Raw genomic sequence first — 114260 nt, forward strand, 5'->3', positions numbered from 1 at the left:
ACCACCCCACCGCACCCCACGCACTCCGCCGCCCGGCGGGTTCGCGGCCGTCCTCACCCTCACCCTCGTCATCCTGGCCCTGGCCGGCGGTGTGATCTATCTGGTAGGGGCGGAAGAGCCGCTGGCAATCGCGGCGGCACTCGGCGCCCTGGCCGCAGTACTGCTGGCCATCCCGCCGATCATCAAGGCGATCCGGGGGGAATGACGATGGCCGCCAGCTTCTACGCCGCTCTCAGCTCCTCGGCTCGTCAGGCCTTCACCGACGCGGGCGTGCCACGGGAGTTCGTGCCCGAGTCGGTCATCTTTGCCCAAGGCTCACCAGCCCACTCTGTCGCCATCGTCCTGGACGGCCACGCCAAAATCGTCCGTCATGCCGCCGCAGGCCGTGACACCCTGCTGGCCATCCGGTCGTCCGGGCGGTTGCTGGGCGTTGAAGAGCTCGATGACTTGGGCGAGCGACTACGGCGTCGTTCGGCCACCCTCGCGCTCACCCGCGTGCGGGCACTGGTCATCGAGAAGGGCCGGTTCTTCCAGGTGCTGCACGACCGTGGCAGTGGCATGTCCGCGCTACTGACCGAAATGCGCAACAACGTACTCGAATATCAAGCCCGCGCTACCAGTATGAACACCGACAGCGTCAAACAACGCCTGGCCAAGGCCCTGCTCGCGCTACTGCCGAGGGAGCCCGGCCAAGCCGTGCCCGGCCCGGGCCGCATCGTGCACAACCTCACTCAGGCCGACCTCGCCCAGCTCATCGGCGCCGCCCGCGAAACCGTCGAACGCACCCTGGGCGAATGGCGCACCGCCAACATTCTCATCACCGACTACCGCTCTGTGGTCGTCCTGAGCCCCGGTCGGCTCTTACGCCTCATCGGCTTGGACGAAGACGGGCACCCCCTGCACCATCTGACACCACTCGCCCGTAACCCGCGCACGAGCGGACCCGAGGTCTGAGACGAGACGGCCAGCCAGAACACCATCCCGCCAGGCAACCCGGGGAGACTCGGATCCTGGCGCCGTGGGTGGGTTCGTGGTCGGAGCCGCCTTCTGGTTGTCCATCCTGCACGGCGCGCCCCGCCAGGCCTGGACACTGCGCCGCCCGCTCAAGCACGCCCCACCCGCCTGTCCAGATTTCGTGCGTGCGCGCCAGCCGGACGGTGGGCCCGGAGAAGACGAGAATCCGTCAGCCCCCCTTATGGCCATGCGGTGGCGAGGAGGGAAGAACAGCCCATCGACTGCTTTCGAGTCTCGCATTGCCGCGCCGCCTGCCGGGCCCAGTCGGCTCAACCCGGGCCTCGCCGGAGCAGTCCGGCGGCGACCACGCTGAAGTAGCCGAATCCGATCGTGATGCTGATCCGTTGCCACAGGCCGTGGTAGCTGCCGGTCTGCGTGTCGGCGTCATAGAGGGCGACGGCGACCAGCAGCGTCGCCATGGCCGCGACCGCGCTGACGATCGAGTACCACATCCAGCCCCACTGCTTCTCGGTCGCGAAGCGGGCGGCGAGTACGAGTATGGCGATGGTCATGACACCCCAGGTCGGGAACAGGTTCGCATCGTGGATCTGGCTGTGCAGGGTGGGGTTCGCGGTTCCGGCACTCCCCGCGGGATAGCCGGGTTTCGGGTCGGCGACGAACACCCCGGCCACCACCAGTCCGAGCCCGAACAGGCCGACGAGCACCGGTGCCGCGAGTGCGCCGCGTCCGGGGCGCAGCACGGTCCGCAGGCCGAAGGCGAAGCAGATCGTGAGCGTGCCGGCAAGGACGAAGTTGGCGATCATGAGCCAACCGCGGTCGCCGTTGGCGAGTTCACTGCCGAAGTGGTCCAGCGCGTCGTAGCCGGGGCGCGTGAGGCTGTCGAGCAGCAGCACGACGACGTACAGCGCCGGGCCGAGGCCGGCGAGCAACAGGACCCGGGTACGCGCGGGCAGCGGATTCGAAGCCGACAGTGTCACGAGGAGTCCTCCAGATCGCGAGATGCTGTCTACACTGTAGACAGCGACCTACACTGTAGACCACGTGTGAACCGCATGGAGGTGGCATGACATCCGCAGGAGCCGCGGATCTGGTCCGGAGTCCCGGTGCCAGGCTGTACACGGAAAGGACGGGGCAGGGGCCCGCGCTGGTGCTCGTCCCCGGAGGCGGCGGCGACGCGGCGATGTACGGCGATGTCGTCCGGCCGCTGGCGGAACGGTTCACCGTGATCACGTTCGACCGGCGGGGGAACTCCCGCAGCCCGCTCGACGACGAGTCCGGCCCCGTCGGGGTCGCGGAGCAGGCGGCCGACGTCGTCGCCGTGCTGGACCACCACGGGATCGATCGCGCCTTCGTCTTCGGCAGCAGCGGCGGCGCGATCATCACCCTGGAACTGCTCGCCGCGCATGAGAGCCGCCTGCTCGGCGCTGTGGTCCACGAGCCGCCGCTGGTTCAGGTCCTCCCCGGCGGGCCCGAACAGCGGCAGTTGGACGAGCTGCGCCGGATCGCTGACACGGAGGGGCCGTTGCGGGCGTTCACCGCTTTCGCGGCCATGACGATGCCCACGCCGCCCCGGTCACTCCAGACTCGCCCCGGCCGTGTCCTGCTGGCGGCGATGATGCGGGTCGTGCTGGCCCTCGGCCGGATGTCGCGGCGGGTGACCGGACGCGAGCCGGGCGGGACGCAACGCCTGCTCGGCAACGCCGGCATCCTCTTCCGCCGCGAGTTGCCCGCGTTCTGCTACGAATACGAACCGGACCTGGCGGCCCTGCGCTCGGTCTCGGTGCCGTGGCGGCCGGCCACCGGCCAGGACAGCGTCGGCCGTCTCTACCACCGACCTGCTCACGTCCTCGGTGAGACACTCGGCATACCCTGCGTGGAATTCCCCGGAGGACACACGGCATATCAGCAACACCCGCAGGCGTTCGCACACCGGTTGACCGAGATCCTGGACCAGCTGCACCGATGACGAAAGACGACCAAGCCCGCCGACCGCGGCCGGCGGCGCCGGTGAGACCGACGCTGAGCCGCGAGTACATCGCCGCCATGGCCCTGGCCCTCGTGGACGACATCGGCCGGGACAAGTTCTCCATGCGCAAACTCGGGGCCGAACTCGGCGTGGACCCGATGGCCGTCTACCGGTACTTCACCGACCAGGAGGCGCTCTTCGACGGCATCGCCGAGACGCTGTTCGGCGAGCTCGACGTAGACACCCTGCCCTGGCACGGGTCCTGGCGCGAACTGGCCGAGCAGTACGCCCGCCGCATGCGGGACACCCTGCTCGCCCACCCGCACGCGGTCACCATCTTCGCCACCCGCCCGGTCCGCTCACCAGCGGCCATCGACACCGGCAACCGCATGATCGAGCTCATGACCACGTCCGGATTCACCCCGGGCACCGCCCTGCGGGTCCTGCGCTGCCTGCGGGAATTCACCGTCGGTCACGCGCTCACCCTCGCCGTGCTCCGGCTCGGCGGCGAGCGGCGCAGCAGAAAACCGCCGCCGGACGCACCGGACTACAACCTTCTCGCCAAGAGCGCCGACGACGCCTACCCCGACGACCACTTCGACCTCGGCCTCACCGCGATGCTCGACAGCTTCGCCCGGCTCACCCGCCAGTCGGACTCCCCGGCCGGTCCGCCGCCGACGGATCGTTGAATCGGCCGGGGGACGAGCCGTCCGCCGAGCTAGCGATCGGTCAGGCCGCGAAGCGCCGCACGCAGGGCGGCACGCGGAACGACCAGGACCGGCCCCTCCGGTTCCTTCGAGTCCCGAATCGCCACGCCACCAGCCAGCCCAGCCAACTCAACGCAGTTGCCGCCAGAGCTACCGCTGCGGCTCGACTTGCGCCAGATCACGTCCCGCATCCCGCCTCCTCACTCCGCGGCGAGCCGGATCGCCTCACGCAGCACGGTCGGACGGACAAACAGCATCGGTCCGTCCGGATCCTTCGAATCCCGAATGGCCACGCGGCCCTTCATTCCAGCCAACTCGACACAGGAGCCGCCAGAACTACCGCTGCGGCTCGACTTACGCCAAGTGAGTTCAGGATCCATCTTTCCACTTCTCTTCGAGTGTGCGGTTGATCAGGTCGACGCTCAGGTTGACCGGGAGGGCCTGCGTGGAGATCGCGTCGAACCTGTCTCTGAGGGTGGAGATGTCTTGTCGTGCGTTCATCATGATCCCACGGGCACTCGTCTCAACGTACGCAATTTCCTCCCCGCTGGACAGGGTCGCGATCATGAACTCTCCCTCGTTGCCGGGATGTCGGGCACCGCTAGGCACAACCTGCACACTGACGCGAGCCGAGCTGGCCTGTGCAAGCTGTTGGAGTTGAGGTCGCATCACCTCTGGTCCGCCCACGTCGTACCAAAGAACGGACTCGGGCAGGATGTACAAGAGGCGAGGCGGTTGGGGAGTCGTGCGGGAGAGGATTGCCTGCCGCGCCATTCGTGACTCTACAGCTTGGCTGTCATCGAACAGCAGAGCGCTCGCGTACGCCATGGTTTGGAACAGTCCGTGGACAACGATTGGACTGTAGACCTTGAGGGTTCCGGCGTCCTCTTCGACGCCTGGCCACTTGCGGAACCACTCGGGGAAGCCGTCCTTCTTGTCGCCGAACAGGCCGTCGTGGAGGTGGGACAGGGCCTGCTTGGTGTCGAGGACGGCGTCGCAGTGTTCGGCGAAGTTCCGTTCGCAGTGGCATTCGGCGCGTTCGACGGCGCCGATGAAGGACGCGCTGTAGGGGATCTTGTCCGCGAGCTGCTTGATGCTGTGGTCCGCGAGCACGCGGTACCGGCGGACTTCTGATCCGAACAGGTCGAGGGGGCTGTTCGACGGGGTGAGGCGCTTCGGGGGCTGCGGCATTTCGGTCTCCCTTTTACCAGCCATGACCAGCCATGACCAGCCATGACCAGCCATGGCCAGCGATGACCATCGATGACCAGTGGTCGGGGGCCATGGTCCGAGGTTGCCCTGTGGCATTGCTTTCGCATTTCCCAGCATGGCACTTTGCGCGATGCTCGGCCAAGGAGATGCCGGAAACGAAGGTTGGAATGTTCGAAGCGAACGTTTTGACAGTTCCCCATGAAACGGTCATAGCGGAATGCATTGTCCAATCTGCCCGGCGAATCGGACAGGACGGAGCGGCTCGTCGTATGCATCCATTCACAAAGGACGTCGCGGGGATATGCGGCGAGGACGTTTCCACGCTCGTCCTCGACCCGGACGAGCAGGCGCCAGCCAGGGCGCGGCGGTTCGTCGCCGAGCGCTTCGCCGCATGGGAGGTCACCGACGACCACAACGGGCAGGTCATCGTCTCCGAGTTGGTCACGAACGCGCTGCTTCACGGGGAGGGCCCGATCGTCCTCCGGGTGTTCCGGGACGAGCGCGACGGCCTGCCCACGATCGAGGTCTGGGACGGCGGCGCGGGGCGGCCGGTCGTCCGGCAGGAGAGCCTCACGTCCATCGGCGGGCGCGGTCTGCTGATGGTGGCCGCTCTCGCACTCGACTGGGGGACGCGGCCGCTGGTGGAGGGAGGGAAGCTCACGTGGGCGAAGTGCGGGCTGTAGTCGCCCTTGCCGAACGCCACCTGCTGCGCTGGCGGACCCGCCGGGGCCACGAGACGGCCGCGCGGTACCTGGACGAGCTGGCCGCCGTCCTGGCTTCGCAGGGCTGGAGGTTCGTTAAGTTCTACCGACGCGAGGAGTTCCCCGTCCCGGTTCCGCTGCTGTGGATCCACGCGAGGGGGACCAAGGTCGTCGGCATTGTGGTGAGCGTCCTCGCCACCCCTGGAGGCACCTGGGCCTACCACGACGCCCAGCGGGGGCGGCACGGCTACCTGTGTCCGTGCGGCGACGTCAAGAAGGCGGCCGCGCAGATCGACCGCCTCCTCAAACACCGCCTCTTCCCCTCCACCTGGTGACGGCCTCACTCGGCGGCGCGCCGGACACGCGTTCTATCGTGTTTTGTCGAAGGCGTCCTAGTCTGTCCCCGTGGCTGACTCCCTCCCCCTTGAGCCCGTCCCCAGCGGCTCGGTCGAGTTGAGGCTGCTGTCCGGGGTCGCGTGCCGGGGGCGGGACGTCACGAGCCCGCGCCTGCGCAGCCTGCTCGCGCTCCTCGCGGACGAGCCTCGGGCGGGCGTCTCCGTCGTCCGGCTGTTGGAGGGGCTGTGGCCGGAGGAGCGGCCGGAGAATCCGGTGAAGGCGCTCCAGGTCGTGGTCTCCCGGGCGAGGTCGCAGCTGGGCACGGACGTCATCGCCAGCATGCCGACCGGGTACCGCCTCGGCTTGGACGAGTCCGCGGTGGACGCCTCCGCCGTGCTGCTCGCCGCGTCCGCGAGCGCACGGAGTTCCCGCGACGGCGACCACGCGGGTGCGCTCGCCCACGCGGAGGACGGGCTGGCGCTCTGGGACGGGCCGCCCGAGCCGAACGACGGTGACGATCCGCTGTCCGTCCTGCGCGGGAACCGGGCCTCGACCTACTGGACGCTGACCCGCGCCCGCGCTCTGGCCCTGGCGCGCCTAGGTCGGCACGCAGAAGGCTTCGAGGCGCTCAACGGTGTCGCCCGGGACCGTCCGCGCGACGAGGAGGTGCTCGCGGAGCTGCTGTGCTGCGAGGCCGCGACGGCGGGTCCATCGGCCGCGCTGGCGCGCTACGAGTCCTACCGGCGCTCGCTGCGGGACGAGCTCGGCACCGATCCGGGAGGCGCGCTCCAGCGCGTCCAGCAGGAGCTGCTCCGGGATGAGGCGCCCGCCGTCCGGCGCGGCGTCGCGCACGAGCCGAACCCGCTGCTCGGCCGGGACGGGGACCTCGCCGCCGTCCTGGGCCTGCTGCGCGCCTCCCGCGTCACCTCGATCGTCGGGGCGGGCGGGCTGGGCAAGACGCGGCTGGCGAACGCCGTCGCGCGGGAGGCTCCGGAGCGGGCGGTGCACTACGTCCCGCTCGCTGGCGTCGCGCAGAACGAGGACGTGGCGGGCGAGGTCGCGTCCGTTCTCGGGGTGGGCGAGTCGCCGCGGGCCCGCAGCCGCCTCGGCGGGCCGGGCGACCTGGCCTCGGCGATCGCCGAGGTGCTCGGGCCCGGCTCCGCCCTGCTCGTGCTGGACAACTGCGAGCACGTCGTGGAGGGCGCCGCCGACCTCGCGGGCGCACTGGTGTCGACGACCCGGGACCTGCGGATCCTGACCACGAGCCGCGCGCCGCTCGGGCTGTCGTCGGAGTCGGTGTACCCGCTGCCCGCGCTGGACCCGCCGACCTCCGCCGAGCTGTTCCGCCGGCGCGCGCACGCGGCGCGTCCGGGTGTGGAACTGCCGCCCGGCCCGGTGGAGGAACTGTGCCGCCACCTGGACGGGCTGCCCCTCGCGATCGAACTGGCGGCGGCACGCGTCCGGGTCATGTCCGCGGCCGAGATCGCCCGCGGTCTGGACGACCGGTTCGCCCTGCTGCGCGGCAACGCGCGCGACGCGCCGTCCCGGCACCGGACCATGCACGCGGTCGTGGACTGGAGCTGGAACCTGCTCTCCCCGTCCGGGCGGCAGGCCATGCGGCTGCTGTCGGTCTTCCCGGCCGGTTTCACCGCGGCGGCGGCGCGCCACGTCCTGGGCGGCGGCGACACGCTGGAGATCCTTCAGGACCTCGTGGACCAGTCCCTTCTGGAACCGGTCGAGGGCGGTCCCGAGACCCGGTTCCGGATGCTGGAGAGCGTCCGGGAGTTCAGCGCGGGCCATCGGGAGGCGGAAGGGGAGACGGACCGCGCCGTGAGCGGCATGCTCGCCTGGGCGCGGGAGTTCGGCGCGGCGCACCACGAGGCGCTGTTCGGCACCGAGCCGTTCGCGGCCGCGGAGCGCGTGCGGGTCGAGCAGGACAACCTCCAGCAGGCGCTGCGCCACGGCCTCGCCCGCCGGGACGGCCCGGCCGTCGCGGCGGTGACCGCCCTCCTCGGCGGCGCCTGGACGCTGGAGGCGGCCTACAGCCGGCTGACCGTCCTGGCGGAGGAGACGGCCGGGCTCCTGAGCCGCCTGCGCCCCGGCCCGGAGGACCTCGAGGTCACGCGGGCGGCACTGTCCCTCAACGTCCTCGCGACGGGCCTGCTCAAGGGACCGCAGGCGACCCGCGCGCTCGTCGCGCTGCGCCGCCTCCCGCCCGCGCCGCCGACCGGTCTCGTCTCCGCGCTGGCGACGGTGCTGGCCGCCCTGCCGGAGATCCTCGCCCCCGGCGGCTCCGTCCTGGACGAGATGTGCTCCCGGGACGATCCGCTCGTCGCCGCCCTCGCGAACTGCGCCGCCGGATACGTGCGGGAACGCGACGGCGACGTGGCCGGGGCGCTCGCGGCGACCGAGGCCATGCTCGAGAAGACCTGCGAGCCGGACATCCCGTGGTGCCGGCTGCTCGCCCATTCCCGCCTCAGCGAACTGCTGATGCAACTCGACCAGGCCGACCGGGCCCTGCACCATCTGCGGATATCGCTGGGGCTGCTGGAGCGGTACAGGTGGCCTGACATGTTCGGGCTGATGTGGGCCATCGCGTCGGGCCACCTCGCGCTCGGCGAGTACGACGAGGCCGAGCGGTGGCTCGACCGGTCGCTCGTCCAGGGGCCGGAGGAGTCCTTCGGCACGGCCGCCTTCTACCTGGGAGCCCGTGCGGAGATCGCCCTCGGCCGCGGCGACGCCGACACCGGTCTGCGCCTCTGGCGGGAGGCGGTGGAGCGGCTCGCGGCCGAGGAGGGCCCGATGCCGCACACCGGCCTCGACCCGTGGACGGTGGAGGCCCACTGCGTCACCGCCGTCGCGCACGCCCGGCACGGCCGCGTCACCCTCGTCGAGGACATCGTCACCGGCCTCCTCCCCAGACTGGCGACCCTGGTCGACGGTCCGCCGTTCCCGATGCCCGCGTTCTACATGGACCTGCCCGTCTGCGGCGGGCTGCTGCTCGCGCTGGCCATGGTCGACCTCGCCCGTCCCGATGCCGCCCAGACCGTCCGGACGCGGGCCGCCCGCGCGATCGCGCTGGCGCAGCGCCTCCACCACATCCGCTCCTTCCAGTCGACCATGTCGACGGCGGCGATCAGCCGCGCCGCGCTGGACGCCGACGGGCCGGCGTACCACGACGCGGTGTCGGAGTACGCCGGCCTGGGCCGTGCGGAACTGCGGGCCGCCGCCCGCGGACTCGCGCGCGAGTACACGGCGGGCTGAGCGGCGAGGCGCCGGGCTAGCGGGGCGCCTTCCGGTCGAACAGCACCTTGGAGAACGCGTAGCCGGCGACGGCGAGGCCGACGCACCAGGCGACGGAGACCGCCGCGTCCTGCCCGCTCGGCGTGCCCGCGAGCAGCCCGCGCAGCGTCTCGATCATCGGGGTGAACGGCTGGTACTCGGCGAACCACCGGACCCCGGCCGGCATCGACTCCGGCGGCACGATCGTGCTGCCGACGAACGGCAGGAACTGGATGATCAGCGGTGTGTTGCTCGCGCCCTCGGGGTTCTTGGCCAGCAGCCCGAGCGTGACGGCGACCCAGGTCAGCGCGAACGTGAGGAGCAGCAGCAGGCCGGCGGCCGCGAGCCAGTCCGCCGCCCCGGCGCTCGTCCGGAAGCCCATCGCGACCGCGACGAGCACGACGGCGGCGGTGCTCACCACTGTCTGGATCATGCTGCCCACGACGTGCCCGGTGAGCAGCGACGACCGTGAGATCGCCATCGTCCGGAACCGGTCGACGATGCCCTCGGTCATGTCCACGCACACCGAGACCGACGTCGCCATGCATCCGGACGCGATGGCCATGAGGATGATGCCCGGCGCGACGTACTGGATGTAGTCGCCCTTGGCCGCGCCGCCGACGCCTTCGCCGAGCGCGTTGCCGAACACACCGACGAACAGCAGCAGGATCAGGATCGGCATCATCATCCCGCCGATCGTCAGGGACGGGTAGCGGAGCGCGTGCCGCAGGTTGCGGCGCAGCATCGTCGCGGAGTCGGCCGCCGCGTGCGTGAGCGTGGTCATCGCGAGGTCACCTTCTCGTCGGTCCTGCCGGACGTGCGGGTCGTGCGGGTCGTGCGGGTCGTGCCGGTGAGGGCGAGGAAGACGTCGTCCAGATCGGGGGTGTGGACGGACAGCTCGCCGACCTCGATCGAGGCCTCCTCCAGCCGTCCGAGCAGCGCCCGCAGGGAGGCGACGCCGCCGTCCCCGGGCACCTGCAGGGCGAGCGCGTCGTCGTCCCGCGTCACCGGGCCGAGCGCCCGCGCCGCCGCGTCGAGCGACGCCTGGTCCGAGAACCTCAGCCGGACGTGGCCGCCGGGGACGAGCCGCTTCAGCTCGTCCGAGGTCCCCTCGGCGACGAGCCGGCCGCCGTCCAGCACCGCGATCCTGTCGGCGAGGTGGTCGGCCTCCTCCAGGTACTGCGTCGTCAGGAAGACCGTCACGCCGCCCCTGACCAGCTCGCGGATGATCTCCCACATGGTGCGGCGACTGCGCGGGTCGAGCCCGGTCGTCGGCTCGTCCAGGAAAATGATCTGCGGGTCGCCGATCAGCGTCATCGCGATGTCGAGCCGCCGCCGCATCCCGCCCGAGTAGGTGGCGGCCGTCCGGTCCGCCGCCTCCACCAGGTCGAAGCGCTCCAGCAGCTCGGCGGCGGCCCGGCGCCCGCCGGCCTTGCCGAGCCGGTGCAGGTCCGCCATGAGGATCAGGTTCTCGCGGCCCGTCAGCAGCCCGTCCACCGCCGAGTACTGGCCGGTCACGCCGATCGCCCGGCGCACGCCGTCCGGGTCCCTCCCGAGGTCGCGTCCCGCCACGCTGACCTCGCCGCCGTCCGCGGGGATCAGCGTGGACAGGATCCGCACCACCGTCGTCTTCCCCGCCCCGTTGGGGCCGAGCAGGGAGAAGACCGTCCCGCGCGGGACCTCGAAGTCGACCCCGGCGAGGACGGTCTTGTCCCCGAACGCCTTCCGCAGCCCGGTCACCTGGATGGCCGTCTGCCGTGCCTCGATGTTCATGCCCCGAAGCGTGCGCGCCCCTGGCTTCAGGCCGCTTTCAACCGGCTTTCAGCCCCGGCTCCGAGCCCTTCAGGGGCTGAAACTCACCAGGTCAGGGGCAGGGTCTCCAGGCCGAGGACGAGGCTGGCGTGCTCGACCGGCCGGGCGTCCGGTGCGATGCGGTAGTCCGGGATGCGTGCGTGCCACTCGCGCAGCGCGATCTGGAGTTCGAGCCGGGCGAGGTGGGAGCCGAGGCAGCGGTGCGGTCCCGCGCCGAAGGCCAGGTGCCGGGCCGGCGGCCGGTCGATGTCGACGGCGGAGGCGGCGGGCACGGCGCGCGGGTCGCGGGTCGCCATGGCGGTCGGGAGCATGACCATGTCGCCCGCCTTCATCGGGCAGCCGTGGATCTCGACGTCGCGGGTGAGCTTGCGGGCGGGCAGGACGGGCGCGTAGACGCGCAGGAACTCCTCGATCGCGTCGGGGATGACCTCCGGGTCGCCGGCCATGCGTGCGCGGGCGGCGTCGTCGCGCGCCAGATGCCAGAAGATGTAGGAGAGCTGGGCGGCGACGGTGTCGAGGCCGGCGAGGAACAGCAGCACGCAGAGTTCGAGCAGCTCCTCGTCGGTGACGGGCCGGCCGTCCACGGTGAACCCGGTCGCGGCACTGATCAGGTCCTCGCGCGGACGGGTGCGGCGGTCCTGGATGAGCTCGGTGAGGCAGGCCGTCAGCGCCGCCATGGCCGCGCCCCGTCCTCCGGTGGAGGGAGGCGAGTGGAGGATGGCGTGCTCCCACTCGAGGAACTCCTCCAGCCGCTCGGTGGGCAGGCCCACCAGCTCCAGGAAGATCGCGGTGGGGTAGAGCCGGGCGAAGTCGGTGACGAAGTCGCACGATCCCCGGGACGCGAAGCCGTCGATCAGCGCGGCGCAGTGCCGGGTGATCCGGTCCCGCAGGACGGCGGCGGCGACGGGGGTGAAGAACGGCCGGAGTAACCGCCGCCACGTCGTGTGGAGCGGCGGGTCCAGCATGACGGGGATCCACTGGTGCGCCGGGTCGGGGTCGCTGACGGCGATCGCACGGCTGGAGAACGTCTCCGGGTCCTGGAAGGCCGCGAGGATGTCGTCGTACCGGGTCAGCACCCAGAACCCATGCCCAGCCGTGCTGCGGAACGCCGGACGCGCCTCGCGCAACTCGTCCATCCGCGCGTGGGACGCCCCGGCGGGGTACGGCCCGGCGAACGGATCGAACTCCACGCGCGGCCCGCCCTCCCCGCTCTGCCCTGTCAGGTCCTGCACGATGGCCTCCTCACCTGCACGCGGGGCGGTCCGCACCGCCGCCTCCCCGCTGGATTCAGTTGTGGCTCGTTGGCCAGGATGACACGAGTCCCGGAGCCGGGCGCGGGGTCAAGGGCGCCCGTCAGGCGGGCTCTGCGAGCCGTCGCAGATCAACCCGCCGGTGCTACTCGGCGGTCCGGAGGGCCGGCGCCCGCCGGACGAGGGTCGTGGTGAGGAAGACGGCCAGGAGGGCGGCGATCAGGAGCAGGATTCCCGGGACGCCCACGGTCGGGGCGGCGAGGGTCACGAGGAGGACCAGGAGGGCCGTGGCGACGAGGAGCGCGGGATGCGCGCTCATGCGCCCCATCGGAGCGTGCAGCACCCAGAGCATGACCAGGACGACGGCGACGGGGACGGTGACGGAGGCGGCCACCAGCCGCGGACCTGCCTCGGCGTGATGGGCGAACGAGGCCACCGCCGTCTCCAGCCCGGCGCCGATGGCGGCGAGCGCGGCGAAGAAGACGTAGTGGCCGTACCCCCACAGGAAGCGCAGGTCGCGGCGCCGCCACAGGCCCTCCCCGGCCGGTTCGAGGTAGTAGATCCACCAGAGCGCGAACAGGATGGCGAGGCCCGCGAGGGCGATCGTGATCAGCTCGCCGCTGACCCCGTGGGCCACGGACTGCTGCACCGCGTCGGTGGAGGCGAACACGCTCTCGCCCAGCAGGATGATCGTGAACAGCCCGTACCGTTCGGCGATGTGGTGCGGGTGCCAGGCCGTCCCGCGCCGCCGCTCGGCGAGCGGCGGCACGGACAGGTCGAGCGCCGCGAGCACGAAGAACACCCACGTCGGGCCCTGGTCCGGCAGGCCGAGCCGCGCCACCCAGAACACCTGGGCGACCGACAGGCCGACCGCGTACCGCAGGGCCGTGGCGCGGCCCTCGGGGTCCTCGGCGGCCGCGCGCAGCCAGAGGGCGACCAGGCCGACGCGCATGACGAGGTAGCCCATGGTCATGGTGGTGACGTCGCCGTCGAACGCGGAGGGCACCCCGGCCGCCAGGACGAGGACGCCCGCCAGCTGCACGAACGCCATGAGCCGGTACGGGACGTCGTCGGTGTCGTAGGCGGAGGCGAACCACGTGAAGTTCATCCACACCCACCAGATCGCGAAGAACGTCATCAGGTAGGGCGTGAAGGAGCCGCCGAGGCGGCCGCTCTCGATCGCGCCGCCCAGGCGTCCGACGGTCTGGAACACCGCGGCGACGAACGTCAGGTCGAACAGCAGCTCCAGCGGGCTGGAGACGCGGTGCGGCTCGTCGGGGTCGCGGGCGACCATGCGGCGGCGTAGCGGCGGCATGAAGATCACTCTACGAGGTCGGTCACTACCCCCGAGTGACGCTCCGCCCGCGGTCAGAGGAAGGCGGGGCCCCGGCGCAGCAGGGTCTCGTACAGCATGTGCTGGACGTTCTCGCGGACGTGGTCGGTGAGCTCGAAGACCGTCATGGGGTCGTCGGCGGCGTCCTCGTCGTACTCGTCCAGCGTCATCGGCTCGCCGAAGCGGATCACCCACTTGGACGGGAGCGGGATGAGGCCGGCGGGGCCGAGCAGCGGGAACGTCGGGGTGACCGGGAAGTACGGGAGGCCGAGCAGGCGGGCCAGCGGGCGCAGGTCGGCGATCTTGGGGTAGATCTCCTCGGCGCCGACGATGGCGCACGGCACGATCGGGACCCCGGCGCGCAGCGCGGTGCCGACGAAGCCGCCGCGGCCGAAGCGCTGGAGCTTGTAGCGCTCGGAGAAGGGCTTGCCGACGCCCTTGTAGCCCTCGGGGAAGACGCCGACGAGCTCGCCCTTGGACAGCAGGCGGGCGGCGTCGGCATGGCAGGCGAGCGTGTGGCCGGCCTTGCGCGACAGATGCCCGAGCAGGGGGATCTGGTAGACGAGGTCGGCGCCGAGGAGGCGGACCTGCCGGTCGGCGTGGTCGTGCAGGGCCACCGACAGCATCAGCGCGTCGAGGGGGATCGTCCCGGAGTGGTTGGCGACGAGGAGGGCGCCGCCGGTCGGGATGTTCTCCAGGCCGTCGATCTCGACGCGGAACCAGTGCTCGTAGAGGGCGCGGGCGAGCGGCAGGAGGACGGCGGAGTTGAACTCGGGGTCGAAGCCGAACTCGTCGACCTCGTACTCGCCGGACAGCCTGCGCCGCAGGAACGCCAGGCCGGAGGCCAGCGCCCGTTCGAACTGGCCCGGTTCGGCCGGATCCTTGCCGGGCGCCTCCCCGCCGGGCTCGCCCCCGCGCGGGCCGTCCCCTCCGGGGGCGTCGTCGCGGACCGCGGGGAGCCGGATGACCTGCGCGCCCTCGTCGTCCCCGGAGTGAGCGTCCATCGTCATCTCGGCTCTCCTTTCAGGCGCGTCCCGAACGGCTCAGGCCCGTCCCAGCAAGGCCGTCAGGCCGCCCCGGACGAAGCCCCGGGCGGCGGCGAAGTCGGCGAAGGCGGCCTCGGAGCTGTACTTCGGGTGCCAGGCCAGCTCCCGCTCCAGTGCCGTGGTGTCGATGACCCGGCCGTACGTCAGCCAGCGCAGCAGCTCCGGGGAGAAGCCGGACAGGCCCGCGAAGCGGCGCCCCATGTCGCCGAGCACCGAGATGGACGGCGCCGGGACCGGCAGGTAGGGCCGCCCCGCGCGGCGCAGGGCCTGCGACAGCAGCAGCACGCCGTCCCCGGCGACGTTGTAGCAGCCGGGGTGGTCCTCGACCGTCATGCGCCGCAGCACCTCGACGCCGTCGTCCTCGTGGACGAACTGCAGCCGCGGGTCGAACCCGAGCACGGTCGGGACGACCGGCAGGCGCAGGTACCTGGTGAGCGGCGAGTCGACGCCCGGGCCGAGGAAGTTCGCGAACCGCAGCACCGACACGGCCAGGTCGGAGCGCCGCCGCATCAGCCCGCGGACGTACCCCTCGACCTCGACGGCGTCCTTGGCGTAGCCGCTCCTGGGCGGCTCGACGGGCTCGTCCCGCTCGGTGAAGACGGCCGGGTCCATCGGGGACGAGCCGTACACCGCCGCCGACGACCGGACGACGAGCTTGCGCATGTCGGGCGAGCGCTGGCAGGCCGCGAGGAGCTGCATCGTCCCGATGACGTTCAGCTCCTTGACCTTCGCCCGCGGCACCGACGAGGAGGTCACCAGGTTGAGGTGCACCACCGTGTCCACCGCCGCCGACGCGATGATCTTCGCGATGCCGGGCGTGCGGATGTCGACCCGGACGAACTCGGTGCGGCCGAGCGACTCCGCCGGCGGCACCGTGTCCACCCCGATGACACGCTCGATGCCCGGGTCGGCTTGCAACGTGTTCGCGACCCGCGCCCCCAGGAAACGGGAGACGCCCGTGACGAGGACGACACGGGCCGCGGCGGCGGGCATGGAGGACACTGGGCCCTACCCCTTCACGGCTGGACGGCCGGTGCGGTCACTTCTTGTTGCGGCGCTGGATGCGCGTCTTCTTCAGCAGCTTGCGGTGCTTCTTCTTGGCCATCCTCTTGCGGCGCTTCTTGATGACAGAGCCCACGGAACCTCGCTCGGCGTATCGGGTGATGTGCAGGAGACGGGCGTGCCGCAGGAGAGCGACTCTCGATGAGCGGGCACGGTCCGAGGCCCCAGGGTACCGCTGCGGCGGTGGAGATCATGCCGCGGCCTGCCCCGCGGCCCCGGAAAGGCGGGTACGGACGGCGGCCGGCACCGCGCGTAGCACGGCGCCGGGCACCGTTCCGTCCGGGCGGGCGTGGCCGCCGGCCAACGCCCGTCCGCTCGGTGTCCGGACCGTTCTGCCGGTCCTCGTCCTGCTTCCCCAGCTTCGGGACGGTCCCTCGGGACCCTCCCGACGCCCCCTGCACGGCCGGGTACTGAGTTCGCGGCGGGGTCATGCCCCGCCCCTACCCGTTATCCGGCTTCGATGTACGCGTCGCGCAGGTAATCGTGGACGGCCTGCTCGGGAACCCGGAACGAGCGGCCCACGCGGATCGCGGGAAGCTCGCCCGAGTGGACGAGACGGTAGACGGTCATCTTGGACACCCGCATCACCGCCGCCACTTCGGCCACGGTCAGGAACCTGACCTCGCTCAGAGGTCGCTCGCCTGAGGTCATCGGACGCCCTCTTCCACACGTGCCGCGCACCGGCCCTTCGGGTGACTTTGATCACGCACGTGTACTTCCTCCAGCGTAAATCGCGTACCGGCAGTCGCAAGAGGGGAGTTCCGCACATTTCCGTCTCCGACCTGACCGTGGGGATACAGTGCTGATTCCCTACGGAGCGTGGAGCTGACGGCACCGCACGTGCCAGGACGAACGGTTGTCAACCGGAACCACGGATTGACCTGCGGTTTCGCAGCGTCCGACGGCTCCCGGCAAGCCCATGCGCCTCGTTACGGCAGCCCTGTCACACGCCGTGACAGGCGAGCGGTCGCCACCCAGGCGTCCCCCCGGAGTAAGCCTCCGGCACCGGCGGTCAGCCGGCCGGGCGCAGGCCCGCGCGATCGAGGATGTACGCGGTCAGCGGCGCGTAGTGGTGCGCGGAGACCCCGTCGTCGAGCGGGACGACCACGTCGATCTTGCCCTCCGCGGCCCCGGCGAACAGCGCCGGGTCGTTACAGTCCGCGAACCCGACGGTGTCGATGCCCGCCTGCCCGGCGGCCCCGGCCCAGCCGTGGTCGGCGATGGCCAGATCCGGCCAGATATCGGGTTTAGCTTCCCCGGTCTCCCGAAAACCGGTAGTGGCGGCCTCGGAACCGGCGGCGGCGAGCTCCCTGAGCATGGCCTCCATCGGGTGCGGATCGTGCGTGTGGTGCGTGCGGAGGTCCTCGCCCTCCAGCATCGCGACGCCGGGGTCGGCGTACACGAGGCGGCGCAGCTCCGCGCCGCCGTACCCGGTCTCCACCTCGTAGGTCCAGCCGGCGGCGGGCGTCAGCACCCGGCAGCCCGCCTCCCGCAGAGCCCGCGCGACCGCCTGGTACAGCGGCGTCAGCGTGGCCGGATGGCCGGTCGCGACGACCACGCACTCCTTGCGGCGGGCGGCGAGGCCGATGCGCTCCCCCATCGCCTCGAGGGTGTCGAGCGTGATCTCGGGATCGATCGTGTCGTCCCCGTAGATGTGCCTCGGGTCGGGGTCGACGCCGCACCGCTCGACCATCATCTCCAGCACGGAGCGCTCCGTCCACGACGGCTTCAGCTCCAGGCCGAACTGGTAGTACGGGTCGCCGTTGGCCATCCGCCGGAAGTGCAGCAGGTTGTTCTGGCGCGGCGTGGCCACGTCGCCGGCGATCATCGTCCGGACCAGGTGGGCGCGCAGCTCCTCCCTGGTGGGCACGGGCTTGTCGGGCACCCGGTTCTCGGGCACGGCGTTCTCGGGCACGGCGTTTTCAGGCACGGCGTTTTCAGGCACGGGGGTCATCGGGTCCCTGGGCGGAGGTCGTGAGCGGGGTTCACTCGTCGGTCATGGGGTCGAGGCCGTGCTCGGGGAACACCGCCCGGCGGGTCGCCAGGATCGCCTGGTCCACCGGGTTCCCGGGGTCGTAGCCGTCCCCCCACCTGCTGACCTCCACCGTCTCCGTGCCGTCCGTCATGCGGCGCGGGGCGATCTCCTCGGTCCGCTGCCGGACGAACTCGCGCCAGTCGTCCGGCGTCGCGGTGGCCGGCGGGATCGGGCCGCCCGCCGCCTCGGCCAGCAGGTGCGTCCACGCCCGCGGGACGACCTGGACCAGCTCGTAGCCGCCGCCCCCGGTGAGGACCCACCGCCCGCCCGCCGTCTCGTGCGCCAGCCGGTGCAGCATCGCGTAGGCCGTCCGCTGCCCGTCCACGCTGAGGATCAGGTGGGCCAGCGGGTCCAGCGCGTGGCCGTCGGCGCCCTGCTGGGTGACGAGGACATCCGGGCGGAACCGGCGCAGCAGCGGCGGCACGATCGCCTCGAACGCGCGCAGCCACGGCCGGTCGCCGGTGCCGGGCGGCAGGGAGATGTTGACCGAGGTGCCGTCCACGCCGGTCTCGTCCGGGAATCCGGTGCCGGGGAACAGCGTCCGCGGCGTCTCGTGCAGGCTGATCGTCAGCACGCGCGGGTCGTCGTAGAAGGCGGCCTGGACGCCGTCGCCGTGGTGGACGTCGATGTCGACGTAGGCGACGCGCTCGGCGCCGTTCTCCAGCAGCCACGCGATCGCGATCGCCGGGTCGTTGTAGACGCAGAACCCGCTGGCGGCGTCGCTCAGCGCGTGGTGCAGGCCGCCGGAGATGTTCGCGCCGTGCTCGGCGCGGCCGGTCCACACCGCCTCGGCGGCGGCCGCCGACGCGCCCGCGACCAGGGCCGACGCCTCGTGCATGCCGAGGAACACCGGGTTGTCGGGCGTCCCGAGGCCGTGGCCGAGTTCCGGCAGCCCGGTGGCCCCGGCGTGCTTGACCGCCGCGATGTAGGACTCCTCGTGGACGAGCCGGAGCAGCTTGTCGTCCGCCGCCGCGAACTCCGAGACCCGAACGTTCGGGCGGTCCAGGACGCCGAGCCCGCGGGCGAGCGCCATCGTCAGCTCGACCCGCACGGGGTTCATGGGGTGCCCGGGGCCGAAGTCGTAGGAGATGAGCCGCTCGTCCCAGAAGATCTCCAGCCCGCAGTTCTCGGGACCGGCGGACTGGGACGAATCGGAACTGCTCATGACCTCACGGTATCGCGAGGGCCACGTGACCCGGCTCACCGCACCCGCACCGCGGACGCGCGGGGCGGCCCCGCGGGGGCCGCCGCCCGCAACACACCTGTGACGTGAATTACACGGAGGAAACGGGCATACCTACACCAGACAGATATCTCCTACGGGGGGGTAAATGGACGACGGCCCCAGCGTTCGCAGCCGCGCGATCAGCAATGCGCTCCGCCTGGGCGTTCGTCCCTTCCTGCACTACCTCCCCGGCCACGCCACCAGCATCCGAACCGCGCGCTCGACGGTGGACGCCGCGTCCCTGCTGCTGCGGCACAGCCCGCACGTGCGGGTCGAGTCCCTGAACGATCCGCTGCCGGACGACGAGGACGGCCGCCCGATCAGGGGCGAATGGATCGTTCCGCGGGCTCCCTCCGAGAAGCACACCGCCGAGGAGCACGCGGCCGAGAAGCACGCGGCCGAGGAGCACGCGGCCGAGGAGCACGCGGCCGAGAAGCGCGAGGCACGAAAGCGGGCCGCCGAGGAGCACGCCCCCGGCGCCGTCCTCTACCTGCACGGCGGCGGCTACGTCGTCTGCTCGCCGCGCACGCACCGCCCGATCACCTCGCGGCTCGCGCTGGACACGGGCCTGCCCGTCCTCGCGCCCCGGTACCGGCTCGCGCCCGAGCACCCGTTCCCGGCGCCGCTGGAGGACGCCGTCGCCGCCTACCGCTGGCTGCTCGCGCGGGGCGTTCCGGCGTCCGGCATCGTCCTCGCGGGCGACTCGGCGGGCGGGCACCTGTCCGCCGCGCTGACCGGCGAACTGTGCCGCCAGGGCCTGCCGAGCCCGGCCGGGCTCATGCTGTTCTCCCCGTGGGTCGACCTGACCTGCGAGCTGTCCATGGGGGCGCAGAGCCGCGCCCGCGACCCCTACATCAGCGCGGCGTCCGCGCGCCGGATCGCCCGCCTCGTCGTGGGGCCGACCGGGTTCGAGGACCCGCGGCTGGCCCTGCTCACGTGCGCCTGGACCGAGATGCCGCCCGTCCTCATCCAGGTCGGCGGCGCCGAGGTGCTGCGCACCGAGGCCGAGGCGTTCGCCGACGCCCTGCGCCGCGCCGGCGCCCACTGCGACCTGCAGATCTGGAAGGGGCAGATGCACGTCTTCCAGATCCTGAACCGCGTGCTTCCGGAGGCGAGCGCCGCCATGCGGGAGGCCGCCCACTTCGTCCGGACGGTCACGGGCAGGCCGGTGAAGCGGACCAAGGCCGGGAAGCGGACCAAGGCCGCCTAGCCTCGGCCTTCCTCCCGCTTCGCCAGGAGCCCGGCCAGCAGGGCCGCGGCGTGGTCGGCCATGTAGCGCGGGACCCGTGCCTTGAGGAGCGCCCTGTGCAGTGCGGACGCCGGGAACGGCATCTCGCCCGGACCCTCGCGCCGTTCTTCCATCCCGGCCCCCATTCCAAGATCAACTGGATGGTAGCCGGGCAGGATCGGGCATGCCGCCGAAACCAAGATCTTTTCCCACGCCCCGCGCAGGCTCCATCACGCTGAGTCCACACCTCGCGGCGTCGCTCCGCATGCTTTTCGCCCAACGGGCGATAACGGGTCCGCGCGGCCGGGGGCCGGGTCAGCCGCTCGCGAGTTCGCGGCCCCGGTTGCGGGCCGCCTCGATGGCCTCCAGGACGGCGGCCCGGACGCCGTGCCGCTCCAGCTCGCGGATCGCCGAGATCGTCGTCCCGCCCGGGGAGGTCACGGCCTCGCGCAGCAGCACCGGGTGCTCGCCGGAGTCGCGGAGCATGATCGCGGCGCCCACCGCCGACTGGATGACCATCTCCAGCGCGGCGGCGCGGGGCATGCCGAGCAGGATGCCCGCGTCCACCATCGCCTCGACGAGGTAGTAGAAGTACGCCGGGCCGCTGCCGGACAGGGCCGTGGCGCCGTCCTGGAGCGACTCGGGGATGCGCAGCACCTTGCCGACCGGCGACAGCAGCTCCTCGGCCAGCTTCAGGTGCTCCTCGGCCGCGTGCGACCCGGGCGAGATGACGCTCATCGCCTCGTCCACGTGGACGGGCGTGTTCGACATGACGCGGACGACGGGCACGCCCTCGGGCAGCCGCGCCTCGATGAACCCGGTCGTGATGCCCGCCGCCATCGAGATCACCAGCCGACCGGGCGGCACGTGCGGGCCGACCTCGTCCAGCAGGGCCCCCATGTCCTGCGGCTTCACCGCGAGGACCAGCGTGCCGGCCGTGGCGGCGGCCTCCGCGTTCGACACGATCTCGATGCCGTACCGCTCCCGCAGCAGCGCGCCCCGCTCCTCCCGGCGCGCGGTCGCCATCAGCTCGGACGGGCGGCGGCCGGCCCGGAGCACCCCGGACAGCAGCGCCTCGCCCATCTTCCCGGCACCCAGAATCGCGATCATCGACATACCTTGACGTGGGGTTCCAACGACCCGTCCAGCCTATCGCCGGGCCGGTCGGCCCCGCCGCAGGACCGCCCTAGGACCGCCCTGCCAGCGAGCGGAGGAAGAAGCGCAGGTTGGCGGGCCGCTCGGCCAGGCGGCGCATGAAGTACTCGTACCATTCGCGGCCGTAGGCGACGTAGACGCGGACCTGGGCGCCGTCCGCGGCTAGGCGGCGCTGCTCCTGCGGACGGATCCCGTAGAGCATCTGGTACTCGAACGTGTCGTCGTCGCGCTCGTCCAGCACCGACAGCGCGGCGGCGACCTCGATGAGCCGGGGGTCGTGCGTGGCGAGCATCGGGTAGCCCTTGCCGGCCATCAGCACCTTCATGCACCGCACGTACGACCTGTCGACCTCCTCCTTGTCGGTGAAGGCGACCGCCGCGGGCGCCGCGTACGCACCCTTGCACAGCCTCACCCGCGAGCCCTCGTAGGCCAGTTCCGCGCAGTGCTCCTCCGCGCGGCGCAGGTACGCCTGGACGACCGCGCCCACGTCCGGGTAGTCACGCCGCAGTTCGTGGACGACCCCCAGCGTCGAGTCGACGGTCGTGTGCTCTTCCATGTCCAGGGTGACGGTCGTACTGGCCGAGCGGGCGGCGGTGCACACCCGCCGCGCGTTCTCCAAGGCGAGGTCTTCGTCGAAGGTCTGCCCGACGGCCGAGAGCTTGAGCGACACCTCGGCGCGCCTGCCGAACCCGGCGGCGCCCAGCCGTTCCAGGAGCTCCACATAGTGCGCGACGTTCGCCTCGGCGCGGCCCTTGTCGTGCGTGTCCTCGCCCAGGACGTCCAGGCTGACGAGCAGGCCCTCGCCGGTCAGCCCGCCGGTGGCGCGCATGGCGTCGTCGATCGTCTCGCCGGCGACGAAGCGGCGGACGACGTCCTTGGTGAACGGCGCGGTCTCCACCAGCCTGCGCGCGCCGCCGCTGCGCGACGCGGCCAGCAACGCCTGACGAAGCACTGTGCGAACCCCTCGTCCCCGTGCGAACCCGGTCCCCGTGCGTACCGCTTCCTGGCTACCGTCCCAGGTTATGCCGCCGGGGCCCGGCGATCACGACACGGTGCCGAGGCTGTTCCCGGGCCCGTACTGCTGCACGTACTCCTGCATCTTCGCGGTCTTGACCGCCTCGAACAGGGTCTTGGCCTTCGGCCCGTCCAGGAACACGACGCTCTGCTTCTTGCGCATGCCGGTGCCCTTGTGCGGCAGCGTCATGAACATCACGTCGGACGGGCGGATGCCGCGCATGCTGAGCGCCAGCGAGCGCAGGTCGCCCGCCGACACCCCCTCGTCCACGCTGATCGACTTGGTGAGCGCCGACAGGAACCGGTCGAGCTTGAGGGGGTTGCTGAGCGTGCCCCGGTCGGCGGCCTGCTTGGCGAGGGCGCCGAGGAACGCCTGCTGGCGCTTGATCCGGTCGAAGTCGCCGTTCGGCAGGTTGTAGCGCTGCCGGACGAACAGCAGCGCGTCGTCGCCGTTCAGCTTCTGGCGGCCCGCCTCCCAGCGCTTCTTGCGCGCCGGGTCGTACACGCTCTGCTTGATGTTGACGGTGACGCCGCCGAGCGCGTCCGTCATCGACTTGAAGCCCTCGAAGTCGATCGCGCCGAAGTGGTCGATGCGGACGCCGGTGAGGTTCTCCATCGTCTCGATCAGCAGCTTCGGCCCGCCGAACGAGAACGCCGCGTTGATCTTCTGCGCCCCGTAGCCGGGGATCTCCACCCACGAGTCGCGGGGGAACGAGACGATGTAGGCCTTCTTCCGGTCCGCCGGCAGGTGCAGCAGCATGATCGTGTCGGTGCGCTGCTGCCCCGGCTTCCAGACCTGGTTGCCCTCGCCGGTCGTCGCGGAGTCGGCCCGCGAGTCCGAGCCGACGAGCAGCCAGTTCTCGGTCCCCTCGACGTTCTTGCCCGGCCGCCGCGCCCCGTCGTCCGGCATCACGCCCTTGATCCGGTCGATGTTGCCGTTGTAGGACGACTGGCGCTGCCACACCAGGCCGCCGATCCCGGCCACGACCAGCGCCAGGAACACGCCCACCGCGATCAGGACGCGGGGCCAGCGCCGCTTGCGCCGCGTCTCGCCGCCGCCGTCCGAGCCGCCGCCCCAGAACGCGTCCTCGGCGCCCGGCCCGGGGGCGCCCGGAGCCTCGGCGGCCCCCGGCCCCGCGGGCGTACGCGCACCCTCGTCGGACGCCTGCGGCCCGTGCGAGCCGTGAAGATCTGGGGAGGTCATGGCGCGAAGCTACCAGCCCCGCCGCGCGGGGACGGCCGACTTCGCCCGCTCTGTCCGCTTACGGCGCACTCGCCCGTCCGGGTAAACCCCGCCCCCCGTTCGCGGGTCGGGCCCTGCCCCATGCGGGGCTCACGCGCTCCGGCGGCGGAGGGTCACCGCGCCCAGCAGGAGGGCGACCACCACGAAGGCGGCCATCACGGAGACGTCGAGGGCCAGGGTGCCGGTGAAGTCGGGGCTGGTGCTGATCTGCTGCATGCCCTCGACCGCGTAGGTGAGGGGGAGGACGTCCGCGATCGCCTGGAGCCAGGACGCCATGCTCTCGCGCGGGACGATCAGGCCGCAGAGCAGCAGCTGCGGCAGGACGAACGCGGGCAGGAACTGGACGGCCTGGAACTCGGTGCGGGCGAACGCGCTGGCGAACAGGCCGAGCGCCATGCCGAGCACCGCGTCCAGCACCGACACCAGGACCAGGGACGCGAGCGAGCCGCTCAGGTCGAGGCCGAGCCAGGTCAGCGAGATGGACAGCACGACCGCGACCTGGACGAGCGTGAGCAGCCCGAAGGCGAGCGCGTAGCCGAGCAGGAGGTCGAGCTTGCCGAGCGGCATGGTCATCAGCCGTTCGAGGGTGCCGCCGGTGCGCTCGCGGAGGGTCGCGACGCTGGCCACGACGAACATGACGGTGAACGGGAACAGGCCGAGCAGCATGGGCCCGATCCGGTCGAAGACCATCGGCTGGTCGAACACGTACCGCAACAGGATCATCAGCAGCGACGGCACGCCGACCAGCAGGGCGAGCGTGCGGTGGTCGTGCCTGAGCTGCGCCAGGATGCGGCGGGTCGTGGCGACCGTGACGGCGGCGCTCATGTCGGGCTCCCGGCCTTCTCGTGGATCAGGTGGAGGAACGCCTCTTCGAGGTCGGCCGCGCCGGTGCGCGAGCGCAGGCCGTCCGGCGTCCCGTCGGCGAGGATCTCGCCCTCGCGCATCAGCAGCAGCCGGTCGGTGCGCCCCGCCTCGTCCATGACGTGGCTGGACACGACGAGGGTGGTGCCCCGGTCGGCCAGCTCGCGGAACAGCTCCCACAGCTCCTGCCGCAGCACCGGGTCGAGGCCCACGGTGGGCTCGTCCAGGACGAGCAGCTCGGGCACGCCGAGCAGCGCGACGGCGAGGTTGAGGCGGCTGAGCTCCCCGCCCGACAGCGTCGCCGCCGTCTGGTGGCGGTTGCGGCCGAGCCCGACCTCGTCGAGGACGCGGACGACGTCCGAGCGCGGGGCGCCCAGGACGGACGCGAAGTAGCGCAGGTTCTCGGTGACGGTCAGGTCGGCGTAGACGGCCGGGGTCTGCGTCGCGTACCCGACGCGGCGCCGCAGGCCGGGCGACCCGGCGGGCTCGCCGAGCACGGTCACCGTGCCGCTCAGCACGATCTGGACGCCGACCAGGGCCCTCATCAGGGTCGTCTTCCCGCAGCCGCTCGGACCGAGCAGCCCCACGATCGAGCCGCGCGGCACGTCGAAGGCGAGGTCGTGCAGCACCTCCTGGCCGCCGCGGACGACCCGCAGGTCGCGCACCCGCACGGCGGCCTCGGACGCCTGGGCGGGACTAGAACTCATCATGTGTTGAATTTATGCCGACACGGAGGCCCGGTCAAGGGGGCGGAGGTCCCGTCGAGGAAGGGCCGTCAGGAAGCGGCCTCCCAGACGGGCCGCACGAACGGGCCCTGAAGAAGGGGCCCTTCAAGAAGGGCCAGGCGAAGGGCACGTCACGAAGGGCACGTCACGAAGGGCACGTCACGAAGGGCACGTCACGAAGGGGCATCGCTGAGGGACCGCCGCGAAGGGGCGGCGCGGAGAGGGGGTCAGGGCGCCAGGTAGCGCTGGAGGGTCGGCGCCACCAGTTCGATCAGTTCCTCCGCGGAGGCGGAGGCCAGCGGCTCGATGCGCAGCACGTGCCGCAGCACCATCAGTCCGACCATCTGGCCCGCGGCCGCCTGGATGCCGAGCGGGGCCGCGTCCGTCGCCTGCGAGGCCCGCCCGAACAGCGCGGACGCGACGAACTCGCGCAGCAGCGCGGCCGCCCGCTCGTTCGTCATCGCCGAGCGGAGCATCGCGAGCATCGGGGCGCGGCGCTCCTCGTCCTCCCACACCTGGAGGAAGGTGCGCGCGACGGCCTCGCCGCGGCGTTCGCGGGGGAAGGCCAGGATGCGCGGCAGCAGGACGGCCGGGTCCACCGGGAAGCGCATCGCCTCGATGAACACGCCCTCCTTGTTGCCGAAGAAGTGGTGCACCAGCGCGGGGTCGACCTCCGCGGCGCGGGCGATGGCGCGCAGCGACGCCCCGTCGTAGCCCTTCTCGGCGAACAGCTCCCGCGCCGAGGCGAGGATCTTCTCGCGCGTCTCGGTCGGGCCCGGCCGGCGTCCCGGACCCCGGCCGCGCGCCTTGGCGGGCTCCGCCGCCCCACGCCGCCCCTGGGGGTCGCTCACCGGCGCACGCCCCGGCGGGTGACCTCCCCGGCCGAGGTGACCTCCCACGTGTGGGCGGCGGCGGCCAGGTGCAGGCGCGCGAACGCGAGGGCCTCAGCGAGGTCCTCCATCCGCTCAACGCGGCTGGACGCCCGCCGCGTGTTGACCTCCAGGACGATGTGCCCCTTGAAGCCGCCCTCGGCGAGGTTCTCCAGCATCGCCCCGCACGGCTGGTTGCCCCGGCCGGGGACGAGGTGCTCGTCCTTGTTCGTGATGCCGACCCCGTCGGCGAGGTGGATGTGCCGCAGCCGGTCTCCCAGGCTCCCCGCCATGTCGATGGCGTCCGAGCCCGAGACGGCGGTGTGCGACAGGTCGAGGGTGACGTGCGGGTAGTCCTGGTCGACGGGGTTCCAGTCGGGCAGGTACATGCCCGCCTCCGCGCCGCGCGCCTTGAGCGGGAACATGTTCTCGACCGCGAACAGCACGTCCGTCTCGTCCTGCATGCGGGCGAGGCCCTCGACGAACTCCTTCGCGTACTCGCGCTGCCAGCGGAAGGGCGGATGCACGACGACGACCTCGGCGCCCAGTTCCTCGGCGACGTCCTTCGAGCGCACCAGCTTGCCCCACGGGTCGCGACCCCAGACCCGCTGGGTGAGCAGCAGGCAGGGCGCGTGGATCGACTTGATGGGGACCTGGTGGTAGTCCGACAGCCGGCGCAGGACGTTCAGGTCCTGGGACGAGGCGTCCGTCGAGACCATCACCTCGACGCCGTCGTAGCCCAGCAGCGCAGCGATCTCGAAGGCGCTCGGTACCTTCTCCGGGTACACGGACGCGGTGGAGAGCGTGATCGGCGCGTCCGGTACGCGGAGCGCCGGTGAAGGGACGCCGTTGTGCTGCGGAGTCAAGGCTTCCTCGCCAGGAATGATCGCTCGGCCGTGTTCGTGAAGCTGTCTCGCGAAAGCGGTGTTCGTAAAAGAGAGCCTATGCCGCCGCGGCCGTGATGAAACACTCGCCCGGAGTGATCTCGCTTGCTCTGCCCGGAGCGCGGCTACCCTCTGTCCCCGTGGCCGAGATCGCGCGGGGCGCCGTGCCGAGCCCCAACATCTGGAACTCCCCTCAGGTCTACGAGTTGGAGAACCGCGCCGTCGATCCCGACGGCCTGCTGGCCGGCGCCATGCGCGCGATCCGTCCCTGGAAAGGCGCCGACGTCCTCGACGTCGGCTGCGGGACCGGCTTCCACCTCCCCTTCTTCGCCGAGGACGCGCGCCGGGTGATCGGCGTGGAGCCGCACGCGGGCCTCGCCTCGGCCGCCGCGCGCCGGACCCGGGACCTCCCGGGCGTCACCGTGCGCGTCGGCACCGCGCAGGCGCTGCCGCTGCCCGACGCGTCCGTCGACGTCGCCCACGCGCGGTGGGCCTACTTCTTCGGCCCGGGCTGCGAGCCGGGCCTCGCCGAACTGGACCGGGTCGTCCGGCGCGGTGGCGCGATCTTCATCATCGACAACGACGCCACCCGCTCCACGTTCGGCCGCTGGTTCCGGCGCGGCCTGCCGAAATACGACCCCGCCGCCGTCGAGCGGTTCTGGACGCGGCGCGGCTTCCACCGGGAGCCGCTGACGATCCGGTGGGCGTTCCAGAACCGGGAGGACCTCGCGGCCGTCCTGCGCATCGAGTTCCCGCCCGACCTCGCCGACGCCTGCCTGCGCGAACACCCCGGCCTTGAGGTGGACTATGCCGTGAATTTGTGGTGGCGTTGCCCCTGAGTTACCAGTCGGTTGGGTCACGGGAGGAACGCACCATGGGTCGCGCCGCCGCCACGAGCCGAGTCACCGCCGGGAGGGCGCTCGGCGGTCTCCTCGCCGCCACCGCCCTCGGCGCGGCCGGCGCCGGCGCCGGGCTGGTCGCCCAGCGCCGCGCCATGCGCGCCCTGCAACTGCGCCCCGACCCGTTCGCGGGCGAGCCGTTCGGGTCGCTGCGCGGCCGCCCCCTGCCGGTCCGCGCCGATGACGGCACCCGCCTCTACGCCGAGATCGACGGCGAGGACCGCACCGACCTCGCCGTCGTGTTCTGCCACGGCTGGACGCTCACCCAGGACTCCTGGCACTTCCAGCGCAAGGCCCTGCGCGGCCTCGGCCGCCTCGTCTTCTGGGACCACCGCGGCCACGGCCGCTCCGACGGCGGCGCCCGCGACGGCTACGCCGTCTCCCGCCTGGCCCGCGACCTCGGCGCCGTGATCGACGCGACCGTCCCCGCCGAGACGCCCGTCGTCCTGGTCGGCCACTCGATGGGCGGCATGACGATCATGCGGTACGCCGACGAGAACCCCGGCCTGGTCGGACGCAAGATCCTCGCGGCCGGGCTGCTCTGCACGTCGTCCGGGGGGCTCGGCGAGGTCACCCTCGGCATGCCCGCGCTCGTCGCGCGCGTCGCCCACCGCGTCGTGCCCCGCGCCCTCGGCGCGCTGGGCGCGAGCTCCGGCGCCGTCGAGCGGGTCCGCCACCTGGGCCGCGACGCCGCCGCCCTCCTGGAGGACATGGTCGCCTTCGGCCCGGACGCCTCCCCCGCCGCGGTCGCGTTCGCCGAGCAGATGATGACCGACACCAGGATGGACGCCTTCGTCGACTTCCTCCGCTCCATGATCACCAGCGAGGTGATCAGCGACTGCGCGGCGCTCGGCGGCGCCGACACCCTCGTCCTCGGCGCGGAGAACGACATGCTCACCCCGGTCGAGCACAGCCTGAAGATCGCCGCCTGCGTCCCGTCCGGGCGGCTGGAGGTCGTCCCCACCGCCGGGCACATGGCCATGATGGAGCGGCCCGGGACCGTGTCCGACCACCTCGGCGACCTGATCGAGCGGGCCCGCAAGAACAGCTGACCCCGCCGCACCCTCGCGGAAACCGGGACGAACCGGGCGTCGGGTGAAGAGTGTCGGTGCCCGGCTCTACGCTTCCGCGCATGGCGAAGGCGAAGACGGCCAAGGCCGCCTACCGGTGCTCGGAGTGCGGGTGGCAGACGTCCAAGTGGGTCGGGCGCTGCGGCGAGTGCCAGACATGGGGAACGGTCACCGAGGCCGCGTCGGCGACCCCGGCCCGGGTCGTGTCGGCCGGGCCGGTCAGCTCGCCGGCCCGCCCGATCGGGCAGGTCGACGTCCGGTCCGCGAAGACGCGCCCCACCGGCCTCGACGAGCTCGACCGCGTCCTCGGCGGCGGCATCGTGCCCGGGGCCGTCCTGCTGCTGGCGGGCGAGCCCGGCATCGGCAAGTCGACGCTGCTGCTGGAGGTCGCCGCCCTGGCCTCGACCTCGTCCGGCGACTCGGCGGGCTCTTCCGGCTCGGCGGGTCCGGCGGGCGAGAACGTCCTGTACGTGACGGGCGAGGAGTCGGCCGAGCAGGTCCGGCTGCGCGCCGACCGCGTCGGCGCGATCACCGACCGGCTCTACCTGGCGGCCGAGACGGAGCTGTCCGCCATCCTCGGCCACATCGAGTCGGTGGATCCCGGGCTGCTCGTCGTCGACTCCATCCAGACGATCGGCACCTCCGAGGCCGACGGCGCGCCCGGCGGCGTCACCCAGGTCCGCGAGGTCGCGGCCAACCTGATCAGGGTCGCCAAGGAGCGCGGCATGACCGTCGTGCTGGTCGGCCACGTGACCAAGGAGGGCTCGATCGCCGGGCCCCGCCTGCTGGAGCACCTGGTCGACGTCGTCCTGTACTTCGAGGGCGACCGGCACTCCCGGCTCCGGATGATCCGCGCCATGAAGAACCGGTACGGCCCCACCGACGAGCTGGGCTGCTTCGACCTGTCCGAGGTCGGCATCGTCGGGCTGCCCGACCCGAGCGGGCTGTTCCTCACCCGCCGCGAGGAGGCCGTGCCCGGAACCTGCGTCACCGTCACCCTCGAAGGGCGCCGCCCCCTCGTCGCCGAGGTGCAGTCGCTCGTCGCCAAGTCGCACCTGCCCGCGCCGCGGCGCGCCACCTCCGGCCTCGACACCTCCCGCGTCGCGATGGTCCTCGCCGTCCTCGCGCAGCGCTGCAAGATCTCCATGCACGAGCAGGACGTGTACGTCTCGACCGTCGGCGGCGTCCGGCTCGCCGAGACCTCCGTCGACCTCGCCCTCGGCCTCGCCGTCGCGGGCTCCACCGTCGAGCAGGCCCTCTCCACCAGCCTCATCGCGCTCGGCGAGGTGGGCCTTGCCGGAGAGGTCCGCATCGTGCCCGGCGTGCAGCGGCGGCTGGCCGAGGCGGCCCGGCTCGGGTTCAAGTACGCCGTCATCCCGCGCGGCTCCCTCGAACTGGCCGACGGGCCCCTCAAACGCGCGGATCCGCAGCTCAGCAGCTACGAGGGGATGAAGGTCATGGAGGTCGACAGCCTCCAGCAGGCGCTGCAGGTGGCCTTTACCGCGCCCTGACAGGCGTCCCGCCAGAGTATTACTTCACACAACGCACGCTTGCGACCTGGGGAGGAACCAGCGCGCGGCCCGCCTCGGTAAACTGGCGCCCGTCCAGCGACCTCCGGGGGTCAGGTGCCAGTACACGACAAGAGTCACGACGAACGACGCCGCGCCACCTTGGCCGCGGTGGCTCCGGGCACCCAGATCCGCGACGGGCTGGAGCGCATCCTGCGGGGCCACACCGGCGCGCTGATCGTGCTCGGCTACGACAAGCCCGTCGAGGACCTGTGCTCGGGCGGCTTCGAGCTCGACGTCGAGTTCTCCGCCACCCGGCTGCGCGAGCTCGCCAAGATGGACGGCGCGATCGTCCTCGACGACAGCCACACCCGCATCGTCCGCGCCGCCGTCCACCTCGTGCCGGACTCCACCCTCCCCACCGAGGAGTCGGGGACCCGCCACCGCACCGCCGAGCGCGTCGCCCGCCAGACCGGCCTGCCGGTCATCTCGGTGAGCCAGTCGATGCACATCATCGCGCTCTACCTCGACGGCATCCGCTACGTCCTGGAAGACTCCGCGGCCATCCTCTCCAAGGCCAACCAGGCCCTGGCGACGCTCGAACGCTACAAGCTGCGCCTCGACGAGGTGTCCGGCACGCTGTCGGCACTGGAGATCGAGGACCTCGTCACCGTCCGGGACGTCAGCGCCGTCGTCCAGCGCCTGGAGATGGTGCGCCGCATCGCCGACGAGATCGAGGGCTACGTCGTCGAGCTCGGCACCGACGGCCGGCTGCTGTCCCTCCAGCTCGACGAGCTGGTCTCCGGGGTCGACGTCGACCGGCAGCTGATCGTCCGCGACTACCCGTCCGCCGACACCCGCACCCGCGGCGTCGACGCCATCCTGTCCTCCCTTGACACCCTCTCGGCCAACGAACTGCTCGACCTGTCCACGGTCGCCGAGGTGATGGGCTTCGCCGGCCCCGACGCCCTCGACCTGCCCGTGAGCCCCAAGGGCTTCCGGCTGCTCGCCAAGGTGCCCCGCCTGCCGAGCACGGTCGTCGAGCGCCTCGTCGAGCACTTCGGCGGCCTGCAGAAACTCCTCGCCGCCAGCATCGACGATCTCCAGGCCGTCGGCGGCGTGGGCGAGTCCCGCGCCCGGAGCGTCCGCGAGGGCCTGTCCCGCCTGGCCGAATCCTCCATCCTGGAACGCTACGTCTGACCCCGGCCCCCAGGCCACCCACCCGAACCGCCCCCAAGGGCCCGCCCCACCACCCGGATATCCCACACCCGAACGCCTCGCCCAACCCAGGCACCGGAACCGGCGAACACGCCCCCGGAGCGCCCGCGAGGCCTGTTCCGCTAGCTCGAATCCTCCATCCTGGGACCCTTTCATCCAGGGTGAGCTGGACGCATCCAGGGTGAGCTGGACGCAGTCGGGTCTCCGGTAGATGGGTCTCGTCACGAAGGAACCCAGCTACAGGAGTTGCGTCAGCGGAGGGTGAAGACCAGTTTTCTGGCCGTCGCGCCTTTCAGGGTGGCCACGTAGGTGCCGGGGCGAGCGCGCACATTGCCCTCGCAGTCGCGCCGGCGGTTCCAGGCGACCTCGTCCACATAGGGGATGCCGCGCTGGAGCGTCGCCTTGGGCTCGCCCTCCTTGCGGCACTTGGCCGACGACCAGATCCGGTCCGCGCCGGAGGTGATGCGGACGTCCAGCGAGGCCCGGTCGAACACGCAGGAGCCCTCTCCCGTGCTGACGACCGTGACGCGGAACTCCGGCCGTTCGGTCCCCGCGTAGACGTTCTTCGCGGCGGACATGTTGACGACGAGCTCATCGTGGTCACAGGGGCCGCCGTCGGCCTGCCCCGCCCCGGGCGTGGTCGTCGTGGTGACGGTCACCGTGGGCATGGCGCTCGGCGGCGGCGGAGGGCCCGCGCCGTCGACCGCGCTCGCGTCGCGGACCCGCTCGTCCTCCCCGGCGCCGCCGGTGCCGCCTCCGCACGCCCAGGCCAGGAGGCCGACGGCGCCGAGGACGCCGGCCAGGGCCAGCGCGCGCCGCTTCCAGTACCGGTCGAGCCCGATACCATTTCCATCACTTTCAGTGTTCGCCCCCATGCGGGCAGTATGCATTCGCCGAAGCGGAAAGAGCGGACGACCCGCCGCGTGCCACAATGGCGACGCGCCATGAACACCGACTCCGCCTACACCGCCCCGATCCTCGACTGGTACGACGCGAACGCCCGGGACCTGCCGTGGCGGGCGCCGGACGCGACCCCCTGGGGCGTCCTCGTCAGCGAGATCATGCTCCAGCAGACGCCGGTCTCCCGCGTCCTGCCCGTCTGGGACGCGTGGATGACGCGCTGGCCGACCCCCGCCGCGCTCGCCGCCGAACCGTCCGGCGAGGCCGTCCGCGCGTGGGGACGGCTCGGCTACCCGCGCCGCGCGCTGCGCCTCCACGAGACCGCTCGCGCGATCACCGAACGGCACGGCGGCGATGTCCCCTCCTCGCACGCGGACCTGCTGGCGCTCCCCGGCATCGGCGCCTACACGGCCGCGGCGGTCGCCAGCTTCGCGTTCCGGCAGCGGCACGCCGTCCTCGACACCAACGTCCGGCGCGTCCTGGCCCGGCTGCTCACCGGCGTCGAGTACCCGCCGAAGACGCAGACCAGGGCCGAGGTCAGGCTCGCGGAGAGCCTCCTGCCGCTCGACCCGCCGACCGCCGCCCGCTGGGCCGTCGCCGTCATGGAACTGGGCGCGCTGGTCTGCACAGCCCGCTCGCCCCGCTGCGTCGACTGCCCGGTCATCGACAGGTGCGCATGGCAGTCGAACGGCCGCCCCGCCTACGACGGGCCGCCCCGCCGGGGCCAGACGTACGCCGGCACCGACCGGCAGTGCCGGGGCCGCCTCCTAGCCGTCCTCCGGGACGCCGAAGAACCGGTCGCGAAACCGGCCCTCGACATCGTCTGGTCAGACCCCGTCCAACGCGAACGCGCCCTCGACGCCCTCATAGCCGACGGCCTAGTAGACCCCCTAGAAGACGGCCGCTACGCCCTACCCAGCTGACCCGGGCACCACCCCACCCCGACTTGCGCCCCACCCCCACTGAACGCCCACCCACCACCCCTCAGCCCCCAAGACGGCAAAGCAGATCACCCCGCCCACCTCCGCACGGCCGCACCAAACGGCGCCAGCCCTGCCCCCGAAAAGCCGAAGGTCAAACGAACCCGCCCACTACCGCGCCGGCGAACCGCTCCCGCTGCGCATGTCATGCCTGCCTACCTCGGCGGGGGGCGTGAGAACGTCGCTCGGCCCTGCTTTGGGAACTGCCCTGGGAGGACGTGCTGTTCGGGCTGGGCTCGCTGGTCTGCGGGGGCGCACTACCCCCGGCGAGGTCGCGCAGGGGGCGGTGCAGTTGTTCGGCGGCGACGGCTGCATTAGCGAGTGTCACGGGGATCGGAATTCGGCGTCTTCAGGGAAGTGGGACGCCGGCTCTCTCGGCGTTGATTTCGGAGCGGACCAGTTCCAGAAGTCGTCCCACCCAGTTGCGGCCTTCGGCTCCGCGTGCGATCCAGTGGTCGGATCCGCTTCCGCTGTAGGCGATCGGCGCGTCGGCCGTGCCGAGCAGGATCTCCGCCAATTTCGGATGCTGCGCGTATTTGGCGCGAAGGAGCCCGCTCATCACTGCCGTCCTGACGTCCGGCCACTCCTGACGGCGGGGTGCCTCGGCCGCGATCTCCTGGGCGTGGTAGGGGCGTTCAGCTGCGCGGATCCGCTCGCGGGCGTCGGGATCCTCGGTGGACAGGGCCCAGTAGGCGTGCGTGACCGTCGGATAGACGACATCGCCGACCTCGATGGGGGCCGGGTAGTCGTTCTGCAGGGCGTCGATTCCCGGATCCGTCGGCCACCCCTTCGGAAACACGCGGCCGCCGAAGTGAATCGTCGCGGACACAGGTTCGGGTGAATCGTCGGCCGGGCGTTTCGCCGCGAACTCAGTGCGATCACGCTCCTCCTCGGCGAAGTAGTCGAACGCCCATTCCCGCATGGCTTCGGTGACCACGTCGTCCTCGAACCAGCCGCCTATCGGACGCTCGCCGATATCGGTGCAGAGGAAGACCAGCGGCCGGTCCTTGCTGTCCATGTCGCCGAGCGCGTAATGGCGTTTGTGCCCGGGGATCGCCAGGTACGCCTCGCGCAGCGCCAGCCGGTCGGCCTCGTCCCTGGACTCCAGATACCGGTCCAGCGCGGCCAGGCAGCGGCCGGTGGAGTCCTGGCGACCGTTGAGCCGCTCGATGTCGTCGGCCACCTCCCCCAGCAGCATCTCCGCGGTGAGGCCGAACACCGGATCGGCGGCCTTCCACCCGCCCAGCTCGAAGGCGCTGATCTCGCCGCCCTCGGGCACCTCTGTGACCACCCAGCCGCATTCGAGCTTCTTCCGCAGGCCCTCAAGGTCGACCCACTCCCAGCAGTCGATCAAGCCGTCGGCGAAGATCCGAAGGTCCGTGAGGTGGTACGTGAAGTTGCGGATGAAGACGGGCCTCGCCACTCCCTCGATGCGCCGGCCGTCCTCGACGCGATAGATCCGTTGCACGGGGACTCCTCATTCCTCGTCCAGCGGCGCAGGGCGCAGCCGCTCAACCGTCACCTTCGCCACCAGTTGGATGTTGACGAGGACAGCCGTCACCGCCACCTCGCGCAGCCCCTCGTCAGCTCATCGGGGACACGACACCCACGTCCCGGACATGCGCATCCGGCCGAATCATGGTCGGGCCTCCCCCGGGAGTCAACGAATATTCGCTCGTCAGCCCCGGCCACCGGCTCGTACCGTACGCACGTGCGCGATCTGCTGAGCCTGCCCAAAGCCCACCTGCACGTTCATCTTGAGAGCACCGTCCGCCATGCCACTCTCCGCGAGATCGGCGCAGCGAACGGCGTGCGGGTCCCGGACGATGTCGGCACGTTCAGTGACTTCGCCTCCTTCTTCGCGCAGAACGAACTCGTCCGCGCCTGCCTGCAGCGGGCCGACGACTTCCGCCGCGTCGCCTACGAGTTCTGCGAGGACGAGTCGGCCCAAGGCGTCCGGTACGCCGAGGTCTCGTTCACGGCCGCCGCGCATGGCGAGCGCCTCGGAGACCTCGGCATGCCCTTGGCGGCCGTCCTGGAGGGCCTGGAAGCGGGCCAGGAAGCCTTCGGGATCGAGTGCCGCCTGATCCTCGACCACTCCCGCCGCCGCTCCGTAGAGCGCGCCTGGCGGACCCTGGAGCTGGCCCGCCGGCACGACCGCGTGGTCGCCGTGGGCCTCGCGGGTGACGAGGCGCACCCCGGCGCCCCCTTCACCGAGGTCTTCGCCGCCGCCCACGACGCCGGGCTCCACGTCGTCCACCACGCGGGCGAGGGCGAGGGACCCGCCAGCATCCGTCAGGCCCTCGGCCCCGGTCGCACCGAACGCCTGGGCCATGGCATCCGGATCCTGGACGACCCGGACCTGGTCGCCGAGGTCCGCGAACGCGGCATCGCCCTGGAAGTCTGCCCGTCCTCGAACGTCGCCCTGGGCTTCGTTCCGTCCCTGGACGCGCACCCCCTCCCCCGCCTCCGCGACGCGGGTCTGCTGGTGACCCTCAACACCGACATCCCCGCCCTGATCGACACCCCTCTCGCCACCGAGTACGCCCACGTCCGCACCGCCTTCGGCTACGACGACCCGGCCCTGGCCGAACTGGCCCGCGCGGGCGTGACCGCCTCCTTCGCCCCGCCCCGCACGAAAGAGACCCTCCACGAAGCCATCACGGCCTGGCTCACGGAACCGCCCGCCTCTCTTTAACCCACCTTCGGTCTGCGCGCCCCGAGCCCGACCACTCCGAGCAGGCCCGCCCCAGAGAGCCGGAGCGGGGCCAGAGCCCAGCCACCCTGAACAGGACCGCCCCAGAGGGCCAGAGCGGGGCCAGACCCCAACCACCCTGAACAGGACCAGCAGGATCCGACGAGCAAGACCCGCTCCCCCGTGGCTCTGTTCCAAGGATCCGTGACGGCGGCGGCCACCGGAGACCGAACAGCGTTCTGTGGATTACTCGACCGGCGCCTCGGGCTCCCGGATGAAGAGGCAGAACGGGCGCCCTACAGGGTCCAAGCAGACCCGGACGTCATCATCCGGCTGGAACTCGGCCAGGACGGCCCCCACGGCTTCCGCGTGCTTCAACGCGGCATCCAGGTCCTCCACCTCGAAGTCCAGGTGGACCATCTGCAGTTGGGCGCCTTCAGCGGCGGGCCAGGTAGGGGCCTTGTAGCGCGGTTCCGTCTGGAACGACAGGCCGGTGCCGCCACCCGGCGGACGCAGCTTCACCCAGTCGGGCTCGTCCTGCACGACCGTCCAACCGAGAAGCCGCCGATAGAAGTCCGCCAGCGCGTGCGGGTCGGGGGCATCGAGGACGGGGGCGGACAGGATCAGACGGCTCATCACCACTCCCGGGGCAGTTGATCATGTGAGGGCATACTGCCCGCGAGGAGCCCGTACATGCGCAGAGCCCGGACATGCGATGGCCTCTTGCGCCCACCTCAGCCACCGCCGCAACCACGCAACAGCCTCAAGGCTCGCGATCGCGTCCGAAGGCAGATTCGAGCGAAGCCAGAATCTGATCGCGAAGCGAGCCGCAAGGCGAGCCGGAGCGATGCCAGCGATCGCCCGCAGTGCCCGACGATGGAGGGCCGTCAGGGCCCGAAGGAGGAGGGCACTGCCAATGAACACAGCGAGACGGAGCGATGCCAGCGATCGCCCGCTTTTCTCGACGATGGAGGGCCGCCAGGCCCGAAGGAGGAGAGAAAAGCCTATGAACACAGCACAAAGCCCGCACCGGAAGCCGGTGCGGGCCCTTGCGTGCGGACGTCAGTCCTTGTTGAAGTTGACCGCGCCCTCGATGGGGGGCGGGCTGTCCGGGACGGTGGACGGCTTCGGCACGCCCTTGAACGTGAACTTGGCGTTCTCGGCCGAGTCCTTGTTCTCGGGGTCGAAGCCCTCCGTGCCGACGATCACGATCTGGCCGGGCTTGAGCTCGTTGTACAGGATCTTCTCGGACAGGTTGTCCTCGATCTCCCGCTGGATCGTGCGGCGCAGCGGCCGGGCGCCGAGCACCGGGTCGTAGCCGCGGATCGCGAGCAGGTCCTTGGCCTCCTGGCGGAGCTCGATCCCCATGTCGCGGTCGTGGAGCCGCTGGTCCACCTTGGCGATCATCAGGTCGACGATCTGGATGATCTCCTTCGGCGTGAGCTGGTGGAAGACCACCGTGTCGTCGACGCGGTTGAGGAACTCGGGCCGGAAGTGCTGCTTGAGCTCCTCCGAGACCTTCGCCTTCATCCGCTCGTACGAGCCCTGCTCGTCGTTCTGCCGGGCGAAGCCCATGGAGACGCCCTTGGAGATGTCCTTGGACCCCAGGTTCGTCGTCATGATGATGACGGTGTTCTTGAAGTCCACGACGCGGCCCTGCGCGTCGGTGAGGCGGCCGTCCTCCAGGATCTGGAGCAGCGAGTTGAAGATGTCCTGGTGGGCCTTCTCGATCTCGTCGAACAGGACCACCGAGAACGGCTTGCGGCGCACCTTCTCGGTGAGCTGGCCGCCCTCCTCGTACCCGACGTAGCCGGGCGGGGAGCCGAACAGCCGCGAGACGGTGTGCTTCTCCATGAACTCGGACATGTCGAGCTGGATCAGCGCGTCCTCGTCGCCGAACAGGAACTCCGCGAGCGTCTTGGACAGCTCGGTCTTACCGACACCGGACGGGCCGGCGAAGATGAACGAGCCGCCGGGACGCTTCGGGTCCTTCAGACCGGCGCGGGTACGCCGGATCGACTGCGAGAGCGCCTTGATGGCGTCCTCCTGGCCGATGACGCGCTTGTGGAGCTCGTCCTCCATGCGCAGCAGGCGGGTCGACTCCTCCTCGGTCAGCTTGAAGACCGGGATGCCGGTGGCGGTGGCGAGGACCTCGGCGATCAGCTCGTCGGTGACCTCGGCGACGACGTCCATGTCGCCGGCCTTCCACTCCTTCTCCCGCTGCGCCTTCTGGCCGAGCAGCTGCTTCTCGGAGTCGCGCAGCGCCGCGGCCTTCTCGAAGTCCTGCGCGTCGATCGCGGACTCCTTGTCGCGCCGGACGTCGGCGATCTTCTCGTCGTACTCGCGCAGGTCCGGCGGCGCGGTCATGCGGCGGATGCGCATCCGCGAGCCGGCCTCGTCGATCAGGTCGATCGCCTTGTCGGGCAGGAACCGGTCGCTGATGTAGCGGTCGGCGAGCTGCGCGGCGGCGACCAGCGCGCTGTCGGTGATCGACACGCGGTGGTGCGCCTCGTAGCGGTCCCGCAGGCCCTTGAGGATCTCGATCGTGTGGGACAGCGACGGCTCGGCGACCTGGATCGGCTGGAAGCGGCGCTCGAGCGCGGCGTCCTTCTCCAGGTGCTTGCGGTACTCGTCCAACGTGGTGGCGCCGATGGTCTGCAGCTCACCGCGCGCCAGCATCGGCTTGAGGATCGAGGCGGCGTCGATCGCGCCCTCGGCGGCGCCCGCACCGACCAGCGTGTGCAGCTCGTCGATGAACAGGATGATGTCGCCGCGGGTGCGGATCTCCTTCAGCACCTTCTTCAGGCGCTCCTCGAAGTCGCCGCGGTACCGGGAGCCGGCCACCAGCGCGCCCAGGTCGAGGGTGTAGAGCTGCTTGTCCTTGAGCGTCTCGGGCACCTCGCCCTTGACGATCTTCTGCGCAAGGCCCTCGACGACGGCGGTCTTGCCGACGCCGGGCTCGCCCACCAGGACGGGGTTGTTCTTGGTGCGGCGGGACAGCACCTGCATGACCCGCTCGATCTCCTTGTCCCGGCCGATGACCGGGTCGAGCTTGCCCTCGCGCGCCGCCTGCGTCAGGTTGCGGCCGAACTGGTCGAGCACGAGGGACGTGGAGGGAGCCGACTCCGAGGGACCGCCAGAGGCGGCCGGCTCCTTGCCCTGGTAGCCGTGCAGCAACTGGATGACCTGCTGGCGGACCCGGTTCAGGTCGGCGCCGAGCTTCACCAGCACCTGGGCCGCGACGCCCTCGCCCTCACGGATCAGACCCAGCAGGATGTGCTCGGTGCCGATGTAGTTGTGGCCGAGCTGCAACGCCTCGCGCAGCGACAGCTCAAGGACCTTCTTGGCACGCGGAGTGAACGGGATGTGGCCCGACGGCGCCTGCTGGCCCTGGCCGATGATCTCTTCAACCTGCTGACGCACGGCCTCAAGACTGATCCCCAGGCTCTCCAGAGCCTTGGCGGCCACGCCCTCGCCCTCGTGGATCAGACCCAGGAGGATGTGCTCGGTGCCGATGTAGTTGTGGTTGAGCATCCTGGCCTCTTCCTGAGCCAGGACGACAACCCGCCGCGCGCGGTCGGTGAACCTCTCGAACATCTCGTCGCTCCTCACAGAGCGGTTGGGCAGAGTCCGGAACGTCCGGAACTGTCCTTCCGCATGCTAGCCCGCCCCGAGGAGGCCGCCCGGTGCACTCCCACCAGGAGACGTTCCCCAGCTATGCGCTGTTCAGTCTCATCCAACTACCGCATCGGTGCGTCATGTTCCCGCTACGCCCCAAGCGAACGGGGGACTTTTCGCAGGTCGGTCAAGGCGCGGGCCGAGAGTGCCGAATGGGGGTGGAGTTTCCACCCGCGCGCCCTGTGTACCTCACGGCGGACTCGGCGAACCGCGCGGACGCTACGCCACAAGCGAACGGCTCACCGGGAGAACGGCCGCCCCGCCGACGAAGCGCCCCGCTAACGGCGAACGGCCCGCCCCGCGAACGGAGACGGGCCGCCGGTGGTCCGGGCGGATCAGTTGGCCGCCTCGTACTGCTCGATCACGTGAGCCGGGATGCGGCCGCGCTCATTGACCTTGATGCCGTTGTTCTTGGCCCAGGCGCGGATCTCGGCACTGCGTTCGCGGCTGGAAGCGCCGCGCTGCCGGCGGCGGCGGTTGACCGTGCCCGCCTTACGGGACTTCTCGACGAACGGCTGCAGCGATTCCCGCAGCTTCGTCGCGTTGGCGCCACTGAGGTCGATCTCGTAGGAGGCGCCGTCGATCGAGAACGCTACGGTCTCGTCCGCCTCGCCACCGTCGAGGTCGTCGACGAGAAGCACCTGAACCTTCTGTGCCATGGGGACAGACCTTTCGGCTTGAGCAAACTCTAATCGAGTGCCAAAGATATACCTAGAACTTCGCAGATGACAATTCCGGCGTCCACCATGAACCGGCAGTCGAGGGAAACCGCCTTCCGCCCGTGACCGGCTGTAATCGGCCTCGTCGTTTCGGGTGCGCACAGACCTCGGATGACGCCCGGACCCGGCCCGGGCGCCATGAATTCCCCAACCCGCGGCGACCCGCCCGGGTTTTCAACCGTGACCGGCGTCACTGCGTACCGCGCTGACCTGCGCAGGAGTGCGCGCATTGGGCCGGGTTTGCGGACGGCGCCGCCCCGGCCGCGATTAACCTCCCGTATCGGGCACTAACCGCCTGCCCGCGCGGTAATGCGCAGGTGACCGCAGTGCCTGATCAACCCCGTACCGGTGGACGTGGACGAATAACGCCCGAGGGCCCGGCCCCGAAATCTGTTGCCGCGGCAGGACGGGCGCGGTCCTCGCCCTGCTCGCGCCGCGGAAGCGGGGTGCCGACCGGTGTCGCGAAATCAGGAGATCGGGACACAATCCCACCGTCTGCCCCAGTTCTTCAACCCGGCCCCGGAGACCGGCGGAGCCACGCCTCAGGCCCGGCTTCCACCGCGCGGGGCATGCCGTGCGAAAGGTCCGTTCCAAGGGCGAGGGCATGCCATCCGGAGTAAGTCCAGGCCCGCTATCAAGCGGTCGCGTTCTGGCCGCGGCAACGGCATCGGAGGGAACTCTCAAAGCGGAGGCGACGTCCGGGACGAGACACATCCCGCCGGTTTCAAGACCGCAACCGGAAGGAACGGGCATATGCCGCCCACCCCTAGGGCGCCGGAATCAGCGAGCATCTCGGCGAAAGCATGTATAGCGCATGCGAGCGGAGTCGCGTGCGCGCCGGCGCGCACGCGACTCCGTGGTATCGGACGGGCGGTATTGGAACCCCGCGAGCACCGCCCGGCACCCGGGAGATGCCCTCAGAAGGCCGAGGATTCGGGCCGGGGGCGCTTTACCACGAGCGTCCCGGCGACCCTGTCGTGAACGGCCTGGCGGCTCGTGCCCTCGAACACGGCCCCCGCGTTCACGACCCAGAAGATGCTCGCGAGCAGACCGAGAACGGGAATCGGGCGCAGCCCGATCGGCACCGAATAGACGGCGGCGCGCAGAACGCAGCGCAGGACGTCCGGACGCGCGTGCGCACCGGAGGACTCGGCCTCCCCCGGAGGCGCGCTCTCCTCGGGCTTGGGGGCCGTCACGGGCACGAATCCGGGCACGGAAACGGGTATGGCCGACGCGCCCCCGGGACCGGCGGCCCCGGCGGCCTCCCCGGCCCCCTGTGCCGCCGCTCCAGGGGCCTCCTGAGCGGTCGCCGCGACCACCTCGATGCCCGCGACGCGCTTGCCGAGCGTCCGGCCCCAGAGGGCGAGCTGGACCGCCTCGTAGAGCAGCATGCATCCGGCTACGGCTGTCGGAGCCACGACGTCCGCCGTGTGCCCGGACACGAGCTCGCGGACGACGAGAACGACGGGGATGCCGACGACGAGCGTGTCGACGACGCGCGCGAGGAGCCTCTGTCCGGGCTCGGCGAGCGGTGCCGCCATCGTGGCCTTAGCCCGCGTACTCGGAGTACTCGGAATCGTCATATCCGACCCGCTCGTCGATGACGAGCGTGCCGGCGAAGCGGTCATGCAGTGACTGGTGCAGGGGCTGGTCCCAGATCGCCCAGAGGTAGGCCATGAGCGCGCCCGCCCAGACAAGCACCATCCCGTACGCGGCGTAGTCCCACACCATCACCGCCAAGACGAGGAAGAAGAAGACGCCGAGCTGGTAGCCGACGTGGGTGATCCCCGCCCGCCAGACGGCCTGCGTCGTGGTGATCGGGCTGCCCGCAGGACGCGCCTGGACGACGCCAAGGCCGAGGACGCGCTTCCCCAGCGTGCGCCCCCACATGGACAACTGGACGGCCTCGTAGATGAACGGCAGCACGGACAGCACGCAGAAGAGGGTGAAGATGATGGGCCAGTTCCAGACGCCCCCCTCGTCCTCGGTCTTGCTGCCGGGCTTGCCCAGACCGAAGGCACCGATCGTCACCGGAAGGACGAGGGCGAACCCGAAGACCGCGACGAGCGCGTTGTCGATGATCCGGGCGCCCGCCCGACGGTGGATCGGCGCCAGCGCCAGATCACCGCCGTCGTCGTAGGAGCCGTGGTGGTCGTAGGAGCCGTGGTCGTCATAGGCGGGCTGCTGGTTCCACTGCTGCTGCGACTGCCACTGCTGCTGAGGCTGCTGGGGCTGCTGCTGCCACTGCTGCTGGGACGACGGCTGCTGCTGCGGCTGCTGCCACTGAGGACCTTGGTACTGGGGCGGCGGGCCGTACGAACCCTGCCCCTGCTGGGGCCGATAAGGCCGCCCGCTGTGGGGGGAATCGCTCATTTGAGTCAGTCCTCCAGGCGAAGCAACATCCGGGTGTTGCCCAACGTATTCGGCTTGACCCGGTCGAGGTCCAAGAACTCTGCCACGCCTTCGTCGTAGGAGCGGAGAAGTTCCTCGTACACCTCAGGCGCCACCGGAGTCCCCAGGATCTGCTGGAAGCCGTGGCGGGCGAAGAACTCCACCTCGAAGGTAAGGCAGAACACCCTCCGCACGCCGAGTTCCCGTGCGGTCTCCAGGAGGCGGGTCACGATCCGGTGCCCGATTCCCCGTCCCCCGCACTCCTTCTCGACCGCGACCGAGCGGACCTCCGCGAGGTCCTCCCACATGACGTGGAGGGCGCCGCACCCGACGACGCGCCCAGGCGTCCCGTGCTGGATGTCCTCGGCGACCCAGAACTCCTGGACGTCCTCGTACAGCTTGACTGTCGTCTTCTTCAGCAGGCGCCGCCCCGACCCGGCGTACAGATCGACGAGCCTGCGTATCTCCTGGACGTCGGCGGTGCGGGCACGCCGGATCACGACTTCCACAAACAGGCGAGATTATCGAACGCCGCCGCTCGCCAGGGGCACCCCTCCGCGCAGGCGGCCGAACGCGCCGCCACCGCGCCGCGCCACCTGCCAATTCGCATGTTCTGGTTGGCATCCCATGCGGGTTCCGTTAGTGTCCATCGCTGACGTCGGCCGACCGCAGGACGGAGGCCGAACCGCCGAGTCCCAAGGCCGCAACCAGCGTCCTGGGAGCCGGGGACCCACTTTCGGAGCGTTTCGGGGGATCGCCCTGACGACCAACCGTGAGGGGTGAATCCGCAGCCGCGAGCGATCGCTCGCGCGCGGCCGCGGACGGGCTGCTCCGGCCCCAACCCGTCAGCTAACCCGGTAGGCGGCTGAGGAGAGGAGTATTCGTGAAGCGATCGCGGCATGCTTCCCTTTCACGCTTCTACGGGCGCGCGGCCACGGCGGTCGGCGCGCTCATCGTCGTTTCGGCCGCTCCGTACGCGCTCGTCCCGCACACGCTCGCCGTCGCGCACGCCGACCCCGACCCCTCGGCCAAGGAGCTGAGGACGAAGGCCCTCAAGCTCGCCGACCAGCTGGAGCAGCTCACCGAGCAGTACAACGGGCTGAAGGTCAGGCTCGCGCAGTCGCAGCGCGCCGCCAAGGTGGCCACGGAGAACGCCAAGCGGCAGGAGAAGACGCTCGAGACGCTCCGCCAGAAGGTCGGATCCCTCGCGGCGACGAGCTATATGCAGGGCGGCTCCGACCCCACGGTCTCCTTCGTCGCCTCCCAGGACCCGCAGTCCATCCTCGACCAGGCCGCGACCCTGCACTACTTCGCCAAGCAGGACAGCACCCAGGTGCTCGGGCTCATGCAGGCCATGCAGTCCGCTCAGCGGGCCCGCAAGTCCGCCGAGTCCCGCGCAAAGCAGGTGAAGGACCTGAAGTCGCAGCTCGAGTCGCAGCGCACGAAGGTCACCGACGCCTACGAGAAGATCCGCGGCAAGCTCGTCGACAAGGACCCCACCCAGCTCGCCAAGCTCCCGGTCGTCGGCACCGGCAAGGCCGCGCAGGCGCTCCGGTACGCGATGAGCAAGATCGGCCGCCCGTACGTGTGGGGCGCCGCCGGGCCGAGCACCTTCGACTGCTCCGGCCTCACGATGTGGGCCTACAAGCAGGTCGGCATCAACCTGCCGCACTACACCGGCAGCCAGTGGAACGCGGGAACGCACGTGTCGCGCAGCGAGCTCCAGCCCGGCGACCTCGTGTTCTTCTACTCCGACCTGCACCACATGGGCATCTACGTCGGCGGCGGCAAGATGCTGCACGCCCCGCAGACCGGAGACGTCGTGAAGATCGCCTCCATGGACGGACGCCCCTTCGCCGGCGGAGTGCGGGTCGCCTGAGCGGCGGCCCGGCAGGCAACGCGTACGACGATCGATACCGCCGTGCCTCCGGACTCGTCGCGCCGACCGTGCCGGATGAGGACGGGCACGTCGATCCGGGCGGACGTGTCGGGCAGGGCGGTCCTGCCGGCCGTCGGGCCGGCTCAGGGGGCGTGCCCGGTTCGAACGCCGTCCGCGGCGGCGCCTTCTGCAGGGACCTACCTGCCAGGGCGCCGGCGCCGCCGCTGCGGGGTCGGACGGAATTCGAACGAGCCGCCATTTCTCCGGATGACGCCCGCCGTCCCCTGGCGAGCGTCGGGGGTGCAGGCTAGATGAGCTGCCTTCGGGCCGCCCACACCACGGCCTCGATAGGGGTGTTGACCTCCAGCCGGTCGCAGATCGTCCGCAGCCGGCGCCGCAAGGTCCGAGCGCTCAGTTCCAGCTTGCGCGCCGCCACATCGGCGGTGACACCGCTGGCGATCTGGGCGAGCAGTCGGATCTCCTCTTCGCTCAGCCCGAAATCGTCGGTGCCACGACGTGCGAGTGTGGCTGCTGTTTCCACTCCGTCCTCCCTCGTCCGTGGTGATGACCGCGGGGATGCAGCCGTCCGCTGCACAGGCACGGGTTGGCCTCGATCTGTACGCGCGTTGGGTTGCCGGGTCCGGACCCTTCCGGACTTAGATCATCGGGTTCCTTTGCTGTCTCACGCGCTTGGCCGGAGGTGGCCGCATGGCCGATTGCGGGGGTGTACGGGGGAACTCCGGGTGACGATTCACTCGTTGCCCTGCCGAGGGAGACGGGATGAGATCGCCAGCCATCCGCACCCGCCCCTCCCGCCGAACTCACCGGTCCTCGCAAGTGAACGAAGATCGTGAATCGTTTCAAGCTACGCTTCGGCTCGGAACGCTAGGCGGCCGGATCCGGCCCGTCAAGCGCCGGTCAAGAGCGCTACGCGCCCGTACGTTCACCATGTGTGACCGTGCATTCGGTGCCACGCCATGCAAAACTCCACTACCTGGGAAGACGCCCATGGAGCGGGACGAGGAGCGAGTTGCCACAGACCAGCATCCGTGAGGTCGCGAGGCGCGCGGGCGTCTCAGTTGGGACCGTTTCGAATGTCCTAAACCGGCCAGATCTCGTGGCCGAAGCTACCCGTGACCGTGTCCGCGCGGCGATCGAGGAGCTCGGGTTCGTCCGCAACGAGTCCGCGCGCCGGCTCCGCACGGGCCCCGAACGGACCGCGGGCGAGTTCGGCGACCAGCCGCGCCGGGCGTTCGGCGTGGTAGTGGAGGACCTCACCAACCCGTACGCGACCGACGTCGCGCGGGGCGCCGAGGCCGCGCTCAACGCGGCCGGCCACGACGCGCTGTGGCTGTCCAGCGACCACTCCGCCGCCAAGGAGCGCCGCTCGCTGGAACTTCTCACCGAGCAGCAGGCCGCCGGGGTCCTGGTCATCCCGGTCAAGCTCGGCCCCCGCGACATCTCCCGGCTGCGCGCCGCGGGGATGAGCGTGGTGGTGATCGACCGGGACGCCGTCGACGTGTGCTCCGCCCGGGTCGACCACGTGGCGGGCGGCGAGACCGCCGCAGCCCATCTGCTCGGCATCGGACGCCGGCGCATAGCGTTCGTGACGGGCGTCCCAGAGCCGCAGCCCTGCGTCGAACGCCGCTCCGGAGCCGCCCGCACGATCGTCGAGGCGGGTCTCGGCACGCCGCCCGTCCTGGTCAAGGACGCTCTGAGCCCCACCGAGGGGCAGGCCGCCGCACACGAGATCATGGCCATGTCGCCGGTGCCCGACGGCGTGTTCTGCGCCAACGACCTGCTGGCGATCGGCCTGATCAACGAGCTGACCCGGCTCGGCGTCCGCGTCCCCGACGACATCGCCGTGGTCGGCTACGACGACATCGAGCTCGCGGCGAGCGCCGCCGTGCCGCTCACCACCATCCGCCAGCCGCGCCGCGAGCTCGGCTGGGAGGCCGCCGAACTCGCCATGGCCGAGATCGGCGAGGGCAAGTCGCACCAGCACCGGCAGGTCGTCCAGCGGCCCGAGCTGGTGATCAGAGAAAGCGCTTAGCGGCCCCCGTCCGCCCGCTATTGACATCTCGTCTCAGATTCGGGTCGGCTGGGGGCATGGAAGACAGGACGGGCCAGACCGCGGAGGCCGGGGCGACCGCGGTCCTGGGCTTCGATCCGGGCGATCCGGCTTTCCGGGCCGACCCGTACGCCCATTACCGGACGCTCGGGGCCGACGGCCGCGGCCTGCACCGGACGGACGTCGGGTTGCGCGTCACCTCGTCCTACGAGCTGTGCGAACGGGTCCTGCGCGACCCGCGGTTCGGGCACCGCCCCACGGGCGGCGGCGTGTGGCGCGAGGTGCAGGGCCGGCACCGGTCGTTCCTGACCATGGACCCGCCCGACCACACGCGGCTGCGCCGCCTGGTGAGCAAGGCGTTCACGCCCCGTCTCGTGGAGCGGCTGCGGCCCCGGATCGAGGAGCTCGTCGACGCCCTGCTGGAGCCCGTCTCGGGCAAGGCCGATCTGATCGCCACGCTGGCCTACCCGCTGCCGGTCATCGTGATCAGCGAGATGCTCGGCGTCCCCGCCGAGGACCGCGACCTCTTCAAGGGCTGGTCCGACAGCCTCGCGCGCGGGCTGGACCCCGACTTCCTGCTGCCGGAGGCCGAGATCGCCCAGCGGGACGCGGCGCGCGAGGAGTTCGCCGAGTACTTCCGGGAACTGGCCGCCGAACGCCGGGCCGAGCCGCGCGACGACCTCCTGAGCGCCCTTGTGGGCGTCTCTGACGGCGGAGACGTCCTTTCGGAACAGGAACTGCTGGCGACGTGCATCCTGCTGCTCGTGGCGGGCCATGAGACGACCGTGAACCTCATCGGGAACGGCGCGCTGGCCCTGCTCCGCGACCCCGCGCAGTTGCGGCTGTTCCGGGAGCGGCCGGAGAACGTCCAAGCGGCCGTGGAGGAACTGCTGCGCTTCGACCCGCCGGTGCAGCTGACCCTACGATCGGCCCTGGAGGACGTTGACCTGAACGGGACGCTCGTCGAGCGCGGGAAGCTCGTCCTCCTGCTGACGGGCGCCGCCAACCGCGACCCGGCGGTCTTCGACGAGCCCGACCGGCTGGACCTGCTCCGCTACGCCGAGGGGCGTGACGCGCCGAAGCACCTGTCGTTCGGGCACGGCGTCCACTTCTGCCTCGGCGCCCCGCTGGCCCGGCTGGAGGGCCGCATCGCGCTCGGCAAGCTGTTCGAACGCGATGTGGCCCTCGCCGCCGACGACCTCGTCTACCGCGACAACCTCGTGCTGCGCGGGCTGCGCGAGCTTCCGGTCGTCATTCGGGCTTGACCAGCGGGAACAGGATCGTCTCGCGGATCCCCTTGCCGGTGAACGCCATGATCATGCGGTCGATGCCGGCGCCCATGCCGCCCGTCGGGGGCATCGCGTACTCGAGGGCGCGCAGGAAGTCCTCGTCCAGCTGCATGGCCTCGGGGTCGCCGCCCGCGGCGAGCAGCGACTGCTCGGTGAGGCGGCGGCGCTGCTCGACCGGGTCGACCAGCTCGGAGTAGGCGGTGCCGAGCTCCGTGCCGAACCCGATGAGGTCCCACTTCTCGGTGAGCAGCGGCTCCTCGCGGTGCTGGCGGGTCAGCGGGGACGTCTCGACCGGGTAGTCCATGACGAACGTGGGCTGGACGAGGGTGTGCTCGACCAGCTCCTCGAAGATCTCCTGGACGAGCTTGCCCTGGCCCCACTTGGGGTCCCAGGAGATGTCGCGGGCGTCCGCGAGCTTGCGCACGGACTCGATCGGCGTGTGCGGCGTGATCTCCTCGCCGAGCGCCTCGGACACCGCGCCGTACAGGGTGATCCGGGGCCACTCCGCAAGGCCGAGGTCGTACTCGGCGCCGTCATGGACGACCACGGTGGTGTCGAGGGCGGCGACGACCGCCTTCTGGTACATCCGCTGGGTCAGGTCGGCCATGTCGTTGTAGTCGAGGTACGTGCCGTAGGCCTCGACCATCGTGAACTCGGGGTTGTGCGTGGAGTCCGCGCCCTCGTTGCGGAAGTTGCGGTTGATCTCGAAGACCTTCTCGATGCCGCCGACGACGAGCCGCTTCAGGTACAGCTCGATCGCGATGCGGAGGTAGAGGTCCATGTCGTAGGCGTTGATGTGCGTCTTGAAGGGGCGCGCCGCGGCCCCGCCGTGGATCGGCTGGAGCATGGGCGTCTCGACCTCGAGATAGCCCTCCTCGTGCCAGAAGTCGCGGACCGCGCGGACGGTGGCGCTGCGCACCCGCGCCATCCGCCGGGCCTCGTCGTTGACGATCAGGTCGACGTAGCGCTGCCGGACCCGCGCCTCCGGGTCGGTCAGGCCGGCGTGCTTCTCCGGCAGCGGCCGCAGGCACTTGGAGGTGATCGCGAACCGGTCGGCCATGACCGACAGCTCGCCTCGGCGGGAGGTGATGATCTCGCCCTCGACGCCGACGTGGTCGCCGAGGTCGACCTCGCGCTTCCAGAAGTCGAGCTGCTCCTGCCCGACCTTGGCCAGCGACAGCATGACCTGGATGTCGCCGCCGGCGTCCCGGATGGTGGCGAAGCACAGCTTTCCGGTGTTGCGGATCAGCATCACGCGACCGGTGACGCCGGCCTTCTCACCCGTCTCGGTGCCCGGCTCCAGGCCGGTGTGTTTCGCGCGGATCTCGGCGATCGTCGCCGTCCGCGGGAAGGTCACCGGGTAGGGGTCGATCCCGCTCTCGCGGAGCCGGTCGAGCTTCTCCCGGCGCACGCGCATCTGCTCCGGGAGCTCGTCGAAGGTCTCGTCACTCACATCGCAAGGCTATCCAGCCCGTCCGGTGCGGGCGAACGACTTCGGCGCGATCACCGCGGCGAACGCGCCCCGGACGGGTCAGGGCGTGTTGCGCTCGTAGATGAGCCGGAGGCCGATGAGGGTGAGCCACGGCTCGAACACGTCGATGCTGCGGGACTCCTCCAGGACGAGCGGGGCGAGGCCGCCCGTGGCGATGACCGTGACCTCGTCCGGGTCGTCGGCGAGCTCCTCCGACATGCGCTCGACGATGCCGTCCACCTGCCCGGCGAAGCCGAAGATGATCCCGGACTGGAGCGCCTCGACGGTGTTCTTGGCGATCACGTTGCGCGGCCGGACCAGCTCGATCTTGTGGAGCTGCGCGCCGCGCGACGACAGCGCGTCGATCGAGATCTCGATGCCGGGGGCGATCGCGCCGCCCACGTACTCGCCCTTGGCGGAGACCGCGTCGAAGGTGGTGGCGGTGCCGAAGTCGACCACGATCGCGGGTCCGCCGTGGGTGTGGACGGCGGCGAGCGCGTTCACGATGCGGTCGGCGCCGACCTCCTTCGGGTTGTCCATCCGGACGGGGACGCCGGTCTTGACGCCCGGCTCCACGATCACCGCCTGCACGTCGCCGTAGTAGCGGCGGCACATCTCCCGCATCTCGTGCAGGACGGAGGGGACCGTGGAGCACAGCGCGATGCCGCTGATGTCGGTCTCGGCCAGCAGCGGGCTCTGCTGGACGAGCCCCTGCAGGACCACCGCGATCTCGTCGGCGGTGCGCCGCGGGTCGGTGTTGATCCTCCAGTGCTCGATCACCTCGTCGCCCTCGAAGAGACCGAGAACGGTCTGGGTGTTACCGACGTCGATGGTCAGCAGCATCAGGTCCCCGCTGTTCAGGTGAAGTCAAGGCCGATGTCGAACACGCGCGCCGAGTGCGTCAGCGCGCCGACCGCAAGGTAGTCCACCCCGGTCACGGCGACGTCTCGGGCCCGCTCCAGGGTAAGGCCACCACTGGCCTCGAGCTCCGCCCGCCCTGCCACGAGCCGGACCGCCTCGGTCATCTCGGCGTCGGTCATGTTATCGAGCAGGATGCTCGTGGCCCCCACGGCGAGGGCCTCCTCGACCTGCGCCAGGGTGTCGCACTCCACCTGGACGTGCAGGGACGGGTAGACGGCGCGGATCGCCTCGTACGCCTTGGTGACGCCGCCGGCCGCCGCGATGTGGTTGTCCTTGATGAGCGCGGCATCGTGCAGGCCCATCCGGTGGTTGACGCCCCCGCCGCAGTGCACGGCGTACTTCTGCAGGGCCCGCAGGCCGGGGAGGGTCTTGCGGGTGTCGCGGACCTTCGCCTTCGTGCCCTCCATGGCGTCCATCCACGCGCGCGTGGCCGTGGCGATTCCAGACAGGTGCATGAGCAGGTTCAGCGCCGTCCTCTCGGCCCTCAGGATGGCCCTGGTGGATCCGCTGACCGCGATGAGGACCTGTCCGGGGGCGACCCGGTCCCCGTCCTCCACCTTCGCCTCGTAGGCGACGTCCAGCATCTCGAAGACGAGGCACGCCACGGGCACGCCCGCGACGACACCCTCCTCCCGGGCCTTCAGCTCCCCGCTCGCGGTGTCCTGCGGCGCGAAGATCGGCGTGCTGGTGACGTCGACCTCGCCGTCCTCGGCCAGCGCCGTCCGGACGAGGTTTTCCACAGCCTGTGGATCGAGCCCGGCGGCGCTCAGCCTCTGCGAGAGTTCCGGTGTCATGAGCGCTTCCCTTCCAGAGGTTCGTAGGTGGTCGTCAGGACGTTCCCCGCCAGCCGGGTGACGAGGTGGCCGCGCCACGTCCCGTCCGCGCGCTCGGGGAAGTCCTCCCGCCAGTGGCTGCCGCGCGTCTCCTCCCGGCGCCGCGCCGCCGCCACGATCGCGGACGCGACGGTGTGCAGGTTGGTGGCCTCCCAGGCGTCCACCCCGGGCTCCGCGCCTCCGGGCGGCGCCCCGGCCCGTCCGAGCGCCGCCAGCTCCCGCGCCGCCGTCTCCAGCCCCTCGGCCCCGCGCAGCACCCCGGCAAAGGAGGTCATGATCCGCTGAACCTCCCCCCGCACCCCCGGCCCCAGCAGCCCGCCCCGCACACCTTCCGGCACCCCGTCCGCACCTTCCGGCGCGTGCGGTGCGGCGGCGGCGAGGTCGTGAGGTAGGGATTCGGCGATCCTCGCGGCGAAGACCAGGCCCTCCAGGAGGGAGTTGGAGGCGAGGCGGTTCGCGCCGTGGACGCCCGTGCAGGCGACCTCGCCGCAGGCGTAGAGGCCGGGGACGGACGTGCGGCCATGCAGGTCCGTGCGGACGCCTCCGCTGGCGTGGTGGGCGGCGGGCACGACGGGGATGGGCTCGGTCACCGGGTCGATGCCGTGGTGGCGGCACGCGGCCAGGATGGTCGGGAACCGGCTCTCCCACATCGCCGCGCCGAAGTGGCGGCCGTCGAGCAGCATGTGGGACGCGCCCGTCTCGCGCATGCGGTTGATGATCCCCTTGGCGACGACGTCGCGCGGGGCCAGCTCGGCGAGCTCGTGCCGTCCCACCATGAAGCGCACGCCCTCGTGGTCGACGAGGTGCGCGCCCTCCCCGCGGACGGCCTCGGAGATCAGCGGCTGCTGCCCCGACGCGCCCTCGCCGAGCCACAGCACGGTCGGGTGGAACTGGACGAACTCCAGGTCGGTGACCTCGGCCCCGGCGCGCAGCGCGAGCGCGACGCCGTCGCCCGTGGAGACCTCGGGGTTGGTCGTGGCGGAGAACACCTGGCCGAGCCCGCCGGTGGCGAGCACGACGGCGCGGGCGCGCACGGCGCCGACGCCGCCCGGCTGCCCAACGCCCATGACGTGCAGGGTGACGCCCGCGGCGCGTCCCGCGGCGTCCTTCACCAGGTCGAGGACGAGCGCGTGCTCGATCACCTCGACGCCGGAGTCCTTGAGCGCGGAGAGGAGGGCGCGGCTGATCTCGGCGCCGGTGGCGTCCCCGCCGGCGTGCGCGATCCGGCGCCGGTGGTGGCCGCCCTCGCGGGTCAGCGCGATGTCGCCGCCGGAGCGGTCGAAGGCGGCGCCGAGCGCGATGAGGTCGCGGACGGCGTCCGGCCCCTCGGTGACGAGCGCCCGGACCGCGTCCTCGTCGCAGACGCCGACGCCCGCGGTCAGGGTGTCGGCCAGGTGCTCCTCGGGGGTGTCGTCGGGCGCGAGCGCGGCGGCGATGCCGCCCTGCGCCCACCGGGTCGACCCGGCGTCCAGGAGGGCCTTGGTGACGAGCAGCACCCGGCCGTGCGGGCGGCAGCGCAGGGCGGCGACCAGCCCGGCGATGCCGGAGCCGATGACGACGACGTCGGTGTCGGTGGTCCAGCCGGGCGCGGGGGCGTGCAGAACGGAAGGGATCACGAGCCCTCCTCCGGGATCGGTTCTCGTCATTATGACCCTAACCCCGGAGAGGCCGGACCCCCGGCCCCCGCCCAAGCGTCAGTTGCGGATCAGGTCGCCCCGCGTCGTGCTGGTCCCGGGGACGGGCTCGGCGGGGTCGGAGCCCAGCGAGATGATCTTGTTGGAGCGGTCGACGTGCACGACGGCCGGGACGAACTCGCGGGCCTCGGCGTCGGTCATCTGCGCGTAGCTGATGATGATGACGAGGTCGCCGGGCTGCACCAAGCGGGCGGCGGCGCCGTTGATCCCGATGACGCCGGAGCCGCGCTCGCCGGCGATCAGGTAGGTCTCCAGGCGGGCGCCGTTGTCGATGTCCACGATCGAGACCTGCTCGCCGGGCAGCAGGTCGGCGGCGTCCATCAGGTCCTGGTCGATGGTGAGCGAGCCGACGTAGTGCAGGTCCGCCTGGGTCACCGTGGCGCGGTGGATCTTCGACTTGAACATCGTCCGGAACATCAGTGCTCCTTGCCGAAATCGAGGGGAACGTTGTCGATGAGGTGGGTGGCGCCGACGCGGCCCGCGACGGCGAGGACGGCCCGGCCGGCGTGCGGTCCGGTGATCTCGGTGAAGGTCGAGGGGTCGACGAGGACCAGGTAGTCCAGCGCGAGGGGCGGGTCGGCGGCCTCGGCCTCGGCGAGGACGGCGCGCGCGGCCGCCAGGACGGCGTCCGGGCCGGAGGCGACGGCGTCGGCCCCGGCCCGCAGTGCGCGCGAGAGGGCGAGCGCGGTCCGGCGCTCGGGCCCGGACAGGTAGCGGTTGCGGCTCGACAGCGCCAGCCCGTCCGGCTCGCGGACGGTCGGCGCGCCGAGGACCTCCACGGGGACGTTCAGGTCGGCGACCATCCGCCGGATCATCGCGAGCTGCTGCGCGTCCTTCTCCCCGAAGACCGCCACGTCCGGCCGGACGAGGTTGAGGAGCTTCAGCACGACGGTGAGCATCCCGTCGAAGTGGCCGGGGCGGGCGGCCCCCTCGACGACCTCGCCCATGGGCCCCGACTTGATCGTGACCTGCGGCTCGTCCGGGTACATGACGTCGCGGGAGGGCGCGAACACGAGGTCCACGCCCTCGGCGGCGCAGGCCTCCAGGTCGGCGGCGAACGTGCGGGGGTAGCGGTCGAAGTCCTCGCCGGGCCCGAACTGGAGCGGGTTGACGAAGACGCTGACCGCGACCGTGTCCGCGCTGCGGCGGGCCTGCCGCATCAGCGACAGGTGCCCCTCGTGCAGGGCGCCCATGGTCGGGACGAGCGCCAGCGTGCCCGCGGCCTTCGACCGGGCCTGCGCCAGTTCCTCGCGCGTGCGGGCGACGATCGGTGTCACGCTCCGTCCCTCCACTCACGCGTCGGCGGGCGCCGGCCGGGGCCGGACTCGCCGGAAACACCAGAAGCCAATGCCGTTCCCTTCCTCGTCATCCGGCCGGCGCTCACACATCCGGTCGGCCCTGTCGGTCGGTCAGCACTTTCAGTCGGTCAGCACTCTCGGGTCCAGCACTTTCGAGGGCCGGCGCCGTCAGTCGGCCAGCGCTTCGAGGAGCCGTTCGGCGTCCTCCGGTCTGAGCAATCCGGCGCCGAGCGCGCGGTCGGCGGTGAGGCGGGCCAGCGCGACGTAGGCGCGGCGGCTCTCCGCCGACACCTTGGCCAGCTCGGCTACATGGTCGGTCACGGTGCCGGCGTCGCCGCGCGCGACCGGGCCGGTGAGCCCGTCGATGCCGAGGCGCAGCCCGTTGTCGAGGGCGGCGCCGAGGAGCGGGCCGAGCATCCGGCCGGGCTCGGCCACGCCCGCGGAGCGCAGCAGGTCCATGGCCTCCACGACCAGGGTGACCAGGTGGTTCGCGCCGCCGGCGAGCGCCGCGTGGTAGAGCGGGCGCGCCTCCTCGGTGATCCAGACGGGCTCGCCGCCCATCTCCAGGACGAGGGCCTCGGCGACCGGGCGCAGCGGCTCGGGCGAGGTGACGCCGAACGAGATGCCGGTGAGCCGGTTGACGTCGTCCGGGCGCCCGGTGAACGTCATCACGGGGTGCAGGGCCAGCGGCAGCGCGCCCGCGCGGGTGAGCGGGTCCAGCACGGCGGTGCCGTACCGGCCGCTGGTGTGCAGGACGAGCTTGCCGGTGACCGGGACGCCCGCGGAGACCAGCCCGGCGGCCAGCTCGGGGAGCTCGTCGTCCGGGACGGTCAGCAGCACCAGGTCCGCGGCGGCGACCACGTCCTGCGGGTCGGCGACGCCGGCCCCGGGGAGGCGTTCCTCGACGCGGGCCCGCGACCGCTCGGACACGGCGGTCGCGGCGACCACGCGGTGGCCCGCGAGGGAGAGCGCGGCCCCGAGCGCCGTGCCGACGCGGCCGGCGCCGACGACGCCGACCGCGAGCCGCGCGGGCCGGTCCTTCGGGGTCCCAGCGGGGACCGGCCCGTTTCCGGGCGTGCCGGAGGAAGGCGTGGCCTGTGGGTCCATCGGTTCGTTCCAGTCCTCAGGTAGGTACCGGACGTGCGCGCACCACAGTACCCGCGGGACCCGGCCGCGCGGTCCGGTGGGTGACGATCGTCACCCCGCCCCCCATTCAGTCATGCGCGAGGGACTCCACGATGGACGTCTTCGCGGCGCGCCGCGCCGGCAGCACGGCGGCGAGCATCCCGGCCGCGCCCGCGAGCACCACGAACCCGACGACCTGCAGGTAGGGCAGCGCGAAGATCGAGTCGCTCGCCATCGCGTTCGTCGCGGCCCAGCCGAAGCCCACCCCGAGCACGACCCCGGTGGCGGCGCCGATGACGGCCATGACCAGGGCCTCCACCGAGAGCATCCGGCGGAGCTGGCGCTTGGTGAGGCCGAGGGCGCGCAGGAGCGCCGACTCCCGGGTGCGCTCCACGACCGACAGGGTCAGCGTGTTGGCGATGCCGAAGAGCGCGATGACGATCGCCAGCCCGAGCATCCCACCGAAGATCATCAAGACCGTGTCGATGGCCTTGGTCATCGACTCCTTGAACTCGGCGGACGATTCGACCTTCGCCGCCGGGTAGGGGCGCGCGGCCTCGTCCACGGCTCGTCGCGCCTGGTACGCGGACAGGTCGTCGCGAGTCCTGACGTAGACGGCCTCCGGGTCCGTGGGGCCGAAGTAACGGGTGAAGTCCGACTCCGGGACGATGATCCCGTCAAGGCTCGCGCCCGCCCCGTAGACGGCGGTGACCTTCACCGGGACGATGCCGTGCGCCGTCCGGACCTGCAGGGTCTTCCCGAGGCCCCGGTCGGGCGCCTTGGCCGTCTCCTCGTCCACCATCGCGGTGCCCGGCTTCAGCGCGGCGTCCAGCGACCCCTGCTTGAAGTCCGGCTTCAGGAGCCTGCCGAGCGCGGACGTGGTGATCGTCGAGATGTCGTCCTCGTCACCGCCGACCCGGGTCTCCTTGCGGCGGGTCTCGACCGTGTCGGTGACCTCGGGCCGGGTGCGCAGCGACTCGGTCAGCGCATGCGGGAGGGTCCCGTCGAAGCTCTGCGGCCGGATCTGGAACTGGACGGGGAACTGCTCCTCCAGCTTCTGCGCCGCCGTCGCCTTGGCGCTCGCCGCGACCACCGCGAACAGGCTCATCAGCCCGACGCCGACGGTCAGCGCGATCGTCGTGGTCGCGGTGCGGCGGGGAGCGCGCTGCGCGTTCGCCACGGCCAGCCGCCCGGGGACGCCGCCGAGCCGCGCCGGGGCCGCGCCGGCGACCCGTCCGAGCGGACGGACGAGCGCCGGCATCGCCGCGATCACGCCGAGGAAGAACACGCCGCCGGCGAACGCGACCGCGTACATCGCCGTCTCGCCCTTGTGCATGACGAGGGAGCCCGCCACGCCGATGGCCAGGCCCGCGACGCCGAGGAGGACGGCGAGGGCGGTGCGCACGAGGCCGAGCCTGAATCGTCCGCTGCCCGGTTCGAGGTCCGCGCGCAGCGCGGCCACCGGCGCGACCCGGGTCGCGGCGCGGGCGGGCAGAAGCGCGGACAGGACCGTCACCACGATCCCGACCACCAGGCCGACCGCGACCGTCCGCACCGTGAGGGACGGCCCCGCGACGGCGATGCGCTCGTTCAGTTTGTTCACCACGACCAGCGCGCCCTCGCCGAGGCCGACCCCGGCGACGATTCCGAGCAGCGAGCCGACCAGGCCCACCACCGCGGACTCCACCACCACGCTCCCGAACACCTGCCGGCGGGTCGCGCCGACGCAGCGCAGCAGCGCCATCTCCCGCATCCGCTGCGCGATCAGGATCGAGAACGTGTTGTAGATGACCAGGGCGGACACCAGCATCGCGACCAGCCCGAAGATCAGCAGCCCGGTCCTGATGATCTTGGTGTCGGCGCCCGCCGCCTTGGCCAGCCGCGCGCCGAGCTCCTCGCCCGTGTAGACGCGGTTGGAGCCGCCGGCGGCGGCCTTGACCGCCGCCCGGGTCCCGCCCGCGATGTCGAGTTCGCGGTAGGTCTTCTCGCCGGTCATCCGCATCGCGGTCGCCGGGTCGAAGCCCACCGCGCCGCGGAAGCTCGCCTCCTGGTCGATGCCGAAGTCGACCAGCCCGACGACCGCGAACCTGTGCGGCCGGTTCCCCTTGTCGAGGATCGTGACCGTGTTCCCGACCGAGAAGCCCTCCCGCTTCGCCAGCTGACTGTCGAGGACGGTCTCGCCGGCGCCGGCCGGAGGCCGTCCCTTGTCGATCTCGTAACGCAGCAGGCGTCCGGACGGCACGGACATCCCGACCGTCGGGAAGTCGCCGACCGCCTTGCCGTCCTTGCCGACGAGCGCCGCGTCGCCCTGCACGGCGCCCTGGACGTCCGTGACGCCGGGAAGCGCCTTCATCTCGCGGAGCAGGGCCGGCGAGATGCCCTGGTCGGGGTCGTCGCTCTTGGGCAGCACCGCGTAGTCGACCTTGTCGGCCGACCTGGCGAACGTCTTGGAGACGCCCTTGTCCAGCGTGTCCGTCAGGACGAACGTCCCCGAGATGAAGCCGACGCCGAGGGTGATGGCCACCGCCGTGAGCAGCAGCCGCAGCTTGTGGGCGCGCAGGCCCGCCAGAGTCGTCCGCAGCATCACGCCCCCAGCGCCTTGAGCCGGTCGAGGACGGCGTCCGGGGTCGGCCGGAGGATCTCCGACACGATCTCCCCGTCCCGCAGGAACACCACCCGGTCCGCGTACGAGGCGGCCACCGGGTCGTGGGTGACCATCACGATCGTCTGCCCCATCTCGCGGACCGAGGCGCGCAGGAACCCGAGGACCTCGGCGCCCGCGCGGGAGTCGAGGTTGCCGGTCGGCTCGTCCGCGAAGATCACCTCGGGGCGGGCGACGATCGCGCGGGCGCACGCCACCCGCTGCTGCTGGCCGCCCGACAGCTCGCTCGGACGGTGCCCCAGCCGGTCCCGCAGCCCCAGGGTCTCGACGACCCGGTCGAACCACGCCGGGTCGGGCTTGCGGCCGGCCAGCTCCATCGGCAGCAGGATGTTCTGCTCGGCGGTCAGCGTCGGCAGCAGGTTGAACGCCTGGAAGACGAACCCGACGCGGTCGCGGCGCAGCATCGTCAGCTGCCGGTCGCCCATCCCGGTGATCTCGGCGCCGCCGAGGACGATCCGCCCGCCGCTGACGGTGTCCAGCCCGGCCAGGCAGTGCATCAGCGTGGACTTCCCGGACCCCGACGGGCCCATGATCGCGGTGAACGCGCCCTTGGCGAACCCGACGCCGACCCCGCGGAGCGCGTGGACGGCCGCGTCACCGGACCCGTACACCTTGGACACGCCCTCGGCGGTGACGGCCGGCGGCGCCGAGGCGGCGGGGGCTCCCCCTGGGGGTTCGGCGAACGTGCTGGTCACGGTGACTCCTTCATGGTCGTGGAGGGACGCGCTCCACGCTAGGAATCCGCGCCGCCCCTGCCATCGACCCGGCGGCCACGCTCCGCCTCACTCTCACGGCCATTCGGGGATCCTTCGTACGACCTGAGTCGTACTCCCCCGTCCCCCCATCAACCGACCCCGCCAGGCCCGCGCACACGTAGGCGCCGGAGACATCACGGGTCACCGGCGCCTCGTTCACGGCTCAAGCATCCGCCCCGACGACGGGGATCAGGCCGCGACCACGGGCTACGCGGGCGGGTCGGTCTGGCCGCTTCGGACCAGGCCCGTCTCATAGGCGAACACGACGGCCTGAACCCGGTCGCGCAGGCCGAGTTTCATCAGGATCCGCCCCATATGGGTCTTCACGGTGGCCTCCGAGACGTACAGCCGCGCGGCGATCTCCGCGTTCGACATCCCGCGCGCCACCAGCCGGAGGACCTCGTTCTCCCGGTCCGTCAGGCTCTCCAGCGCCCCGCTCGCCTTCTGCCGCGCGTCCGGCAGATGCACCGCGAACCGGTCGAGCAGCCGCTTCGTCGTGCTCGGCGCCACCACCGCGTCCCCCGAGTGAACCGCCTTGATCGCCTCGATGAGCTGCGCCGGGCCCGCGTCCTTCAGCAGGAACCCGCCCGCGCCCGCCTTGATCGCGGCGAACGCGTACTCGTCCAGGTCGAACGTGGTCAGGATGACGACCTTCGGCCCGGACCGCGCCACCACCTGCCGCGTCGCCTCGATCCCGTCCATGCGCGGCATCCGGACGTCCATGAGGACCACGTCCGCCCGCGTGCGGCGCAGCAGGTCCAGCGCCTGCAGCCCGTCGCCCGCCTCGCCGGCGACCTCGATGTCGGGCTGCGCGTCCAGCACCATCTTGAACCCGGCCCGCACCAGCTCCTGATCGTCCACGAGCACCACCCGGATGGGCGCCGCCACGTCGTCGACGTCCGTCGTCATGCAACCTCCCTGTTCACGACACCCCACACGCCCGGCGAAAGCCGCCGCAGGCCCCGGTCCCGCCCGCCGCGGCCGGTCACGCGGCGACCTCCTCGCGCACCGGGAGGCTCGCGGCCACTTCGAAACCGCCGCCGGCGCGCGGACCGGCGTGGACCGTGCCGCCGTACACGGCGACGCGTTCGCGCATTCCGGCGAGGCCGTGGCCGCGCCCGTCGTCGGGCGCGGCGGCGCCCCGTCCGTCGTCGACCACGCGGATCTCCACCGCGTCACCGGCGTAGTGCAGCCGGACCGACACGCTCACCTGCGGGCCACCATGCTTGAGCGTGTTGGTCAGCGCCTCCTGGACGATCCGGTAGACCGTGAGCTGCCGTCCCTCCGACATGGCCGCGGGGGATCCGTCCACCTCGAACGCCACCGCGAGGCCCGCCGCGCGGACCTGTTCGACCAGGTCGTCCAGCTGCGCCACACCCGGTTGCGGCGCGTACGCCCCCGCGTCGTCGTTCTCGCGCAGGACGCCGAGGAGCCGCCGCATCTCCGCCAGCGCCAGCCGTCCCGTCGAGGAGATCGTGTCGAGCGCCTGCCGGGCCCGCCGCACGTCGCTGTCGATGGCATAGGACGCCCCGTCCGCCTGCACCACGATCACGCTGACGTTGTGGGCCACCACGTCGTGCAGCTCGCGGGCGATGCGGGCGCGCTCGGCGGCCATCGCCACCTTGACCTCGTTGTCGCGCTCGCGCTCCAGCCGCTCGGCCCGCTCCTCGACCGAGCGCAGGTACGCCCGCCGCGTGCGCATGTGCAGGCCGAGGACGTAGACGCCCGCCACCAGCACCGTCATCATGACGAACGTCAGCCGCCGGTCGTTGGCGCCGGACGGGTAGCGGTAGGTCACCATGACCGACCCCACCTCGCCGACCAGCGCCGCCGCGAGCCCCCAGCGGAACGTGCATCCGGCCGTGACCGTGTAGAGGCCCATCAGGACGGCGACGTTCGCCGGTACCGGGATCACCCCCAGCACGCACTGGACGCAGGAGACCAGCGCGACGAAGGCGAAGACCGCCCGGGGGAAGGTCCGGCGCAGCACCAGCGGCCCGATCAGCAGGGTCGCCAGCAGCAGGTGGCGCACCGTGCCGACCTGGGCGGAGCCCCCCAGCAGCGACGGCAGGGAGAGGAACACCACGGGGAGCGCGTAGAAGGCGTCGACGAGCGGCTTCCGGCCCCGCAGCCACTCCCATGAGCTCGCCACCATGCCGACAGCGTACGTACGCGCTGGTCAGTCCGGGATCAGCCGCAGGTCGGACCCGCCTCCACCGCGAGGATGGCCCGTCCGGACTCCGCCACTCACGGTAACGTCGCTGGTGTGGAGTCGCTGGTTTCCGGATGGCTGACGTGGCGCACCGCGATGGAGCGGGCCCTGTACGGGGAGGACGGCTTCTACCGGCGCGAACGCCCCGCCGAGCACTTCCGAACCTCGGTGCACGCCTCGCCGCGGTTCGCCGCCGCCCTCACCCGCCTGCTGGTCGAGGTCGACGCCCTGCTCGGCCGGCCCGACCGGCTCGACGTGGTCGACATCGGCGCCGGGTCGGGCCGCCTGCTGAGCAACATCCTGGCCTGCGCGCCACCCGAGCTGAGCGCGCGGCTCGCCCCGACGGCGGTGGAGCTCGCGCCGCGTCCCGCCGACGTCCCGTCCCGGGTCGTCTGGCGCCCTGACCTGCCCTCCGGCGTCACCGGCCTCGTCGTCGCGAACGAGTGGCTCGACAACGTGCCGCTGGACGTGGCGGAACGCACCCCCGACGGCGTCCGGACCGTGCTGGTCGACCCGTTCACCGGCACCGAGCGCCCGGGGCCGCCGCCGTCCGACGAGGACCGCGACTGGCTGGAGCGGTGGTGGCCGCTCCCCGAACCGGGCGACCGCGCCGAGATCGGGCATCCGCGCTGCGCCGCCTGGTCCGCGGTGATCGAACGCCTTTCCGCCGGCCTCGCGCTCGCCGTCGACTACTCGCACTCGCGCGAGTCGCGCCCCGTGTACGGGACGCTCACCGGCTACCGCGACGGCGCCACCGTCCCCGCCGTGCCGGACGGATCGTGCGACGTCACCGCCCATGTCGCGCTCGACGCCTGCATGGTCGCGGGGAAGCGCGCCGGCGCCACGTCCAGCCTCCTGACGACTCAGCGCGAGGCCCTGCGCGCCCTCGGCCTCTCGGGCGCCCGCCCCCCGCTGGACCTGGCCCACCGCGACCCCCGCGCCTACCTCGCCGCCCTCTGCCACGCGGGCGAGGACGCCGAACTGACCGACCCGTCCGGCCTGGGCGGCTTCGGCTGGCTAGCCCAAACCACCGCCATCCCGCTCCCCCCTCCGCTGGCGACCGGTTAGCGCTCCACGTGGAGGGCTGTTAGGCCGCGGAGGATGAAGCCGGGCTTCCATTCCGGCTCGGCGGTCAGGTGGAGAGCGGGGGCCGCGCGCAGCATCGCGCCGAACGACTCCACGAGTTCGATGCGGGCCAGGGGCGCTCCCAGGCAGTAGTGGATGCCGAGGCCGAAGGTGATGTGCGGGTTCGGGTCGCGGGCGAGATCGAGCCGGTTCGGGTCGGCGAACACCTCCGGGTCGCGGTTGGCGGACGCGAACTGCAGCGCGACCTCGGCGCCACGGGGGATGTCGACGCCGGCGACCCTGATGTCCTCCAGCACCCAGCGCTCGAACATGGGCGCCGGGGTGTCGTAGCGGAGCAGCTCCTCGACCGCGGTGGGGACGAGCGACGGGTCGGAGCGGAGGCGTTCCAGCTCACCGGGGTTGCGGAACAGCGTCCACCAGCCGTTGCCGGTCGCGTTCACCGTGGCCTCGTGGCCCGCGTTGAGGAGCAGGACGCAGGTGCCGATCAGCTCGTCCTCGGTGAGCCGGTCGCCCTCGTCCACGACGTGCGCGAGCGCGGAGATGAGGTCGTCGCGCGGATCGCTCCGCCTGGTGCGGGCCAGGCCCCGCAGGTAGTCGGAGAACTCCACGGCGGCGCGGACGGCCGTCCGCTGGGCCTCCTCGGGCGGGTTCAGCTCGTACATGCCGCAGATGTCGGCCGACCAGGGGCGCAGCAGATGCCGGTCCTCGACGGGGACGCCGAGCATCTCGGCGATCACGTTCACCGGCAGCGGCTCGGCGACCTCGGCGAGCAGGTCGCCGCCGCCCCGGTCCGCGAGCCCCGACGCCAGTTCCTCGGCGAGGCGCCTGATCGTCGGGCGCAGGCCCTCCACCATCCGCGCCGTGAACGCCTTGGACACGAGGCGCCGCAGCCGCGTGTGCGTGGGCGGCTCCACGTCGAGCATCCCGGCGCGGATCAGGTCCCAGAACGGCTTGAGGAAGTCGGGCTCGGCCATCTGCCCGAACTCCTCGTGGGTGGCGATGTGGAGGTACGACCGCCCGAGGCGCCGGTCGCGCAGCAGCGCGTCGACGTCCTCGTACCGGCTGATCACCCACTGGCCGGTGGGCTCGTGGAAGAACACCGGATGCTCGGCCCGCAGCCGCTCGAACACCGGGTACGGGTCCGCCACGAACGCGGGGGACCAGGGGTCATAGGCCAGATCGCTCATGCCCAGACGATATGTGCCTCGCACCACCGGCCTGCCCCTTTCTGACGGTGTCGGCCCGCCCTCCCCCCTCGGGCGGGCCGACGCGTTCCATCGTCGGGGGACGCCGAGGGGCTCGGAAGCAGAACGCGATTCTGTGGAAAACCCGTCCGGGGTCGCGGCTTGGCACCGGCCTTCGACACTGCGCGCAGCGCGAGCGCATCATGGGGGTATCCGCCGGGGACCGATCCCGTCCGAGCCCCGCCCTCCGGGCGGCGGCACAGAACGGATCCGGGCGTCTCTAGCCATTTTCCCCGTGACGTGCAGGATGAGCAACGTGAAGAGGAATGACAAGACGATCAGGGACCACTCTCCGATCCCTTTCGGGAGGCCCAGGCGCAGTGTTGCGGATACCAACTCAAAGCCGAAAAGGACGAGGAGCACGGTTCGCATGAGCGCGATCAACTCCGCGCGCCGCCGCCAGTCCTGAAGGCCTGGATCATTCGCCTGCGGCAGCCCGTCCTCATATGCGGCCAACCGGTCCTTGACAGGACGCAGGGCGCCACGCAACCTCGCTCGGAGGACGTCGTAGAGCGGAAAGGCGGGAGGCAACGGCGAGAAGCTCGGAGCCCAGTCGGTTGAATAAGTGATCAGACCGCCACTGGAGCGCTCTTTGTTCATGAATTCCCTCGCGGCCGGGCGGAACTCCGGCAATTCGGGGACGGATGCGCGCTCTTCGGCGGAACAGCCTCGCAGCGCGCTGGCGACCTCGGCTCGGAACAGGTCGAACGCCTCCTCTGTCTCGGGGGCGACGAAGAGGAGCCGCTCGGGCGGCACGATACGGGTCGCCTGGAGGAATTCCCAGACGAGCCCGGAAGCGCCGTCGGTTCCCCCCGAGGTGGCGACCGGACGGGGATCAAGAGCGATGACGACCATTCGAGCCCGGGACATGAGGTCTTTGACCGGCTCTTCCCAGCCGTCCTGCGGCATGTACAGGCGCCGGGCTCCGGCGGGCGGCAGAGGCTCGCCGGGGATTCCCACGGCTATGACCGGCCCCAGGCCGCGCAGGGACGAGATCAGGTGTTCTTCGATGCTGTGGCCGGAGAAGAAGAACGTCCCGAGGTGCGGCAGCGACATCAAGGCTTCGGGGCGCAACCAGGACCGCTCGAGACCGGTCTTTTCCGCATCGCGGTAGAAGGCTCTGAGGTACAGGACGAACACGTCGCCGTCCGCGGGAAAAGGTGCGATCTTCGCGAGACGCCTTCTCCCGTTCAACCGGAGGAGTTGGCCGCAATGAACCACCGCCCCGCCCGCCAGCATCGACGGGAAGATGAGAAAGTACTCCCAGGAGAACGTTCGGCCGCTGTATCCCAAATAGAGAAGCATCCCCAGAGACATGGCCAGGCCGAGGAGTGACAGCAGCCAGCCCGAGATCCATAAAGCGATCCCGAACGGCTTCGAGCCGGTTCTGGACAAGCCGGAATGGGAGGAGTCCGACTGGGCTGGATGAAGGTCCATGCGGCCGACTATAGAGACTCTGACACCGAGTCGAGTCGGTTGCCGCCCAACTTGCGGGCGATGGGGAGCCCGCTGTGGCGATTCCGGCGGAATTCCAGCTCCCGCGCTTCTCCGCCCCAGGTGACGAAACCGGGCCGCCCTGAGATGACTTCCTCTGGATGACCGTCAGCGGGCCCAGTGGGTGGGGTCCCCGCCGCCGGCGCGGCGGGCGGCGAGGGCCCGGCGCGCGGTGGACTCGACGATCGCGCGGGCCTCGCCGAGCTCGCGGTCCGCCGCGGACACCTGGACCGGGCCTGGGGGCGCGTCCACATGGACGGTCGCCAGGCCCAGCAGCCGCTGGAAGAGGTTCGCGGTCAACCGGACGCTTTGCGCGCGCGCGTGTGCGATCACGTCCGTGCGGCGGCAGGGCCACCCGTGCCGGGTCACGAAGACGACGTCGTCGGTGCCCGCGCCGTCCGCGTGGTCGATCGACACGGTCTTGGAGGACGCCGGGATGAGGGGGACGGCGTCCACGTGCGTCCCCGGGAAGACCTGCGAGACGAGGTGCATGGCGACGTGGCGCGGCGCGACGGGGAGCAGGGTCGACGACAGCGCCTGCCGCTCGCCCGCGTATCCGGCGACGGTGACGTCGACGCGGGCCCATCCGAGGGTGCGCCAGATCGCCGGTTCGACGATGCTGACGGCCTGGACGCGTCCCGGCGGGAGCGTCTGCATCCGGGTCTCCAGCAGGCCGTAGCGCAGGCGGATCCCGTCCGGTGACATCGCCACCGTGAAGTTGGCGTACATGACCAGCGGCGCGATCACGGCTCGGATGAGGCCGAGCAGGACCGGGATGGTGACGGCCAGGATGCCGCCCTCCGCGTACAGCACGAAGAAGATGAGGGACGCGAGGAAGAGCAGCACCGTCCCCAGGACGGGCAGCCGCACGACCAGCGACCCGAGGAGCGGGCCGAACGACACGCGCCACAGGTGCCGTTCGGGGGCCTCCGGGGTGTGGCCCGGAAGCCCGGCGGCGCGGGCCAGGAGTTCGGCGCGCAGCTGTTGCGCCGACTGCCGTCCCAGGTAGCGGAGGGCGATCTCGCTCTTCTCGCCTCCTGCCAGTTCCACGCGCACTTCCGAAAGCGCGAACACCCGCGTCACGAGCGGACGCACGACGTCGATGGCCTGGATTCGCGAGAGCGGGATGCGCCGCGCGTTCTTGCGCAGGATGCCGGTCTCCACGACGAGGTCGTCTTTGTCGACGCGGAACCGCAGGGACAGCCACGTCCACAGGCCGGTCCCCACCGCGATGAACCCCATGGGGACGGTCACGATGATGAACCGCAGGATCACCTCGGGTGTGAGCGCCAAGGTGACGCCGCTGTCCGTCTGCGTCAGCAGGAGGGGGAAGCCGAGAAGGACGAAGTAGATGATGAGGAAGATGAACGCGCGCAGCGGGGCCGTCGCCCAGTGGAGCCTGTGCGTGCCCTCCGAGAACCGGACGGGCGGCCGTTGCGGCGGGCCGTACACATACGGCGGACGAGGCGGACCGTACCCAGGGCGTGGGGGCGGGTACGGAGGCCCCGGAGGGCGCCCGTAGGGGCCAGGCTGCCCGTGGGGCCCGGGTTGCCCTTGTGGTCCCGGTTGCCCATAGGGCCCAGGCGGGCCCGGTGGCCCGGGTCGGCCAGGCGGGCCGTACGGGCCATAGGGGCCGCTCATAGGCCCATGCTCCGTTCCTCGCCCTTCTGCGCGAGACGGTCACGCAGGAGCGCGGCCTCCGCGGAGGGAAGCCCCGGAATCGTCGCGTCCGTCGCCGCGGCCGCGGTGTGCATCCGGACGGTGGCGACGCCCATCCACCTCTCCAGCAGCCCCGCGGTGACGTCCACGAACTGCATCCGGCCGTACGGAACCACGATGAGCCGCCGGACGAAGACACCGTGGGTCACGATGAGGTCGTCCTGACGCTCGACATAGCCGTAGGCCCTGCGGTCCAGTTCCGCGACCAGCCAGGTGAGGATCACCCCGAGCACGACAGCGGCGACCCACATGGAGGCCGCCACGACGGTGCCGTTCCTCCATACGATGAAAGCGCCCACCCCGCCGACGGGGATCGCCCAGAGGACCGCTGTGAGAAGCCTGTGGAAGGCGTGGCGTTTCGAGATGGGCGACCAGTGGAGGCCGGCCCCAGGCGCGAACGCCTGATCCGCCTGGTAGAGAGGCGGCCCTTGCTGCGGCGGGTAAGGTGCCCCTACCTGTCCCTGACCAGGGGGCTGACCGCCGTGGCCCGGGTCGGACGGCGCGGGCGGACGCACCGCGCCCTGCGGTCCAGGGTGCGCGGCGGGATCGTATGGCGGTTCGCCGTGGCTCGCGTTCATTGCCCCCTAGTCAATCGGATAACGACTACCGCTCGCCATGGGACCATGAAGCGGTGATCGGAGTGGCGGAGGCGCGACCATGACCACCGAACGGATCGTCGGGATCGGTGCGGGCGCCAAAGAGCTCGCCACCGAGGACATGACCCTGAACATCGGCCCCCAGCACCCGTCCACGCACGGTGTGCTCCGGCTGAAGCTCACCCTGGACGGCGAACGCATCTCGGCCGCCGAGCCCATCGTCGGGTACATGCACCGCGGCGCGGAGAAGCTGTTCGAGGTCCGCGACTTCCGGCAGATCATCGTCCTGGCGAACCGGCACGACTGGCTGTCGGCGTTCTCCAGCGAGCTCGGCGTCGTGCTCGCCGTCGAACGCATGCTCGGCATGGAGGTCCCGGTACGAGCCGTCTGGGCGAGGACACTGCTGGCCGAGCTGAACCGGATCCTCAACCACCTGATGTTCCTCGGCTCCTACCCGCTGGAAGTCGGCGCCATCACTCCGATCTTCTACGCGTTCCGCGAGCGCGAGGTCCTGCAGCGGGTCATGGAGGAGATCTCCGGCGGGCGCATGCACTACATGTTCAACCGGGTCGGCGGGCTGAAGGAGGAGCTTCCCGCCGGTTGGACGGCGCGCGCGCGGACGGCGGTCTCCGAGGTGCGCGCCCGCATGGGCGACATCGACGACCTCATCATGGGCAACGAGATCTTCCGGGCTCGCACCCGGGGGGTCGGCGTCCTCACGCGGGAGCAGATCCTGCAGTACGGGGTGTCCGGGCCCATCGCGCGCGCGTCCGGTGTGGACTTCGATCTGCGCCGGGACGAGCCCTACCTCGCCTACGGCGACCTGGACGTCCGCGTGGTCACCCGGTCGGAGGGCGACTGCCTGGCCCGCTTCGAGTGCCTGCTCGACCAGGTGCACGCGTCCCTCGACCTGGCGGACGCCTGCCTCGACCGCCTGGCCGAACTGCCGCCCGGCCCGATCAACCAGCGGCTGCCGAAGGTCCTGAAGGTCCCCGAGGGCCACACCTACGCCTGGACGGAGAACCCGCTCGGCCTCAACGGCTACTACCTGGTGTCACGGGGCGAGAAGACCCCGTGGCGGCTGAAGCTGCGGTCCGCGTCGTTCAACAACGTCCAGGTGCTCGCCGAACTGCTGCCCGGCAACCTGGTCGCCGACATGATCGCCATTCTCGGCTCGATGTTCTTCGTCGTCGGCGACATCGACAAGTAGCACCGCGGCGGCGGTCGCTCAGGCGCGGGACGCGCCGTGGCCCTGGTGCTCGTCGTCCGGGCCCTTGGGCACCCGGCACGCGTACTCCAGGAAGAACGCCGCCGCCACCAGCACGACCGCCGCGAGGAACGTGGCGCCGCTCACGAAGAAGTCGTGCCGGGGGGTCGACTTCTCGAGCGCGCCGACGAGGCTGATGGCGAACCCGGCGAACACGCCCGCGATGACCGCCGCCGAATGCGCGCTGGCCTTCCCCAGGGCCGCCAGGCGCGCCACCGCCATCGGATCCAGCGGCTTGGGCGCCGGCTTGCGCGCGGCGTCCACCGTACGCCGGTCGGTGGGCTTGCGGCGGATGCGGCGCAGCACGTTCAGGCCCGTGAAGGCCTCGCCCAGGGCGAGCAGCAGCAGCGTCGGCACCGCGGTCCACGGCAGCGGCGGCAGCGACAGGTAGGCGGAGCGCAGCACCGCCCAGGTGATCACCGCTATGACGACCACGACGGCGACGAGGAACAGTGGGCGGGAGGGCTTCATGCAGGCTGCTGGAGGGCCAGGTCGTCGCGCCGCCGGCAGGCCGAGGGGCCGCCCTCCGCCTGCTTGGCCTCGGCCAGGTCGCCGACGCGGCCGTGTCCGGGGAGCAGCACGTCCGGCTCGATGTCGGACCACGGGACGAGGACGAAGGCGCGCTCGTGCGCGCGGGGGTGCGGGAGCGTCAGATCGGGATCGTCGGACGTGATGTCGCCGAACGTCACGATGTCGATGTCGAGGGTGCGGGGGCCCCAGCGGACCTCGCGCTCGCGCCGCATCGAGTTCTCGATGTTCAGGACCCGCTCCAGGAGGTTCTCCGGTGGCAGGCGGGTGTCGGCGATGAGCACGATGTTGAGGAAGTCGCCCTGCTCGGGGATGCTCTCCCCGGGCGGCGCGTAGGGGGCGGTCTCGTAGACCGGGGAGAACGCCACGAAGTGCAGGCCGGGTGCGTCGAACAGCGCGTCGACAGCTTCCTGGATGTTGTCCATCCGGTCGCCGAGGTTGCTGCCGATCGAGAACACGACACGGTGCTGGACCAGCATGTGCCCGCCGGTGGCGGTGCGGTCGGGCATGCGGTCGGACGCTGTCATGGGCGACTCCTCCTGATCTTCACGGCGACGTCCGTGAAGGGGTGCGGGATCGGGGCGCTCGGCTTGTGGACGGTGATCTCGACCTCGGACACCGTCCGATCTTCCAGACATATCTTCGCCAACCGGTCGGCCAGCGTTTCGAGCAGGTTGAGGGGCTCACCCTCGACGGCGGCGACCAGCTTGCCGGCGAGCGTGCCGTAGTCGACGGTACGCGAGAGGTCGTCGCCCTCCGCGGCGGGGCGCGTGTCCAGGCCGAGGACGGCGTCCACGACGAACTCCTGGCCCAGTTCGCGCTCGGCGGGCAGGCATCCGTGCCTTCCCCGCGCCCTAAGGCCGCGCAACTCGATGCGGTCGAGAGTCATTCTTCCTCTGCATCCACGACGTTGAGGACGGGTGAACCGTGGTGAAGCAGAAGCCGCCACTCACCGCCCGCCCGTACGAACACGTTCGTCGCCACGATGCTTCCACCCGCGAGGAATCCGGCTTCGGTGTCCTCGTCGGCGGTCAGGATGTTCTCCTTGCACGTCACCACGGCGTGGTCGCCGTAGACGTCCGTCTCCACGTCGGTCAGCACGAACTGGATGTAGGACGTGTTGGCCATGATGAGCACCCACGAGCGCAGCACCGCCTCTCGTCCGCGCAGCATCGTCCAACCGGGGTGCACGCAGGAGACGCCGTCCGCGTAGGGGCCGTCCGCCCAGACCGCCGACATGCGGTCGAAGTCGCCGGCCTCGAACGCGGCGTAGAACTCGGCATGGACCTCGTCCACGTCGGCGCGGTTCACGGCACGGCTCATAGGCGGGGACTCCCATTGTCGTAGCTGGCGCCGTCGTAGCTGGCGCCGTCGTAGCTGTAACTGACCGGACGCGCCGCGCGCATCGCGGCCGCCACTCGTACGGCGTCCGCGTTGGGCCGGACCCTGTGCACCCTTACGCACCACGCCCCGGCGGCCGCCACGAGAGACGTGATGGCCACGGTCGCGTCGTCGCATTCGCCGAAGGGGCGGCGCGTCCCGTCCGGCTCCGCTAGGAGCCTTGTCAGGAATCCTTTGCGGGACGCTCCCACGAGGACGGGGTAGCCGAGACTCGTGAACGCGTCGAGATGGGCGAGCAGCGACCAGTTGTGCCCCGTCTCCGGGTTCTTGGCGAAGCCCAGCCCCGGGTCGAGCACGATCATCGAGGGATCGACGCCCTCCCCCAGCACGGCGTCGACCCTGTGCGACAGCTCGTCGCGAACCTCGCGCACCACGTCCGTGTAGACGGCGCGGGTCTGCATGTCGTGACTGTGGCCGCGCCAGTGCATGACCACGTAGGGGACGCCCGCGGCGGCCACCACCCGCGGCATGTCAGGGTCGGCCAGGCCGCCGCTCACGTCGTTCACCAGCCGGGCGCCCGCGTTGACGGCGGCCTCGGCGACCTCGGCGCGCATGGTGTCGACGCTCACCGGAACGTTCTCGGCCACGAGCGCCTCTATGACGGGGACGACGCGGCGCAGTTCCTCTTCCTCCGTCACACGCTGCGCGCCGGGGCGCGTGGACTCGCCGCCCACGTCGACGATGTCGGCGCCCTCGGCCACGAGGTCGAGCCCATGGCGGATGGCCTTCTCAGGGTCGAACCAGGCGCCGCCGTCCGAGAAGGAGTCGGGGGTCACGTTCACCACGCCCATGACGAGGCAGCGCCCTGGCTCGGGCAGCCCCGGAACGGCGGCAGTGGTCATGTCACCCCACCCTATGCCTTGGAATCGACCTGCCAGGGCGGCGCATCGACCGCCTCATCCGTCCGGCATACCCTCTCCGGAAGCAGCAGAACGGGCCTCAGCGCGACGCTGAGGCCCGTTCAGACGTTCAGGCGACTCCGGGAGCCCCGAAGTCGCGTCAGCGGCCGAGAATCAGGCTCATCGCCTCGGACCGCGTCTCGGGGTGGTCGCGGAAGTCGCCGCGCACCGCCGACGTCACCGTCTTCGCGCCCGGCTTCCGCACTCCGCGCATCGTCATGCACAGGTGCTCGGCCTCGATCACCACGATGGCCCCGCGGGGCTCCAGCACGGTCATCATCGCGTCGGCCACCTGGCTGGTGAGGCGCTCCTGCACCTGCGGCCGGCGCGCGTACACGTCCACCAGCCTGGCCAGCTTCGACAGACCGGTGATCTGGCCCTTCTTGTTGGGCGTGTAGCCCACGTGCGCGACCCCGTGGAAGGGCACCAGGTGGTGCTCGCACACGGAGTACACCTCGATGTCCTTCACCAGGACCATTTCCTCATGGTCGGCGTCGAACACCGTGGTCAGCGCGTCCTCGGGCTGCTGGCGCAGGCCCGCGAACTGCTCGGCGTACGCGCGCGCCACCCTGGCGGGGGTGTCGCGCAACCCGTCACGGTCGGGGTCCTCCCCGATGCCGATCAGGATCTCGCGGACGGCCTTCTCGATGCGCGCGTGGTCGAAACGCCCGCCGTGCAGGGTCTCGCCCGGCGGGTCGTTCTCGATCGGCGCCTCGTCGTACGGGATCGCCAAGGCCGTCAGCTCTCGCCCGGGGCCGGGTCGACGGCCTCAGAGGTGACGCCGCCCTGGCCGTTGTTCTTGGTCAGGTCGGTGACGTCCTGCGGGCCGAGCAGGGCGAGCTCCTTGGGCGTGAGCACCGGCGGACGGTCGGACGGGAGGCGCTTGCCGTAGCCGGTGTAGGAGTTCTGGTGCGGCCGCTTCTGGATCGGCGCGAAGATCTCCAGCACCTGGTTCTTGGAAAGCGTCTCCTTCTCCATCAGGTTGACGACCAGCTCGTCCAGGACGTCGCGGTACTCGACGAGGATCTCCCACGCCGTGTCGTGCGCGGCCTCGATGTAGCGCCGGACCTCGTCGTCGATCGCGGAGGCGATGTCCTCGGAGTAGTCGCGCTCGTGGCCCATGTCGCGGCCGAGGAAGACCTCGCCCTGCCCGGTGCCGAACTTGCGCGCGCCGAGGCGCTCGCTCATGCCGTACTCGGTCACCATGTTGCGGGCGATGGAGCTGGCCTTCTCGATGTCGTTGGCCGCGCCCGTGGTGGGCTCGTGGAAGACCAGTTCCTCGGCGGTGCGCCCGCCCAGCAGCATGGCGAGCTGGTCGGTCATCTCCGAACGGGTCGTGAGGAACTTGTCCTCCATGGGGAGGGTCATGGTGTAGCCCAGGGCCCGCCCGCGCGGCAGGATCGTCACCTTGTGCACCGGGTCGGAGTTCGGCAGCGCGTGCGCCACCAGCGCGTGCCCGCCCTCGTGGTAGGCGATGATCTTCTTTTCCTTCTCCGACATCACCCGGGTCTTGCGCTCCGGCCCGGCCATGACGCGGTCGATGGACTCCTCGAGGGTGTCCATGTCGATCAGCTTGCGGTCGAAGCGCGCGGTGAGCAGCGCCGCCTCGTTGATCACGTTGGCCAGGTCGGCGCCGGTGAAGCCGGGGGTGCGGCGCGCGATCACGTCCAGGTCGACGTCCTGTGCGAACGGCTTGCCGCGCCCGTGCACGCGGAGGATGCCCTTGCGGCCCTCCAGGTCGGGACGGTCCACGGTGACCTGGCGGTCGAAGCGGCCGGGGCGCAGCAGCGCCGGGTCGAGGATGTCGGGGCGGTTCGTCGCGGCGATCAGGATCACGCCGCCCTTGACGTCGAAGCCGTCCATCTCGACCAGCAGCTGGTTGAGGGTCTGCTCGCGCTCGTCGTGGCCGCCGCCGAGGCCCGCGCCGCGGTGCCGGCCGACGGCGTCGATCTCGTCGATGAAGATGATCGAGGGGGCGTTGGTCTTGGCCTGCTCGAACAGGTCGCGGACCCGGGACGCGCCCACGCCGACGAACATCTCGACGAAGTCGGAGCCGGAGATCGAGTAGAAGGGGACGCCGGCCTCGCCGGCGACGGCGCGCGCCAGCAGCGTCTTGCCGGTGCCGGGCGGGCCGTAGAGCAGCACGCCCTTGGGGATCTTGGCGCCGATGGACTGGAACTTCGCCGGGTTCTGCAGGAAGTCCTTGATCTCTTCCAGCTCCTCCAGGGCCTCGTCGGCCCCGGCCACGTCGGCGAAGGTGGTCTTGGGGGTGTCCTTGGTGATGAGCTTGGCCTTGGACTTGCCGAAGTTCATCACGCGCGAGCCGCCGCCCTGCATCTGGTTCATGATGAACAGGAAGATCAGCACGATCACCACGATGGGCAGCAGGCTGAACAGCAGGTTCAGGAAGAAGCTCTGCTTCGGGACATCAACGTTGTAACCGCCGGACAGCTTGCCGGCGTCGGCCTGCTTCTGCAGCTGCTGCTGCAGCTGGAGGCCCTGGCCGTCGACCCAGGAGCTCTGCTGCTGCTTGCCGTTGGTGAGCGTGAGCTCGATCCGCTGGTCCTTGTCAATGATCTTGGCGGACTTCACCTGGCCCGCGTTGATCTCCTGGACGACCTTGGAGGTGTCGACCTTCTCGAACGAACGGCCGGGGTTGACGCCCCACATGACAAGGGCGACCAAGAGGCCGAACAGCAGGATCCACAGCAGCGGCCCGCGAAAGTAGCGCTTCACGTCCATTTATCCGGTTACCCCTGAGGGGCCCGTCCCTCCTGACCAACGTCTGTGTGTGATCCTCGCCCGTCCCGGGGGACGAACGCCACTGCGACCAACAATGCGACCGACGGGAAGGCCCGTCGCCCGGGGCTCCGGTCCCTCCGTGGCGGCTTCCCTCATTCGACTTCCCGAACCCGGGGTCCGGGACACCGACGGTACACCGCAGGCGCAGGAGACGCAGCCGACGCCGTTCTCCCGCATCCCTTGCCTATACCCGTCAACGACCTTTGCAACGATTCGTCACGGTCCCTTGTTCCCTGGGAGCGTTGGTACGCCTCTGACCAGTGTGGCCCTGTCCGGGGCGATCGGCCCTCCAGTCGCTCGGGTCTCTCCGGTCACCCGGGCTCCGTCGGTGGCTCAAGCCCCAGGGTGCTCAGGCTCCCTCGCCGCCGTACACGTGCGGGGCCAGGGTGCCGACGAAGGGGAGGTTCCGGTACCGCTCCGCGTAGTCGAGCCCATAGCCGATGACGAACTCGTTGGGGATGTCGAAGCCGATGTACTTCACGTCGATGTCGGTCTTGACGGCCTCCGGCTTGCGCAGCAGCGCGCAGATCTCCAGCGAGGCGGGGTTGCGCGAGCGCAGGTTGCTCACCAGCCAGGAAAGCGTCAGGCCCGAGTCGACGATGTCCTCAACGATCAACACGTGCCGGTCGAGGATGTCGGTGTCGAGGTCCTTGAGGATGCGGACGACGCCGGACGACTTCGTCCCCGAGCCGTAGGACGACACGGCCATCCAGTCCATGGAGGCGGGCGAGTGCAGCGCCCGCGCCAGGTCGGCCATGATCATGACGGCGCCCTTGAGGACCCCGACGAGCAGCAGGTCCCTGCCCTCGTAGTCGGCGTCGATCTGCGCGGCGAGCTCCCTCACCTTGGCCTGCAGGTCGTTCTCGGGGATCAGTACCTTCGCCAGGTCTTTGCCCAGGTCCTTCTCGTCCACAACCCCACCCTCATAGCTCAGACCTCGCCCGTCCGGTGGGACGGACGTCGGACGGACACCGCCGCGCGCCGTTCAGGTGCGCTGCGGACGCGGCACGTGGTGATGCGCACACGCCGCGACGTCAAACCGGGCCGAACAGCAGCTTCCCAGACCTCCGCAGGGCGCGCAGCCCCCCGGGCAGATCCACGTGCCGCTGGCCGTGCCAGGCCGTGACCAGCCGATCCACTGCATCGACATGGACCGCCGCGAGCGTACCCGGTGGGCTGCCGGCCCTCACCGCCGCCATCCGGAGGACCCTCGTGCGGACGGCTCTGGGCAGGTTTCCGAGCCCTTCCAGACGGACGGCCGCGCCGTAGCCGTCTTCCGACGCCTCCAGGTCGGAGTAGGCGCGAGCGGCCAACTCGTCAAGGGCGTCTGCGTCGTCGCGCAGCATCCTGGCCGTCCTCGCCAGCGCTTCGGCCACTCCGGGGCCGAGCGCCTTCTCCAGGGCGGGAAGGGCCTCGTGCCGGACGCGCACGCGCGCGTAACCGGGGTCGATGTTGTGAGGGTCGTCCCAGGGGTCGAGCCCCATGGCCTTGCAGGCGCGGCGCGTTGTGGCGCGGTTTAGGTCCAGCAAGGGCCGCAGATACAAGACGCCCTGGGAGCGCCTGAAGCTGGCGGGCATCCCGGCCAGCGACCGGGCTCCGGAACCACGCGCCAACCCCAGCAGGACGGTTTCGGCCTGGTCGTCTTGGGTGTGACCGAGCAGGACGGCAGCGGCCCCCAACCTATGGGCGGCATCGTCCAGGGCGGCGTATCGGGCGTCGCGGGCGGCGTTCTCGGGGCCGCCGCCCCCATCAACGGTGACGGCGACGGATCCTGATGGGTCCAGGCCGAGGTCCGCCATGGTGCGGACCACCGCATCGGCACGCTCGTCCGAACCGTCCTGGAGGCCATGGTCGATCGTGATGCCTCCGGCCGGACGTCCCGCCCTGGGCGCCTCAAAGGCCAGCGCCCCAGCGAGAGCGAGCGAATCGGCGCCCCCGCTGCACGCGGCTAGCACCATCGCCCCCTCAGGGAGGTCGGCGAGAACCCGGCGCACCGCAAGACGTACCGCCGCCACAGCCGGATCAGGGCCCATGGCAAACGTTTACCATCACACGCCGCCGCCCGCCCGGGGCAGGGGCGGCCTGCGGTCCCGGCCGGGACGGCGCGTTGGTTCAGGCCTCGTTGGCCGTGGGCGGGGCGTCAATGGCGCGCGTGCCCACGACCCTGCTCATCCACAGGGTCGGTTCCTTGATCTCGTCGTGGGTCGGGAGCGACTCCGGCGACTCCCACACCCGGTTGAACCCGGTCATGCCCACCTCGGTGACGACGCGCCGCACGAACCGCGACCCCTCCGCGTACTGCTTCATCTTGAGGTCGATGCCGAGCAGGCGCCGGATCGTCTTGTCGAGCTTGGAGCCGCCGCTGCGCCGCCCCTGGAAACGCGACCGGATCTGCTGGACGGACGGCACCACCTCAGGGCCGACCGCGTCCATGACGTAGTCGCCGTGCCCTTCGACGAGCGTCATCACGGCGGTGAGGCGGTCGAGGATCTCCCGCTGCTCCGGGGTCTGGATCGCGTCGATGAGGTTGGAGTCGCCACCGCGCACGGCGTCGGCGACGGCCTCGGCCGCGTCCCGGATGCGGTCCAGCATCATGCCGGGGTCGAGGTCGGACGCCAGAAGGAACTTGGTCATCTGGTCCTGGACGTACTCGCGCAGCCATGGGACGCCGGTGAACTGGGCGCGGTGCGTCTCCTCGTGCAAGCAGACCCACAGGCGGAAGTCGCGCGACTCCACACCGAGCTCCTGCTCCACATGGACGATGTTGGGAGCCACGAGGGTCAGCCGCCCTGTCGGCGCACGCCCGGACGGGTCCGGCGGCAGGAACAGCTCGTACTGTCCAAGGACGCGGCTGGCCATGTACGCCAGAATCGCGCCCACCTGCATGCCCGTGACGCGGGATCCCACGGCCTGGACGACGACGTTTCCGGCGCCGCCCAGCGGACCGGCGTTGCGCCGCTCGGACATCTGCTCCATGAGCGGCTCGAGCACGACCCGGAAACCGTCCACGTTGGCACGGATCCAGCCTGGCCTGTCCACGATCGTCGCAGGGTCGGGGTCGAGCTCGGAGGCCATGCCGGTGAAGTCCCGCACGTGCCCGTGCGCGAGCTTCGAAAGGCCCCGCAGCTCCTTCACGACCTCACGGGCCTCGGCGTGCGTGACCTGCGGCCCCGGCCTGACGAGCCTGGTGCCGGCCTGGACCGCGAGGTTCCAGTCGATCATTGAGGCGCTCATGTGACTCCACCGTACGTTGACAACGTGGCGCCGGAGCGCCCTGCACGGTCGTTCAACGAACGACCGTTCTGGTTATCTCCCATACGGCCGCCCCCACACCCGAGCCAAGGCCCGGCCGCAGGAACGCGCGAATCAGCCGCACCCGCAGGACGCGACCGCGGCGGCGAGCTGGTCGAGCTTGCCGGGGTCGACCGGCCCCTTGCCGTCTCCGGCCATGAACGCGAAGGCGAGCAGCCGTCCGTCCGCGTCGTGGGCGAGCCCGGCCAGCGTGCTGACCCCCGAAAGGGTGCCGGTCTTGGCGCGCACCATCCCCGCACCGGCCTGACTGGCCGCGACGGTGTAGCGGGGCGGGCTCAGCGTCCCGGAGAACCCCGCGATCGGCAGGCCGGTGATGACCGGGCGCAGCTGCGGATGGTCGTCGCCCGCGGCGAGCGAGACGATGCGGGCCAGCGCGATCGGCGAGATGCGGTTGAGGGGCGACAGCCCGCTGCCGTCGTTGACCGAGACCCCCTCGGCCACGCCCAGCCCGGCGAGAACCTGGCGGACCGCCTGCGCGGCGTCGGCGAACGTCGCGGGGCGCCCCGCCTTGATGGCGACCTGGCGGGCCACCGCCTCGGCCACGTCGTTGTCGCTGTCGGTCAGCAGATGCTCCACGAGCGCCGACAACGGCGGCGACTGGACGGCGCCGAGTTGCGCGGCCCCGTTCTGCGCGACCGTCAGTCGGCCCGCCCTAGCGCTGACGCCGTTCTTGGACAGTAGACGCGCGAACTCTCTCGCCGCGGTGGCGGGCGGGTCCGAGACCCGCGTCTTCCTGGACGGGTCCGACGGGGCGACGCGTCCCTCATCGACCGTCAAGGCGCTGACAGGGGCGACCTCACCGTCCGGCAGGTAGTTGGGCTTCCAGCCCGCGGCCGTACGGGGCCCCTGGTAGGCGGACGCGTCGTAATCCACGCGCACCTGGCTCGCACCGGACGTCTTCAGAGCCGCGGCCGTCTGGCGGGCCAGGTCAGCGAGCGACGCATAGGGCGGATGCCCGGCCCCAGGGCGCGGGGGAAGGGCCGTCAGGGTAGGATCCCCGCCTCCGACCAGAACGATCCCCCCGCCGGAGCCGCGCACGACCCGGGTGGTGATCCGGTGCGCGGGACCGACCGAGGCCAGCGCCGCCACCGACGTCGCCAGCTTCGTCGTCGAGGCCGGGGTGGCGGGCTGGCCGGCCCGCAGCTCGTACAGCGGCCGCCGGGTCTCCGCGTCGACGACGACCGCGTTGATCTTGGCCTGCGGGCCGCCGATCAGCGCCGAGAGCCGTCCCGCCAGGGCGGACGGGTTCGGCGCACGGCCCGCCCCGGGCTCGGCGGCGAGGACCACGGCGGAGGACCGCGGGACCTGGACCAGGCCGCGCGCCGCCACGCTCGGCGGTTGCGGCGACAGATAGCGCGCGGGTGTGAGTTTCACCACTGCCAGACCTGCGGCGACGGCGAAAACGTTAAGGAGGGACAGCGACAGTACTGCGAGGGCTCGGCCCCGTCCAGGCACGTGACCGCCCCTCTCCCACTCACCACTCACCAACGTGCGACATCCTTATACAGGGGAACACTCACCTGTGGTGCCGGCCTCGCCCACAGGCTCCCGAAAGACTATTCACTGCGAGCGCGCAGGGAGCGGAGGACATCTTGGATTTCGACGTCACGATTGAGATCCCGAAGGGCCAGCGGAACAAGTACGAGGTGGACCACGAGACCGGGCGCATCCGGCTCGACCGCATGCTCTTCACCTCCACGCAGTACCCGGCCGACTACGGGTTCGTCGAGGACACGCTCGGCGAGGACGGCGACCCCCTGGACGCCCTGGTCCTGCTGCAGGAGCCGACGTTCCCCGGCTGCCTCATCCGCTGCCGCGCCGTGGGCATGTTCCGCATGACCGACGAGGCCGGCGGCGACGACAAGGTCCTGTGCGTCCCCGCCACCGACCCCCGCATGGAGCACCTGCGCGACATCCACCACGTCGCCGAGTTCGACCGGCTGGAGATCCAGCACTTCTTCGAGGTCTACAAGGACCTGGAGCCCGGCAAGTCCGTCGAGGGCGCCAGCTGGGTGGGACGTGTCGAGGCCGAGCAGGAGATCGTGCGTTCCTTCAAGCGCGCCTCCGACCAGGGCGGCCACTGAGTCGTCCCCGCCCCGTGCGGCACGGCCGGGCCGTGCGGAGTCGCGGACGGCGCTGATCCGCTCCCCGCTGCTTACGCGACGCGCCTTGTGAGGAACCCTTCCGCAGACCCTGCGGAAGGGTTCCGGCTTTCCAGGGCTGGAGCGGAGGCTCCGGCGAAGCGGGGTCGGCATCAGCCTGCGGGACGTGTCGCACCGATCAGGTCGGACCGGTGGATGCTCGCGATGCGCACCCGTGCCCCGGTGTAGGGGGCTTCCACCATGCGGCCGCCGCTGAGGTAGAGGCCCACGTGGTGGATGGAGGCGGGGTCGGACCGGCTGGTCGCGAAGAAGACGAGGTCGCCTGGACGCAGTTCGCTGATGGGGATGTGCGGTCCGGACGTCCACTGCGTGCCCGTCCAGTGGTCGAGCCGCACACCAGCCTGGCCCCACGCGTACATGGTGAGGCCCGAGCAGTCGAAGCCGACGATCCCTGCGCCCTGGGCGATGCCGTTTGTGGGTCCGTTCGCGTCGCCCCCGCCCCAGGAGTAGGGCGTGCCGAGCCACTTGAGCGCCGCCTGGACCGCGACGGCTCCGCGAGTCTCCGACAGCAACCCCGCTGGAGACCTGGGGACGGGGAAATCCGCTCGTGCTTTGCGCGCCTTCGCCCTCTCCAGGGCCCGTTCCCGCGCGCGCTTGACTTTCGCAGCCTTCGCCTGGGCCTTGCCCAGCCTGTGTTCCAGACGGCGCTTGTCAGCCTCGATGCGTTGGACCGCTTCCTGTTGCGTGGCCACCGCGTCCTGCGCGAGCCGTTTGGCCTCGTCGGCGCGCCTCGTCGCTGCCTCCTGCTCGTCCAGCGCCGTCTCCGCCTGGCGGCGGAACAGGCCCGCGACCGTCTTGGACGCTTCGACCTCGCGGAACATGGCGGTCCGCCGTTCGGCGAGCATCTTGACCATGCTGGCGCGGTCCATGAACCCCTGGGGCCCGCCCTCACCCGCGACGGCCGAGGACATGGGGTCGTAGCCGGTGTTGTCGCGGTAGACCTGCGCGGCGAACGACGCCAGTTCGGCTCTGGCCTCCTCCGTTCTCCGGTTCGCCTCGGCAAGCCGCCCTTGGACGTCCCTGTACGCCTCCTGCGAGCGCCGTAGGCTCACCAGTTCGCCGTTGTAGCGCTCCACCGCGGCCTCCGCGGCTATGGCGAGCCTGTCGAGTTCGCCGTCCGCCTGGGCGAGCATGGCCTTCGTCCGGCCGACCTCGGCGGCCCGCTCCCTGACGTCGCGTTCGCTCTGTTCGACGTCCTTCGCGCTGGGGCCGGGAGGATCGGACGGGCGGGCCGACGCGAACGGGACTAGCAAGCTCATGCCGATCGCCACTCCGGAGGTGAGGGCGACCACGCGCAGCGCCGTGCTGCGGGCAGGAGACGGGGTCACGCGACGGCGAGAGATCTCTGGAGCGCCAGGTGCCATGATCGCCTTCTCCCCGCCCGCGATGCTGCTTAGCGCAAATGATCGGCTACGAAGCGTAGTGAATTCGGGAAATGGCAGGTAGGCACGCCACACGGGGGTAGAACACGCCGCTCGCGCACTCGGGCGCGGTGCTCTTCTTTCGGGCGCGGCGCTCGTCCTGGGCGCGGTGCTCTTGTTCGGGGTCGGTCGCGGCGCTCGGTCTCAGGCGCCGTGGGTCGGGCCAGGCCCGGACGACGCGGCCCCTGAGGGCGTGGGCGCCGCCGACTCCGAGGGCGGTGCGCTTGACGGGACCGTGGACGGCGGGCGGTCCGGTACAGAACCGGCCGACGGCAGACGTGGAGCGCGCCTAGGAGGAGCGTGGCGTCGGGGGAGGTCGGAATCACCGGGATGCGCGTCCGACCGCCGCCCGGACCCGGGCCGCTGGGAGATGCCGGGTATGGCCGTCGGATGCGGGCCCGCGTTCCGGTACGCATCCTCCCGCCCGGCACCTACGCCGTACATGGAAGCGACCCCACCCGCAGATAGAAGCGCCACAGCCACGAGGACGGCGGCGGCGCGAGCGGCCTGCGCGTAGACCCTGGCCGCCCCCTTCTCCTTTGCCGCCTCACCCTCCTTCGTCTGGTCCTCCTTGGACGCCCTGCGGGGGCGCCCGAACCGCCGCCGCCTGCCTCGGCGAGAGGCCCGGCCGGGGCGTCCAAAGGCGGTATAGAGGGGAAATCCATCGGACCTGAACTCCGTCACACGGGTGGCCACGAAGAGCCTGTAGCCGACGAGTTCCGGATCCAGGAAGCAACTCATCACCCTGAGCCGCATCTCGGGCGCGGGAGTCACTACCGGCAGCATCCCGTACACCTTGGCTGCGGACACGGAACGGGGACGGAGGGCTCCACAGACGGGGCAGCCTTGCGCGTGCTCCATCAACCGCTCGCTGATGTCGTAGGCGGGGTCCTCTTGCCGCTCACGCAGAAGCAGCGCGCGCTCGTCGCAACCGCATGGCCCCTTGTGCGCGAGTACCTCCGCGGTCAACGCCACCTTGAGTTCGTCTTGCGCTTCGTCGAGCGCGGCTTGGGCGTCCGTTACCGACATGCCGAACACGGCGGCGAGGTCAGGGACGGACAACCGGTGCCGGACGTGAAGCTCCAGGATCTCGCGGGAGATGGGCGGCAGCGCCAGCACCGCCTGCCACGCAACGATGCGCTGGTCAGCGTCCTCCTGATCCGGGCCGACGACCGGTACGTCCGGCGCCTGATGCCGGCGAGGCATGCGCCGGGCGCACTCCAGCCGGGCGATGGCGTAGAGCCATGGCCTGAACCGCTCGGGTTCCCGCAGCTTGCCGATGTACGCCTCGGCCACGATGAAGGTGTCGCGTAAGGCGACCTGTGCCGCGTCGCGGTCCCGCAACTGGAACCAGCAGTACGCGTAAAGCCCGTCGGCGTGGGCGTCGTACACCGCGGCCGCGGCACCCGGGTCCCGCTTCCGGAGCGCCTCGACCAGGACATGGTCGCTCATACCGAAAAAGGTAAATGCTTCGGGCGCTCTCTACCAGGAAATTCAAGAGATCACAGTCCGATACCGGACATCACCATCCTCTTTTAATTTGGACTTTTTGCAGAGTGTCCTACTTGAGTGGTTTGAGAGTTTCGCCCGAGATACTGCAAGGTTCGCATGGTTCATGTGACCAGCATGTCATGGCGACAAGTGATCATCAAGGCACCGAGAGTGATGAGAATAATTCGGCTTTCGAGCCTTGTTTGATCACATGAGATGCCCGTCCACGGGACGCCGGGAGATTATCCGTGCGCCAGGAACGATCAATTCCGCTGTCACGATGCCGAAGAAGGCAATTCGGCGAAGACTTCGTCACTACCCAGCCGCCCGAGCCGCGCTACGGCGCTCGACCGTGCCGCCGCAACCACGCCAAGGACAGGAGCCCGAGACCACGAAACCGCACACGTCGCGCGCCGCCACGGCGCGGGCTCGGAGCGAGGCCGGCCCGGCGAGATCTATTTGACACTGTCATCGTGACAGTGTCATCATCGACCCATGGACGACACCTGGACGATCGCCGAACTGGCGGACCGTGCCGCCGCGGCCCTCGCGGCGGACGGGTCCGCGCAGGCCAGCGGCCGGGTGCGCGACCTGCCCAACGAGCGGCTGATCCGCTGGTACACCACGATCGGCCTGGTCGACCCGCCCCTCGGCCGTCGCGGCCGCACCGCCCTGTACGGGCCCCGCCATCTCCTCCAGCTCATCGCGGTGAAGCGGCGCCAGGCCGCCGGACGCTCCATCGCCGAGATCCAGGTCGAGCTCGCCGCCGCGACCGACACGGCCCTCGCCCGCATCGCCGCCCTCCCCGCCCAGCCGGGCTCCCCTTCGACCGACCTGCCTTCGACTCCCCGCACGCCCCCAGGCCCAGCAGCGAGTCCGCCGGGCTCGAACGTCCAGACCGCAGAGGACGGCGATCCCTCCCTCAGCCATGACCTCCCGGCAAGGCCAGACGACCAAGGCACTTCCCCGACGGCGCCCAGGGGCCCGGAGGAGACTGAGGAGACTGAGGAGACTGAGGAGGCAGCGGGAGGCGGCGACGGAGGGAGCTTCTGGAGCCGGCGCCCCGACGTGTCGTTCCGCCAGAACATCGTCGCCTCCGGCTACGGAGAACCCGCTCCCGCGGTCGTCCAGGGAGTCCGCCTGGCGCCCGGCCTCACCGTGCTCCTCGAGGTCCCGGCCCTCAGCGGCGACGACCTCGCCGCCATCGAGGCCGCCGCACGTCCCCTGCTCGACGAGTTGCGCGACCGCGGCCTGCTCGCCCCCGCGAAGAACACCACCGAAAGCCCCGCCTTCCAGCACGCCGACCCACCCGGGAGGACCCAGTGACCGTGCGCATCCTGCCGCTACCCGACACCGCGCCACCGGCACCCGACCACGGGCTCGGCGCGCTCAGCACCGACATCGGCAACCTGCCGCTCGATTCCGTGGACGTGCACGCGTCCATCACCGGCCTCGCCGCCGGCATCGAGATCGTCCAGGGCTTCCGCAACCCGTCCGACAAGCCGCTGGAGGCCACCTACATCTTCCCCCTGCCCGACCGCGCCGCCGTCACCGCGCTACGCATGGAGGCCGCCGACCGGGTCATCGAGGGGAAGCTGAAAGAGCGCGGGCAGGCGCGGCAGGACTACGACACCGCGATCGCCGCGGGTCAACGCGCCGCCATCGCGGAGGAAGACCGCCCGGACGTGTTCACCATGCGGGTGGGCAACATCCTGCCGGGCGAGAGAGTCACGATCAGGCTGTCCCTCGACCAGCCGCTTCCGCACGAGTCGGCGTCGAGCGCGACCTTCCGGTTCCCGCTCGTCGTCGCCCCCCGCTACATCCCCGGCGCTCCGCTCGCCGGCGGGCGCGCCGGATCGGGGGTGGCCGACGACACCGGCGCCGTCCCGGACGCGTCCCGGATCAGCCCGCCCGTCCTGCTGCCCGGCTTCCCCAACCCGGTCCGCCTGGCCGTCACCGTCGACATCGATCCGGCCGGGCTCCCGCTCACCCAGATCCGGTCGGCGCTGCATGTGGTGGCCGAGGAGGGCGACGGCGAGCGGACGACCGTGCGTCTGCAGGCGGGCGAGCGGCTCGACCGCGACTTCGTCCTCCGCCTCGACTTCGCCTCGCACGAGAGCGCCGCCCTCTCCCTCATCCCGGACGAGTCCGGCGAGGAGGGGACGTTCAACCTCACCGTTCTGCCCTCCGGGGAAGCGAAGCCCCGCCCGCGCGACGTGGTGCTCGTCCTCGACCGCTCCGGCAGCATGCACGGTTGGAAGATGGTCGCCGCGCGCCGCGCCGCCGCCCGCATCGTCGACACCTTCCGCGCCGAGGACCGGTTCGCCGTCCTGTCCTTCGACACCGTCATCGAGCGCCCGCGCGACCTCGGCTCCGGGCTCGCCGACGGCACCGACCGCAACCGGTTCCGCGCCGTCGAGCACCTGGCGGCGCTGGGCGCGCGGGGAGGCACCGAGATGCTCACCCCGCTCGACGAGGGCTGCCGCCTGCTCGCCGACTCCACCCGCGACCGGGTGCTCGTCCTCATCACCGACGGCCAGGTCGGCAACGAGGACCAACTCCTCGCCCACCTCGAGCCGCGGCTGCGCGGCGTCCGCGTGCACACGGTCGGCATCGACCAGGCCGTCAACGCCGGCTTCCTGAACCGCCTCGCCGCGATCGGCGGGGGCCGCTGCGAACTGGTCGAGTCCGAAGACCGCCTCGACGAGGCGATGGAGCACATCCACCACCGGATCGCCGCCCCGCTGGCGACCGGCCTCACCCTGCACGCCGACGGCCTGGAGATCGTCCCCGACACGGTGGCGCCCGCCCGGCCGAGCGCCCTGTTCCCCGGCGTCCCCCTCCAGATCGCGGGCCGGTTCCGAGGCACGCCCTCCGGCACCCTGTCCGTCAGGGGTACGGCGTCCGACGGCACGCCCTGGGCGCAGCACGCCACCGGCATCGTCGTCGAAGACTCGGCCGCCCGATCCATCTGGGCCCGCGCACACCTGCGCGACCTGGAGGACCGCTACACGGTCGGCGGACCCGACGACCTGGAGCAGCGCATCATCGCGACGTCCCTCCGCTTCGGCGTCCTGTGCCGCTTCACCGCGTTCGTCGCCGTGGACAGCCGGGTCGCGACCGAGGGAGAAGCACCGCACCAGGTCGTCCAGCCGGTGGAGATGCCCCGAGGCTGGGGCGGCGCCGCACCGATGGCCGCCCCGCGCATCGCCCCCGCCACCTTCTCGATCGATATGGACATGGTCCCCGACGCCTTCTCAAGCGCTCCGGCCGCCCCCTCCGGCCCGCCCCCGATGCCGCCCGCATCCATGCCGCCCGCTCCCTCCGGCCCGCCGCCGATGCCGCCCGCCCCTTCGGGTCCGCCCCCGATGCCGCAAGGCGCCCCTCCCGGCTACGGCGCCCCGCCTCCCGTCTCCGGCCGCCCCTCCGGCCGCCCCCACGGTCGATCCGCCGCACGGACTCGCCGACCGGCGGGCTCGGCGCCCTCTGCCCTCACCGGATTCCAGCAAGAACTGGCCAACGTGCTGGGCCGCCTACGCCAGGTCCCCGAAACGCGAGAGGAGCGCATCCACCGCCTGCTGAGCGAACTCCTCCCCATCCTGGAGTCGATCGTCCAGCGAATGCAGGCCCTGTCCCTGGACGCCACCCCTCTCGCCGCCCTTCGCGACGACCTGCACCGGCTGCCACCCACCGCAGACGAGACCACCGTCAACGACCAGTGGACCAGTGCCTTGCAGGTCCTGGCCGACTTCACCGGCGAACCCCAACCCCGCCGCCCCTTCTGGAAACGCCCCAGGTAACCCATGGCGGGGGGGCGCTCCCACGAGACCGCCTCCCCGCCACCCACGTCCAACAAACCCGCCCGGGCAGGCCACCCCGGGCGGGCCCGCAGTCGACACACCGCGCTCGAGAGCGGCGCTGCTGAGGACAACGAAAGCCGTCCGATTCCACTGCCCGCGCGAGTCGCCAGGCCAAGCGCCACTGTGCCGAAGACGAAGAGTGTTGAGAGCTAGGGGCAGGGCTCATGCGAGCAAAGAGGTGTCGGCCGCGAGCAAGGGTCGGGCCGCAAGCAGAGGGCGAGGCCGCGCGAGCAAGAGCCCACGGCGGAGACGAGGCCGCGCTAGCAGAGAGTGGGGTGGCGCATGCACAGGACGGGGCGGCGCAAGCAGAACTCCCTCGGCGGAGGCCAGGCGGCGCGAGCACAAGGCGAGACGGCGCGAGCAGAAGCCCCACGGCGGAGACGAGGCCGCGCAAGCACAGGGCCACATGGCTCGGGCAGAGAGTTGGGCGGCGCATGCACAGGACGAGGCGGCGCGAACGGAGAGGGGCTGCGCCGGCAGCGAGTATGGGCCGCGTCGGAGGGGGAGGCCATGTCAGCAGCGAGCGACTCGCGGGTCGTCTGGACAGAAGGGTGGGCCGGGCCGCGGGGTAGGAGGCGCGGCCCGGCCCAGATCGGCGGAGGGCGGTCAGACGTGCTTCGGGTGGTAGCGGCGGATGAGCGGGATCAGGTTCAGGGCCAGGCCGACCACGGCGACCGCGCTGACCAGGTTGACGCCGGGGTGGAACTCGGCGAAGCCGTCGCCGCCCGCGGCCGTTCCGCCCGCGACCAGGGCGGTGACCACGGCCAGGACCAGGGCGGCGCCGACCTGGCCCGAGGTCTGGACGAGGCCCGAGGCGAGCCCCTGCTCGGAGTCGTCGATCCCGTCCGTGGCCTGCGCCATGATCGAGCTGAAGCCGAACGCGAACCCGCCGCCCAGCAGGAGCATCGTCGGCAGGATCGTGAACACGTAGTGCGGAGTGTTCCCGGCCGTGCCGAGGAACCAGGCATATCCGAGGCTCAGGGAGGTCATCGAGCTGATGATGAGGCGGGGCGTCCCGTACCGGTCGATCAGGCGGCCGACGAAGGGTGAGCCGAACGCCACGAGGAGCCCGGCCGGCAGCAGCGCCATGGCCATCTTCAGCGGCGACCAGTGCAGCACGTCCTGCAGGTAGAGCGTCATCATGAACTGGAAGCTCAGGTACGAGCCGAACAGCGCGACGATGCTCAGGTTGGCCCGGACGATCGAGCCGATCCGCAGGATGCCGAGCCGGATCAGCGGGTGCCGGACCTTGTTCTCGGTGACGAAGAACGCGATCAGCAGGGCCGCCGCGACCCCGATGGAGCCCAGCGTGAGCGGGTCCAGCCAGCCGCGATCGGGGGCCGACACCACGGTGTAGACCGCGAGCAACATGCCGCCGGTGAGTGTCACGGCGCCGAGGACGTCGTGCCCTCCACCGGCCGCGGGCCGGTCCCGCGGGATCAGCGCGATGCCCGCGACAAGGGCGAGGATGGCGAGCGGCACGGGCGTCAGGAACGTCCAGCGCCACCCGAAGCTGGTCAGCAAGCCGCCGAGGATCAGCCCGGACGAGTAGCCGCTGGCCCCGAAGACGGAGAACACCGACAGCGCCCGGTTGCGCGCCGGCCCCTCATGGAAGGTGGTGGTCAGGATGGACAGCGCGGTCGGCGCGGTGAAGGCGGCGGCCAGGCCCTTCACGAAACGGGTCGCGATGAGCAGCGCGCCGTCGTCGACAAGACCGCCCACCAGTGAGGCCAAGGCGAACACGGCGAGGGCGGCGAGAAAGACCCGGCGGCGACCGAGGAGGTCGGCGGTGCGTCCGCCGAGCAGGAGCAGTCCGCCATAGCCGAGGACGTAGCCGTTGACGATCCACTGCAGTGACGTGGTCGAAAGGCCGAGCTCCGCGCCGATCGACGGCAGCGCGACGCCCACCATCGAGACGTCGAGTCCGTCGAGGAACAACACGGCGCACAGGACGGCCAGGACTCCCCACAACCGCGGGGTCCAGGTCTGCTCGGCCGGTGCGCCCACGGCGCCCGGCGCACCGACAGCGGAGTCGGGTGAGGTCTCGGTGATAGTCACGTCGCAGGACAGTACATGCACATGCATCAAATGTCCACGCACAAAATTCTGCGGAATTTAATTTGTGTGCATCTGATGCGTGCGCATGGTAAGGTGCGCGGCATGGAGGCGGAGTCTGCTCTGGTGAGCCGCTGGCGCAAGCTGGCGACCTGCTACAACACGGTCGCGTGCGCTCTGGACCGCGCCCTGCAGGACGTCCACGGCCTGAGCATGAGCGAGTACGAGACGCTCGACCGCCTCGTGGACCAGGACTGTGAAAAGCGCCGCATGCAGGACATCGCCGCGGCCATGTATCTCAGCCAGAGCGCCCTGTCACGGACGGTCGCCCGCCTGGAGAAGCACGGCTACGTCCAGCGCGGGCTCTGCGAGGCCGACCGCCGCGGCGTCTTCGTGGAGATCACCGACGCCGGCCGCCGCTGCCACGCCGAGGCGCGCGACACCCACCTGAAGATCCTCGCCGAGCACCTGACCGACTGACTGTGCCGGTGCTCGTGGTGACGCCGCCGGGCGGAGCCCGACCCGCCGACCGACTGTGCTGGTGTTCGTGTGACGTGCCGGGATCTGACCCGCCCGCCGACTGACCGACGTTGCGGCTGGAGTTCATATGAGTCCCCGGCGCCGACCCTGGTTACACCGCGAAGGCACTTCTCGCACTGCGCACGCTCGGACTGAGGTCCCTGGCCCGGCCGATCGGTGAGAGGGCGCGGGATGTCCCGGCCGAGGCGTCCGCCGACCGGGCTACTCGCCGGTCGTTCCGTCGATCAGTTCGCGGGCGACGTCGAGGTGGCCCATGTGGCGGGCGTACTCCTGGAGCAGATGGAAGAGGATCCGTCCGAGGGAAGGGGCCTCTTCGGACGTCTTAAAACGACCGCCGAGCCGGGCCTTGTCGTTCAGCGAGGCGCCCTCCACCAGATCACGTGTGCTGGCGACCTCCAGACGGTAAGCGGCCATGATCTGCGCGCTGGACCGATCGACAGGGACGGTCCATTCCGCCTCGTCGCCCCCGGGCGGGTAGGCGAGGACGTCTTCGGCGGCGAATCCCCACCGCATCCAGCGGCGCTCGACCCAACCGAGATGCTGGACCAACCCGAGCGGTGACCATCCCAGTGGTTCGACCGGCGCGCGGAGCCGATCGTCGGGCAGCCCGGAGAGCTTGCGCATCAGTGCCTCGCGATACCACTCCAGGTAGCCGAGGAGGAGTTCACGAGCGTCCGTCACCTCGACGCCTGGGCCGTCGAGAGGCGGGGGGACCTGGTCTGGGGGGTTCTGCATCCGCCGAAGGGTAGTGCGGCCCCGGCCCCGCAGCAGGGCTGTGATCAGGCGGATGACGACGAGCTCATTGGCTGGGCCCCTCGATACCTGTCACGCCGTCTCGTCAGCCGAAATCGGCCTCTGTCATTCCAGCCGGATGCCCCGAGGGCCATTGCACGAGTTCGATCCTGTAGCCGTCGGGGTCGGTCAGCCATGACGTCCTGATCCCCGGCCCGGGGTCGGCAGGCGGCTCGGCCGCGACCCCCTTGGCGGCGAGATCAGCGATCGTGGCGTCCAGATCGTCCACCTGTACGACGAGATGGTTGACGGCGCTGATGTTCTCGACCGGCCTCTCGGGATCGTGCACGAGTTCAAGGCTGACGAACGGATCGTCGGGAAGCTTGAGCATCGTGAGGCTGCCGAAACCCGTCTCGGGAACGCTGCCGAGTTTGGTGTACCCGAGCGCTGTGTAGAAGGCGAGCGAGCGCTCCAGGTCGGTGACCCGCAGCCCGATGTGCAGCATGCGCATGGACGGCACACTAGGCCGTCCCGTACGACGCCACCATGATCCCAGGTGCCCCAACACGAGCAGAGAACGTTAACGGAAGCCGTATACGCCAGCCCGCGACGAGCCTTCAACGTGGGAGCCGCCTGTCGAAAGGCAGCTGACAACCCGCTCGTCCCAAGGTGCCCCACCTCGACGCTGCCGCCCTTTCCAAGAGGGGCATCGGGGTCGCTGAGTGGCAACCGGACGCGAGCTCAGGAGGCCTCTCACATGGGAGTGAACCTGATCTGCCAGTTGCCTTCGGCTCGCACATGGAGATAGGTCGGGCCCGACATGTGGGCTTCGGCGTAGGTGGAACCCTTGCCGGACAGGACGTGCGCTCCCTGCTCGAATTCCGTTGTGAGCTCAGTGAGGGAGAAGTCGCCGTCCTCGGTGTGGGTCATCTGGACGATCGCGGGACCTCCCGTGTAGCGGAAGACAAAGGAGCCGCGTGAGGATATGCGGTCGTCGACCATCGGGACAGTGTCGAAGGGCTGCAGCCATGCAGCCCACCGACTCTTGGAATCGATACGCAAGTGAACGTGCTTGTCCTCGCGCACGGGGAGAGGTTCTACGACGCGGTTCCGCTCCAGGCGACCTCGTAGTAGCACCCTCGCGTATCCGTCCTCGAAGAGCTTGACCACACCTTTCCGATCGCCGCCGTGGAGGCGGACGACCAGCACCTGGGGCCTGCGCGGTTCACGGTGGGGAAACTTGAACTCTCTGTTCCCGCCTCCCTGGGCTTGTTGAGTCTTGCGAACGCCCGGCGGGCACGTCTTGAAGGGCGCGGGCTGTGCGGGAGGACGTGGAGCCTGGGCTCCGGGTTGAGACTTGCGCGGCTGAGGCCTGGATTGAGGCTCGCGCGGCTGAGGTCTAGGGGCAGGCACGCGCGGCTTGGGTTCCGGACGCGCACGCCGACCGGTGTCGATGGGAGCCATGCCCTCCCGGATCCTCACCGCGTCAGCGGCGCACACTTCGATGATCCGGGTGGCGCCCCCTTCAGGCGTCCAGGAAACGCGATCGGCGGACGAGCCGTGGCGCGGGTCGAAGAAGCACAGAGGCCGACGGGGCGGCGTCGGGCGACCTGCGAGGCGGGCGTCGACGCAGGCGAGCGCGTGACGACCCTCGTCCAGCGCGATCAACACATCTGCAGCGTCCGCCAGGTCGCGGTCTCCAACGAAAGCCCTCTTGGCCTGCTCGTAAGCGTCGAGCGCACGCGAGTAGTCGGCCAGGAGCTCGGCGTCCGCGGCGTGCTGCTCGGGTACGAAGGGATGCCCCGCCAGCGCCTCCCCGAGGGCAGTGATCTCTGCGTCGATGACGGCTAGTTCATCCCCGCGTCGCCGACGGAAGATCCTGAACATAGGTCCGACCTCGCCATCCCCCGAATTCCCACAAGTTCGTACCGAACGCCCCCTCCGCGCGGCGCTCCCCGTGTCCGGTTGGTCCCATCTGCAATCCGAGCGCATGCCCTGGGAGGCAAGCCGGCCACCCGGACCGTCGCCAAGAGCGCGGCGACGACCCCTGCCCACTCGGCGGGCGTGTGCCGGACGTGGTTGACGAGCGCCCCGACGAGTTGGATCGCCAGGACGCGAAGGCAGCGCCACCCATCAACCCGACAAGACCGCGCCCGACAACGACGCGCGTCGGCAGCGACGTCAGCCGGAGCCGGAGCAAACCACCCGAGGCTCTTGTCCTCGGCGACGCCGCTGCCGCTGTTGAGAAGGGCGTCCATCGCGCCGAACGCGGCCATGGTGACGGTGAGGAGCATCAGCGTCTCGGCGCGGCCCGGGTCCTTGGCGCTGTTGCCGCGCACGAAGTACATGAGCATCAGCGTGATGAGGCTGACGTCGAGGTAGAGGCGGGCGCCTTCGAGGCGCAGGTAGGCGGACATGGCCGCTACCAACTCGACCAGGCGCTCGACCCCCCTGCTCCTAGTCCAGCGCGGACGTCCAGAAGGACATGGCGTGGGGCATGCCCGCTCACACCGATCGCGGGGAAGCCGAGTCTGCGCATGAACCCGAGTCTGGGCAGAACCTCAGCATCCTTCGACGTACCCGTGCAGCCGACGGGCCGGGGCCCAGGTGGCGGGCGCGGCGAGGGAGCGGCGCCAGCCACCTGGCCCTCAGGGTCTACCCCCGGCGCCACCGTGACCGCGCGTCGCCTGGCCGTCCTCGCCGACCGCAGTGACGGCCGATCACCTCCGCAGTGAGCGCGGAAGTGCGACGGCATCGTCCCCTCGCACTCGACATCGGCGGAGCACCGCTGCTCACTGCTCGCGTCCCTTGTGGGTCTTCGTGGCCTTACCGGACGGAGTCGTGCAGGGCGCATCGCCGGTCGCACCGCAACGAGGGCACGCGGCGGCCTTCGTGCTCGGCTCCGCGTCCGGTTCAGCAGCCGGCTCCGCAGTAGATTCCGTAGCGGCCTCTGTGTCCGACTCGGCGGCCGGCTCAAGGGCCGACTCCGCAGCGGCCCCCGCGTCCGACTCAGCAGCGGGCTCGCCGGCCGACTCGGCAGCGGCCTCCGTCTCCGACCCAGCGTCCGACTCGACGGCCGGCTCCGCAGTCGATTCCGCAGCGGCCTCCGCGTCCGACTCCGCGTCCGACTCAGCAGCGGGCTCCGCAGGCGGCTCAGCGTCCCGCTCCGCAACCGACTCAGCGGCCGACTCCGCAGCCGCCTCGGCAGCGGGCTCCGTAGTCGCCTCCTCGGTCGATTCCGTGGCTGACTCGGTGGTCGGTTCAGACTCCGGCGTCTCCGAGGTAGCGGATTCCGCGAGCTCCTTGTCCTCGCGGTCCGGCTCGTGCTCTGCGCGGTCGCGCTCAGCCGGCGCGGGGTCGACGTCGCGTCCCGTTATCTTTCGGGCGTACGTCTTAACGCGGTCGATGATCTTCATGGGTGGGGGGCTCCTTAGCGTCGGGCACCAGGCCGCGCGGGCAGTTCGGACATGGCCTCTCGGATGGCGTCGGTGTGCTCGGCTCGACCCGGTGGCGCTCCTCGAAGGTCATCAGCTCATAGTGTGATCCAGTCGAGTACCGCCAGATGTTACGCCTCAAGACCAAGGTGCGAATCGTCCCCGTCGCCGCCGAGGACGCCCGGTCTTCGTCCAGGCCCGTCCAGACCTGCCGTTAGCACCCGCGTCAGCAGCTCGGGCCGCTCGCCTGCTCTGACCCCCAACTCTGTCCGACCTCCACGGCATCCTTGGCGTGTGATCACCGAAGACGACCTCGTATTCGAAGCCGTGCGCACCCGGGTGGAGTCGGGTGACCACCTCGACGAGAGATTCGGACCTCCAGGCGTCGATACCGCAGGCGGCGGAGCGTTCAAGTACGCCCCTGACGGCCAGCTTCAGCGGGTGTACTGGCGCGGTACGCCCGAGTACACCGCCGCCCATACCGCCGGTCTATTCGAGCCCCTACCGCCACTGACCCCCGCTCGGGGCGACGCAGTGGAGGAGTGTGAAGCCCTGTTGGGCCGCCCCCTGCCGTCTCTGCTCCGCCGCTGCTACCTCGAACTCGGCGATGGCGGGTTTGGCCCCGCTTATGGCCTTGAGCCCCTCGGGGTCATCCTTCGCGACTACGAAGAGCAACAGCAGAACTGGCCCGAAGCGTGGCACCCGATGGCCAGAGCACTGCTGCCGATCTGCAACTGGGGATGCGGCATCGCTTCCTACGTTGACACCACTGACCCGTCCCTCCGGATGTGGGCGATCGACCCGAACCCCGCGCCCGCGGAACAGTATGAGGTTTCCCTGTTTCCGCAGCATTTCGGCATCGCCGAGTGGATGCGGCGTTGGGTCGAGGGATCACTTCACCAGCCATGGCTACTCCAAGATCAGAAGACCGGCCGCTGGCGGGGCGCTACTGATGCCGAGACCGACTCGGCCCTGGAAACCCAATAGGAGGCGGTGATCACTGGGGATAGTCCCGATCCTGCCGGCTGATGACGCTGACCTGGTAGGGCGCCGTACCGCAAGTGACCAGGAGTGCTTCTTGATCGGCTTGGCTAACGACCCGGCACCCCGCGCCTGACCTGGGTTGCTGGTCGCCTCAGCGGCACACGTACCGCACGGGTGCGCAACGCTCCGGGGACTCGTTCGCGCGTACGGCGCGCAAGGTGTGACAGACCGTGGCAAGGAAGGCCCAGGCTGCTGACAAGCTCCTCGTCGGTGACAGGTGGCGGGGCACGGAAGACGGCTACGTGTTCGCTACTGGGTGGGGCGACCCGATCCATCCGGACTCGGTCGGCGCGCTGATGGCCAAAACCATCCGGGCCAACAACGAGCCCAAGGAAGGTCCGCGCCCGGCTGAACCGCTCCCCCATGCCCGGGTCCACGACTTGCGGCACATCCACGCGACGAATCTGCTCCTGGCGGGGGTGCCCGTTCACGTCGTCGCCGCTCGGCTCGGGCACGCTGACCCGGCCATCACACTACGGGTCTACGCGCACGTGGTCCGGTCGGCCGAGGTGGCTGCGGCGGACGTGTTCGCGCGGGTCATGAGCGGAGCGGCATAGGCAACGCTGTTAGCAACCCTGTTAGCAAAGAAGGCCCCTTCCATGATCGGAAGGGGCCTCTGAGGTGGGAGCCGCCTATCGGAATCGAACCGATGACCTATTCATTACGAGCGAGGTGCAACCACCAACGGCAGGAGACGGAGCCATTGAAGCCTGCCGTCCGAGTACGTCGACGTCCGCTGCTCAACGCCTCCGTCGTCAGGCACCTAGTCAGTCAAAGCCTAGCGACATCAAGGCGGAGATGATCTCCCGCTTGTCAACCAAGATCGACGGGGGGCAACTCGGACTCCCCCTGCGGCAGGACTGGGGAGACCGCCAGCCAGCGCGCTCGACCGACTCATGGCACCTGACGCCTCTCAGCACACTCGACGTGTTGGCAGGCTCGGGCGACATCAGCGCGGTGCTCAGAGGTGACGTTCCTCATAGCTGCAACGAACCGCCGCGTGCGCGCTTGCTCCACGACAGTGGTCTTACGCAAGTCGAGCCATGACTTACACAACGGGGTCACCACAAGAGAGATCACGATCAGCGCCTGTATGAACGGCGAGAGTGAGGCGCTCTCCAACAGTGCGATCACCGGTAGGCCCTTCCTGGCCGATGCTGGGCATGTCCCACCGACCGTGGCATGTCACCGAGATTTCCCTCTAGGGTGAGGAAACCATTAGAAACTCGGAGGTAGGCGATGCCACCTGTGGGCCGCCCTGCAAAGTCTGAGCGCCAGGTGTACCCCGAGCTTCAGGAGCTCGCCGCTTGGTTCCGGCAGGCGCTCGCCGATGCGGGGTACGCCTCGGTGAACGCGTTTGTCCAGCGACTGCCGTTCGAGAAGAACCAGATGTACGGGATCTACTACGGCACTCGGTTCCTCGCCCCCGAGTCGATGCGAGCCGTCGCTGCCGCCCTGGACCAAGACGTAGACGCCGTAATGGCGTTGTGGTTGAAGGCCAAGCACGCCAAGGATCGACGGGCAGCAGCCGAGGCGAAGGACAAGAAGCCTCGAGTAACGTCCTGGGCAGACCTTCCGAGGCCCGAGCTCGCCCTAGAGAACCTGCTCGATCCTCAGAGCAAGGCGGTCGAGCAACTCCCCTACGAACTGCTGCGCGTCCGAGTGCCTCCTCTTTCGGCAATCTACGTTCGTCAACATGTCCGCGCACGCGCCCAGCGCGGGTCGGCCGAGGCAGACGGCATGAGAGCTGACGACGGCGCAGAGCGTGCACCGCGCGGGGGACGAGGTCGGGAAGCCTCGCTTGGTGTTAAGGACGCACTGAACCGCCACGATCATCTGGTCGTAATGGGCGAGCCCGGCTCGGGGAAGTCCACACTCAGCCAGCATCTCACCTTGGAACTCTCACAGATCTGGCTGGGCGAGCGGGATGCTGTGACACCGCCTGTCGAGGAGCCGGTCGTTCCCCTGTGGATCTCTGCCTGGGCACTTGCGACTGAGGGCACTTGGAGCGCAGTCCTTGCCACAGCAGCCCATCGAGCCCTCGGCCGGGCTCTTGTCGATGAGCTTCCTCCCCGTCTCTTTTCCGGTCGGACACAGGGGTGCCGATGGATGATTTTCATCGATGGGCTAGATGAGATTCTCGACCGAGCTACACGTGCCTCGGTCATTCAGAGCATCGGGCAGCACGCCAAGGCCGGGGGCAACTATCGATTTGTAGTGACAACACGGCCGCTACCAGATGAGGAACTAGCGCCTCTTAGCGGCAGCCAGTGGGGGGCGTATCGCATAGAACCGTTTCAGCGACGCGAACTACAAGAATTCGCTTCGGGTTGGTTCAGAGAGCAGGATCCCGACACTGCCACCGAGCAAGAATCCCGCTTTCTTCGTCAAATTGAGGACGGTCGCCTCCGTGAACTAGTGCGGAATCCGCTTCTAGCCACCATTGCCGCCGTAGCACAGACTCGGGAACCTCAACGCCCATTGCCGACCAACCGGGCTGACCTATATGACCGGTTCCATAGTTATCTAGTCACTGATGCAGGCGGACGGCACACCTTTGCCGAGTTTCGTCGACTAGCTAGTGCCGACCCAACTCGACTGCGACTTGCTGATTGGTTGCACGGGCAACGTGGCACGATTGTAGATTTCCTTGCACGCAAACGCATGGAGGGCAGCTCACTTCTCCTGGAGGTCGCACAGACATGGATTCGCGAGAATCACCCAGGCGACCTGGAACTGCCGTCAGGATGGGAACACGATGTTCGGCAACTACTCATCGACACCGGTGTTTTTGTTTACGAGGGTGATGGAGTAAAGTTTCATCATCTTTCGTTCGCCGAATTTCTCGCCGCTCGCTCCCATGCACGCAGCATTTCGGTTGATTTTCCCGAGGCCGAGGCGTGGATCGCTCGAGGACTCAAGGAGGCAGAGAGGAATTTCGCGCTGTTCACAATGGCACTTTGGGGTCGACGCCCTGAGCACGATACAGGCATTATCGTACGAAAGCTGTTGGAAGGTGGCAACGATCGCCTCCTGCTAGCGGGATATCTGCTGGGGGAGGGAATTGAAATAGAGGACGACCTTGCCAAGGCCGTAGTAGACCGGTTAATCGGTCTGGCTATGCTCAGTTCAGTCTCAGATCTGTCTGCCGGTTCCGTGCACGCAGATCGATTCCTTCACTCAAATGCTAAGCAAGTCTTTCGAGTCATAGCAGGTCTCACAGATAATGCTTACACAGTCGAAAGGCTGCATGCTCTAATCGACAGTCCAGAACTGTCAGTTAGAGTACGGGCGCACGCAGCCGTCGCATTCGGTTCAATTTCCGATACACAAAGAGCCCTCGACTGGCTTAGAGAACTATGCTCGGAAGGATCCGATTGTGAGGACATGGTGAGCATCGCACTTGGTATCCGCGAGATTGCTCCTGAAGAGACCGATTTTATCAGAGCTCTACTTACTAACGCGGGCGACAATCCCTTGTGTCCAGCTGCGACTGTGGCCGAAACAGCGGAAGCTCTTGTAGAGCTCGGTGATGTGGAAACCGCAGTACGACTTGCAGAGAAAACATTGAGGAGTGCCGAGGGTGGGTATGGCGTTCTAGAGACAGCAGCCGACATTCTCGCTATTCATAGAGGAAAAGACGCTCTTACGCCACTTGCAGACCACTATGAGGCCACCTGGCGTAGCGAAGGCGACCTCTCGGATCTGGCGATAGCATTCGCCAAATCTGGCGCTATAGAACCGGCCATCAAGTTCGCGAAACGCCTAGTCAATTCGCCCGGCGTCGGGCAAGCGACACTCGCGACAGCTGTCCGCGCGTGGATTACGGCCGCCGGCACTGTAGCAGTCGACGACATAGTAGCTGCGTTGCGGGCCCGTCCACACGTGGATGCATGGGCGGGTGCGCTTATCGCTAACACGTTCGCGGAGTATGGCAACGGCGAAATAGCCATAGCCTTTGCCCAGAAAATTTTCGATGACCCCAAGGCAGATGCATATGACACGCGCGACGCGGCAAAGGCTTGGCTCAACGTTGGTGGCCAGCCTGCCCTACCTCATATAATTCAGGCGGTCAATCAACAGCAGGAGAGATTTCCAAATAAGAGCGCCCGCTTCATGGTGGCGGAAATCATCAGCGAACTCGGGTACCATCAGGAGGCCAGGTCAATTGTTTGGTCCGCTCTCGAAGCAGGTGAATTTAATTCCTATGCGTTAAGAGCATATCTCAACTCAGGCCTTACGGATGATCTAGACTCGCTCGTAGAGGCAGTACGACGCCACAACCTGCCGCCGGATGAAATTGGACGGCTCGCAATTGAGTTGGTTATCTCTGGGCGTCTATACGCAGCGAAGGCATTTGCGGCTGACCTCCTGGAGAGGGATGGCACACTACCACCGGACGCGTTGACTGCACTAGCTATAGCTGCTGATCTTGGCACGCCAGAAGATTTTCTTGAAGCCGTGCACCAGCACATGCCTCAGGCGGCGAAAAGGATTAACCTATCGCAGCAGATTGCCCTGGCCGGTGGTATGGATATGTCGACCAGGATGTGGCTTGATGTCCTTATTGACAAAACCGCGGACGACAAGGAGGTCTGCGCCGCGGCAACCTATCTTATTCAGATAGGGCAATGGCAGCAGGCCGTAGATATTTTGGCGAATGCTTTGCTGTCGCCAGATATGCAAAGGCTTGAACGTGTGAGGCTGAGGCGCCTTCACGCTTGGGTTCGACTGGCGAATCCTCGGGCAGAGGACTGCGAACTTTGTGGCGGTAGCAATTTGTACTTTGAGGAACGTGATCGCCATGAATAGATCGAGCGTTTCACAAATCTGCCATACTTTACGTTCAGACGGCGCGCAAGCATACAAATAGAACGAGTTTAGTCTTTAGCTTAGCTCGCGGTTTATATTTACATAGTCCTCAGGCGCCAGCATCTAATCATTCGAGAATGGAATATCCGTCGTGTTGGCGAATGGGAACTGTGGGGTGGGTGGCTAGGGCGTCTTGAACGCGAATGGCGAAGGCCTCGTTCGCTAGGTCGGCTACTTCGTCTGCGGTGACCCAGCGGAAGTCGCTGCTTTCGTCTGACTCGCGGAGAGTGCCGGACTTGGCCTTGCAGCGGAAGACCAGGGCGACGATGCCGCGGGGCATGTTCTTGTAGACGCCGGTCAGGGCGATCGGCGTCACCTCGAGGCCGGTCTCCTCCTGGACCTCGCGGCGGAGGCCGGTGATGATGTCCTCGTCTTGCTCCAGGATGCCGCCGGGCGCTTCCCAGTGGCCGTTGTCTCGGCGCTGGATCAGGAGGGCGCGGCCCTCATCGTCGACGACGACGCCCGCCACACTGACGGAGTGGCGACTGTTGGGCATCACGCAAGCTCCTTGAGCAGGTCCGGCTAATAGACTCACGCTAGTACACGTACGTACGAGTTGAGGAGTTGGCTGCAGGTGGGCGAGCTTGGGTTGCCGGATCTGGATGCGACAAGTGATCGGCCGGTCTTCAAGCAGATCGCTGACCACCTGCGTGCGGCAATCGACAGTAAGGAGCTCGGGCCGGGCGAAAAGCTTCCTTCTGAGAGCCAGCTCATCGGACACTACGACGTTGCTCGGATGACGGTTCGGCATGCTCTGCAGATCCTGCAGAGCGAGGGCCTGACGGTGGCCGAGCACGGCAAGGGTGTGTTCGTTCGGTCGCGGCCGCCTGTCCGCCGGCTGGCTTCCGACCGCTTTGCTCGTCACCATCGCGAACAGGGCAAGGCCGCCTTCATCGCCGAGGCCGAGGACGCTGGCGTGAAACCGTCGGTCGACTCCATCGAGATCCAGGAGAGCAAGCCGGCGCCCGAGGTTGCGGCGAAGCTGAATCTTGCTGAGGACGAGTTGGTGATCGTGCGGGCGCGGCGGTACCTGCTCAATGGGCATCCGGTCGAGACGGCGACCTCATACATCCCTGCCTCGATAGCCCGCGGCTCGCAGATCACGCAGCCCAACAGCGGGCCTGGTGGCATCTATGCCCGACTGGAGGAGCTCGGCCATCGTCTCGACCACTTCACCGAGGAGATCCGGGCTCGCATGCCGCTTCGGGACGAGGCCCGAGCGCTGAAACTCGCGCCCGGGGTGCCGGTGTTCCATCTCGTGCGGACGGCCTATGACCAGGACGGATGCCCTGTCGAGGTCTGCGACACGGTCATGTCGAGTGACGCCTACGTCCTCTCGTACGAGCTTCCTGCGCGGTAGCGCTTGACTCATCTAGATGAGTCGTGTCACGGTTCTCCCATACTCGTCTAGACGTCTAGGTGTCTGACTGGACGCTAGTGGACACGTATGGCCCTGGCCGGTTCGGTCCGGCCTGGGTCGGCATGGGAGGTCCCAATCCGATGACCATCACGAGTGCAAGTGCCGCTGAGACGGCGCCGCCAGCGCGGCTGTACCGGGTCAGTGAGGCGATGGAGCTGCTGTCGCTGTCCCGGAGCGTCATCTACGAGCTGATCCGGTCGGGTCGGCTGCGCTCGGTTCAGGAAGGCCGTTCGCGGCGGATCCCGGGCTCGGCCATCGCGGAGTACATCGCCTTGCTGGAGAGCGAGGCCAGTTGATGGCACGCGCCCACGGCAAGTCCGCTTCCGACCTGGCCTTGAGGCCTGTGGCCACCGGCTCGGCCGCTGCAGGTCTGCAGATCCGCCTTATCGGTCTGCCCGAGGAGGTTCTGGCCGGAGCGGAGGCGCTCGCCGAGGTCTTCGACGTGGTTGAGGTGTCGCCGGCGTATCCGTGCCGGGGTGCCTCGCTGAACGTGCGCGCCTATGTGCAGGTGCGGCTCAAGAGCCCGGAGAAGTAGAGCGGCCCTCGTCATGGCGACGCAACCGCCTGACGAGGGCCTTGATCGGACCTTGGAGGTCCAACCCGATGAACCTTCATTTTGACACCTCAGCGGGCCCGTTCTGGGTCGATGAGGAGTACGACCGGGAGTACGCAAGTGATGGCGTGTCCCGGTACGGCGCCTACGTCCGCGACCGGTTGGACAGCTCGTTCGCCGAGTGCTGGGAGGCGAGGGGAGAGCCGTCGTCCAGGCGCGTCGAGTTCGCGTCGGCGGCCTGGCGGACGGCGACCGGTCCCGTGATGGCTCCCGGTTACGTCCGCAGCAGCTCCCGGGTGCTGGGCGCCCGGGTCGAGCGGAGCCAGTGGGACGGGTCGCTGATCGCGGCGGTGAGCCTGGTGGCTCCCTGGCCGGCGGCTCTGGCCCGGTCGTTCGACTGGCAGGGCGGCCGACGCTGGCGCGACTGGCCTACCGAGCTGCGCGGTGAAGGCTACGACTTCGTGGAGCCCACCGAGCAGGACGTGGCTGGGTCGCCGTTCATGCAGGCCAGCCTGGCGCTGACCTTCGTCGTGCCGGTCGACCGGTTGCCGGAGGCTCCCGAGGGTCCCGATGACGGTGTGGAGGACTGCGCCCGGCAGGCCGTTGAGGGCCTGGTCGTGGAGCTGAACCGCGCGGTCGGGCCGGTCCTGGATGTTCTGGCAGGAGGGCGTTCGCGATGACGATCCTCAAGAGGAGGTCGGAGGCCAACGCCGAGCCGGTCAACCCCGAGCAGCTGGCCCGCGAGCTGCGGCGTCGGCGCGAGTTGGCGGACGCGCGGCGGGCGGATGAGCTGGACCGGGCGCGTGCGGAGGCTGGCCATGGCCGGGCTCGGGCGGATGTGGCGACCGAGTCGCGGCTGGCCGAGCTGGCGCGTGCCGAGCGTGAGGCCGATGTCCGCGCCGAGGCGGAGCTGGCCCGGATGTATCGGGAGTTCCGCGCGGCCGGTGAGCGGACGCGGATCCGGGCGGTGATGGCGCGGTCCGGGGAGGCCCGGGCGCTGCGGCTGGAGTGGCTGCGGGCTCGGAACCTGCGGGTGCTGGTTCCGGTGCTGGTCGGGTTCGGCGTTTGGTCGACGACCGGGGTTCAGCAGGGCGCCGCCCGGCTGATGGGCGTGCACGCCGACAGTCCGGTGTGGTGGACGCTGTGGGGTTTGGAGGCCCTGCTGATCGGCGCGGTGTGCTGGATCATCGTGTGTCGCGCCAGGCTGGCGGCGTCCGGCGGCACGCTGGCGCGGCAGGCCGAGAAGGTCGGCTTCGGGTGCCTGTTCACCTCGATCGTGCTGAACCTGGTGGCGGCGGTGCCAGCCGGCGACGCTTCGCAGGTGTCGGGGTGGGCGGTCGCCAGCTCGATGTTCGCGCACGCGCTCGGCCCGGTCGGTGCGGCGGTGACGGCTCACTTGATCGGCGTCATCGACCAGTCGATTGCTGAGGCCGACCCCTGGCACGACCAGGACGGCCAGGCGGTGCCGCGGCTGGCCGAGATGGAGATGCGTCCGCGCGAGCAGGCCTCGGCCGACAGCGTCCGTGTCGGCACTCCGGCAGGCGCTGCCGGCAGTGCACTCAATGCCGGTGTGCAGTGCGGTTCTGAGGAGGTCGCTACCGGCCGTGCGGCCGTGTGGCCTGTCCCCAGCGGGCAGCGGCTGACGCTGCCGGTCATCGCCCGTCCCGAGCCCGCCCACGCCCCCGCCCCCGGCGGTGAAGCGGGTCCGCGAACCGGTGGTGACCTGGCGCGAGAGCCGAGGGCGGCAGCGCCTCGTAAGCGGCGGCCGAACAGGGGCGTCCGGGTGCCTGAGAGCGCCAAGCCCGCGCCGCGTCCGCTGACCGATGAGCAGCAGTGCGAGCGGCTGGTGGCGGCGATCGACCGCGGTGAGGTGCCCGAGGACGCGTCCATCCGCCAGGTGCAGAGCGCGCTCAACGTGGGGTTCGGACGCGCCAAGCGGATCAAGGAGCTGTACGCCGAGCGGCTCGCCGACCTCCATCGCGCCGTCGTCCAGGCGCTCCCCGAGCGGGACGAGCCGCCGGCGCGTGGCGGGCTGACCGTGGTGGGAGGCGAACGGTGATGACGACGCTCCAGACCGGATACGCGGTCGGGTCGCCGTACGAGTTGGACTTGCGGCGCCGACTCAACCAGGCCCGACAGGACCTGGCCGAGGCCCACGCCGAGCTGGCCGCGCGTCGAGACCAGGAGACGGCGTTGCGTACGCACCTGGAGTCGCTGGCGGCCGAGGCCCGGTCGGCAAGGCAGGCCTTCACCGAGCTGCACGTGGCCTACGTCGAGCTGCTCACGCATGCCCGCGCGACCGTCGCGGCGGCCGTGCGCGGGGAGCCGGCCCCGGCCGCCTACGTGGCCGGCCACTTGGAGGAGATCGGGTTGCCGCCCGGCCCCGGTGCCGTGCCCGAGCAGGTGGTGGCCGAGGGGCTGTCCGTCGCCACCCAGGTGAGCAGGGCCGCCGGCTGACGTCCGGCCGCCCACCGTCGCGGGCAATCCGGTCCGCGACCAGTGAAAAGGGCCCCGCCGACGGTCCCTAGGAAAGACAACGGCGAGGCCCACCTCAAGAGAGGCAGGTCCCAGTATGTCCGACCAGACCAAGTCCAGCAGCGGCGGCACCGCGACGGCGCCCACGTCCTCGATGTGGGGCAAGAAGGGGCGCGGCTACCCCGAGCTGGCCAAGGGCGGCAGGAAGTGAGCGGCACGGCGTGCTGCCCGAAGTGCGGTAGCGCGCAGAACGTGACCTACGGCGGCCGCGAGGGGTCCACCGGCCCGAGCCAGGACGTCTGGCGCTGCTCCAAGGACGGCGAGTTCCGCACCCCCGCCCGCTGACCAACGACAGGTAGGGGCCGGACCTGGCGGAGCCGGCCCCTATCCCCTCCACGACACCACAGGAGCTTTCTCGATGTTGAAGACCATCCCCAGCGTCGTGCGGTCACGGGTCGACCGCGTGGCCGTCCGGCACCGGTACACCGGGCTGCAGGACACCTTGAACGAGACCATCGACGACCTGTACGCCGCCCAGGACCACGACGACCGCGCCGCGCTGCTGGACTACGCCGCGCAGCTCATCGAGCGGCTGGCCGAGCTGCACACCGCTGCGTGGGGCCGCGAGGCCGACGCGGACGGGCGGCCGGTGGCGGTGTCGCTGGCCGGCCAGGCGGCGCTGCTGCGTCAGGTCGCGGCGACCGAGCGCGCGGTCATCGGGACGATCACCTGGCCGGTCGGTCAGACGCCGCCGGACGCCGAGCACGCGGCCGAGCTGCACGCCTGGACGGAGCTGGCGCACACGTCCGCGCCCGAGCGGCGTGCGGCCTGCCTGCGTCGGCTGTCTGTGCTGGCCGCCGAGCACCTCGGCGAGCGCTCCGCCGAGGTCCTGGCCGTGCTCGCCGAGGTTGAGGACCACCGGGCTGCTGGCAACACGGTCCCGCCCGCTCGTCCCCGCTTCATGCTGCCTCGAGTTCTGGTCGGCGCCTTCCTGGCGCTGCTGGCTCTCATCGGTCTTGCTCCAGGGCTGGACGCCCTGGGCCGGGTCCTGCTGCTGGCGGTTGTCATGGCGTCGACCTATGGCGCGTTGTGCGTCTACGTCGGTGTCCGAGGCCGGTCGCAGCGGGTGGCGCGGTGAGCGCGCGGGCCAGGTCTCGGCGGTCGCCGGGCCGGGCGGTGCTGGCGTTCCTGGTCGTGTTTCTGGCGCTGTGGGCGGCGCTGACTACCTGGACGGCGATGTACGGCAACGCCGCCTGCATGGTGGCGGCGCTGACCGCGTGGTGGGTCGCGCGCCCTTTTGCCCGGAGGCGGCGGTGAGCGGCGCGCACAGCACCGCCGCCGGCGGAGCCGGGTTGGCCCGGCACTTCCGGATCCAGCCGCCGCCCGGCCCGTCCACCTGGGAACGCCTCAGTCCCGTCGCCTACGGGTTGCTGGCGGTCCTGGCCCTGGTCGCGTCAGCCGTGGATGCCCTGGTGACGGCGCTGCTTGGGGTGGCGCCCCTGGGGCCGCGGCTGCGCAGGGCGGGACGGGCGCTGGCCGATGAGTTCCGGGCCGGGCACGCCGGCGCGGTGGATGCCGACGTCGTCGACGACAACGAGCAGGAGGTATGGCGGTGAACAACATCAGCGAGCTGGCCCGGATCGAGTTCCGCGGATCGTTGGGCGAGGCGTTCAAGAAGTACAGCCAGGAGCTGGAGGCGCTGGCCGACCGGTGGCGGACCGAGCTGGAGATCGCCGCCGTCGACGCCGAGGCGGCGATGGGCTCGATGAAGGGGCACCTGCTGCTGTTCGGCCTTGACTCCAAGGTCCGGGCCCGCCGGGTCGCCAAGCGCCTCAAGCGCGCGCAGGACCTGGCCGCCTCGGTGGGAGACAGCGCGGACCAGTTCCAGCGCTCGTACCGCAGGCACTTCATTCCGTCCTAGTCGGCGCCGCGGGGCGGCCACCACTCGGGCGCCGCCCCCGGCCTGGCCGGGGTTGCGACCACAGACCAGGAGGGACAACGCAGATGGGTTCGGGAGCGCAGCGGCTGGACGAGATCGCCGCTATCGAGTTCGGCGGCAAGGTGCCCAAGCAGGTCGCCGCCTATGCCAAGGCGACGCAGCGGTTCGCGCACGACCTGGCGCGGGAGCTGGACGCCGCGGAGGCGGCCGCCGACGCCGCGATGCGGCAGCTCAAAGGTCACCCGCTGCTGGCGGGAGTGGACGTGGCCGTGCGGGCGTGGCGGGTGTCTCGGCACCTGCGTGAGGCCCGGGAGCTGGTCGAGGGGATCAGCGCCGAGGCCGTGAAGTTCAACATCCAGTTCCGCAACGAGTTCCTGGCCGGCGACCAGCGCGCCACGAAGAAGAGCGAGTACAGAGGCGAGGTTGATCTGTGATGGCACGCAAGACCCAGAGCCTGCAGCTCGTACAGGACGCCACGATGGAGCGCATCGCGGTGTCGGCCGTGTCGAAGGTGGGCGTGCTGGTGCCGCCGTGGGCGGTGCTCGGCCTCGAGGCCGCCGGCGGCGCGGTCTCGCACGCGATGTGGGGCGCTCCCCCGGCGGTGACGTGGGCGGCGGCCGGATGCACGCTGGGCTCAACGCTGCTGACCGCGCTGACCTGGATGGCCACCCACCGCCGCCGGATGCTCGGCCGGGTCCACTCCACCGCGACCACGGCCTCGGCGACCACCTGGTTCACCGTCGCCACCATCACCGGCGTGACCGCCGACGCCACCGCCGGCGCGCTGTTCTTCGGAGGCGCCACGCTCGCGCTGAGCTGGAACATCCGGACGGTGATCCGCGCCCAGGGCGACGGGGACGGGACCGGAGACGCGCTCGGATCGCTGTTCGACCGGGCCAAGGAGCAGGCCGGGCTCAAGGGCGCACGGGTGCGGGCGGTGGAGGTCACCGACCACAAGGTCAAGGGCCAGATGCAGCTGCCGCCCGGGGAGAAGACTGCCGACGACGCCGTCAAGGCCACCGCCCGCATCGAGTCGGGCATGCAGCTCCCGCCCGGCAGTGTGATCGTGGCTCGGGACGAGGACCGCGCCGACCGGGCGCACGTCACCGTGTCCGACCCCCGCGCGATCCGCCGTCCCATCATGTGGCCCGGTCCGTCCCGGCCGGGCGGGTCGGTGGACGAGCCGCTGCGGATCGGGATCTACCAGGACGGCGACGAGGTCGAGTACCGGTTCGTCGGCCACCACCTGCAGATCATGGGCATGACCGGGTCCGGCAAGAGCATCGGCGGGGCCTGGAACATCGTCGGCGAGATCATCACCCGCGCCGACGCCGCCGTGTTCTCCATCGACGTGTCCAAGGACGACCAGACCATGGGGCCGCTGCGCGAGGGCCTGCACCGGTTCGAGACCGGGAAGGCCGGCGCGGTCGACCTCATCCGGGCGATGCACGCCGCGATCCCCGAGCGCACCAAGTGGCTGGCCGCCCGCGGCTACCAGGCGTGGGAGCCCGGGTGCGGGCTGACCTACTGGTACCTGCACATCGAAGAGGTCCCCAAGCTGTTCAACGAGCTGGCTGGTGAGGACGAGGAGCGCCTGGCCGAGATCCTCAAGGAGATCCGCTCGGCGGGCGGCAGCGTGATCCTCTCGCTGCAGCGCGCCGACTACACCCAGATCCCCACGCTGATCCGCTCGCAGATGGCCAAGATGTGCTTCGGGCTGTCCGACCCCGACGACGTCAAGTACGGCGTGTCCGCACGCCAGCGCAAGGCCGACGTCGAGCCGCACGAGTGGGAGGACCACTACCCCGGCATGGCCTACCTGGACGGCAAGAGCGTCCGGACCACCCACTACGCGATGCCGCTGCGGACTTTTTCCTGGGGCGCTGGCAGCGCCGAGGCCAACGCGGCGATGGCCGCCCACGCCGCCGCCTACCCCGCGGCCGCCAAGGACGTCGACCCGTTCACCGCCGACCTCAGCCGCGTCCAGCCCGCCCAGGCCACCGCGTCGGCCCCGGCGAGCGCTCCGCGTGCGGCCGTCGTCCTGGAGGACGAGCGCGAGGCGTTCGCAGCCGAGTTCGCCGAGATGCTCGGCGACGCCGCCGAGCAGGTCATCGCCGTACAGCACGCCTCACCGCAGATGCTGCAGCGCAAACTGCGCGTCACCCGGGAGGACTCGCTGCGCCTCCTGGAGGCGCTGGAACGCAAGGGCATCGTCGGCGCCGCCGACGACGATGGAGAGGGCCGCCCGGTCCTGGTCGCCGCCGACGCCGCGGCCGAGACAGTGGCCAGGCTGCGCGACAACGGCGACCCCGTCACAGCCGCGCTGCGCACCGAGGACCCCGACCCGGCCGTCATCGCCGGGGCCGGCGACCCGATCCAGGAGCCGACCGACGCCGAAGCCGAAGGACTGGTCACCGAGAACCAGGACCGCGACCCGATGACTCCGGCCGCCGCGCGGGGCCTGGTGCACGACTGGCTCCGCCACCGCCAGCAGGCCGGGCAGCCGTCCTTCACCGCCTCCGACGCCGAGCTGACCGCCGTGCGCAACCGCACCGGGAACGGCCGCGCCTGGACCTACAAGGTCCTCAAGGACCTGACCGATCGCGGCGTCCTGCGGGCCGACAAGTCCGGAAACAGCACCACCTACACCATCGCCGACCTGTCGCCGCTGGACCGCGACGACCTCGGGCAGGCGGCATGACGCCGCCGAACGTGACACCGCCCAAGGGCCCAGGCATCTCGCGTGCGGCTGCGCGTGGGAGCGAGCGCGCCGCACGGATGATCTTGTCACGCGCGTGTCACGGGCGACCGTCACGCCTGCGTCACGGGCGCCGTGTCACAGCGTCACAGCGCCTGTGACCTGTAGCTCTCTCCCCCAGCCCCCGCCCACGGCCTCAACCGTGTCACGGGCTGCCGCCAGCCGGCCTTCCCCGATCTGAGCTGAGAAGCAGACCCCGGCCACCGCCCGCGGTGGACCGGGTCTCTCTCGGCCCGCCAAGTCACATCCGCCCCGTCCCGCTCACCAGTCGCGGACGGCCTCGTCTCCGCCGTGGAGGACCCATGAGATCCGCTTGGGCAAGCCCGCCCATCCGGCCCGCCGCCTCGAGGACGGTCACCCGATGACCAAGCCTCCACTTCGCGTCGTGGACGGCGGCCAGGACGACGAGCAGGACCTGGCCCGCGCGCTCCCCCACGACCTCGGAGCCGAACGGCAGGTCCTGGGAGCGATGATGCTCTCGGCCCGGGCCGTGGCCGACGTCCGAGACGTCCTCGACGGCAGTGAGTTCTACCGGCCAGCCCATCAGGACATCTGGCAGGCCGCCTGCGACCTGGTCGACCGCGGCGACCCCTGCGAGCCGACCGCCGTCGCAGCCGAGCTCGGCCCGCGCCGCCTCAGCAAGGTCGGCGGCGGCCCCTACCTGCACACGCTCATCCAGGACACGGTGTCCTCCACCCAGGCCGGCTACTACGCGCGCCGACTGGCCGATCTCGCCTACGCCCGGACCGTCGCGACAACCGGCATCCACCTCACCCAGCTCGGCCACCAGGCGGCCGGCGGCGACACCACCGACCTGCGCAGCGCCGTCACCTCCGCCGTCCAAGAGATCACCGCACCCAACGCCCGCGGCTGGCCGGAACCCACGCCGCTTGAGGCCGCCCGTGAACTGCCGACCTTCCCGCTGCCGATGCTGCCGGACTGGCTCGCCGAATACGCCGCCCGGCTGGCCGAGCAGACCCAGACACCGGCCGACCTCTCCGGCTGCCTCGCCCTGGCCGTCCTGGCCGTCGCCGCCGGCGGCAAAGTCTGGGTCCAAGCGCGCGGCTGGCGCGAGCCGACCAACCTGTTCAGCGTCGTCGCGCTCGGCCCCGGAAACCGCAAGTCCGAGGTGTTCTCTGCGATGACCGCCCCGATCCGCGCCGCTGAGGCGAGGCTGCGCGACGAGGCCCAGCCGTACATCACCGACATCGCCATTCAGCGGCGCGTCGCCGAGGCCGACATGGAGAAGGCCGAGAAGGCCGCGATCAACGCCATTGACGCCGTCGTCCGCGAGCAGCACCTGGCCGACGCGCGCATCGCCGCCGAACGGCTCCAGGAGCTGCAGGTGCCGGCCGAGCCGCGGCTGTTCTCCGACGACGCGACACCCGAGGTCCTCACCTCGCAACTCGCCCAGCAAGGCGGGCGGATGGCCGTCCTGTCCCCGGAGGGCGAGATCTTCTCCATCGCCGCCGGCCGCTACAGCGGCGCCCCGAACTTCGCCGTCCTCAAGCACGGCCACGCTGGCGAAGGAATGCGAATCGACCGCGTCGGACGCGCCTCGGAGGTCATCGAGTCCGCACACGTGACCCTCGGCATCTGCACCCAGCCCGACGTCCTGGCCGGGCTCGCCGACACCCCGCAATTCCGCGGCCAGGGCCTCCTCGGAAGACTCCTCTACTCCGTCCCGGCCTCACTGCTCGGCTACCGCGACGCCAGCCCAGAACTCATCCCCGCGCACATCGCCCAGACCTACGCCGACACACTCACCAGTCTCATCACCCGACTGCACAGCCTCAGCGAACCGGTCTCCCTCACCTTCAGCGATGCGGGCACCGCCGCCGTCCAGGAGCTGCTGCGCGAAACCGAACCGCGCTTCCGGCCCGGCAACGACCTGGCCCACATGCCCGACTGGGGAGGCAAGTTCCCCGGCGCCGTCGTCCGCATCGCCGGCCTGCTCCACCTGGCCCACCACCATCACGGCACCTGGACCCGGCCCATTAGCGCGGAGACGTTCGCCTGCGCACGCCAGATCGGCGAGTACTTCCTCACCCACGCCCAAGCGGCCTACGACCTCATCGGCGCCGATCCTGACCTGGCCGACGCCCGCGCCCTGCGCGACTGGATCGCCCGCACCGGTACCCACCGCTTCACCGCCCGCGACGCCGTCCAAGCGCTCAGGCCCCGCTTCCGCAAGGTCGCTGACATCGACCCCGGCCTACGCGTGCTGGAAGCCCACGGATGGATTCGACGGCTGCCCACGCCACCCCGCGCCAGCGGGGCCGGCCGCGCACCCGCCGCCGTCTACGAAGCCCACCCGCACACCGCATCAGGCGACGGCTCATGACCACCCTTCGCCCTCACGCACCGTCACCGGCCCGAGCGGCTCACGGCCGTCTGCACCCTTGCACGCCTGCACACAATGCACAGAAATCAATTGATGTGCATTCTGTGCATGCGTGCAGCCGTGCAGAGCCACGCCCGGGCCCCATCGACCATCACTCAGCGTGACAGTCAACCCGGAGGAACGAACGATGACCGAGACACCTCCCAGCCGTCCCGAGGAGTTGGCCCCGGCCCGTGAGCCGAAGCGAAAGCGCCGACCTCAGGGGGACGGCGGCCTGCGGTGGAGCGAGAGCCGACAGCGCTGGATCGCGGAGATCACCATTGGCTACACCCCCGCGGGCAAGCGGATCGTCCGGACGGCCACCGACAAGAACAAGCGCCAGGCGCTCAAGAAGCTCCACGAGAAGCTGCGCGACCGCGACGACGGCCTGCCGAGCGAGGACACCCGATACACCGTCCGGCACGCTGTCGAGAACTGGCTCGAATACGGCCTCGTGAACCGAGACTCCGAAACGCGGACCAAGTGCCGGAGCCTGGCCGACAACCACATCATCCCGAGCCTCGGCGCGCGGAAGCTGCGCGAACTGTCCGCCGACGATGTGGACGCCTGGCTCGCCGAGAAGGCCGAGCACCTCAGCACTGACACTCTTCGCCAGCTCAGATCCATCCTCAAGCGGTCCGTGGCTCGCGCCCAAGCGCGCGACAAGGTGAAGCGAAACGTTGTCCTGCTGTGCGAGGTACCGCGCGGGAAAGCCGGGCGTCCGTCCAAGTCGCTGACGCTCGATCAGGCGGCCGCCGTTCTGGCCGCGGCGACGAATACCTCGATGTACGCCTACATCGTTCTGTCCCTGCTGATCGGTGCTCGCACGGAGGAGCTGCGCGCGCTCACGTGGACGCACGTCGACTTGGACGGCCGACCAGAAGCTGAGCCGCCCGTCCCGCCGTCCATCAGGGTGTGGCGGTCGGTGCGCGCCGGCGGCAAGACCAAGACGAAGAAGTCCAGGCGCACGCTGGCGCTGCCCAAGCGATGCGTGGAGGCCCTGCGCTTTCACCGCCAGCTACAGGACGAGCAGCGCCAGGCGGCCGGCACGGCCTGGCAGGAGCACGGCCTAGTCTTCGCGTCCACCGTGGGCACCGAGCGGAACGCCAACAACGTCCTACGGTCCTTCCGGGCCGTCCTGGCCAGGACGGACCTCAACCCGGACGAGTGGACGCCACGGGAGCTACGGCACAGCTTCGTGTCGGTCCTGTCGGACGCCGGCGTCCCCCTCGAGGACATCTCACGGCTGGCCGGCCACAAGAGCACGGAGGTCACCGAGACGGTCTACTGGCACCAGATCCGACCCGCCCTGCTGGCCGGCGCCGAGGCCATGGACGACGTGTTCCCCATCGCTGCCGAGGACGCCTAGTCAGGCAATGTGTCAGGCAGTCATGCAGAAGGCCCATCGCGGGTGGTCGCGATGGGCCTTTGAGCTGGGAGCCGCCTATCGGAATCGAACCGATGACCTATTCATTACGAGTGAATCGCTCTGCCGACTGAGCTAAGGCGGCCTGCCGTGCGGGGCACGGCGGGAAGAAGTCTACCGGGTGTTGGAGGTGGGTGTGCACCGGTTAATCAGCGGCAGGTGGTTCCGTCCTTGGGCGGGTCGGTGGTGATCAGGTAGTCGTCGGTGGTCTTGGTGATGCAGGAGTTGCCCTGGAGGTAGGCGGTGTGGCCGTCGCCGTCGAAGGTGAGCAGGACGCCGCTGGAGAGCTGGCCGGCGAGGCTCTGGGCCCACTTGTAGGGGGTGGCGGGGTCGCGGATGGTTCCGATGACGACGATGGGGGCGGCGCCTTGGGCGGTGGTGGGCTTGGGCGCCTGCTTGGTCTGGACGGGCCAGTAGACGCACGGGAGGCCGCCCCAGACGACGAAAGGTCCGAAGCGGGGGGCGACCTTCTTGGCCTGCTCGGCGGACTTGCCGTAGGCGGCGAGGTCCGGTGGGTTGGGCTTGTCGACGCAGTTGACGGCCATGTTGGCGTCGGTCTGGTTGCTGTAGGTGCCGTTGGGCTTGCGTTCGACCATCTCGTCCGCGAGGGCTAGGAGGAGGGTGCCGTCGCCCTTCTGCATAGCCTGCGTGAGCGCCTGGCGCAGGACGGGCCAGTACTCCTTGACGTAGAGGGCCCGAGCGATGCCCATCACGGCCAGGGACTCGGTGACCTTGCGGGAGTCGCGCGTATTGCTGAGGGGCTTCTTGTCCGTGGCCGTGAGGAAGGACGAGACCTGGCCGATGACCGCGTCCGGGGTGGCGCCGAAGGGGCAGGCACCCGACTTGACGCAGTCGTCGGCGAAGGCGCGCAGGGCGGTCTCGAAGCCCTTGGCCTGCTCGATCAGGAGGTCCGTGGAGGAGAGCTTCGGGTCGACGGCGCCGTCCAGGACGAAGGCCCGGATGTTCTTGGGGAACTGCTCGGCGTAGAAGGCGCCCAGGTAGGTGCCGTAGGAGGCACCGTAGTAGGTGAGCTTCTGGTCTCCCAAGGCGGCGCGTAGGACGTCCATGTCGCGGGCGGCGTTGACCGTGCCGACGTAGGGAAGCTCAGAGTCGGCCTTGGCTTTGCAGCGCTCTGCGAAGGCCTTGCTCGCGCTGCCCAGTTGGTTGGTCTCCTTCGGGTCGTCCGGGGAGGCGTCCGTGGCGAAGAACTCGTCCAACTGCGGCCCGGTGTTGCAGCGGACAGGGTCACTGGACGCCACGCCGCGCGGGTCGAAGCCGACGATGTCGAAGCGGCGGCGCAGGTCGTCTCCGAAGGAGCGGGCGGCCTGGCGGACGAAGTCGACGCCGGAGCCACCCGGGCCCCCGGGGTTGGTGAGCAGGGAACCGATCCGGTTCTTCTCGTCTTCGGCCGGAAGCCTGATGACCTTGATACCGACCTTCTCGCCGGACGGCTTGGCATAGTCCAACGGGACCTGTACGGTCGCGCACTCGAACCCGTTGCCGCAGCCCTTCCAGGAGGGCTTCTGCCCGTAGAACTGCCCGAGGCCCGTGGGAACGCTCGCGGCCTGGGTCGTGTTCTTGTCACCGCTGTCGCAGCCGGTGGCAGTCGCCAGGACCAGCATGATGGCCACGCTGATGATTCTCGCTGCCCGCACCTGGCCCCCGTCTCGTCGTCGCGGCACGTACGCCGCCGCCTACGCTACGTCGGCACGGTGGTCGACGGCTACTTTCCTCGGTATTCGTGTTCGATGCCGTCGAGCAGCCATTTGAGCCCCAGTTCGAAGCTGTCGCCGCGGTAGAAGCTCGTCTCCAGGAAGGGTTTCAGGTGCTGGAGCTCACCGGGCTCCACCAGCAGCTGCACGTACGACTGCTCCAAGAGGTCGTCTGGACGCGTTGCGGGCCTGCTTCGCCGGCCTGCTGCTCCATGGGGCCGGGGGTCGTCGTTCTCCTGCGGTGTCGGAAGGAGCGCCACACCTGCGCCACTGCCGCAGCGCCGAACCAAGCCCCGCGAGGGCGCAGGCCAGTGGCCACTGTTCACCTGTGAGTGACCCGGCAGCGCCCTCACCCGTGTCGCTGTCGCAGTGCCGGTCAAGGCCACAGAGGTGTGGTCAAGCAGGCGGGCGGGTCAACGATCAGCGTCCACTGCAGGAGCCCGGGT

108 protein-coding genes, 1 tRNA gene and 1 riboswitch (1 of these 110 cut by a window edge) are annotated in these 114260 nt (G+C 70.4%); of the genes, 40 read left to right on the forward strand and 69 right to left on the reverse strand.

Features of this window, described 5'->3' with window-relative positions; translation table 11 throughout:
* A protein-coding gene (locus K4S16_RS15925; RefSeq protein ID WP_149259732.1) for a hypothetical protein crosses the window boundary here: on the forward strand, nt 1-205 show its 3' portion. 17 nt of this gene lie to the left of the window's left edge; 205 of the gene's 222 nt are visible here — the last part of the coding sequence; the start codon falls outside the window, past its left edge; the stop codon is at nt 203-205.
* Nucleotides 206-207: 2 nt separating this feature from the next.
* Entirely contained in the window at nt 208-954 is a 747-nt protein-coding gene (locus K4S16_RS15930) for a Crp/Fnr family transcriptional regulator (protein ID WP_160160926.1), read from the forward strand.
* 329 nt (nt 955-1283) lie between these two features.
* Here K4S16_RS15930 and K4S16_RS15935 read toward each other — a convergent pair whose 3' ends face one another.
* Nucleotides 1284-1952, reverse strand: coding sequence for a DUF998 domain-containing protein (locus K4S16_RS15935; RefSeq protein WP_160160927.1), 669 nt, complete (start codon nt 1950-1952; stop codon nt 1284-1286).
* Nucleotides 1953-2038: 86 nt separating this feature from the next.
* On the opposite strand from K4S16_RS15935, the gene K4S16_RS15940 reads away from it, so the two are divergent.
* Nucleotides 2039-2941, forward strand: coding sequence for an alpha/beta fold hydrolase (locus tag K4S16_RS15940; protein WP_149259735.1), 903 nt, complete (start codon nt 2039-2041; stop codon nt 2939-2941).
* A 41-nt stretch (nt 2942-2982) separates the two neighbouring features.
* A complete protein-coding gene (locus K4S16_RS15945; RefSeq protein WP_160160928.1) occupies nt 2983-3630 on the forward strand; it encodes a TetR/AcrR family transcriptional regulator in 648 nt (215 codons plus the stop codon).
* A 29-nt stretch (nt 3631-3659) separates the two neighbouring features.
* Here the strand turns inward: K4S16_RS15945 and K4S16_RS15950 are convergent, their stop codons facing one another.
* The 3 genes from K4S16_RS15950 to K4S16_RS15960 are packed head-to-tail and all read right to left on the reverse strand — an operon-like array spanning nt 3660 to nt 4839.
* Complete coding sequence (locus tag K4S16_RS15950) at nt 3660-3839, reverse strand: DUF397 domain-containing protein (protein ID WP_149259737.1); 180 nt, start codon at nt 3837-3839, stop codon at nt 3660-3662.
* A gap of 9 nt (nt 3840-3848) precedes the next feature.
* Entirely contained in the window at nt 3849-4028 is a 180-nt protein-coding gene (locus K4S16_RS15955) for a DUF397 domain-containing protein (RefSeq protein ID WP_149259738.1), read from the reverse strand.
* Nucleotides 4018-4839, reverse strand: a complete 822-nt coding sequence (locus K4S16_RS15960) for a DUF5753 domain-containing protein (protein ID WP_149259739.1) — start codon at nt 4837-4839, stop codon at nt 4018-4020. The genes K4S16_RS15955 and K4S16_RS15960 overlap by 11 nt, the downstream gene beginning before the upstream one ends.
* Before the next feature lie 290 nt (nt 4840-5129).
* Here K4S16_RS15960 and K4S16_RS15965 point away from each other — a divergent pair, with 290 nt between their 5' ends.
* The 3 genes from K4S16_RS15965 (at nt 5130) to K4S16_RS15975 (ending at nt 9161) form a co-directional block, all read left to right on the forward strand.
* Nucleotides 5130-5543 carry an ATP-binding protein gene (locus K4S16_RS15965; RefSeq protein WP_149259740.1) on the forward strand — a complete coding sequence of 138 codons (414 nt, stop codon included), beginning with the start codon at nt 5130-5132 and terminating at the stop codon, nt 5541-5543.
* A complete protein-coding gene (locus K4S16_RS15970) occupies nt 5531-5896 on the forward strand; it encodes a hypothetical protein (RefSeq protein WP_149259741.1) in 366 nt (121 codons plus the stop codon). The genes K4S16_RS15965 and K4S16_RS15970 overlap by 13 nt, the downstream gene beginning before the upstream one ends.
* A 70-nt stretch (nt 5897-5966) precedes the next feature.
* Nucleotides 5967-9161 (forward strand): BTAD domain-containing putative transcriptional regulator, encoded by a 3195-nt coding sequence (locus K4S16_RS15975; protein WP_149259742.1) that lies wholly within the window; start codon nt 5967-5969, stop codon nt 9159-9161.
* A gap of 16 nt (nt 9162-9177) precedes the next feature.
* Here K4S16_RS15975 and K4S16_RS15980 read toward each other — a convergent pair whose 3' ends face one another.
* The 10 genes from K4S16_RS15980 to K4S16_RS16025 all read right to left on the reverse strand — a co-directional run bounded on the left by K4S16_RS15980 (nt 9178) and on the right by K4S16_RS16025 (nt 18882).
* Nucleotides 9178-9963, reverse strand: a complete 786-nt coding sequence (locus tag K4S16_RS15980) for an ABC transporter permease (protein ID WP_149259743.1) — start codon at nt 9961-9963, stop codon at nt 9178-9180.
* Entirely contained in the window at nt 9960-10952 is a 993-nt protein-coding gene (locus tag K4S16_RS15985) for an ATP-binding cassette domain-containing protein (protein ID WP_149259744.1), read from the reverse strand. The genes K4S16_RS15980 and K4S16_RS15985 overlap by 4 nt, the downstream gene beginning before the upstream one ends.
* Nucleotides 10953-11035: 83 nt before the next feature.
* The gene (locus tag K4S16_RS15990) at nt 11036-12223 is read right to left on the reverse strand and encodes a cytochrome P450 (RefSeq protein ID WP_235036837.1); all 1188 of its coding nucleotides are present in this window, start codon (nt 12221-12223) and stop codon (nt 11036-11038) included.
* 163 nt (nt 12224-12386) lie between these two features.
* Complete coding sequence (locus K4S16_RS15995; protein WP_200841908.1) at nt 12387-13556, reverse strand: low temperature requirement protein A; 1170 nt, start codon at nt 13554-13556, stop codon at nt 12387-12389.
* A gap of 53 nt (nt 13557-13609) precedes the next feature.
* Nucleotides 13610-14584 carry a lysophospholipid acyltransferase family protein gene (locus K4S16_RS16000; RefSeq protein ID WP_375708331.1) on the reverse strand — a complete coding sequence of 325 codons (975 nt, stop codon included), beginning with the start codon at nt 14582-14584 and terminating at the stop codon, nt 13610-13612.
* Nucleotides 14585-14617: 33 nt separating this feature from the next.
* On the reverse strand, nt 14618-15613 hold the full coding sequence (locus K4S16_RS16005; RefSeq protein WP_149260149.1) for an NAD-dependent epimerase/dehydratase family protein: 996 nt from the start codon (nt 15611-15613) through the stop codon (nt 14618-14620).
* Between the two features lie 46 nt (nt 15614-15659).
* On the reverse strand, nt 15660-15758 hold the full coding sequence (locus K4S16_RS16010; RefSeq protein WP_018654693.1) for a 30S ribosomal protein bS22: 99 nt from the start codon (nt 15756-15758) through the stop codon (nt 15660-15662).
* Nucleotides 15759-16129: 371 nt separating this feature from the next.
* Entirely contained in the window at nt 16130-16333 is a 204-nt protein-coding gene (locus tag K4S16_RS16015) for a helix-turn-helix domain-containing protein (RefSeq protein WP_021591693.1), read from the reverse strand.
* Nucleotides 16334-16694: 361 nt separating this feature from the next.
* Entirely contained in the window at nt 16695-17552 is an 858-nt protein-coding gene (locus K4S16_RS16020; protein WP_268843255.1) for a phosphatase, read from the reverse strand.
* 115 nt (nt 17553-17667) lie between these two features.
* Nucleotides 17668-18882, reverse strand: coding sequence for an acetoin utilization protein AcuC (locus tag K4S16_RS16025; protein ID WP_149259746.1), 1215 nt, complete (start codon nt 18880-18882; stop codon nt 17668-17670).
* Between the two features lie 166 nt (nt 18883-19048).
* Here K4S16_RS16025 and K4S16_RS16030 point away from each other — a divergent pair, with 166 nt between their 5' ends.
* Nucleotides 19049-20152, forward strand: a complete 1104-nt coding sequence (locus K4S16_RS16030) for an alpha/beta hydrolase (RefSeq protein WP_235036838.1) — start codon at nt 19049-19051, stop codon at nt 20150-20152.
* On the opposite strand, the gene K4S16_RS44370 is transcribed toward K4S16_RS16030, so the two are convergent.
* From K4S16_RS44370 to K4S16_RS16065, 8 genes are all read right to left on the reverse strand, one after another.
* Complete coding sequence (locus K4S16_RS44370; RefSeq protein ID WP_160160929.1) at nt 20149-20304, reverse strand: hypothetical protein; 156 nt, start codon at nt 20302-20304, stop codon at nt 20149-20151. The two genes, K4S16_RS16030 and K4S16_RS44370, sit on opposite strands and share 4 nt — an antisense overlap.
* A 181-nt stretch (nt 20305-20485) precedes the next feature.
* Nucleotides 20486-21280, reverse strand: coding sequence for a pyrroline-5-carboxylate reductase (gene proC, locus K4S16_RS16035; RefSeq protein WP_149259747.1), 795 nt, complete (start codon nt 21278-21280; stop codon nt 20486-20488).
* Between the two features lie 76 nt (nt 21281-21356).
* Nucleotides 21357-22277 (reverse strand): proline dehydrogenase family protein, encoded by a 921-nt coding sequence (locus K4S16_RS16040; protein ID WP_149259748.1) that lies wholly within the window; start codon nt 22275-22277, stop codon nt 21357-21359.
* A 90-nt stretch (nt 22278-22367) separates the two neighbouring features.
* Complete coding sequence (locus K4S16_RS16045) at nt 22368-23543, reverse strand: LCP family protein (protein ID WP_149259749.1); 1176 nt, start codon at nt 23541-23543, stop codon at nt 22368-22370.
* 129 nt (nt 23544-23672) lie between these two features.
* Complete coding sequence (locus K4S16_RS16050; RefSeq protein ID WP_149259750.1) at nt 23673-24407, reverse strand: ABC transporter permease; 735 nt, start codon at nt 24405-24407, stop codon at nt 23673-23675.
* Entirely contained in the window at nt 24404-25153 is a 750-nt protein-coding gene (locus K4S16_RS16055) for an ABC transporter ATP-binding protein (RefSeq protein WP_200841909.1), read from the reverse strand. The genes K4S16_RS16050 and K4S16_RS16055 overlap by 4 nt, the downstream gene beginning before the upstream one ends.
* 242 nt (nt 25154-25395) lie before the next feature.
* A complete protein-coding gene (locus K4S16_RS16060) occupies nt 25396-26019 on the reverse strand; it encodes a TetR family transcriptional regulator (protein ID WP_149259751.1) in 624 nt (207 codons plus the stop codon).
* Nucleotides 26016-26903, reverse strand: coding sequence for a sugar phosphate isomerase/epimerase (locus K4S16_RS16065; protein WP_149259752.1), 888 nt, complete (start codon nt 26901-26903; stop codon nt 26016-26018). The genes K4S16_RS16060 and K4S16_RS16065 overlap by 4 nt, the downstream gene beginning before the upstream one ends.
* Nucleotides 26904-27061: 158 nt before the next feature.
* On the opposite strand from K4S16_RS16065, the gene K4S16_RS16070 reads away from it, so the two are divergent.
* The 4 genes from K4S16_RS16070 to disA all read left to right on the forward strand — a co-directional run bounded on the left by K4S16_RS16070 (nt 27062) and on the right by disA (nt 31598).
* Nucleotides 27062-27760 carry a class I SAM-dependent methyltransferase gene (locus K4S16_RS16070; RefSeq protein ID WP_235036839.1) on the forward strand — a complete coding sequence of 233 codons (699 nt, stop codon included), beginning with the start codon at nt 27062-27064 and terminating at the stop codon, nt 27758-27760.
* 35 nt (nt 27761-27795) lie between these two features.
* Nucleotides 27796-28872 carry an alpha/beta fold hydrolase gene (locus K4S16_RS16075; RefSeq protein WP_149259754.1) on the forward strand — a complete coding sequence of 359 codons (1077 nt, stop codon included), beginning with the start codon at nt 27796-27798 and terminating at the stop codon, nt 28870-28872.
* Nucleotides 28873-28952: 80 nt separating this feature from the next.
* Nucleotides 28953-30401, forward strand: coding sequence for a DNA repair protein RadA (gene radA, locus K4S16_RS16080; protein ID WP_149259755.1), 1449 nt, complete (start codon nt 28953-28955; stop codon nt 30399-30401).
* Nucleotides 30402-30515: 114 nt separating this feature from the next.
* The gene (gene disA, locus K4S16_RS16085) at nt 30516-31598 is read left to right on the forward strand and encodes a DNA integrity scanning diadenylate cyclase DisA (protein ID WP_149259756.1); all 1083 of its coding nucleotides are present in this window, start codon (nt 30516-30518) and stop codon (nt 31596-31598) included.
* A 269-nt stretch (nt 31599-31867) separates the two neighbouring features.
* On the opposite strand, the gene K4S16_RS16090 is transcribed toward disA, so the two are convergent.
* Nucleotides 31868-32491, reverse strand: a complete 624-nt coding sequence (locus tag K4S16_RS16090; RefSeq protein ID WP_235036841.1) for a hypothetical protein — start codon at nt 32489-32491, stop codon at nt 31868-31870.
* 69 nt (nt 32492-32560) lie between these two features.
* Between K4S16_RS16090 and K4S16_RS16095 the strand changes: the two genes are divergently transcribed.
* On the forward strand, nt 32561-33439 hold the full coding sequence (locus K4S16_RS16095; RefSeq protein ID WP_149259758.1) for an A/G-specific adenine glycosylase: 879 nt from the start codon (nt 32561-32563) through the stop codon (nt 33437-33439).
* Between the two features lie 406 nt (nt 33440-33845).
* Here K4S16_RS16095 and K4S16_RS16100 read toward each other — a convergent pair whose 3' ends face one another.
* The gene (locus K4S16_RS16100) at nt 33846-34919 is read right to left on the reverse strand and encodes an NADAR family protein (protein WP_200841910.1); all 1074 of its coding nucleotides are present in this window, start codon (nt 34917-34919) and stop codon (nt 33846-33848) included.
* Nucleotides 34920-35207: 288 nt separating this feature from the next.
* Between K4S16_RS16100 and add the strand changes: the two genes are divergently transcribed.
* Nucleotides 35208-36194: an adenosine deaminase gene (add, locus tag K4S16_RS16105; RefSeq protein ID WP_149259760.1), complete on the forward strand. Its 987-nt coding sequence runs from the start codon at nt 35208-35210 to the stop codon at nt 36192-36194.
* Between the two features lie 243 nt (nt 36195-36437).
* Here the strand turns inward: add and K4S16_RS16110 are convergent, their stop codons facing one another.
* The 6 genes from K4S16_RS16110 to K4S16_RS16135 form a co-directional block, all read right to left on the reverse strand.
* Nucleotides 36438-36827 carry a VOC family protein gene (locus K4S16_RS16110; protein ID WP_149259761.1) on the reverse strand — a complete coding sequence of 130 codons (390 nt, stop codon included), beginning with the start codon at nt 36825-36827 and terminating at the stop codon, nt 36438-36440.
* A 426-nt stretch (nt 36828-37253) separates the two neighbouring features.
* Nucleotides 37254-39788 carry an ATP-dependent Clp protease ATP-binding subunit gene (locus tag K4S16_RS16115; RefSeq protein ID WP_149259762.1) on the reverse strand — a complete coding sequence of 845 codons (2535 nt, stop codon included), beginning with the start codon at nt 39786-39788 and terminating at the stop codon, nt 37254-37256.
* Nucleotides 39789-40204: 416 nt separating this feature from the next.
* Nucleotides 40205-40528, reverse strand: a complete 324-nt coding sequence (locus tag K4S16_RS16120) for an Lsr2 family protein (RefSeq protein ID WP_089316904.1) — start codon at nt 40526-40528, stop codon at nt 40205-40207.
* A 977-nt stretch (nt 40529-41505) separates the two neighbouring features.
* Nucleotides 41506-42129 carry an RDD family protein gene (locus K4S16_RS45770; protein WP_235036842.1) on the reverse strand — a complete coding sequence of 208 codons (624 nt, stop codon included), beginning with the start codon at nt 42127-42129 and terminating at the stop codon, nt 41506-41508.
* A 7-nt stretch (nt 42130-42136) separates the two neighbouring features.
* Nucleotides 42137-42961 (reverse strand): RDD family protein, encoded by an 825-nt coding sequence (locus K4S16_RS16130; RefSeq protein ID WP_149259763.1) that lies wholly within the window; start codon nt 42959-42961, stop codon nt 42137-42139.
* Nucleotides 42962-42966: 5 nt separating this feature from the next.
* Complete coding sequence (locus K4S16_RS16135) at nt 42967-43488, reverse strand: amino-acid N-acetyltransferase (RefSeq protein ID WP_375708332.1); 522 nt, start codon at nt 43486-43488, stop codon at nt 42967-42969.
* Nucleotides 43489-43655: 167 nt separating this feature from the next.
* A riboswitch (cyclic di-AMP (ydaO/yuaA leader) is annotated at nt 43656-43859 on the forward strand.
* 3 nt (nt 43860-43862) lie between these two features.
* On the opposite strand from K4S16_RS16135, the gene K4S16_RS16140 reads away from it, so the two are divergent.
* Nucleotides 43863-44858, forward strand: coding sequence for an NlpC/P60 family protein (locus K4S16_RS16140; RefSeq protein WP_149259765.1), 996 nt, complete (start codon nt 43863-43865; stop codon nt 44856-44858).
* Nucleotides 44859-45165: 307 nt separating this feature from the next.
* On the opposite strand, the gene K4S16_RS16145 is transcribed toward K4S16_RS16140, so the two are convergent.
* Nucleotides 45166-45399, reverse strand: a complete 234-nt coding sequence (locus K4S16_RS16145) for a LuxR C-terminal-related transcriptional regulator (protein WP_141580236.1) — start codon at nt 45397-45399, stop codon at nt 45166-45168.
* 426 nt (nt 45400-45825) lie between these two features.
* Here K4S16_RS16145 and K4S16_RS16150 point away from each other — a divergent pair, with 426 nt between their 5' ends.
* Complete coding sequence (locus K4S16_RS16150; protein WP_235036843.1) at nt 45826-46911, forward strand: LacI family DNA-binding transcriptional regulator; 1086 nt, start codon at nt 45826-45828, stop codon at nt 46909-46911.
* Between the two features lie 56 nt (nt 46912-46967).
* A complete protein-coding gene (locus K4S16_RS16155; protein WP_149259766.1) occupies nt 46968-48194 on the forward strand; it encodes a cytochrome P450 in 1227 nt (408 codons plus the stop codon).
* Here the strand turns inward: K4S16_RS16155 and lysX are convergent.
* The 11 genes from lysX to K4S16_RS16210 all read right to left on the reverse strand — a co-directional run bounded on the left by lysX (nt 48181) and on the right by K4S16_RS16210 (nt 61132).
* On the reverse strand, nt 48181-49635 hold the full coding sequence (gene lysX, locus K4S16_RS16160; RefSeq protein ID WP_235036896.1) for a bifunctional lysylphosphatidylglycerol synthetase/lysine--tRNA ligase LysX: 1455 nt from the start codon (nt 49633-49635) through the stop codon (nt 48181-48183). The genes K4S16_RS16155 and lysX overlap by 14 nt on opposite strands.
* A 114-nt stretch (nt 49636-49749) precedes the next feature.
* A complete protein-coding gene (locus K4S16_RS16165) occupies nt 49750-50532 on the reverse strand; it encodes a type III pantothenate kinase (protein WP_149259768.1) in 783 nt (260 codons plus the stop codon).
* A 14-nt stretch (nt 50533-50546) separates the two neighbouring features.
* Entirely contained in the window at nt 50547-51404 is an 858-nt protein-coding gene (nadC, locus tag K4S16_RS46805) for a carboxylating nicotinate-nucleotide diphosphorylase (RefSeq protein WP_149259769.1), read from the reverse strand.
* Nucleotides 51401-53059: an L-aspartate oxidase gene (locus K4S16_RS46810; RefSeq protein ID WP_308800798.1), complete on the reverse strand. Its 1659-nt coding sequence runs from the start codon at nt 53057-53059 to the stop codon at nt 51401-51403. The genes nadC and K4S16_RS46810 overlap by 4 nt, the downstream gene beginning before the upstream one ends.
* Before the next feature lie 78 nt (nt 53060-53137).
* Entirely contained in the window at nt 53138-53554 is a 417-nt protein-coding gene (gene panD / locus K4S16_RS16180) for an aspartate 1-decarboxylase (protein WP_089316894.1), read from the reverse strand.
* Nucleotides 53554-54414 (reverse strand): pantoate--beta-alanine ligase, encoded by an 861-nt coding sequence (panC, locus tag K4S16_RS16185; protein WP_149259771.1) that lies wholly within the window; start codon nt 54412-54414, stop codon nt 53554-53556. The genes panD and panC overlap by 1 nt, the downstream gene beginning before the upstream one ends.
* 189 nt (nt 54415-54603) lie before the next feature.
* The gene (locus K4S16_RS16190; protein ID WP_149259772.1) at nt 54604-55542 is read right to left on the reverse strand and encodes a Rossmann-like and DUF2520 domain-containing protein; all 939 of its coding nucleotides are present in this window, start codon (nt 55540-55542) and stop codon (nt 54604-54606) included.
* A 106-nt stretch (nt 55543-55648) separates the two neighbouring features.
* Nucleotides 55649-58144, reverse strand: coding sequence for an ABC transporter permease (locus K4S16_RS16195; RefSeq protein WP_149259773.1), 2496 nt, complete (start codon nt 58142-58144; stop codon nt 55649-55651).
* Nucleotides 58144-58917, reverse strand: coding sequence for an ABC transporter ATP-binding protein (locus K4S16_RS16200; protein WP_149259774.1), 774 nt, complete (start codon nt 58915-58917; stop codon nt 58144-58146). The genes K4S16_RS16195 and K4S16_RS16200 overlap by 1 nt, the downstream gene beginning before the upstream one ends.
* A gap of 267 nt (nt 58918-59184) precedes the next feature.
* A complete protein-coding gene (locus K4S16_RS16205; protein ID WP_149259775.1) occupies nt 59185-59886 on the reverse strand; it encodes a response regulator transcription factor in 702 nt (233 codons plus the stop codon).
* 76 nt (nt 59887-59962) lie between these two features.
* On the reverse strand, nt 59963-61132 hold the full coding sequence (locus K4S16_RS16210) for a sensor histidine kinase (RefSeq protein WP_149259776.1): 1170 nt from the start codon (nt 61130-61132) through the stop codon (nt 59963-59965).
* A gap of 111 nt (nt 61133-61243) precedes the next feature.
* Between K4S16_RS16210 and K4S16_RS16215 the strand changes: the two genes are divergently transcribed.
* The gene (locus K4S16_RS16215) at nt 61244-62257 is read left to right on the forward strand and encodes an SAM-dependent methyltransferase (RefSeq protein WP_308800799.1); all 1014 of its coding nucleotides are present in this window, start codon (nt 61244-61246) and stop codon (nt 62255-62257) included.
* Here K4S16_RS16215 and K4S16_RS16220 read toward each other — a convergent pair.
* From K4S16_RS16220 to K4S16_RS45775, 4 genes are all read right to left on the reverse strand, one after another.
* The gene (locus K4S16_RS16220) at nt 62254-63462 is read right to left on the reverse strand and encodes a cytochrome P450 (RefSeq protein ID WP_149259778.1); all 1209 of its coding nucleotides are present in this window, start codon (nt 63460-63462) and stop codon (nt 62254-62256) included. The two genes, K4S16_RS16215 and K4S16_RS16220, sit on opposite strands and share 4 nt — an antisense overlap.
* 198 nt (nt 63463-63660) lie before the next feature.
* Nucleotides 63661-64956, reverse strand: a complete 1296-nt coding sequence (locus tag K4S16_RS16225) for a hypothetical protein (RefSeq protein ID WP_149259779.1) — start codon at nt 64954-64956, stop codon at nt 63661-63663.
* A 165-nt stretch (nt 64957-65121) separates the two neighbouring features.
* On the reverse strand, nt 65122-66465 hold the full coding sequence (locus K4S16_RS16230) for a PH domain-containing protein (RefSeq protein ID WP_235036844.1): 1344 nt from the start codon (nt 66463-66465) through the stop codon (nt 65122-65124).
* A gap of 185 nt (nt 66466-66650) precedes the next feature.
* A complete protein-coding gene (locus tag K4S16_RS45775; protein WP_235036845.1) occupies nt 66651-66995 on the reverse strand; it encodes a PH domain-containing protein in 345 nt (114 codons plus the stop codon).
* A gap of 394 nt (nt 66996-67389) precedes the next feature.
* Between K4S16_RS45775 and K4S16_RS16240 the strand changes: the two genes are divergently transcribed.
* On the forward strand, nt 67390-68538 hold the full coding sequence (locus K4S16_RS16240) for an NADH-quinone oxidoreductase subunit D (protein ID WP_149259782.1): 1149 nt from the start codon (nt 67390-67392) through the stop codon (nt 68536-68538).
* Nucleotides 68539-68556: 18 nt separating this feature from the next.
* Here K4S16_RS16240 and K4S16_RS16245 read toward each other — a convergent pair whose 3' ends face one another.
* The 11 genes from K4S16_RS16245 to dacB all read right to left on the reverse strand — a co-directional run bounded on the left by K4S16_RS16245 (nt 68557) and on the right by dacB (nt 78911).
* A complete protein-coding gene (locus K4S16_RS16245) occupies nt 68557-69066 on the reverse strand; it encodes a DUF3180 domain-containing protein (protein ID WP_149259783.1) in 510 nt (169 codons plus the stop codon).
* Nucleotides 69063-69650 carry a 2-amino-4-hydroxy-6-hydroxymethyldihydropteridine diphosphokinase gene (gene folK / locus K4S16_RS16250; protein ID WP_149259784.1) on the reverse strand — a complete coding sequence of 196 codons (588 nt, stop codon included), beginning with the start codon at nt 69648-69650 and terminating at the stop codon, nt 69063-69065. The genes K4S16_RS16245 and folK overlap by 4 nt, the downstream gene beginning before the upstream one ends.
* The gene (folB, locus tag K4S16_RS16255) at nt 69647-70012 is read right to left on the reverse strand and encodes a dihydroneopterin aldolase (protein WP_149259785.1); all 366 of its coding nucleotides are present in this window, start codon (nt 70010-70012) and stop codon (nt 69647-69649) included. The genes folK and folB overlap by 4 nt, the downstream gene beginning before the upstream one ends.
* A complete protein-coding gene (locus K4S16_RS16260; protein WP_149259786.1) occupies nt 70009-70446 on the reverse strand; it encodes a nuclear transport factor 2 family protein in 438 nt (145 codons plus the stop codon). The genes folB and K4S16_RS16260 overlap by 4 nt, the downstream gene beginning before the upstream one ends.
* A complete protein-coding gene (gene folP, locus K4S16_RS16265; RefSeq protein WP_149259787.1) occupies nt 70443-71366 on the reverse strand; it encodes a dihydropteroate synthase in 924 nt (307 codons plus the stop codon). Before folP ends, K4S16_RS16260 begins: the two co-directional genes overlap by 4 nt.
* Nucleotides 71367-71523: 157 nt before the next feature.
* The gene (gene folE / locus K4S16_RS16270; RefSeq protein ID WP_149260152.1) at nt 71524-72129 is read right to left on the reverse strand and encodes a GTP cyclohydrolase I FolE; all 606 of its coding nucleotides are present in this window, start codon (nt 72127-72129) and stop codon (nt 71524-71526) included.
* Between the two features lie 32 nt (nt 72130-72161).
* Nucleotides 72162-74165 (reverse strand): ATP-dependent zinc metalloprotease FtsH, encoded by a 2004-nt coding sequence (gene ftsH / locus K4S16_RS16275; RefSeq protein WP_149259788.1) that lies wholly within the window; start codon nt 74163-74165, stop codon nt 72162-72164.
* 409 nt (nt 74166-74574) lie between these two features.
* On the reverse strand, nt 74575-75138 hold the full coding sequence (gene hpt / locus K4S16_RS16280; RefSeq protein WP_149259789.1) for a hypoxanthine phosphoribosyltransferase: 564 nt from the start codon (nt 75136-75138) through the stop codon (nt 74575-74577).
* 121 nt (nt 75139-75259) lie between these two features.
* Nucleotides 75260-76258, reverse strand: coding sequence for a tRNA lysidine(34) synthetase TilS (gene tilS, locus K4S16_RS16285; RefSeq protein WP_149259790.1), 999 nt, complete (start codon nt 76256-76258; stop codon nt 75260-75262).
* A 79-nt stretch (nt 76259-76337) separates the two neighbouring features.
* Complete coding sequence (locus K4S16_RS16290) at nt 76338-77447, reverse strand: zinc-dependent metalloprotease (protein ID WP_149260153.1); 1110 nt, start codon at nt 77445-77447, stop codon at nt 76338-76340.
* A gap of 144 nt (nt 77448-77591) precedes the next feature.
* The gene (gene dacB / locus K4S16_RS16295; RefSeq protein ID WP_235036846.1) at nt 77592-78911 is read right to left on the reverse strand and encodes a D-alanyl-D-alanine carboxypeptidase/D-alanyl-D-alanine-endopeptidase; all 1320 of its coding nucleotides are present in this window, start codon (nt 78909-78911) and stop codon (nt 77592-77594) included.
* 218 nt (nt 78912-79129) lie between these two features.
* Between dacB and K4S16_RS16300 the strand changes: the two genes are divergently transcribed.
* On the forward strand, nt 79130-79621 hold the full coding sequence (locus K4S16_RS16300) for an inorganic diphosphatase (RefSeq protein ID WP_149259792.1): 492 nt from the start codon (nt 79130-79132) through the stop codon (nt 79619-79621).
* Nucleotides 79622-79791: 170 nt separating this feature from the next.
* Here K4S16_RS16300 and K4S16_RS16305 read toward each other — a convergent pair whose 3' ends face one another.
* Complete coding sequence (locus K4S16_RS16305; protein WP_235036847.1) at nt 79792-81027, reverse strand: NlpC/P60 family protein; 1236 nt, start codon at nt 81025-81027, stop codon at nt 79792-79794.
* A gap of 237 nt (nt 81028-81264) precedes the next feature.
* Entirely contained in the window at nt 81265-82572 is a 1308-nt protein-coding gene (locus K4S16_RS16310; RefSeq protein WP_149259794.1) for an RNA polymerase sigma factor, read from the reverse strand.
* Between the two features lie 534 nt (nt 82573-83106).
* Here K4S16_RS16310 and K4S16_RS45780 point away from each other — a divergent pair.
* Both K4S16_RS45780 and K4S16_RS46475 read left to right on the forward strand, forming a co-directional pair.
* Nucleotides 83107-83937: a MerR family transcriptional regulator gene (locus K4S16_RS45780; RefSeq protein WP_235036848.1), complete on the forward strand. Its 831-nt coding sequence runs from the start codon at nt 83107-83109 to the stop codon at nt 83935-83937.
* Nucleotides 83934-86411: a VIT domain-containing protein gene (locus K4S16_RS46475; RefSeq protein WP_149259795.1), complete on the forward strand. Its 2478-nt coding sequence runs from the start codon at nt 83934-83936 to the stop codon at nt 86409-86411. The genes K4S16_RS45780 and K4S16_RS46475 overlap by 4 nt, the downstream gene beginning before the upstream one ends.
* 666 nt (nt 86412-87077) lie before the next feature.
* On the opposite strand, the gene K4S16_RS16325 is transcribed toward K4S16_RS46475, so the two are convergent.
* Entirely contained in the window at nt 87078-88556 is a 1479-nt protein-coding gene (locus K4S16_RS16325) for an MFS transporter (protein ID WP_149259796.1), read from the reverse strand.
* 75 nt (nt 88557-88631) lie between these two features.
* Here K4S16_RS16325 and K4S16_RS16330 point away from each other — a divergent pair, with 75 nt between their 5' ends.
* Complete coding sequence (locus K4S16_RS16330; RefSeq protein WP_149259797.1) at nt 88632-89006, forward strand: MarR family winged helix-turn-helix transcriptional regulator; 375 nt, start codon at nt 88632-88634, stop codon at nt 89004-89006.
* Nucleotides 89007-89267: 261 nt separating this feature from the next.
* On the opposite strand, the gene K4S16_RS16335 is transcribed toward K4S16_RS16330, so the two are convergent.
* The 5 genes from K4S16_RS16335 to K4S16_RS16355 all read right to left on the reverse strand — a co-directional run bounded on the left by K4S16_RS16335 (nt 89268) and on the right by K4S16_RS16355 (nt 93214).
* Nucleotides 89268-89801 (reverse strand): DinB family protein, encoded by a 534-nt coding sequence (locus tag K4S16_RS16335; RefSeq protein WP_149259798.1) that lies wholly within the window; start codon nt 89799-89801, stop codon nt 89268-89270.
* Nucleotides 89802-89904: 103 nt separating this feature from the next.
* A complete protein-coding gene (locus K4S16_RS16340) occupies nt 89905-90309 on the reverse strand; it encodes a VOC family protein (RefSeq protein ID WP_149259799.1) in 405 nt (134 codons plus the stop codon).
* A gap of 242 nt (nt 90310-90551) precedes the next feature.
* Nucleotides 90552-91685, reverse strand: coding sequence for a hypothetical protein (locus K4S16_RS16345; RefSeq protein ID WP_149259800.1), 1134 nt, complete (start codon nt 91683-91685; stop codon nt 90552-90554).
* Nucleotides 91646-92215: a hypothetical protein gene (locus tag K4S16_RS16350; protein ID WP_149259801.1), complete on the reverse strand. Its 570-nt coding sequence runs from the start codon at nt 92213-92215 to the stop codon at nt 91646-91648. The genes K4S16_RS16345 and K4S16_RS16350 overlap by 40 nt, the downstream gene beginning before the upstream one ends.
* Nucleotides 92216-92590: 375 nt before the next feature.
* Complete coding sequence (locus K4S16_RS16355) at nt 92591-93214, reverse strand: hypothetical protein (protein ID WP_149259802.1); 624 nt, start codon at nt 93212-93214, stop codon at nt 92591-92593.
* A gap of 312 nt (nt 93215-93526) precedes the next feature.
* On the opposite strand from K4S16_RS16355, the gene K4S16_RS16360 reads away from it, so the two are divergent.
* The 3 genes from K4S16_RS16360 (at nt 93527) to K4S16_RS16370 (ending at nt 99088) form a co-directional block, all read left to right on the forward strand.
* Nucleotides 93527-94219 (forward strand): SMI1/KNR4 family protein, encoded by a 693-nt coding sequence (locus K4S16_RS16360; RefSeq protein ID WP_149259803.1) that lies wholly within the window; start codon nt 93527-93529, stop codon nt 94217-94219.
* A 227-nt stretch (nt 94220-94446) separates the two neighbouring features.
* Complete coding sequence (locus K4S16_RS16365) at nt 94447-94833, forward strand: tyrosine-type recombinase/integrase (protein ID WP_235036849.1); 387 nt, start codon at nt 94447-94449, stop codon at nt 94831-94833.
* 682 nt (nt 94834-95515) lie between these two features.
* A complete protein-coding gene (locus tag K4S16_RS16370; protein WP_149259804.1) occupies nt 95516-99088 on the forward strand; it encodes an NACHT domain-containing NTPase in 3573 nt (1190 codons plus the stop codon).
* Nucleotides 99089-99215: 127 nt separating this feature from the next.
* On the opposite strand, the gene K4S16_RS16375 is transcribed toward K4S16_RS16370, so the two are convergent.
* Entirely contained in the window at nt 99216-99644 is a 429-nt protein-coding gene (locus K4S16_RS16375; protein ID WP_149260154.1) for an NUDIX hydrolase, read from the reverse strand.
* A gap of 78 nt (nt 99645-99722) precedes the next feature.
* On the opposite strand from K4S16_RS16375, the gene K4S16_RS16380 reads away from it, so the two are divergent.
* From K4S16_RS16380 to xerC, 14 genes are all read left to right on the forward strand, one after another.
* Nucleotides 99723-100508: a GntR family transcriptional regulator gene (locus tag K4S16_RS16380; protein WP_149259805.1), complete on the forward strand. Its 786-nt coding sequence runs from the start codon at nt 99723-99725 to the stop codon at nt 100506-100508.
* A 140-nt stretch (nt 100509-100648) separates the two neighbouring features.
* Complete coding sequence (locus K4S16_RS16385) at nt 100649-100864, forward strand: helix-turn-helix domain-containing protein (RefSeq protein WP_149259806.1); 216 nt, start codon at nt 100649-100651, stop codon at nt 100862-100864.
* Nucleotides 100864-101103 (forward strand): hypothetical protein, encoded by a 240-nt coding sequence (locus K4S16_RS16390; protein ID WP_149259807.1) that lies wholly within the window; start codon nt 100864-100866, stop codon nt 101101-101103. Before K4S16_RS16385 ends, K4S16_RS16390 begins: the two co-directional genes overlap by 1 nt.
* 68 nt (nt 101104-101171) lie before the next feature.
* A complete protein-coding gene (locus K4S16_RS16395; RefSeq protein WP_149259808.1) occupies nt 101172-101801 on the forward strand; it encodes a hypothetical protein in 630 nt (209 codons plus the stop codon).
* Entirely contained in the window at nt 101798-103180 is a 1383-nt protein-coding gene (locus tag K4S16_RS16400) for a hypothetical protein (RefSeq protein ID WP_149259809.1), read from the forward strand. Before K4S16_RS16395 ends, K4S16_RS16400 begins: the two co-directional genes overlap by 4 nt.
* The gene (locus K4S16_RS16405) at nt 103180-103578 is read left to right on the forward strand and encodes a hypothetical protein (RefSeq protein WP_149259810.1); all 399 of its coding nucleotides are present in this window, start codon (nt 103180-103182) and stop codon (nt 103576-103578) included. The genes K4S16_RS16400 and K4S16_RS16405 overlap by 1 nt, the downstream gene beginning before the upstream one ends.
* Nucleotides 103579-104014: 436 nt before the next feature.
* A complete protein-coding gene (locus tag K4S16_RS16410) occupies nt 104015-104734 on the forward strand; it encodes a hypothetical protein (RefSeq protein ID WP_149259811.1) in 720 nt (239 codons plus the stop codon).
* Entirely contained in the window at nt 104731-104913 is a 183-nt protein-coding gene (locus K4S16_RS44375; protein WP_160160930.1) for a hypothetical protein, read from the forward strand. The genes K4S16_RS16410 and K4S16_RS44375 overlap by 4 nt, the downstream gene beginning before the upstream one ends.
* Nucleotides 104910-105212 (forward strand): hypothetical protein, encoded by a 303-nt coding sequence (locus K4S16_RS16415; RefSeq protein WP_149259812.1) that lies wholly within the window; start codon nt 104910-104912, stop codon nt 105210-105212. Before K4S16_RS44375 ends, K4S16_RS16415 begins: the two co-directional genes overlap by 4 nt.
* Nucleotides 105203-105517 (forward strand): hypothetical protein, encoded by a 315-nt coding sequence (locus tag K4S16_RS16420; RefSeq protein WP_375708333.1) that lies wholly within the window; start codon nt 105203-105205, stop codon nt 105515-105517. The genes K4S16_RS16415 and K4S16_RS16420 overlap by 10 nt, the downstream gene beginning before the upstream one ends.
* An 83-nt stretch (nt 105518-105600) precedes the next feature.
* A complete protein-coding gene (locus tag K4S16_RS16425; protein WP_149259814.1) occupies nt 105601-105969 on the forward strand; it encodes a hypothetical protein in 369 nt (122 codons plus the stop codon).
* A complete protein-coding gene (locus tag K4S16_RS16430) occupies nt 105969-108236 on the forward strand; it encodes a DNA translocase FtsK (protein ID WP_149259815.1) in 2268 nt (755 codons plus the stop codon). Before K4S16_RS16425 ends, K4S16_RS16430 begins: the two co-directional genes overlap by 1 nt.
* A gap of 418 nt (nt 108237-108654) precedes the next feature.
* Nucleotides 108655-110637: a DUF3987 domain-containing protein gene (locus K4S16_RS16435; RefSeq protein ID WP_149259816.1), complete on the forward strand. Its 1983-nt coding sequence runs from the start codon at nt 108655-108657 to the stop codon at nt 110635-110637.
* Nucleotides 110638-110824: 187 nt separating this feature from the next.
* Nucleotides 110825-112045, forward strand: coding sequence for a tyrosine recombinase XerC (gene xerC, locus K4S16_RS16440; RefSeq protein ID WP_149259817.1), 1221 nt, complete (start codon nt 110825-110827; stop codon nt 112043-112045).
* Between the two features lie 69 nt (nt 112046-112114).
* Here the strand turns inward: xerC and K4S16_RS16445 are convergent.
* The 3 genes from K4S16_RS16445 to K4S16_RS44380 all read right to left on the reverse strand — a co-directional run bounded on the left by K4S16_RS16445 (nt 112115) and on the right by K4S16_RS44380 (nt 113978).
* Nucleotides 112115-112187: transfer RNA gene (locus K4S16_RS16445), tRNA-Thr, on the reverse strand.
* 64 nt (nt 112188-112251) lie between these two features.
* Entirely contained in the window at nt 112252-113724 is a 1473-nt protein-coding gene (locus tag K4S16_RS16450; RefSeq protein WP_149260155.1) for an alpha/beta hydrolase, read from the reverse strand.
* Nucleotides 113725-113825: 101 nt separating this feature from the next.
* A complete protein-coding gene (locus tag K4S16_RS44380) occupies nt 113826-113978 on the reverse strand; it encodes a hypothetical protein (RefSeq protein ID WP_160160931.1) in 153 nt (50 codons plus the stop codon).
* Nucleotides 113979-114260 lie beyond the last annotated feature (282 nt).

Origin of the sequence: Actinomadura sp. K4S16 (genome assembly GCF_008327685.1) — a bacterium.
Classification (GTDB): Bacteria; Actinomycetota; Actinomycetes; order Streptosporangiales; family Streptosporangiaceae; genus Spirillospora.

Coding starts and splice junctions, on each gene's coding strand:
- K4S16_RS16370 (WP_149259804.1), top strand. CDS start 95,516: ATGCCACCTGTGGGCCGCCCTGCAAAGTCTGAGCGCCAGGTGTACCCC.
- K4S16_RS16335 (WP_149259798.1), bottom strand. CDS start 89,801: ATGCAGAACCCCCCAGACCAGGTCCCCCCGCCTCTCGACGGCCCAGGC.
- K4S16_RS16130 (WP_149259763.1), bottom strand. CDS start 42,961: ATGAGCGATTCCCCCCACAGCGGGCGGCCTTATCGGCCCCAGCAGGGG.
- K4S16_RS45780 (WP_235036848.1), top strand. CDS start 83,107: ATGGACGACACCTGGACGATCGCCGAACTGGCGGACCGTGCCGCCGCG.
- K4S16_RS16120 (WP_089316904.1), bottom strand. CDS start 40,528: ATGGCACAGAAGGTTCAGGTGCTTCTCGTCGACGACCTCGACGGTGGC.
- K4S16_RS16045 (WP_149259749.1), bottom strand. CDS start 23,543: ATGACCTCCCCAGATCTTCACGGCTCGCACGGGCCGCAGGCGTCCGAC.
- K4S16_RS16435 (WP_149259816.1), top strand. CDS start 108,655: ATGACCAAGCCTCCACTTCGCGTCGTGGACGGCGGCCAGGACGACGAG.
- K4S16_RS15960 (WP_149259739.1), bottom strand. CDS start 4,839: ATGCCGCAGCCCCCGAAGCGCCTCACCCCGTCGAACAGCCCCCTCGAC.
- K4S16_RS16030 (WP_235036838.1), top strand. CDS start 19,049: ATGGACGACGGCCCCAGCGTTCGCAGCCGCGCGATCAGCAATGCGCTC.
- K4S16_RS16385 (WP_149259806.1), top strand. CDS start 100,649: ATGACCATCACGAGTGCAAGTGCCGCTGAGACGGCGCCGCCAGCGCGG.
- K4S16_RS16240 (WP_149259782.1), top strand. CDS start 67,390: ATGACCACCGAACGGATCGTCGGGATCGGTGCGGGCGCCAAAGAGCTC.
- K4S16_RS16345 (WP_149259800.1), bottom strand. CDS start 91,685: ATGTTCAGGATCTTCCGTCGGCGACGCGGGGATGAACTAGCCGTCATC.
- K4S16_RS16025 (WP_149259746.1), bottom strand. CDS start 18,882: ATGAGCAGTTCCGATTCGTCCCAGTCCGCCGGTCCCGAGAACTGCGGG.
- K4S16_RS15995 (WP_200841908.1), bottom strand. CDS start 13,556: ATGCCGCCGCTACGCCGCCGCATGGTCGCCCGCGACCCCGACGAGCCG.
- K4S16_RS16330 (WP_149259797.1), top strand. CDS start 88,632: ATGGAGGCGGAGTCTGCTCTGGTGAGCCGCTGGCGCAAGCTGGCGACC.
- K4S16_RS16245 (WP_149259783.1), bottom strand. CDS start 69,066: ATGAAGCCCTCCCGCCCACTGTTCCTCGTCGCCGTCGTGGTCGTCATA.
- xerC (WP_149259817.1), top strand. CDS start 110,825: ATGACCGAGACACCTCCCAGCCGTCCCGAGGAGTTGGCCCCGGCCCGT.
- folB (WP_149259785.1), bottom strand. CDS start 70,012: ATGACTCTCGACCGCATCGAGTTGCGCGGCCTTAGGGCGCGGGGAAGG.
- K4S16_RS16015 (WP_021591693.1), bottom strand. CDS start 16,333: ATGACCTCAGGCGAGCGACCTCTGAGCGAGGTCAGGTTCCTGACCGTG.
- radA (WP_149259755.1), top strand. CDS start 28,953: ATGGCGAAGGCGAAGACGGCCAAGGCCGCCTACCGGTGCTCGGAGTGC.
- K4S16_RS16205 (WP_149259775.1), bottom strand. CDS start 59,886: ATGACGACGGACGTCGACGACGTGGCGGCGCCCATCCGGGTGGTGCTC.
- folP (WP_149259787.1), bottom strand. CDS start 71,366: ATGACCACTGCCGCCGTTCCGGGGCTGCCCGAGCCAGGGCGCTGCCTC.
- K4S16_RS16430 (WP_149259815.1), top strand. CDS start 105,969: ATGGCACGCAAGACCCAGAGCCTGCAGCTCGTACAGGACGCCACGATG.
- K4S16_RS16450 (WP_149260155.1), bottom strand. CDS start 113,724: ATGCTGGTCCTGGCGACTGCCACCGGCTGCGACAGCGGTGACAAGAAC.
- K4S16_RS16075 (WP_149259754.1), top strand. CDS start 27,796: ATGGGTCGCGCCGCCGCCACGAGCCGAGTCACCGCCGGGAGGGCGCTC.
- K4S16_RS16050 (WP_149259750.1), bottom strand. CDS start 24,407: ATGAGCGCCGCCGTCACGGTCGCCACGACCCGCCGCATCCTGGCGCAG.
- K4S16_RS15985 (WP_149259744.1), bottom strand. CDS start 10,952: ATGAACATCGAGGCACGGCAGACGGCCATCCAGGTGACCGGGCTGCGG.
- K4S16_RS16355 (WP_149259802.1), bottom strand. CDS start 93,214: ATGAAGATCATCGACCGCGTTAAGACGTACGCCCGAAAGATAACGGGA.
- K4S16_RS15950 (WP_149259737.1), bottom strand. CDS start 3,839: ATGCGGGACGTGATCTGGCGCAAGTCGAGCCGCAGCGGTAGCTCTGGC.
- nadC (WP_149259769.1), bottom strand. CDS start 51,404: ATGACACCGGAACTCTCGCAGAGGCTGAGCGCCGCCGGGCTCGATCCA.
- K4S16_RS16405 (WP_149259810.1), top strand. CDS start 103,180: ATGACGACGCTCCAGACCGGATACGCGGTCGGGTCGCCGTACGAGTTG.
- proC (WP_149259747.1), bottom strand. CDS start 21,280: ATGATCGCGATTCTGGGTGCCGGGAAGATGGGCGAGGCGCTGCTGTCC.
- panD (WP_089316894.1), bottom strand. CDS start 53,554: ATGTTCCGGACGATGTTCAAGTCGAAGATCCACCGCGCCACGGTGACC.
- K4S16_RS15940 (WP_149259735.1), top strand. CDS start 2,039: ATGACATCCGCAGGAGCCGCGGATCTGGTCCGGAGTCCCGGTGCCAGG.
- K4S16_RS16425 (WP_149259814.1), top strand. CDS start 105,601: ATGGGTTCGGGAGCGCAGCGGCTGGACGAGATCGCCGCTATCGAGTTC.
- K4S16_RS16005 (WP_149260149.1), bottom strand. CDS start 15,613: ATGCCCGCCGCCGCGGCCCGTGTCGTCCTCGTCACGGGCGTCTCCCGT.
- K4S16_RS16350 (WP_149259801.1), bottom strand. CDS start 92,215: ATGTCCGCCTACCTGCGCCTCGAAGGCGCCCGCCTCTACCTCGACGTC.
- K4S16_RS16155 (WP_149259766.1), top strand. CDS start 46,968: ATGGAAGACAGGACGGGCCAGACCGCGGAGGCCGGGGCGACCGCGGTC.
- K4S16_RS16410 (WP_149259811.1), top strand. CDS start 104,015: ATGTTGAAGACCATCCCCAGCGTCGTGCGGTCACGGGTCGACCGCGTG.
- K4S16_RS16055 (WP_200841909.1), bottom strand. CDS start 25,153: ATGATGAGTTCTAGTCCCGCCCAGGCGTCCGAGGCCGCCGTGCGGGTG.
- K4S16_RS16110 (WP_149259761.1), bottom strand. CDS start 36,827: ATGAGCCGTCTGATCCTGTCCGCCCCCGTCCTCGATGCCCCCGACCCG.
- K4S16_RS16260 (WP_149259786.1), bottom strand. CDS start 70,446: ATGAGCCGTGCCGTGAACCGCGCCGACGTGGACGAGGTCCATGCCGAG.
- K4S16_RS16395 (WP_149259808.1), top strand. CDS start 101,172: ATGAACCTTCATTTTGACACCTCAGCGGGCCCGTTCTGGGTCGATGAG.
- K4S16_RS15980 (WP_149259743.1), bottom strand. CDS start 9,963: ATGACCACGCTCACGCACGCGGCGGCCGACTCCGCGACGATGCTGCGC.
- K4S16_RS16340 (WP_149259799.1), bottom strand. CDS start 90,309: ATGCGCATGCTGCACATCGGGCTGCGGGTCACCGACCTGGAGCGCTCG.
- K4S16_RS16290 (WP_149260153.1), bottom strand. CDS start 77,447: ATGATCGACTGGAACCTCGCGGTCCAGGCCGGCACCAGGCTCGTCAGG.
- K4S16_RS16090 (WP_235036841.1), bottom strand. CDS start 32,491: ATGGGGGCGAACACTGAAAGTGATGGAAATGGTATCGGGCTCGACCGG.
- K4S16_RS44370 (WP_160160929.1), bottom strand. CDS start 20,304: ATGGAAGAACGGCGCGAGGGTCCGGGCGAGATGCCGTTCCCGGCGTCC.
- K4S16_RS16000 (WP_375708331.1), bottom strand. CDS start 14,584: ATGACGATGGACGCTCACTCCGGGGACGACGAGGGCGCGCAGGTCATC.
- K4S16_RS16190 (WP_149259772.1), bottom strand. CDS start 55,542: ATGGACCCACAGGCCACGCCTTCCTCCGGCACGCCCGGAAACGGGCCG.
- K4S16_RS16115 (WP_149259762.1), bottom strand. CDS start 39,788: ATGTTCGAGAGGTTCACCGACCGCGCGCGGCGGGTTGTCGTCCTGGCT.
- ftsH (WP_149259788.1), bottom strand. CDS start 74,165: ATGGACGTGAAGCGCTACTTTCGCGGGCCGCTGCTGTGGATCCTGCTG.
- K4S16_RS16225 (WP_149259779.1), bottom strand. CDS start 64,956: ATGGACCTTCATCCAGCCCAGTCGGACTCCTCCCATTCCGGCTTGTCC.
- K4S16_RS16420 (WP_375708333.1), top strand. CDS start 105,203: ATGGCGGTGAACAACATCAGCGAGCTGGCCCGGATCGAGTTCCGCGGA.
- K4S16_RS16210 (WP_149259776.1), bottom strand. CDS start 61,132: ATGGTGGCGAGCTCATGGGAGTGGCTGCGGGGCCGGAAGCCGCTCGTC.
- folK (WP_149259784.1), bottom strand. CDS start 69,650: ATGACAGCGTCCGACCGCATGCCCGACCGCACCGCCACCGGCGGGCAC.
- K4S16_RS16325 (WP_149259796.1), bottom strand. CDS start 88,556: ATGCATGTGCATGTACTGTCCTGCGACGTGACTATCACCGAGACCTCA.
- K4S16_RS15965 (WP_149259740.1), top strand. CDS start 5,130: ATGCATCCATTCACAAAGGACGTCGCGGGGATATGCGGCGAGGACGTT.
- lysX (WP_235036896.1), bottom strand. CDS start 49,635: ATGCGCGTGCGCCGGGAGAAGCTCGACCGGCTCCGCGAGAGCGGGATC.
- K4S16_RS16400 (WP_149259809.1), top strand. CDS start 101,798: ATGACGATCCTCAAGAGGAGGTCGGAGGCCAACGCCGAGCCGGTCAAC.
- K4S16_RS16195 (WP_149259773.1), bottom strand. CDS start 58,144: ATGCTGCGGACGACTCTGGCGGGCCTGCGCGCCCACAAGCTGCGGCTG.
- K4S16_RS16220 (WP_149259778.1), bottom strand. CDS start 63,462: ATGAGCGATCTGGCCTATGACCCCTGGTCCCCCGCGTTCGTGGCGGAC.
- K4S16_RS16165 (WP_149259768.1), bottom strand. CDS start 50,532: ATGCTGCTGACCATCGACGTCGGTAACACCCAGACCGTTCTCGGTCTC.
- K4S16_RS15955 (WP_149259738.1), bottom strand. CDS start 4,028: ATGGATCCTGAACTCACTTGGCGTAAGTCGAGCCGCAGCGGTAGTTCT.
- K4S16_RS45770 (WP_235036842.1), bottom strand. CDS start 42,129: ATGGCGGCACCGCTCGCCGAGCCCGGACAGAGGCTCCTCGCGCGCGTC.
- K4S16_RS16310 (WP_149259794.1), bottom strand. CDS start 82,572: ATGAGCGACCATGTCCTGGTCGAGGCGCTCCGGAAGCGGGACCCGGGT.
- K4S16_RS16375 (WP_149260154.1), bottom strand. CDS start 99,644: ATGCCCAACAGTCGCCACTCCGTCAGTGTGGCGGGCGTCGTCGTCGAC.
- tilS (WP_149259790.1), bottom strand. CDS start 76,258: ATGGGCCCTGATCCGGCTGTGGCGGCGGTACGTCTTGCGGTGCGCCGG.
- K4S16_RS16095 (WP_149259758.1), top strand. CDS start 32,561: ATGAACACCGACTCCGCCTACACCGCCCCGATCCTCGACTGGTACGAC.
- K4S16_RS16390 (WP_149259807.1), top strand. CDS start 100,864: ATGGCACGCGCCCACGGCAAGTCCGCTTCCGACCTGGCCTTGAGGCCT.
- K4S16_RS15930 (WP_160160926.1), top strand. CDS start 208: ATGGCCGCCAGCTTCTACGCCGCTCTCAGCTCCTCGGCTCGTCAGGCC.